The 110,654-nt window shown below is 63.2% G+C and carries 118 protein-coding genes, 1 tRNA gene and 1 pseudogene (2 of these 120 cut by a window edge); 78 read left to right on the top strand and 42 right to left on the bottom strand.

Features of this window, described 5'->3' with window-relative positions; genetic code table 11:
• Positions 1–823 carry the 3' portion of a DNA gyrase subunit A gene (gene gyrA, locus CK220_RS07605; RefSeq protein WP_095810940.1) on the top strand. It extends 1,973 nt beyond the left edge of the window, so 823 of the gene's 2,796 nt are visible here — the last part of the coding sequence; its start codon lies beyond the left edge, outside the window; the stop codon is at positions 821–823.
• Positions 824–873: 50 nt separating this feature from the next.
• Here the strand turns inward: gyrA and CK220_RS07600 are convergent, their stop codons facing one another.
• Complete coding sequence (locus CK220_RS07600) at positions 874–1,026, bottom strand: hypothetical protein (protein WP_095810939.1); 153 nt, start codon at positions 1,024–1,026, stop codon at positions 874–876.
• A gap of 191 nt (positions 1,027–1,217) precedes the next feature.
• On the opposite strand from CK220_RS07600, the gene coaD reads away from it, so the two are divergent.
• From coaD to tgt, 7 genes are all read left to right on the top strand, one after another.
• Positions 1,218–1,718, top strand: coding sequence for a pantetheine-phosphate adenylyltransferase (gene coaD, locus CK220_RS07595; RefSeq protein WP_095810938.1), 501 nt, complete (start codon positions 1,218–1,220; stop codon positions 1,716–1,718).
• Positions 1,719–1,885: 167 nt separating this feature from the next.
• Positions 1,886–2,383 (top strand): peptidylprolyl isomerase, encoded by a 498-nt coding sequence (locus CK220_RS07590; protein WP_245429051.1) that lies wholly within the window; start codon positions 1,886–1,888, stop codon positions 2,381–2,383.
• Positions 2,384–2,413: 30 nt separating this feature from the next.
• Complete coding sequence (locus CK220_RS07585) at positions 2,414–2,926, top strand: peptidylprolyl isomerase (protein WP_095810936.1); 513 nt, start codon at positions 2,414–2,416, stop codon at positions 2,924–2,926.
• Positions 2,927–2,937: 11 nt separating this feature from the next.
• Positions 2,938–3,387 (top strand): DMT family transporter, encoded by a 450-nt coding sequence (locus CK220_RS07580; protein ID WP_095780558.1) that lies wholly within the window; start codon positions 2,938–2,940, stop codon positions 3,385–3,387.
• Positions 3,387–4,472 carry a tRNA preQ1(34) S-adenosylmethionine ribosyltransferase-isomerase QueA gene (queA, locus tag CK220_RS07575; protein WP_095810935.1) on the top strand — a complete coding sequence of 362 codons (1,086 nt, stop codon included), beginning with the start codon at positions 3,387–3,389 and terminating at the stop codon, positions 4,470–4,472. Before CK220_RS07580 ends, queA begins: the two co-directional genes overlap by 1 nt.
• On the top strand, positions 4,465–4,734 hold the full coding sequence (locus tag CK220_RS07570; protein ID WP_095810934.1) for a hypothetical protein: 270 nt from the start codon (positions 4,465–4,467) through the stop codon (positions 4,732–4,734). The genes queA and CK220_RS07570 overlap by 8 nt, the downstream gene beginning before the upstream one ends.
• Entirely contained in the window at positions 4,727–5,857 is a 1,131-nt protein-coding gene (tgt, locus tag CK220_RS07565; RefSeq protein WP_095810933.1) for a tRNA guanosine(34) transglycosylase Tgt, read from the top strand. The genes CK220_RS07570 and tgt overlap by 8 nt, the downstream gene beginning before the upstream one ends.
• Before the next feature lie 7 nt (positions 5,858–5,864).
• Here the strand turns inward: tgt and CK220_RS07560 are convergent, their stop codons facing one another.
• Positions 5,865–6,284, bottom strand: coding sequence for a DUF4864 domain-containing protein (locus CK220_RS07560; protein ID WP_095810932.1), 420 nt, complete (start codon positions 6,282–6,284; stop codon positions 5,865–5,867).
• Positions 6,285–6,568: 284 nt separating this feature from the next.
• Here CK220_RS07560 and CK220_RS07555 point away from each other — a divergent pair, with 284 nt between their 5' ends.
• The 16 genes from CK220_RS07555 to CK220_RS07480 all read left to right on the top strand — a co-directional run bounded on the left by CK220_RS07555 (position 6,569) and on the right by CK220_RS07480 (position 23,265).
• Complete coding sequence (locus tag CK220_RS07555; protein ID WP_066992504.1) at positions 6,569–6,805, top strand: Lrp/AsnC ligand binding domain-containing protein; 237 nt, start codon at positions 6,569–6,571, stop codon at positions 6,803–6,805.
• Between the two features lie 167 nt (positions 6,806–6,972).
• On the top strand, positions 6,973–8,385 hold the full coding sequence (locus CK220_RS07550; RefSeq protein ID WP_176479020.1) for a circularly permuted type 2 ATP-grasp protein: 1,413 nt from the start codon (positions 6,973–6,975) through the stop codon (positions 8,383–8,385).
• A 132-nt stretch (positions 8,386–8,517) separates the two neighbouring features.
• A complete protein-coding gene (locus tag CK220_RS07545; RefSeq protein WP_095810930.1) occupies positions 8,518–9,459 on the top strand; it encodes an alpha-E domain-containing protein in 942 nt (313 codons plus the stop codon).
• Between the two features lie 20 nt (positions 9,460–9,479).
• Entirely contained in the window at positions 9,480–10,274 is a 795-nt protein-coding gene (locus tag CK220_RS07540; RefSeq protein ID WP_095810929.1) for a transglutaminase family protein, read from the top strand.
• Positions 10,275–10,304: 30 nt separating this feature from the next.
• Complete coding sequence (locus CK220_RS07535; RefSeq protein WP_066992517.1) at positions 10,305–11,036, top strand: peptidase; 732 nt, start codon at positions 10,305–10,307, stop codon at positions 11,034–11,036.
• A 100-nt stretch (positions 11,037–11,136) separates the two neighbouring features.
• The gene (locus tag CK220_RS07530) at positions 11,137–12,564 is read left to right on the top strand and encodes a pyridoxal-dependent decarboxylase (RefSeq protein ID WP_095810928.1); all 1,428 of its coding nucleotides are present in this window, start codon (positions 11,137–11,139) and stop codon (positions 12,562–12,564) included.
• Between the two features lie 112 nt (positions 12,565–12,676).
• Positions 12,677–13,444 (top strand): DeoR/GlpR family DNA-binding transcription regulator, encoded by a 768-nt coding sequence (locus CK220_RS07525; RefSeq protein ID WP_095811164.1) that lies wholly within the window; start codon positions 12,677–12,679, stop codon positions 13,442–13,444.
• 126 nt (positions 13,445–13,570) lie between these two features.
• Positions 13,571–15,097 (top strand): glycerol-3-phosphate dehydrogenase, encoded by a 1,527-nt coding sequence (gene glpD, locus CK220_RS07520; protein WP_095810927.1) that lies wholly within the window; start codon positions 13,571–13,573, stop codon positions 15,095–15,097.
• Positions 15,098–15,136: 39 nt separating this feature from the next.
• A complete protein-coding gene (locus CK220_RS07515) occupies positions 15,137–16,216 on the top strand; it encodes an ABC transporter ATP-binding protein (protein ID WP_095810926.1) in 1,080 nt (359 codons plus the stop codon).
• 10 nt (positions 16,217–16,226) lie between these two features.
• Entirely contained in the window at positions 16,227–17,294 is a 1,068-nt protein-coding gene (locus tag CK220_RS07510) for an ABC transporter ATP-binding protein (protein WP_095810925.1), read from the top strand.
• On the top strand, positions 17,295–18,161 hold the full coding sequence (locus tag CK220_RS07505; RefSeq protein ID WP_095810924.1) for a sugar ABC transporter permease: 867 nt from the start codon (positions 17,295–17,297) through the stop codon (positions 18,159–18,161).
• 1 nt (position 18,162) lies between these two features.
• Entirely contained in the window at positions 18,163–19,071 is a 909-nt protein-coding gene (locus CK220_RS07500; protein WP_095810923.1) for a carbohydrate ABC transporter permease, read from the top strand.
• Positions 19,072–19,074: 3 nt separating this feature from the next.
• Positions 19,075–19,362, top strand: coding sequence for a DUF2160 domain-containing protein (locus CK220_RS07495; protein ID WP_095810922.1), 288 nt, complete (start codon positions 19,075–19,077; stop codon positions 19,360–19,362).
• 77 nt (positions 19,363–19,439) lie between these two features.
• A complete protein-coding gene (locus CK220_RS07490; RefSeq protein ID WP_095810921.1) occupies positions 19,440–21,170 on the top strand; it encodes an ABC transporter substrate-binding protein in 1,731 nt (576 codons plus the stop codon).
• A 90-nt stretch (positions 21,171–21,260) separates the two neighbouring features.
• Positions 21,261–22,754, top strand: a complete 1,494-nt coding sequence (gene glpK / locus CK220_RS07485) for a glycerol kinase GlpK (protein WP_095810920.1) — start codon at positions 21,261–21,263, stop codon at positions 22,752–22,754.
• Positions 22,755–22,785: 31 nt separating this feature from the next.
• The gene (locus tag CK220_RS07480; RefSeq protein ID WP_095810919.1) at positions 22,786–23,265 is read left to right on the top strand and encodes a DUF6882 domain-containing protein; all 480 of its coding nucleotides are present in this window, start codon (positions 22,786–22,788) and stop codon (positions 23,263–23,265) included.
• A gap of 69 nt (positions 23,266–23,334) precedes the next feature.
• On the opposite strand, the gene CK220_RS07475 is transcribed toward CK220_RS07480, so the two are convergent.
• Entirely contained in the window at positions 23,335–23,790 is a 456-nt protein-coding gene (locus tag CK220_RS07475; RefSeq protein WP_095810918.1) for a BA14K family protein, read from the bottom strand.
• 285 nt (positions 23,791–24,075) lie between these two features.
• Here CK220_RS07475 and CK220_RS07470 point away from each other — a divergent pair.
• The 3 genes from CK220_RS07470 to CK220_RS07460 all read left to right on the top strand — a co-directional run bounded on the left by CK220_RS07470 (position 24,076) and on the right by CK220_RS07460 (position 25,333).
• Positions 24,076–24,151, top strand: a tRNA-Lys gene (locus tag CK220_RS07470).
• 166 nt (positions 24,152–24,317) lie between these two features.
• A complete protein-coding gene (locus CK220_RS07465) occupies positions 24,318–24,890 on the top strand; it encodes a hypothetical protein (RefSeq protein ID WP_176479019.1) in 573 nt (190 codons plus the stop codon).
• A gap of 77 nt (positions 24,891–24,967) precedes the next feature.
• A complete protein-coding gene (locus CK220_RS07460) occupies positions 24,968–25,333 on the top strand; it encodes a hypothetical protein (RefSeq protein ID WP_095810916.1) in 366 nt (121 codons plus the stop codon).
• Positions 25,334–25,396: 63 nt separating this feature from the next.
• On the opposite strand, the gene CK220_RS31830 is transcribed toward CK220_RS07460, so the two are convergent.
• The gene (locus CK220_RS31830; RefSeq protein WP_176479018.1) at positions 25,397–25,549 is read right to left on the bottom strand and encodes a hypothetical protein; all 153 of its coding nucleotides are present in this window, start codon (positions 25,547–25,549) and stop codon (positions 25,397–25,399) included.
• A gap of 525 nt (positions 25,550–26,074) precedes the next feature.
• Here CK220_RS31830 and CK220_RS07455 point away from each other — a divergent pair.
• The 3 genes from CK220_RS07455 (at position 26,075) to CK220_RS07450 (ending at position 28,229) form a co-directional block, all read left to right on the top strand.
• Positions 26,075–26,614 (top strand): J domain-containing protein, encoded by a 540-nt coding sequence (locus CK220_RS07455; RefSeq protein ID WP_095810915.1) that lies wholly within the window; start codon positions 26,075–26,077, stop codon positions 26,612–26,614.
• Between the two features lie 183 nt (positions 26,615–26,797).
• On the top strand, positions 26,798–26,971 hold the full coding sequence (locus CK220_RS31825; protein ID WP_176479017.1) for a hypothetical protein: 174 nt from the start codon (positions 26,798–26,800) through the stop codon (positions 26,969–26,971).
• 112 nt (positions 26,972–27,083) lie between these two features.
• Positions 27,084–28,229, top strand: a complete 1,146-nt coding sequence (locus CK220_RS07450; protein ID WP_095810914.1) for a hypothetical protein — start codon at positions 27,084–27,086, stop codon at positions 28,227–28,229.
• A gap of 29 nt (positions 28,230–28,258) precedes the next feature.
• Here the strand turns inward: CK220_RS07450 and dprA are convergent, their stop codons facing one another.
• From dprA to CK220_RS07430, 4 genes are read right to left on the bottom strand one after another with little or no spacing between them, the layout of a single operon-like run.
• On the bottom strand, positions 28,259–29,386 hold the full coding sequence (gene dprA, locus CK220_RS07445) for a DNA-processing protein DprA (RefSeq protein WP_095810913.1): 1,128 nt from the start codon (positions 29,384–29,386) through the stop codon (positions 28,259–28,261).
• Positions 29,383–29,964, bottom strand: a complete 582-nt coding sequence (gene plsY, locus CK220_RS07440) for a glycerol-3-phosphate 1-O-acyltransferase PlsY (RefSeq protein ID WP_095810912.1) — start codon at positions 29,962–29,964, stop codon at positions 29,383–29,385. Before plsY ends, dprA begins: the two co-directional genes overlap by 4 nt.
• 57 nt (positions 29,965–30,021) lie before the next feature.
• Positions 30,022–31,308, bottom strand: coding sequence for a dihydroorotase (locus CK220_RS07435; protein ID WP_095810911.1), 1,287 nt, complete (start codon positions 31,306–31,308; stop codon positions 30,022–30,024).
• Positions 31,305–32,270, bottom strand: coding sequence for an aspartate carbamoyltransferase catalytic subunit (locus CK220_RS07430; RefSeq protein ID WP_095810910.1), 966 nt, complete (start codon positions 32,268–32,270; stop codon positions 31,305–31,307). Before CK220_RS07430 ends, CK220_RS07435 begins: the two co-directional genes overlap by 4 nt.
• Positions 32,271–32,452: 182 nt before the next feature.
• Between CK220_RS07430 and CK220_RS07425 the strand changes: the two genes are divergently transcribed.
• From CK220_RS07425 to CK220_RS07415, 3 genes are all read left to right on the top strand, one after another.
• Complete coding sequence (locus CK220_RS07425; RefSeq protein WP_095811163.1) at positions 32,453–34,081, top strand: DNA alkylation response protein; 1,629 nt, start codon at positions 32,453–32,455, stop codon at positions 34,079–34,081.
• Positions 34,082–34,236: 155 nt separating this feature from the next.
• Complete coding sequence (locus CK220_RS07420; protein ID WP_095810909.1) at positions 34,237–34,797, top strand: hypothetical protein; 561 nt, start codon at positions 34,237–34,239, stop codon at positions 34,795–34,797.
• Positions 34,797–35,138 carry a DUF6105 family protein gene (locus CK220_RS07415; protein ID WP_095810908.1) on the top strand — a complete coding sequence of 114 codons (342 nt, stop codon included), beginning with the start codon at positions 34,797–34,799 and terminating at the stop codon, positions 35,136–35,138. Before CK220_RS07420 ends, CK220_RS07415 begins: the two co-directional genes overlap by 1 nt.
• Here the strand turns inward: CK220_RS07415 and ruvX are convergent.
• Positions 35,080–35,562, bottom strand: coding sequence for a Holliday junction resolvase RuvX (gene ruvX, locus CK220_RS07410; protein ID WP_095810907.1), 483 nt, complete (start codon positions 35,560–35,562; stop codon positions 35,080–35,082). The two genes, CK220_RS07415 and ruvX, sit on opposite strands and share 59 nt — an antisense overlap.
• Positions 35,563–35,670: 108 nt before the next feature.
• Here ruvX and CK220_RS07405 point away from each other — a divergent pair, with 108 nt between their 5' ends.
• The 5 genes from CK220_RS07405 to CK220_RS07385 all read left to right on the top strand — a co-directional run bounded on the left by CK220_RS07405 (position 35,671) and on the right by CK220_RS07385 (position 39,665).
• Entirely contained in the window at positions 35,671–36,378 is a 708-nt protein-coding gene (locus CK220_RS07405) for a metal-dependent hydrolase (RefSeq protein WP_095810906.1), read from the top strand.
• 141 nt (positions 36,379–36,519) lie between these two features.
• Positions 36,520–36,807, top strand: coding sequence for an Asp-tRNA(Asn)/Glu-tRNA(Gln) amidotransferase subunit GatC (gatC, locus tag CK220_RS07400; RefSeq protein ID WP_095810905.1), 288 nt, complete (start codon positions 36,520–36,522; stop codon positions 36,805–36,807).
• Between the two features lie 6 nt (positions 36,808–36,813).
• The gene (locus CK220_RS07395; protein WP_095810904.1) at positions 36,814–37,272 is read left to right on the top strand and encodes a GNAT family N-acetyltransferase; all 459 of its coding nucleotides are present in this window, start codon (positions 36,814–36,816) and stop codon (positions 37,270–37,272) included.
• Complete coding sequence (locus tag CK220_RS07390) at positions 37,272–38,837, top strand: amidase family protein (RefSeq protein WP_095810903.1); 1,566 nt, start codon at positions 37,272–37,274, stop codon at positions 38,835–38,837. The genes CK220_RS07395 and CK220_RS07390 overlap by 1 nt, the downstream gene beginning before the upstream one ends.
• Before the next feature lie 30 nt (positions 38,838–38,867).
• Positions 38,868–39,665 carry a YdcF family protein gene (locus CK220_RS07385; protein WP_095810902.1) on the top strand — a complete coding sequence of 266 codons (798 nt, stop codon included), beginning with the start codon at positions 38,868–38,870 and terminating at the stop codon, positions 39,663–39,665.
• Here CK220_RS07385 and CK220_RS07380 read toward each other — a convergent pair.
• Positions 39,638–40,357 carry a DUF599 domain-containing protein gene (locus CK220_RS07380; RefSeq protein WP_095811162.1) on the bottom strand — a complete coding sequence of 240 codons (720 nt, stop codon included), beginning with the start codon at positions 40,355–40,357 and terminating at the stop codon, positions 39,638–39,640. The genes CK220_RS07385 and CK220_RS07380 overlap by 28 nt on opposite strands.
• Positions 40,358–40,530: 173 nt before the next feature.
• Between CK220_RS07380 and CK220_RS07375 the strand changes: the two genes are divergently transcribed.
• From CK220_RS07375 to CK220_RS07365, 3 genes are all read left to right on the top strand, one after another.
• A complete protein-coding gene (locus tag CK220_RS07375) occupies positions 40,531–41,934 on the top strand; it encodes an L-serine ammonia-lyase (RefSeq protein ID WP_095810901.1) in 1,404 nt (467 codons plus the stop codon).
• 140 nt (positions 41,935–42,074) lie between these two features.
• Entirely contained in the window at positions 42,075–42,512 is a 438-nt protein-coding gene (locus CK220_RS07370; RefSeq protein ID WP_095810900.1) for a DUF1489 family protein, read from the top strand.
• Positions 42,513–42,635: 123 nt separating this feature from the next.
• Entirely contained in the window at positions 42,636–43,334 is a 699-nt protein-coding gene (locus tag CK220_RS07365; protein WP_095810899.1) for a molecular chaperone DnaJ, read from the top strand.
• A gap of 41 nt (positions 43,335–43,375) precedes the next feature.
• Here CK220_RS07365 and CK220_RS07360 read toward each other — a convergent pair whose 3' ends face one another.
• Positions 43,376–44,830: a D-alanyl-D-alanine carboxypeptidase gene (locus CK220_RS07360; protein WP_095810898.1), complete on the bottom strand. Its 1,455-nt coding sequence runs from the start codon at positions 44,828–44,830 to the stop codon at positions 43,376–43,378.
• Between the two features lie 287 nt (positions 44,831–45,117).
• Between CK220_RS07360 and CK220_RS07355 the strand changes: the two genes are divergently transcribed.
• From CK220_RS07355 to clpA, 3 genes are all read left to right on the top strand, one after another.
• Positions 45,118–45,447, top strand: a complete 330-nt coding sequence (locus CK220_RS07355) for a phasin family protein (protein WP_095810897.1) — start codon at positions 45,118–45,120, stop codon at positions 45,445–45,447.
• A gap of 277 nt (positions 45,448–45,724) precedes the next feature.
• Complete coding sequence (clpS, locus tag CK220_RS07350; protein ID WP_041000825.1) at positions 45,725–46,051, top strand: ATP-dependent Clp protease adapter ClpS; 327 nt, start codon at positions 45,725–45,727, stop codon at positions 46,049–46,051.
• A gap of 6 nt (positions 46,052–46,057) precedes the next feature.
• Positions 46,058–48,523 carry an ATP-dependent Clp protease ATP-binding subunit ClpA gene (gene clpA, locus CK220_RS07345; RefSeq protein ID WP_095810896.1) on the top strand — a complete coding sequence of 822 codons (2,466 nt, stop codon included), beginning with the start codon at positions 46,058–46,060 and terminating at the stop codon, positions 48,521–48,523.
• A 237-nt stretch (positions 48,524–48,760) separates the two neighbouring features.
• Here clpA and CK220_RS07340 read toward each other — a convergent pair whose 3' ends face one another.
• From CK220_RS07340 to CK220_RS07320, 5 genes are all read right to left on the bottom strand, one after another.
• Complete coding sequence (locus CK220_RS07340; protein ID WP_245429026.1) at positions 48,761–49,855, bottom strand: phosphatase PAP2 family protein; 1,095 nt, start codon at positions 49,853–49,855, stop codon at positions 48,761–48,763.
• Between the two features lie 211 nt (positions 49,856–50,066).
• Complete coding sequence (locus tag CK220_RS07335; protein ID WP_095810895.1) at positions 50,067–50,495, bottom strand: HIT family protein; 429 nt, start codon at positions 50,493–50,495, stop codon at positions 50,067–50,069.
• Positions 50,496–50,671: 176 nt separating this feature from the next.
• Complete coding sequence (locus CK220_RS07330) at positions 50,672–51,886, bottom strand: GNAT family N-acetyltransferase (protein WP_095810894.1); 1,215 nt, start codon at positions 51,884–51,886, stop codon at positions 50,672–50,674.
• Positions 51,887–52,044: 158 nt separating this feature from the next.
• Positions 52,045–52,773: a glycerophosphodiester phosphodiesterase gene (locus CK220_RS07325; RefSeq protein WP_095810893.1), complete on the bottom strand. Its 729-nt coding sequence runs from the start codon at positions 52,771–52,773 to the stop codon at positions 52,045–52,047.
• 12 nt (positions 52,774–52,785) lie between these two features.
• Positions 52,786–53,250, bottom strand: a complete 465-nt coding sequence (locus tag CK220_RS07320) for a RidA family protein (RefSeq protein ID WP_095810892.1) — start codon at positions 53,248–53,250, stop codon at positions 52,786–52,788.
• 138 nt (positions 53,251–53,388) lie between these two features.
• Between CK220_RS07320 and CK220_RS07315 the strand changes: the two genes are divergently transcribed.
• The 5 genes from CK220_RS07315 (at position 53,389) to tsf (ending at position 58,031) form a co-directional block, all read left to right on the top strand.
• Positions 53,389–54,219, top strand: coding sequence for a cell envelope integrity EipB family protein (locus CK220_RS07315; protein WP_095810891.1), 831 nt, complete (start codon positions 53,389–53,391; stop codon positions 54,217–54,219).
• Between the two features lie 94 nt (positions 54,220–54,313).
• Positions 54,314–55,609, top strand: a complete 1,296-nt coding sequence (locus CK220_RS07310) for a hypothetical protein (protein ID WP_095810890.1) — start codon at positions 54,314–54,316, stop codon at positions 55,607–55,609.
• A gap of 64 nt (positions 55,610–55,673) precedes the next feature.
• Positions 55,674–55,952, top strand: coding sequence for a DUF4031 domain-containing protein (locus CK220_RS07305; RefSeq protein WP_095810889.1), 279 nt, complete (start codon positions 55,674–55,676; stop codon positions 55,950–55,952).
• Between the two features lie 259 nt (positions 55,953–56,211).
• Positions 56,212–56,991, top strand: a complete 780-nt coding sequence (rpsB, locus tag CK220_RS07300) for a 30S ribosomal protein S2 (protein ID WP_059188654.1) — start codon at positions 56,212–56,214, stop codon at positions 56,989–56,991.
• A gap of 119 nt (positions 56,992–57,110) precedes the next feature.
• Entirely contained in the window at positions 57,111–58,031 is a 921-nt protein-coding gene (gene tsf / locus CK220_RS07295; RefSeq protein WP_095810888.1) for a translation elongation factor Ts, read from the top strand.
• A gap of 27 nt (positions 58,032–58,058) precedes the next feature.
• Here the strand turns inward: tsf and CK220_RS07290 are convergent, their stop codons facing one another.
• The gene (locus CK220_RS07290; protein ID WP_095810887.1) at positions 58,059–58,985 is read right to left on the bottom strand and encodes a LysR family transcriptional regulator; all 927 of its coding nucleotides are present in this window, start codon (positions 58,983–58,985) and stop codon (positions 58,059–58,061) included.
• A gap of 115 nt (positions 58,986–59,100) precedes the next feature.
• On the opposite strand from CK220_RS07290, the gene CK220_RS07285 reads away from it, so the two are divergent.
• The 13 genes and pseudogenes from CK220_RS07285 (at position 59,101) to lpxB (ending at position 72,188) form a co-directional block, all read left to right on the top strand.
• On the top strand, positions 59,101–59,628 hold the full coding sequence (locus tag CK220_RS07285; RefSeq protein ID WP_095810886.1) for a nuclear transport factor 2 family protein: 528 nt from the start codon (positions 59,101–59,103) through the stop codon (positions 59,626–59,628).
• 27 nt (positions 59,629–59,655) lie between these two features.
• Complete coding sequence (locus CK220_RS07280) at positions 59,656–60,765, top strand: aldo/keto reductase (protein WP_095810885.1); 1,110 nt, start codon at positions 59,656–59,658, stop codon at positions 60,763–60,765.
• Positions 60,766–60,909: 144 nt separating this feature from the next.
• Complete coding sequence (pyrH, locus tag CK220_RS07275) at positions 60,910–61,632, top strand: UMP kinase (protein WP_095810884.1); 723 nt, start codon at positions 60,910–60,912, stop codon at positions 61,630–61,632.
• Between the two features lie 89 nt (positions 61,633–61,721).
• A complete protein-coding gene (gene frr, locus CK220_RS07270) occupies positions 61,722–62,276 on the top strand; it encodes a ribosome recycling factor (protein ID WP_082980388.1) in 555 nt (184 codons plus the stop codon).
• 20 nt (positions 62,277–62,296) lie between these two features.
• Positions 62,297–63,028, top strand: a pseudogene (locus tag CK220_RS07265) (isoprenyl transferase); the annotation flags it as partial.
• 11 nt (positions 63,029–63,039) lie between these two features.
• Positions 63,040–63,855 carry a phosphatidate cytidylyltransferase gene (locus CK220_RS07260; protein WP_095810882.1) on the top strand — a complete coding sequence of 272 codons (816 nt, stop codon included), beginning with the start codon at positions 63,040–63,042 and terminating at the stop codon, positions 63,853–63,855.
• A 103-nt stretch (positions 63,856–63,958) separates the two neighbouring features.
• The gene (gene rseP / locus CK220_RS07255; RefSeq protein ID WP_095810881.1) at positions 63,959–65,101 is read left to right on the top strand and encodes an RIP metalloprotease RseP; all 1,143 of its coding nucleotides are present in this window, start codon (positions 63,959–63,961) and stop codon (positions 65,099–65,101) included.
• A gap of 218 nt (positions 65,102–65,319) precedes the next feature.
• Positions 65,320–67,692, top strand: a complete 2,373-nt coding sequence (gene bamA / locus CK220_RS07250; RefSeq protein ID WP_095810880.1) for an outer membrane protein assembly factor BamA — start codon at positions 65,320–65,322, stop codon at positions 67,690–67,692.
• 74 nt (positions 67,693–67,766) lie between these two features.
• Positions 67,767–68,822, top strand: coding sequence for a UDP-3-O-(3-hydroxymyristoyl)glucosamine N-acyltransferase (gene lpxD, locus CK220_RS07245; protein ID WP_095810879.1), 1,056 nt, complete (start codon positions 67,767–67,769; stop codon positions 68,820–68,822).
• A complete protein-coding gene (gene fabZ / locus CK220_RS07240; RefSeq protein ID WP_095810878.1) occupies positions 68,815–69,276 on the top strand; it encodes a 3-hydroxyacyl-ACP dehydratase FabZ in 462 nt (153 codons plus the stop codon). Before lpxD ends, fabZ begins: the two co-directional genes overlap by 8 nt.
• 15 nt (positions 69,277–69,291) lie before the next feature.
• Positions 69,292–70,128 carry an acyl-ACP--UDP-N-acetylglucosamine O-acyltransferase gene (gene lpxA / locus CK220_RS07235; RefSeq protein WP_095811159.1) on the top strand — a complete coding sequence of 279 codons (837 nt, stop codon included), beginning with the start codon at positions 69,292–69,294 and terminating at the stop codon, positions 70,126–70,128.
• A complete protein-coding gene (locus CK220_RS07230; protein ID WP_095811160.1) occupies positions 70,115–71,017 on the top strand; it encodes an LpxI family protein in 903 nt (300 codons plus the stop codon). The genes lpxA and CK220_RS07230 overlap by 14 nt, the downstream gene beginning before the upstream one ends.
• A complete protein-coding gene (gene lpxB, locus CK220_RS07225; protein WP_095810877.1) occupies positions 71,007–72,188 on the top strand; it encodes a lipid-A-disaccharide synthase in 1,182 nt (393 codons plus the stop codon). Before CK220_RS07230 ends, lpxB begins: the two co-directional genes overlap by 11 nt.
• 84 nt (positions 72,189–72,272) lie before the next feature.
• Here lpxB and gltA read toward each other — a convergent pair whose 3' ends face one another.
• Positions 72,273–73,601 carry a citrate synthase gene (gene gltA / locus CK220_RS07220; RefSeq protein WP_095810876.1) on the bottom strand — a complete coding sequence of 443 codons (1,329 nt, stop codon included), beginning with the start codon at positions 73,599–73,601 and terminating at the stop codon, positions 72,273–72,275.
• A 181-nt stretch (positions 73,602–73,782) separates the two neighbouring features.
• Positions 73,783–75,207, bottom strand: coding sequence for a glutamate--tRNA ligase (gene gltX / locus CK220_RS07215; protein ID WP_095810875.1), 1,425 nt, complete (start codon positions 75,205–75,207; stop codon positions 73,783–73,785).
• Between the two features lie 102 nt (positions 75,208–75,309).
• Between gltX and CK220_RS07210 the strand changes: the two genes are divergently transcribed.
• Positions 75,310–77,769, top strand: coding sequence for a ComEC/Rec2 family competence protein (locus tag CK220_RS07210; RefSeq protein WP_095810874.1), 2,460 nt, complete (start codon positions 75,310–75,312; stop codon positions 77,767–77,769).
• Here CK220_RS07210 and lexA read toward each other — a convergent pair.
• The 6 genes from lexA to CK220_RS07180 all read right to left on the bottom strand — a co-directional run bounded on the left by lexA (position 77,753) and on the right by CK220_RS07180 (position 84,009).
• A complete protein-coding gene (gene lexA, locus CK220_RS07205; RefSeq protein ID WP_095811158.1) occupies positions 77,753–78,487 on the bottom strand; it encodes a transcriptional repressor LexA in 735 nt (244 codons plus the stop codon). The genes CK220_RS07210 and lexA overlap by 17 nt on opposite strands.
• A gap of 116 nt (positions 78,488–78,603) precedes the next feature.
• Entirely contained in the window at positions 78,604–79,809 is a 1,206-nt protein-coding gene (gene glp / locus CK220_RS07200) for a gephyrin-like molybdotransferase Glp (protein ID WP_095810873.1), read from the bottom strand.
• Between the two features lies 1 nt (position 79,810).
• Entirely contained in the window at positions 79,811–80,290 is a 480-nt protein-coding gene (gene moaC, locus CK220_RS07195) for a cyclic pyranopterin monophosphate synthase MoaC (protein ID WP_095810872.1), read from the bottom strand.
• A 2-nt stretch (positions 80,291–80,292) separates the two neighbouring features.
• Positions 80,293–81,105, bottom strand: coding sequence for an indole-3-glycerol phosphate synthase TrpC (gene trpC / locus CK220_RS07190; RefSeq protein WP_095810871.1), 813 nt, complete (start codon positions 81,103–81,105; stop codon positions 80,293–80,295).
• A gap of 4 nt (positions 81,106–81,109) precedes the next feature.
• On the bottom strand, positions 81,110–82,120 hold the full coding sequence (gene trpD / locus CK220_RS07185) for an anthranilate phosphoribosyltransferase (protein ID WP_095810870.1): 1,011 nt from the start codon (positions 82,118–82,120) through the stop codon (positions 81,110–81,112).
• The gene (locus CK220_RS07180; protein ID WP_095810869.1) at positions 82,117–84,009 is read right to left on the bottom strand and encodes a peptidyl-prolyl cis-trans isomerase; all 1,893 of its coding nucleotides are present in this window, start codon (positions 84,007–84,009) and stop codon (positions 82,117–82,119) included. The genes trpD and CK220_RS07180 overlap by 4 nt, the downstream gene beginning before the upstream one ends.
• 144 nt (positions 84,010–84,153) lie before the next feature.
• On the opposite strand from CK220_RS07180, the gene tpiA reads away from it, so the two are divergent.
• From tpiA to CK220_RS07155, 5 genes are all read left to right on the top strand, one after another.
• On the top strand, positions 84,154–84,921 hold the full coding sequence (gene tpiA / locus CK220_RS07175) for a triose-phosphate isomerase (RefSeq protein WP_095811157.1): 768 nt from the start codon (positions 84,154–84,156) through the stop codon (positions 84,919–84,921).
• 171 nt (positions 84,922–85,092) lie between these two features.
• A complete protein-coding gene (gene secG, locus CK220_RS07170; protein ID WP_095810868.1) occupies positions 85,093–85,620 on the top strand; it encodes a preprotein translocase subunit SecG in 528 nt (175 codons plus the stop codon).
• Positions 85,621–85,832: 212 nt separating this feature from the next.
• On the top strand, positions 85,833–86,957 hold the full coding sequence (locus CK220_RS07165; protein ID WP_095810867.1) for a L,D-transpeptidase: 1,125 nt from the start codon (positions 85,833–85,835) through the stop codon (positions 86,955–86,957).
• 252 nt (positions 86,958–87,209) lie between these two features.
• Positions 87,210–88,847, top strand: coding sequence for a CTP synthase (locus CK220_RS07160; protein ID WP_095810866.1), 1,638 nt, complete (start codon positions 87,210–87,212; stop codon positions 88,845–88,847).
• 16 nt (positions 88,848–88,863) lie between these two features.
• Positions 88,864–89,403: a DUF1697 domain-containing protein gene (locus CK220_RS07155; RefSeq protein WP_095810865.1), complete on the top strand. Its 540-nt coding sequence runs from the start codon at positions 88,864–88,866 to the stop codon at positions 89,401–89,403.
• A 39-nt stretch (positions 89,404–89,442) separates the two neighbouring features.
• On the opposite strand, the gene CK220_RS07150 is transcribed toward CK220_RS07155, so the two are convergent.
• Positions 89,443–90,900, bottom strand: a complete 1,458-nt coding sequence (locus CK220_RS07150) for an NCS1 family nucleobase:cation symporter-1 (protein WP_095810864.1) — start codon at positions 90,898–90,900, stop codon at positions 89,443–89,445.
• 296 nt (positions 90,901–91,196) lie between these two features.
• On the opposite strand from CK220_RS07150, the gene CK220_RS07145 reads away from it, so the two are divergent.
• From CK220_RS07145 to CK220_RS07130, 4 genes are all read left to right on the top strand, one after another.
• Positions 91,197–91,499, top strand: coding sequence for a DUF982 domain-containing protein (locus CK220_RS07145; RefSeq protein ID WP_095810863.1), 303 nt, complete (start codon positions 91,197–91,199; stop codon positions 91,497–91,499).
• A gap of 238 nt (positions 91,500–91,737) precedes the next feature.
• Positions 91,738–91,875, top strand: coding sequence for a hypothetical protein (locus tag CK220_RS31820; RefSeq protein WP_176479014.1), 138 nt, complete (start codon positions 91,738–91,740; stop codon positions 91,873–91,875).
• A gap of 143 nt (positions 91,876–92,018) precedes the next feature.
• A complete protein-coding gene (locus CK220_RS07135; protein ID WP_095811156.1) occupies positions 92,019–93,182 on the top strand; it encodes a hypothetical protein in 1,164 nt (387 codons plus the stop codon).
• The gene (locus tag CK220_RS07130; protein ID WP_095810862.1) at positions 93,169–93,792 is read left to right on the top strand and encodes a hypothetical protein; all 624 of its coding nucleotides are present in this window, start codon (positions 93,169–93,171) and stop codon (positions 93,790–93,792) included. The genes CK220_RS07135 and CK220_RS07130 overlap by 14 nt, the downstream gene beginning before the upstream one ends.
• Positions 93,793–93,795: 3 nt before the next feature.
• Here CK220_RS07130 and CK220_RS07125 read toward each other — a convergent pair whose 3' ends face one another.
• From CK220_RS07125 to CK220_RS07115, 3 genes are read right to left on the bottom strand one after another with little or no spacing between them, the layout of a single operon-like run.
• Complete coding sequence (locus CK220_RS07125) at positions 93,796–94,239, bottom strand: GtrA family protein (protein WP_095810861.1); 444 nt, start codon at positions 94,237–94,239, stop codon at positions 93,796–93,798.
• Positions 94,217–94,909 carry a class I SAM-dependent methyltransferase gene (locus tag CK220_RS07120; RefSeq protein WP_095810860.1) on the bottom strand — a complete coding sequence of 231 codons (693 nt, stop codon included), beginning with the start codon at positions 94,907–94,909 and terminating at the stop codon, positions 94,217–94,219. Before CK220_RS07120 ends, CK220_RS07125 begins: the two co-directional genes overlap by 23 nt.
• Positions 94,884–95,945 carry a glycosyltransferase family 2 protein gene (locus tag CK220_RS07115; RefSeq protein WP_095810859.1) on the bottom strand — a complete coding sequence of 354 codons (1,062 nt, stop codon included), beginning with the start codon at positions 95,943–95,945 and terminating at the stop codon, positions 94,884–94,886. Before CK220_RS07115 ends, CK220_RS07120 begins: the two co-directional genes overlap by 26 nt.
• A 469-nt stretch (positions 95,946–96,414) precedes the next feature.
• On the opposite strand from CK220_RS07115, the gene dusA reads away from it, so the two are divergent.
• Complete coding sequence (gene dusA, locus CK220_RS07110) at positions 96,415–97,410, top strand: tRNA dihydrouridine(20/20a) synthase DusA (RefSeq protein WP_095810858.1); 996 nt, start codon at positions 96,415–96,417, stop codon at positions 97,408–97,410.
• 98 nt (positions 97,411–97,508) lie between these two features.
• Here the strand turns inward: dusA and CK220_RS07105 are convergent, their stop codons facing one another.
• Both CK220_RS07105 and CK220_RS07100 read right to left on the bottom strand, forming a co-directional pair.
• A complete protein-coding gene (locus CK220_RS07105) occupies positions 97,509–98,213 on the bottom strand; it encodes a TIGR02281 family clan AA aspartic protease (RefSeq protein WP_095810857.1) in 705 nt (234 codons plus the stop codon).
• Positions 98,214–98,241: 28 nt separating this feature from the next.
• Positions 98,242–98,472: a DUF1289 domain-containing protein gene (locus tag CK220_RS07100; protein WP_095810856.1), complete on the bottom strand. Its 231-nt coding sequence runs from the start codon at positions 98,470–98,472 to the stop codon at positions 98,242–98,244.
• A gap of 162 nt (positions 98,473–98,634) precedes the next feature.
• Between CK220_RS07100 and CK220_RS07095 the strand changes: the two genes are divergently transcribed.
• Positions 98,635–99,630, top strand: coding sequence for a nicotinate-nucleotide--dimethylbenzimidazole phosphoribosyltransferase (locus CK220_RS07095; protein ID WP_095811155.1), 996 nt, complete (start codon positions 98,635–98,637; stop codon positions 99,628–99,630).
• 44 nt (positions 99,631–99,674) lie between these two features.
• Here CK220_RS07095 and CK220_RS07090 read toward each other — a convergent pair whose 3' ends face one another.
• Together CK220_RS07090 and CK220_RS07085 are read right to left on the bottom strand one after the other, a co-directional pair.
• Positions 99,675–100,199 carry a GNAT family N-acetyltransferase gene (locus CK220_RS07090; protein WP_095810855.1) on the bottom strand — a complete coding sequence of 175 codons (525 nt, stop codon included), beginning with the start codon at positions 100,197–100,199 and terminating at the stop codon, positions 99,675–99,677.
• 35 nt (positions 100,200–100,234) lie between these two features.
• On the bottom strand, positions 100,235–101,755 hold the full coding sequence (locus CK220_RS07085; RefSeq protein WP_095810854.1) for a HAMP domain-containing sensor histidine kinase: 1,521 nt from the start codon (positions 101,753–101,755) through the stop codon (positions 100,235–100,237).
• Positions 101,756–101,937: 182 nt separating this feature from the next.
• Between CK220_RS07085 and CK220_RS07080 the strand changes: the two genes are divergently transcribed.
• The 4 genes from CK220_RS07080 to CK220_RS07065 all read left to right on the top strand — a co-directional run bounded on the left by CK220_RS07080 (position 101,938) and on the right by CK220_RS07065 (position 104,419).
• A complete protein-coding gene (locus CK220_RS07080) occupies positions 101,938–102,453 on the top strand; it encodes a thermonuclease family protein (protein WP_245429023.1) in 516 nt (171 codons plus the stop codon).
• A gap of 111 nt (positions 102,454–102,564) precedes the next feature.
• Complete coding sequence (locus CK220_RS07075; protein WP_095810853.1) at positions 102,565–103,176, top strand: glutathione S-transferase; 612 nt, start codon at positions 102,565–102,567, stop codon at positions 103,174–103,176.
• Between the two features lie 26 nt (positions 103,177–103,202).
• Positions 103,203–103,820, top strand: a complete 618-nt coding sequence (locus CK220_RS07070; RefSeq protein ID WP_245429020.1) for a uracil-DNA glycosylase family protein — start codon at positions 103,203–103,205, stop codon at positions 103,818–103,820.
• Positions 103,821–103,927: 107 nt separating this feature from the next.
• Positions 103,928–104,419, top strand: a complete 492-nt coding sequence (locus CK220_RS07065; RefSeq protein ID WP_095810851.1) for an Lrp/AsnC family transcriptional regulator — start codon at positions 103,928–103,930, stop codon at positions 104,417–104,419.
• Positions 104,420–104,464: 45 nt separating this feature from the next.
• Here CK220_RS07065 and CK220_RS07060 read toward each other — a convergent pair whose 3' ends face one another.
• From CK220_RS07060 to CK220_RS07020, 9 genes are all read right to left on the bottom strand, one after another.
• Entirely contained in the window at positions 104,465–105,037 is a 573-nt protein-coding gene (locus CK220_RS07060) for a DUF3299 domain-containing protein (RefSeq protein WP_095811154.1), read from the bottom strand.
• A 67-nt stretch (positions 105,038–105,104) separates the two neighbouring features.
• Positions 105,105–105,809: a DNA alkylation repair protein gene (locus tag CK220_RS07055; protein WP_095810850.1), complete on the bottom strand. Its 705-nt coding sequence runs from the start codon at positions 105,807–105,809 to the stop codon at positions 105,105–105,107.
• 6 nt (positions 105,810–105,815) lie between these two features.
• Entirely contained in the window at positions 105,816–106,685 is an 870-nt protein-coding gene (locus tag CK220_RS07050; RefSeq protein ID WP_095810849.1) for an NAD(P)-dependent oxidoreductase, read from the bottom strand.
• Positions 106,686–106,798: 113 nt separating this feature from the next.
• Positions 106,799–107,623 (bottom strand): ABC transporter permease, encoded by an 825-nt coding sequence (locus CK220_RS07045; protein ID WP_095810848.1) that lies wholly within the window; start codon positions 107,621–107,623, stop codon positions 106,799–106,801.
• The gene (locus CK220_RS07040; RefSeq protein WP_095810847.1) at positions 107,620–108,336 is read right to left on the bottom strand and encodes an ABC transporter permease; all 717 of its coding nucleotides are present in this window, start codon (positions 108,334–108,336) and stop codon (positions 107,620–107,622) included. The genes CK220_RS07045 and CK220_RS07040 overlap by 4 nt, the downstream gene beginning before the upstream one ends.
• Before the next feature lie 78 nt (positions 108,337–108,414).
• A complete protein-coding gene (locus CK220_RS07035; RefSeq protein ID WP_066992755.1) occupies positions 108,415–109,200 on the bottom strand; it encodes an ABC transporter substrate-binding protein in 786 nt (261 codons plus the stop codon).
• 153 nt (positions 109,201–109,353) lie between these two features.
• Positions 109,354–109,869 carry a molybdopterin-guanine dinucleotide biosynthesis protein B gene (gene mobB, locus CK220_RS07030; RefSeq protein WP_095810846.1) on the bottom strand — a complete coding sequence of 172 codons (516 nt, stop codon included), beginning with the start codon at positions 109,867–109,869 and terminating at the stop codon, positions 109,354–109,356.
• The gene (gene mobA / locus CK220_RS07025; RefSeq protein ID WP_095810845.1) at positions 109,866–110,498 is read right to left on the bottom strand and encodes a molybdenum cofactor guanylyltransferase MobA; all 633 of its coding nucleotides are present in this window, start codon (positions 110,496–110,498) and stop codon (positions 109,866–109,868) included. The genes mobB and mobA overlap by 4 nt, the downstream gene beginning before the upstream one ends.
• A 5-nt stretch (positions 110,499–110,503) precedes the next feature.
• Positions 110,504–110,654, bottom strand: partial view of a DMT family transporter gene (locus tag CK220_RS07020; protein WP_095810844.1) — the 3' portion only. 770 nt of this gene lie beyond the right edge of the window; the window shows 151 of its 921 coding nt (coding positions 771–921); its start codon lies off the right edge, out of view; it ends in the stop codon at positions 110,504–110,506.

Raw genomic sequence — 110,654 nt, 5'->3', positions numbered from 1 at the left:
GCGGCGCAACAAGCTGTCCGACTTCGTCCAGGTCAACCGCAACGGCAAGATCGCCATGAAGCTGGAGGAAGAGGGCGACGAGATCCTCGGCGTCGAGACCTGCACCGACAATGACGACGTGCTGCTGACGGCGAATTCCGGCCAGTGCATCCGCTTCTCGGTCTCCGATGTGCGCGTCTTCCAGAGCCGCAACTCAGTCGGCGTGCGCGGCATCGCCATGGCCGAAACCGACCGCGTGATCTCGATGTCGGTGATCGAGCATGTCGATGCTTCACCGGCCGAGCGCGCGGCCTATCTCAAGCGTGCGGCATCCGAGCGTCGGCTTGCCGCCGGCGGTGCGGCCGAGGAAGAAGAGGTCGCGCTGACCAATGAGGAGATCGGCGAGGAAGCCGAGCTTTCCGAGGAGCGCTACGAATTCCTCAAGATGCACGAGCAGCTTGTGCTGACGGTGACCGAATACGGCTACGGCAAGCGTTCGTCGTCCTATGATTTCCGCCTGACGGGACGTGGCGGCAAAGGCATCCGCGCCACCGATGTCTCGAAAGTGGCGGAGATCGGCCGGCTGGTCGCGACCTTCCCGGTCGGCAATGACGATCAGATCATGCTGGTATCGGACGGCGGCACCGTCATCCGCGTGCCCGTCGATGGCATCCGCTTCGCCAGCCGCGCCACCAAGGGCGTGACGATCTTCAACACGGCCGAAGGTGAGAAGGTGGTCTCGGTCGAGCGGATTTCGGAGCCGCAGTCGGACGAGGAAACCGAGGAAGCGCCGTCGGATGAAGCTGGCACCGCAGAAGATCCGGGCGAGGACAATCCCGAATAAGCCTTACAACGCGCCACCGGCCCTCAGGCCGGTGCGATCATGGCTGGAAATCAGCGGCGATGGTAAAGGTTGCGACCTACGAAGCTATCGAGCCGCTTGGTGTTGGTCTTGACGCGCACCCGCGCCGCTTCCTGGTGCAATCCGAATGCGGTGGCGATCAGCATCACGATGGTCATTGCAGTGGCAAGCATGTAGATCAGCATTTGCGTGTTCTCCTGCGCTTACAACGGTAAGATGGTGCTTTGGTTTCATCTGCTGAAGCGGCAAGCTGGTGAACGCTGCGTGAAGTGTTCGTGATTGTCGCATTCGTCTGTCGTTCACGTCCGTGAAAAGGTTCACGATCGGCGCAGCAATGGGATTTGCCTTTGTCGGAGAGGCTCGCTAGAAGCCTGCCATGACCGAACGCACCGCCCTTTACGCCGGCTCCTTCGACCCGCTGACCAATGGTCACCTCGACGTGTTGAAGGCTTCGCTTGCCGTGGCCGACACCGTCTACGCTGCAATCGGCATTCATCCCGGCAAGACGCCGCTGTTTTCCTTTGAGGAACGCGTGAAGCTGATCGTGGCCGCGACCAAGGCGGAATTCGGCCGCGACAGCGACCGCATCAAGGTCGTCTCGTTCGATGGGCTGGTCATCGACGCCGCCAGGAAGCATGGCGCCTCGATCATCATCCGTGGCCTGCGCGACGGCACCGATCTCGATTATGAGATGCAGATGGCGGGCATGAACGAGACCATGGCGCCAGAGCTGCAGACGGTTTTCCTGCCGGCCAGCCCGTCTGTGCGCACCATTACCGCCACACTTGTCCGCCAGATTGCGTCAATGGGCGGCGATATCCGCCCGTTCGTGCCGGCGGCCGTTGCAGGCGCCCTTACTGCCAAATTCGCGAAATAGTGCATGTCGCCCAAAAGTGGATCGCGGTTTTGGGGCAACGACATGCACCCAAACAAAGACTTTCGGAGAACCTCATGAAGCTGAAAAAGCTCGCTTCGTTCCTTGTCGTGCTTGCCGGCGTTCTGGCGGCGTCCTTGCCGGCCCTGGCCGCGGACAAGGAAAACACCATGATCATCACGCTGAAGAACGGCGACGTGACCGTCGCGCTACGTCCCGATCTGGCGCCGAAGCATGTGGCGCAGATCAAGAAGCTGGTGCGCGAGGGCGCCTATGACAATGTCGCCTTCCACCGCGTCATCGACGGCTTCATGGCCCAGACCGGCGACGTCAAGTTCGGCAACATGAAGAAGGGCTTTAATCCCGAAGCCGTCGGCACCGGCGGATCCGACCTTCCCGATCTGCCTGCCGAGTTCTCGCAGACCGAGCAATTCACCCGCGGCGTGGTCGGCATGGCCCGCTCGCAGGACCCGAACTCGGCCAATTCCCAGTTCTTCATCATGTTCGCGCCGGCGCCGAACCTCGACGGGCAGTACACCATTGTCGGCAAGGTGGAGAGCGGCATGGATCTGGTGGACAAGATCAAGAAGGGCGACGAGGCGGACAACGGCACGGTCACCGACCCGGACCGCATGATCAAGGTCCGCATCGCTGCCGACAGCAAGTAACTCACTCGATTTTCAAAAGGATTTTCTGACATGGCTGAGATCAAGGACCGCGAGAACGCGCTCATCATGGAAACGACCAAGGGCGAGGTCGTCATCGAAATGTATCCGGACCTTGCGCCCGGCCATGTCGCGCGCATCAAGGAACTGGCGCGCGAGGCCGCCTATGACGGCGTCGTGTTCCACCGTGTCATCGACGGCTTCATGGCGCAGACCGGCGACGTCAAGTTCGGCAACTCCTCGAAGCCGACCTTCGCTCCGTCGCGCGCCGGCATGGGCGGCTCCGACAAGCCGGACCTCAAGGCCGAATTCTCCAACGCCAATCACGGCCGCGGCACCTGCTCGATGGCGCGGGCGCAGAATCCGAACTCGGCGAACTCGCAGTTCTTCATCTGCTTCGACGATGCCTCCTTCCTCAACCGCCAATACACGGTCTGGGGCCAGGTCATCGAAGGCATGGAGAATGTCGACAAAATCAAGCGCGGCGAGCCGGTGCAGGATCCCGACAAGATCGTGTCGCTGAAGGTCGCGGCCGACGTCAAGTAAGGCATAGAATGATGATGGGCGCAGTCTGGTCCCTGCTCGGCATCCTTTCGGGCGCCTTCATCGCCATCCAGGCGCCGATCAACTCGCAATTGGCGCGCGGCCTCGGCCTTCCGGTCGCGGCCGCCGCTTTTTCGTTCCTGTCCGGCGCCGTCGTTCTCGGCATCATCGCGGTCGCCGTGGTGAAGCTGCAGGGCCTCTCGCTCGACTGGAAGGCGCCGGCACCCTGGCTGTTCGTCGCCGGCGGCATGCTCGGCGGCTTCTATGTGACGCTCTCCACCATTCTCACGCCGCGCATCGGCGCGGCAGCGCTCATGGCCTTTCTGGTCGCCGGCCAGCTGATCGCCGGCATGCTGGTCGACCGTGCCGGCTTCCTTGGTGTTGCCGTGCGCGAGGTCTCGCTTGGTCGCGTGGCCGGCGCCGTGTTGCTGCTCGTTGGAGCGCTGCTCATCCGGCTATACTGATGCGCGTCGATCTGTTCGACTTCGACCTGCCGGAGGCGCGCATCGCGCTGCGCCCCGCGGAGCCGCGGGACAGCGCCAAGCTGCTGGTGGTCAAACCAGGCGAAACGCTGCACGACCGCACCGTCAGGGATCTGCCGTCGCTGCTCAGAGAAGGCGACGTGCTGGTGTTCAACGACACTAAGGTCATTCCGGCACAACTGAAAGGCGTTCGCAAACGCGGCGAGGCGGTGGCGCAGGTCGAGGCCACGCTGCATATGCGGGTCAGGCCTGACCGCTGGCAGGCCTTCATGCGGCCAGGCAAGCGCATCGCTGTTGGCGACCGCATCCATTTCGGCCACGACCAGAATTCCTGCTTCCTCGGCCGGCTCGATGCGACAGTGATCAAGAAGGGCGAGGCGGGCGAGGTGTTGCTCGGCTTCGACCTCTCGGGGGTCTTTCTTGACGAGGCAATGCACGCCGTAGGTCACATTCCATTGCCGCCCTACATCGCCTCGAAGCGAGACGATGACGAGCGCGACCGCAGCGACTACCAGACCATCTATGCCAGGGAAGAGGGCGCGGTCGCGGCCCCCACCGCCGGCCTGCATTTCACGTCGGAGCTGTTTGCAGCGCTCGAAGCCAAGGGAATCGAGCGCCGCTTCGTCACGCTGCATGTCGGTGCCGGCACTTTTCTGCCAGTTAAGGCCGACGATACCGCCGACCATAAGATGCATGCGGAAACGGGTTTCGTGAGCCAAGAGACGGCAGATGCGCTCAACGCTGCAAAGGCGCGGGGAGGGCGGATTGTCGCCGTCGGCACGACCTCGCTGCGCCTTCTGGAAAGTGCTGCGCGTGAAGACGGCAGGATCGAGGCCTGGTCCGGGCCGACCGATATCTTCATCACGCCCGGCTACCGCTTCCGGACGGCCGACATGTTGATGACCAATTTCCATCTGCCGCGCTCGACGCTGTTCATGCTGGTCTCGGCCTTCAGCGGGCTGGAGGCGATGCGTTCGGCCTATGCGCATGCCATCGCGAGCCGCTACAGATTCTACTCCTACGGAGATTCCAGCCTGCTTTTCCGAGCGGAGACGAGCAATGGATGATGACCTCGAGCAGATGGACCGCGAGGCGCTCATCGCGGAAGTGACGAAGCTGCGAACCGGTATCCGCGCGCATCGCGATGCGAGCGGCCATGACCTCTGCTGGCATCACCCGGACCTCTGGGACCTGCTGCCGGAGAAGATGGAGCCGGCGATCGCCGTGCCGCCGTGGCCGAAATTCATGCGCGGCTGCATCCGCTACCGGCAGTCGCTCGACGAGCAGGCGCCCGGCGCCCCGGTGCACGACAAGGAATTCGATGGCTGAGACTTTCTCCTTCAAGCTGCTTGCCATCGACGGCAAGGCGCGGCGCGGCCTCATCAGCATGCCGCGCGGCGAGATCCGCACGCCGGCCTTCATGCCGGTCGGCACCGGGGGCACGGTCAAAGCCATGTATATGGACCAGGTGCGGGGCGTCGGCGCCGACATCATCCTCGGCAACACCTATCATTTGATGCTCAGGCCAGGGGCCGAACGCGTGGCGAAGCTCGGCGGCCTGCATGAATTCGCGCGCTGGCCGCACCCGATCCTGACTGATAGCGGCGGCTTCCAGGTGATGTCGCTGTCGAAGCTGAGGAAGCTCAGCGAAAAGGGCGTCACCTTCCGCTCGCATATCGACGGTGCGCGCTACGAGATGTCGCCGGAGCGGTCGATCGAAATCCAGGGGCTGCTCGATTCCGACATCCAGATGCAGCTCGACGAGTGTACGGCGCTCCCCGCCAAGCCGAAGGAAATCGAGCGCGCCATGGAACTGTCGCTGCGCTGGGCCGAACGCTGCAAGACGGCGTTCGGCGATCAGCCGGGCAAGGCGATGTTCGGCATCGTGCAGGGCGGCGACAGTGCTGTGATGCGCGTGCGTTCGGCGCAGGCGTTGGCGGCGATGGACCTCAAAGGCTATGCCGTCGGTGGGCTGGCGGTCGGCGAGCCGCAGGCGGTGATGCTGGAGATGCTGGACATAACCTGCCCGGAACTGCCGGCCGACAGGCCGCGCTACCTGATGGGTGTCGGCACCCCGGACGACATCTTGAAATCCGTGGCGCGCGGCATCGACATGTTCGACTGCGTGATGCCGACGCGCGCCGGCCGCCATGGTCTCGCCTATACGCGCCGCGGCAAGATCAACCTGCGTAACGCCCGCCATGCCGACGATCCGCGTCCGCTGGACGAGGAAAGCGACTGCCCCGCGGCGCGCGACTACTCGCGCGCCTATCTGCATCATCTCGTACGCTCGCAGGAGTCGCTTGGCGCAATGCTGCTCACCTGGAACAACCTGGCCTACTACCAGAAGCTGATGCAGGACATCCGGGCCGCGATCGAGGCGAATGCTTTCGAGACGCGCGCTGCCGAGATTTCGGAAGGCTGGGCGAGGGGCGATTTGCCGGCGCTGTGAGCGGTTTTTAGGTGCTGACCGAAGTCGAGGCGCGCAGGCTGCAGCCGGTGATCTTAAAGCTGCCGTCGGGCTGCTGTTCAAGCGTGTAGACCGCCTCATAGTCCTTGCCGTCGGGCCCGACGATCAGCACCTGCTGGATGATCGAGGCCGGCCCGGTCTGCTCCACCTTGCCGAAGGAATAGCTCTGCGGCCTGCGTACAGGCGCATAGCCGTTGGTCACCATATTCATGAAGGTGTCGACGGTTGGGAAGATCCGCTTCACGTTCGGCGCGGCGAAGCTGTAGGCGGTGGCGCCGTCATCGGCGAGAAAGGCCTTGAGCTGGCTGTCGATGACTGTTTGCGCCGCTTTGATCTGGACGTCGCCGGCGAAGGCGATGGATGCGAGAACCATCGGTACGAGAGCGAGTGCGAACAACACGCGGCGCATGGCCTGTCTCCAGAAATTCGCGTGGATAAACAATCTAACATACGATGGCCGGTGTGCCGTGGTTTCACCGTTTCGCAGATTCTTGCCCGCACGGATGTCTCCGCTAGGACCTCTGACCTAAGGCGTTCCCGAGCTGTCATTGGTGGCGTCCCCGGGCCGGTGTGGCATGCCGTTCGCGGAGTTGCGGCAAGCGGTCGCCAAGGCGCGTTCAGCCTGATGCTTGAAAGCCCGTCGCCAGTCTGCCACAAGGGCCGCTCATTCGCGAAGACTGGCAGGACCGGGCAATGAAGGCATTTTTCGTGCAGATAAAGTGCGATCTGGGCAAAGCCTACGAGGTCGCCAGCGCGCTCGCCGATGCCGAGATCGCCTCCGAAATCTACTCGACCGCCGGCAATTACGACCTGCTCGCAAAATTCTATGTCGACGACGAGGAAGACATCGGCCACTTCATCAATGAACGGGTGCAGATCCTGCCCGGAATCAAGGACACCTTCACCATCGTCACTTTCCGGGCGTTCTGATTTGCCGTTGATGCCCGGTCGCCGAGCAGGATCTGACCCAGCATCGCTCCCGCTGCCCTAATCTTAGGCAATTTGCATAGAGCGGCCGGCAGCGCCGTCCAAATCACCGATTGCGCTTGATTTTCTCCAGCCGGGCCAGTGAAATGGCTTCAGAGGGGAGTACGCGATTGGCAGCGTTTGACGAAATGCTTCCGGAAGTGTCCGGATTGAGAAGACCATACCAGGCTTACGATCGCTGGCTGAAGGAACAGGACCCGGCCAGGCTCACCCAGAAAATGGAGGACGCCGAACGCGTCTTCCGCAAGACCGGCATTACATTCGCCGTCTATGGCGAGCAGGAAGCTTCCGAACGGCTGATCCCCTTCGACATCGTCCCGCGCATCATTTCCGGCCAGGAATGGCGCCGGCTGACGCAGGGCATCGAGCAGCGCGTGCAGGCGCTCAACGCGTTTCTCGACGATATCTATCATCGCCAGGAAATCCTGCGCGCCGGGCGCGTTCCCAAGGAACTGGTGGCGAAGAACGAAGCGTTCCTGCCAGAGATGATCGGTGTGAGACCGCCGGCCGGCGTCTACACCCATATCATCGGCGTCGACATCGTGCGTATCGGCGAGAACGAATTCTACGTGCTGGAAGACAATGCCCGCACGCCGTCGGGCGTCTCCTATATGCTGGAGAACCGCGAGACGATGATGCAGCTCTTCCCGGAGCTGTTCCAGCAGATCAAGGTGCGGCCGGTCGAGAATTACCCGCAGCTGCTGCGCCAGTCTCTGGCGGCGGTGCGGCCGCAGGGCGCAAAGGGCGCGCCGACCATCGCGGTGCTGACGCCGGGCAGCTACAACTCCGCTTATTTCGAGCATGCTTTCCTCGCCGACCAGATGGGGGTGCAACTGGTCGAAGGACAGGATCTGCGCGTGGTCGACGGCCATGTCACGATGCGCACCACCGAAGGCTACAAGCAGATCGACGTGCTTTACCGACGCGTTGACGACGCCTTCCTCGATCCGCTGACCTTCCGGCCGGATTCCGCGCTCGGCGTGCCGGGCATCATGGATGTCTATCGGGCCGGCAACATCACCATCGCGAATGCGCCGGGCACCGGCATTGCCGACGACAAGGCGATCTATTCCTACATGCCGGAGATCGTCGAGTTCTACACCGGCCGCAAGGCGATCCTCGGTAACATCCCGACATGGCGCTGCTCAGAGCCCAACAGCCTGAAATATGTGCTTGAGCACATCGGCGAGCTTGTCATCAAGGAAGTGCACGGCTCCGGCGGCTACGGCATGCTGGTCGGACCTGCGGCGACCAAGAAGGAATGCGAGGCGTTCGCCAAGAAGCTGCAGGCGAAACCCGGCAACTACATCGCCCAGCCGACGCTCGCGCTGTCGACATGCCCAATCCTGACCGAGAACGGGCTGGCACCGCGCCATGTCGATCTCAGGCCTTACGTGCTGGTTTCGGATCGTATCCAGATCGTCCCGGGCGGCCTGACGCGCGTCGCGCTCAAGGAGGGGTCGCTGGTCGTCAACTCGTCGCAGGGCGGTGGGACGAAGGATACGTGGGTGTTGGATGATTAGTGCGGTGAATGGTGAATGGTAAAATGGTGAATGGTCAGATGTTCGGCTGGAAGGGGGCAGCGATGATGAGGCGGTACAGAGTTCGATTCACTATTCACCATTCACCATTCACCACTCACTAGGCCGCGCCCCATGCTTCTCGGCCGCACCGCCAACGGTCTCTACTGGATGAACCGCTATATAGAGCGGGCCGAAAACATGGCGCGCCTGGTCGATGCCGGCCTGCGTATGGCGCTGACGCGCACGCAGAACGCATCGGAGGAATGGAACTCGGTGCTGCTCAGCGCCGGCTCCGACCTGGCCTTCTCGCAGAAATACCAGGACTACACTGTCGCAAACGTCTCGGATTTCCTGCTGCGCGACACTTCGAACCCGTCGAGCACGATGTCCTCGATCGAGACCGCGCGCAACAATGCGCGCATGGTGCGCACGGCGCTGACGCGCGAGACCTGGGAGAGCATCAACGAGGCCTGGATGTCGCTGAAGCGGATGCTGGCAAGGCCGATCGACGAGCGCGACCTGCCGACGATGCTCGATGCGATCAAGCGCGAGACGGCGCTGATCCGCGGCTCATTCTACGGCACCATGCTGCGCAACGAGATCTTCGACTTCTCGCAACTCGGCACCTATGTGGAGCGCGCCGATAACACGGCCCGCATCCTCGACGTGAAATATTACGTGCTTTTGCCGTCGATCTCCTGGGTGGGCTCGACCCTCGACAACTATCAATGGGAATCGATCCTGCGCTCGGTGTCGGCGCACCGCTCCTATCGCTGGGTGTATGACGCGGACTACAAGCCGACCAACATCGCCGACTATCTGATCCTGAACGTCCGCATGCCGCGCTCGCTCACCTTCTGCTATCGCTTCCTCGGCGAGCATCTCAGATTCCTCGCCGACGACTATGGCGAGCGCCATGCCTGCCACGCCACCGCCGAGAAGATTCAGACGATGCTGAAGAAGGGGTCGATCAAGGATATTTTCGACCACGGCCTGCATGAGTTCCTGGCGGAATTCATTCGTGACAACACCAGGCTGGGGGATGAGATCGCCCTGGACTACCGGTTCTACTGAGCGCTGGAGAGACAGGCGCCATGCGGCTCAAGATCACACACCGGACCGAGTACCGCTACGACGCACCGGTGCAATACCTGCTGCAGCGGCTGCGCCTGCTGCCCGTTAGCGGATCGACACAGACGGTGGCGTCCTGGGCGATCAAGATCGACGGCGCGCGAGAGGAAGTTCGCTTTACGGACCATTTCGGCAATGACACGCGGCTGGTGAGCGCCGAGGGCGGCCAGCACACCATCATAGTCGAGGCGGCGGGCGAGGTGACGACGCGCGACACTGCCGGTGTGTCCGGTGCGCATCACGGTTTCGCGCCGCTCTGGCTGTTCAGCCAGCAAACGCCGCTTACGACCGTCGGCGACGGCATCCGCGACCTGGCCGCGTCGGTCGGCGAGGGGACGGATATCGACAGGCTGCACAAGCTGATGGTCGCGATCCGGGAGCGCGTCGCCTATAAGCCCGGCACGACCAGCGCCGTGACGCCGGCGGAAGAAGCGCTGACGCTCAAGGCCGGTGTCTGCCAGGACCACAGCCACATCTTCACCGCCGTGGCGCGCGTGATGGGCTTTCCCTCGCGCTATGTCAGCGGCTACCTGATGATGGATGCCTCGGTCGAGCAGGCGGCAAGCCATGCCTGGGCCGAAGCGCATGTGCCGGGCCTAGGGTGGGTTGCCTTTGATCCCGCCAACGGTATCTCTCCCGACGAACGCTATGTAAGAGTGGCGACGGGTCGCGACTATCGCGATGCCTCGCCTGTGTCGGGAATACTGCTGGGGCAGGTGGAAGAGAAGCTTGCCGTCACCGTCACCGTAGAGCAGTAGTCTCTGCCAAGATTCACCAGAAGAGCGACCATGACCTATTGCGTCGGCCTCAAGATCGATCGTGGACTCGTGTTCATGTCGGACACGCGCACCAATGCCGGCATGGATTCGATTTCGACCTTCAGGAAAATGCATGTCTGGGAAGAGCCTGGCGAGCGCGTCATCGTGCTGATGTCTGCCGGCAACCTTGCCACGACGCAAGCCGTGGTGAGCCTGCTGGACGAGCGCAACAAGGCGGCCGGCGACCGTCACGAGAAGCTGCTCGAGACCCCGTCAATGTACCAGACGGTCCGGCTGGTCGGCGAAACGGTGAAGGAGGTGATCGCGCATTCTTCGCCCGCCGGCGATCAGGCGGATTCCTATTTCAACGCTTCCTTTATTCTCGGCGGCCAGATCAAGGGCAGCCAACCCCGGCTGTTCATGATCTATCCCGAGGGCAATTTCATCGAGTCGACCGACGACACGCCATTTTTCCAGATCGGGGAGACCAAATACGGCAAGCCGATCATCATCCGTGCCTATGACCGTACGATGAGCCTGGCCGAGACGGTGAAGCTGCTTTTGGTGTCCTTCGATTCGACGCTGAAGTCGAATCTGTCGGTCGGCCTGCCGCTCGACCTGCTCTTCCTGGAACTGGACGCTTTCAAGGTCGGCCTGAAAAAGCGGATCGGCCATGACGACCAGTATTACCGCACCATCTCGGATGGCTGGTCCAACGCGCTAAAGGCGGCCTTCGCCAGCCTGCCGGATTTTCCCGGCTAGGGGTGTCCGCCCATGAAGCGGTTGCCTTATTATATTTAACATGTTAATCAAAAATCGAAGTAGCGGGCCGATCAGGCTCCGGCGGCCGCTGAGAGGATACATGGACAAGAAAGAATTCCGCGATTGGTCGAGGCGAGCCGCCGATTGGGGCGTGGACTACCGGGCCAGCCTGCGCGATCGTCCGGTGCGGCCGGCGGTTGCGCCCGGCGACATATTCAGGAGCATCGAAGAGTCGCCGCCCGAGACAGCCGAGCCGATGGAAAAGATCTTCGCCGATTTCGAAACGAAGATCGTGCCCGGGATGACGCATTGGCAGCATCCGCGCTTCTTCGCCTATTTCCCGGCAAACGCGGCGCCGGTCTCGGTGGTGGCCGAGTATCTCGTCTCGGCGATGGCCGCGCAGTGCATGCTGTGGCAGACCTCGCCGGCGGCGACAGAACTCGAGACGCGTATCGTCGACTGGATGCGCCAGGCGCTGGGCCTGCCCGAAGGATTCTCCGGTGTCATTCAGGATTCGGCTTCGTCGGCGACGCTTGCCGCTGTGCTCACCATGCGAGAGCGGGCGCTTGACTGGCAGGGAAACAGACAAGGTCTCGCGGGGCAGGCGAAGCTGCGGGTCTATTCCTCCGATCAGGTCCACACGTCGATCGACCGAGCGATCTGGGTTTCGGGCGTCGGCGAGGAAAATCTCGTGCGCATCCCGGTAACGGGTCGTTTTCGCGCGATGGATACGTCGGCCCTCGAGGCGGCAATTATCGCCGATCGCGAGGCCGGTCTGCTGCCGGCAGGCATCATCGCCTGTGTCGGCGGCACCAGCACCGGCGGCACCGACGACATCGCAGCGGTAGCGGCCGTGGCGAAGCGGCAGGGCCTATACCTGCACGTCGATGCGGCCTGGGCCGGGTCGGCGATGATCTGCCCGGAGTACCGGCATTTCTGGGCGGGTGTCGAGAGCGCCGATTCCATCGTCTTCAATCCGCACAAATGGTTGGGCGCGCAATTCGACTGCTCGATCCAGTTCGTCCGCCGACCGGAAGACCTTGTGCGCACGCTGGCCATCAAGCCGGACTATCTCAAGACCAGAGGTCATGACGGCATCATCAACTATTCGGAGTGGTCGGTGCCGCTCGGCCGCCGCTTCCGTGCGCTGAAGCTCTGGTTCCTGCTGCGCGCTCACGGGATGGAAGGGTTGCGCGCGATGATCCGAAACCATGTCGGCTGGAGCGAAGGCCTTGCCTCCCGCCTGGCCGGGGAAGCGGATTTCGAGCTCGTCACCCAGCCGATGCTGTCGCTGTTCTCGTTCCGCCATCGCGCTCCTCCGGGTGCCGATCCGGACGAGCACAATCTGCGTCTCGTCGATGCCATCAACACGGACGGACGCATCTATCTGACGCAGACGCGCGTCGACGGGCGGGTGGCGATCCGCTTTCAGGCGGGGCAGTTCGAGACCACGGCCGCCGATATTGACGCGGCCTTCGATGTCGTCACAGAGGTCGCGCGCCGGCTTACCCCTGCGGCGGCAACTTGATTGCGGACCGGTTTGCCTTTGCGATCAGGTGAATTTCGTTAGCCGGCTTGTCCCTTTCCATCACTTTCGTTTTCCTATATAGACGGAAAAAACGAAAATGGAGGATAGCGGATTGTTTCTTTCGCCACGCCACGCCGAGATCATCCAGATGGCGAAGGACAACGGCCGGGTGCTGGTCGACGACCTGGCGACATATTTCAGCGTGACGCCGCAGACCATCCGCAAGGACCTCAACGACCTCTGTGATCAGCGGCTGCTGACGCGCATCCATGGTGGCGCTCTGTTTCCGTCCGGCATCGAGAACATGGAATATGAGGCGCGGCGCAAAATCGCTGCCGATGAGAAGGAAGCGATCGGCCGCGCCGCGGCCAAGCTCATTCCCGACAACGCCTCGCTGTTCATCAATATAGGCACCACGACGGAAGCTGTCTCGAAGGCGCTTCTCGACCACAACGGGTTGATGGTCATTACCAATAACATCAACGTTGCCAATAGGATGCGTATCTATCCTTCGATCGAGGTGGTGATCGCCGGTGGCGTTGTGCGCGGCTCCGATGGCGGCGTCGTCGGTGAGGCTGCGGTCGATTTCATTCGCCAGTTCAAAGTCGACTACGCCGTCATCGGCGCCTCGGCCATCGACCATGACGGCGCGCTGCTCGACTTCGATTTTCGCGAAGTGAAAGTGGCGCAGGCCATCATCGCCAATGCGCGTCATGTCATTCTCGTCTCCGACCGGACGAAATTCGAGCGCACGGCGCCGGTTCGCATCGGTCATCTGTCGCAGGTTAACACCTTCATCACCGACCGTTGCGACATCCCTTCGGTGCGCCGGATTTGCGAGGAAACGGAAGTCCGTTTGATAGAGACAGCGCTCGCATAGAGGCTCCTCACGGACATCTCACGCTTCTGTGATATTTCGTTTGACATTCGGATCGAGTTCGAAATAATCCCGCCACGGTTTCGCGAAACACAAAAATGGTGCAATGCGAAATCGTGGAGGAACCCTGTGGACGCATCTCCGATCCATGACATTTTTGTCATAGGCGGCGGCATCAATGGCTGCGGCATCGCCCGCGACGCCGTTGGCCGCGGATTTTCGGTATACCTCGCCGAGATGAACGATCTCGCCAGCGGGACTTCCTCCGGCTCGACCAAGCTGATCCACGGCGGGTTGCGCTATCTCGAATTCTACGAATTCCGCCTGGTGCGCGAAGCGCTGATGGAGCGCGAGGTTCTGTGGAAGAACGCGCCGCATATCATCTGGCCGATGCGCTTCGTGCTGCCCTACGCCAAGGGCCTGCGTCCGGCCTGGCTGATCCGGCTCGGCCTTTTCCTTTACGACCATATCGGTGGGCGCAAGCTGCTGCCGGCGACCAAGACGCTGGACATGGCCACCGATCCGGCCGGCAAGCCGCTGAAGCCGCTGTTCCGCAAGGCGTTCGAATATTCGGACGGCTGGGTCAACGATGCCCGCCTGGTGGCGCTCAACGCCCGCGATGCGGCCGACCGCGGCGCCGTCATCCGCACTCGCACCAAGGTGGTCAGCGCGCGCCGCGAGAGCGCGCTGTGGACGATCAAGATCCAGAATGTGTTGACCGGCGAGACTGAGGAAGTCCGCGCCCGTCTTCTCGTTAACGCTGCCGGGCCCTGGGTGGATCAGGTGCTGGCAAAAACGGTCGGCCAGAACGATGTTCACAATGTCCGGCTGGTGCAGGGCAGCCACATCGTCATCGGCAAGAAGTTCGACGATCCGCGCGCCTACTTCTTTCAGAACAAGGACGGCCGCATCATCTTCGCCATTCCTTACGAGGAAGAGTTCACGCTGATCGGCACCACCGACCGCGATTTTCCGGGCGATCCGCATGAGGTAAAGATCAGCGATGCCGAGATCGACTATCTTTGCGCCGCCGCGAGCGAATATTTCGCCCATCCCGTCAAACGTTCGGACATCGTCTGGACCTATTCGGCGGTGCGCCCGCTTTATGACGACGGCGCCTCGAAGGCGCAGGAGGCGACGCGCGACTATGTGCTGAAAGCCGATGGCGGGGAGGGTGCTGCCCCCTTGCTCAACGCCTTCGGCGGCAAGATCACCACGTTCCGCCGGCTGGCGGAATCGATGCTGGAGAAGATCGAAGGCTTTCTCGGCAGGCGCGGCAAGCCATGGACCGCCAACGCGCCGCTGCCCGGCGGCGATTTTCCGGCGACCGGCTTCGACGCGCAGGTATCGAGGCTCAAAAAAACCTATCCGTTCCTCGACCAACGGCTGGCACGCAGATTCACCCGGCTTTACGGCACCCGTGCGGAGAAGCTGCTTGGTCTCGCCAAGTCGAATGCCGATCTCGGCCGCAATTTCGGTGCCGACCTATACGAAGCCGAGGTGCGCTACCTGGTCGAGAACGAGTGGGCGATCACCGCCGAGGACGTGCTGTGGCGCAGGACCAAACGCGGCCTGCATTTCAGCCGCGAGCAGACGACGGCATTGGAAGAATTCATGCGTGGCTTGAGCAGTCGCCATGTCGCCGCGGCGGAATGAGGATCGACTGCTGATGCGCAAGGCCTGGGAGGAGGCGTGATGCTGGAACTGAGAAACGTGACGAAGACGGTCGGCGCACAGGAGCATATCCGCGACGTGTCGCTGACGCTTCAGCACGGCTCGCTGAATGTCCTGCTCGGGCCGACGCTTTCCGGCAAGACCAGCCTGATGCGGCTGATGGCCGGGCTCGACGCGCCAACTTCCGGCTCGATCTGGTTCGACGGCAAGGACGTCACTGGACAGCCGGTGCAGAAGCGCAACGTCGCCATGGTCTATCAGCAGTTCATCAATTACCCGGCGATGACGGTGTACGAGAACATCGCCTCGCCGCTTCGGGTTGCCGGCGTGGAACAGGGCAGGATCGACAAGGAGGTGCGCAACGCTGCCGCACTTCTCAAGCTCACGCCCTATCTCGACCGCACGCCGCTGAGCCTGTCGGGCGGCCAGCAGCAGCGCACGGCGCTTGCCCGCGCCATCGTCAAGAACGCCAGCCTGGTGCTGCTCGACGAGCCGCTCGCCAATCTCGACTACAAGCTGCGCGAGGAATTGCGCGCCGAATTGCCGAAGATTTTCGCCGCCGCGGGCACGATCTTCGTCTATGCCACGACCGAGCCGCACGAGGCGCTTTTGCTCGGCGGCAACACGGCAACACTTTCGGAAGGCCGCCTCACGCAATTCGGCCCGACCGTCGAGGTGTTCCGCAAGCCGGTCGACCTGGTGACGGCGCGGACCTTCGCCGACCCGCCGCTCAACACCATTGTGCTCGCCAAGAAGGGATCGGATTTCCTTCTCGAAGGCGGGGTCAAGCTCCCGGTGCCACCAGAACTGCTCGGCATTCCGGACGCCAGCTACACGATCGGCTTCCAGCCGCACCATTTGTCGCTGGAGCGTCCCAACGCCGGCGCCGTGCCGGTGCGGGCCAAGGTCACCATCACCGAGATCACCGGCTCGGAAAGCTTCGTCCATCTCGACTTCGCCGACGCGCGCTGGGTGATGCTCGCGCACGGCATCCTCGATTTCGAGACCGACGACGAGGTCGAGGTGTTCATCGACCCGCGCCACATCATGGTCTTCGACCAGAACGGCCGCGCGGTGACGGCGTCAAAGCTGGCGGCCTGAGGAGGAAGCGATGGCACGCATCGACGTCAACCACATCCGCCACTCCTACCTGCCCAATCCAAAGAAGGATTCGGATTTCGCGCTGAAGGAAGTGCATCACACATTCGAGGACGGCGGCGCCTATGCGCTGCTCGGGCCGTCCGGCTGCGGCAAGACCACCTTGCTCAACATCATTTCGGGGCTGCTCCATCCCTCGCACGGCCAGCTTCTGTTCAACGGCCGGAACGTGACCAATCTATCGACGCAAGAGCGCAATATCGCCCAGGTGTTCCAATTCCCGGTCATCTACGACACCATGACCGTGTACGACAATCTGGCCTTTCCGCTGCGCAACCGCCGCGTGCCTGAGGCCGATGTCGACCGCAAGGTGCGCGAGACGCTCGACATGATCGATCTCGCCTCGATGGCGAACCGGAAGGCGCGCCGGCTGACTGCCGACCAGAAACAGAAGATCTCGCTCGGTCGAGGCCTGGTGCGCTCGGACGTCAACGCCATCCTGTTCGACGAGCCGCTCACCGTCATCGATCCGCATATGAAATGGGTGCTGCGTTCGCAGCTCAAGCAGCTGCATCGCCGCTTCGGCTACACCATGGTCTATGTCACGCACGACCAGACCGAAGCACTGACTTTCGCCGACCGCGTCGTGGTCATGTATGACGGCGAGATCGTGCAGATCGGCACGCCGGCCGAGCTGTTCGAACGGCCGCGCCACACCTTCGTCGGCTATTTCATCGGTTCGCCGGGCATGAATGTGCTTCCGGTTGCGCTCGAAGGCAGGACGGCGATGCTCGGCTCGCAGCGCATCGAACTGCCGGGCGCACCCAAGGCCGAAGCCGGTCCCGTCGAGCTCGGCATCCGTCCCGAATATGTCCGGCTCGGCCGCGAAGGGATGGCGGTTTCGGTCAGCAAGGTCGAGGATGTTGGCCGGCATAAGGTGGTTCGCGCCAATCTCGAGGGCAAAGAGATCGCCGCCGTCATCGGCGAGGACGATGAGGTGCCGACCGAACCGAGGGTCCGCTTCGATCCGGCCGGCATCAACATCTATGCCGATTCATGGCGCGTCGAGATGGGGGCGTAGATGGAAAAGACCTGGAACAACAAAGCCTGGTTCCTTGTCCTGCCGGTGCTGGTGCTGGTGGCGTTCTCGGCCGTCATCCCGCTGATGACGGTCGTCAACTATTCGGTGCAGGACACGTTCGGCAACAACGTCTTCTTCTGGGCCGGCACCGAGTGGTTCGAGGAGTTGCTCGCCTCCGACCGCTTCTGGGAAGCGATGGTGCGCAACCTGATCTTCTCCTTCATCATCCTGGCGATCGAGGTGCCTCTCGGCATCTTCATCGCCCTCAACATGCCGAAGAAGGGCTGGGGCGTGCCGGTCTGCCTGGTGCTGATGGCACTGCCGCTGCTCATCCCATGGAACGTCGTGGGCACGATCTGGCAGGTCTTCGGCCGCAACGACATCGGCCTGCTCGGCTACTACGTCAACGCGTTCGGCGTCGACTACAACTATGTTCAGGATCCGATCGACGCGTGGGTCACCGTCATCATCATGGACGTCTGGCATTGGACGAGCCTGGTCGTGCTGCTCTGTTATGCCGGTCTGGTTTCGATCCCTGACGCCTTCTACCAGGCGGCCAAGATCGACGGCGCCTCGCGCTGGGCGGTGTTCCGCTACATCCAGCTGCCGAAGATGCAGCGCGTGCTGCTGATCGCGGTGCTGCTGCGCTTCATGGACTCCTTTATGATCTATACCGAGCCCTTCGTCGTCACCGGCGGCGGTCCCGGCAATTCGACCACCTTCCTGTCGATCGACCTCGTCAAGATGGCGCTCGGTCAGTTCGACCTCGGTCCGGCGGCGGCCATGTCGCTGGTCTATTTCCTGATCATCCTGTTGTTGTCGTGGGTGTTCTACACCGTGATGACCAACTACGACGCGGAGCGCTGAGATGGCGAGCGCAAACGAGACGACACGCGTAAGCGAAGCGGCGGTCACCGAGGTAGGCAGCACCCTTTCGCAGGACGAAGTGGCGAAGCTGATGCGGCGCCGGGGCGAGGAATCGCGCTGGTGGTGGATTGTGCCGACGCTCTACATCATCGTGCTATTGCTGCCGATCTACTGGCTCATCAACATGAGCTTCAAGACCAATGCGGAGATCGTGTCGTCGCTGACGCTGTTCCCGCACAATCCGACGCTGGCAAATTACCGCACCATCTTCACCGATGCGTCCTGGTATTCAGGCTACATCAATTCGATCACCTATGTGGTGATGAACATGGTGATCTCGGTGGCCGTGGCGCTGCCCGCGGCCTACGCCTTCTCGCGCTACCGTTTCCTCGGCGACAAGCACCTGTTCTTCTGGCTGCTGACGAATCGCATGGCGCCGCCGGCGGTGTTCGCCCTGCCGTTCTTCCAGCTCTATTCGGCCTTCGGTCTGATTGACACGCATATCGCCGTTGCGCTGGCGCACTGCCTGTTCAACGTGCCGCTGGCGGTGTGGATCCTGGAAGGCTTCATGTCCGGGGTGCCGAAGGAGATCGACGAGACCGCCTATATCGATGGCTACTCCTTCCCGCGCTTCTTCGTAAAGATCTTCATGCCGCTGATCGCGAGCGGCATCGGCGTCGCCTGCTTCTTCTGCTTCATGTTCTCTTGGGTGGAGCTTTTGATCGCCCGCACGCTGACGACGACCGACGCTAAGCCGATCGCGGCCACCATGACCCGCACCGTCTCGGCCGCCGGCATGGACTGGGGGCTGCTGGCCGCGGCCGGCGTGCTGACGCTGATCCCCGGCGCGCTGGTGATCTGGTTTGTGCGCAACTATATCGCCAAGGGCTTCGCCCTGGGGAGGGTGTGATCGATGAACCTCGACTTCTCCTGGATGGCGTGGACCTGGCCGACGGCGGCTTTCTTCGGAACCGTACTGCTGCTGCTGTGCGGCATGGCGGCCTGGGAATATGCCTCGCCGGGCGGCAATCCGCGCGTCGGTATCCTGCGCTTCGAAACGACGCGCGGCGACCGCCTCTTCCTGTCGCTGCTCGGCAGCGCCTTTATCCATCTCGCTTGGCTGGGTCTCGTTGGGCCCAACCTGTGGTGGGCTCTCGCTCTCTCCGTGGTCTACGCGATCGGCGTATTCCGATACGTATAGAGGGGGAAATAGTTGGAGCGGCCGCGTGCTGGCGACCGCTCCAGATCGCACTTGCAACCTAAGACTGGAGGAAACACATGCGACGGCAAATTTTTACATCAACGGCCGCCATTGCACTATTGCTGGGCGTAGGTAACGCCTATGCCGGTATGGACGAGGCAAAAGCCTTTCTCGACAAGGAGATAGGTGATCTGTCGACGCTTTCGCGCGCCGATCAAGAAAAGGAAATGCAGTGGTTCATCGACGCAGCCAAGCCGTTTGCCGGCATGGACATCAAGGTCGTGTCGGAAACCATCGCCACCCATTCCTATGAATCACAGGTGCTGGCGCCGGCCTTCTCGGCCATCACCGGCATCAAGGTCACGCACGACACGATCCAGGAAGGTGACGTCGTCGAGAAGATCCAGACCCAGATGCAGACCGGTCAGAACCTCTACGACGGCTGGGTCAACGACTCCGACCTAATCGGCACGCACTGGCGCTACCAGCAGGTGCGCAACCTGACCGACTGGATGGAAGGCGACGGCAAGGACGTCACCAATCCGAATCTCGACCTGAAGGACTTCATCGGCACCTCGTTCACCACGGCGCCCGACAAGAAGCTCTATCAGCTGCCCGACCAGCAGTTCGCGAACCTCTACTGGTTCCGCTACGACTGGTTCAACGACGAGAAGAACAAGGCCGACTTCAAGGCCAAATACGGCTACGACCTCGGCGTTCCAGTCAATTGGTCGGCCTATGAGGACATCGCCGAGTTCTTCACCGGCCGCGAGATCGACGGCAAGAAGGTCTACGGCCACATGGACTACGGCAAGAAGGACCCGTCGCTCGGCTGGCGGTTCACGGACGCCTGGCTGTCCATGGCCGGCAACGGCGACAAGGGCATCCCGAACGGCCTGCCGGTCGACGAGTGGGGCATCAAGGTCGACGAGAATTCGCGGCCCGTGGGCTCCTGCACCGCGCGTGGCGGCGACACGAATGGCCCGGCTGCCGTCTACTCGATCCAGAAATACCTCGACTGGCTGAAGGCCTACGCTCCGGCCGAAGCGCAGGGCATGACCTTCTCCGAATCCGGCCCGGTTCCGGCGCAGGGTGGGGTTGCCCAGCAGATATTCTGGTACACCGCCTTCACCGCCTCGATGGTCGACGCCAGTGCCAAGGCGGTGCTGAACGACGACGGCACGCCGAAATGGCGCATGGCGCCGTCGCCGCACGGCGTCTACTGGAAGGACGGCATGAAGCTCGGCTACCAGGACGTGGGTTCCTGGACGCTGATGAAGTCGACGCCGACCGACCGCGCCAAGGCGGCCTGGCTTTACGCGCAGTTCGTCACCTCGAAAACGGTCGACGTGAAGAAGAGCCATGTCGGCTTGACCTTCATCCGCGAGAGCACGATCCACGACAAGAGCTTCACCGAGCGCGCTCCGAAGCTCGGCGGCCTGATCGAGTTCTACCGCTCGCCGGCACGCGTCCAGTGGTCGCCGACCGGCACCAACGTGCCCGACTATCCGAAGCTGGCTCAGCTCTGGTGGCAGGCGATCGGCGATGCGTCGTCGGGCGCCAAGACGGCGCAGGAAGCGATGGACTCGCTCTGCGCCGAGCAGGAAAAGGTCATGAGCCGCATCGAGAAGTCGGGCGTCCAGGGCGATATCGGCCCGAAGATGGCCGAAGAGCATGACCTCGCCTACTGGAACGCCGATGCGGTCAAGAAGGGCAATCTCGCTCCTCAGCTGAAGATCGAGAACGAAAAGGAAAAGCCGATCACCATCAACTACGACGAGCTGGTGAAGAGCTGGCAGCAGCAGTAACTGCATGACGCAGGCCTGCGAGCCTGTGTAGGTAATGCAGGGGAGGCGGCTTGGCCGTCTCCCCTGTCGCATGAGAGGTGGAGGGACGGAATGAGCGGTTTTGTGCTGGCCATCGACCAGGGAACGACCTCGACCCGGGCGATCCTGTTCGACGACAAGATGAAAGTCGCCGGCACGGGCCAGCAGGAATTCACGCAGCATTATCCGGCTTCCGGCTGGGTCGAGCATGACCCGGAAGACATTTGGGCAAGCGTGCTCGCGACAGTGAAGGCGGCGCTGAAGGCTGCCGGTTGCGCTGCATCGGATGTGGCCGCGATCGGCATCACCAACCAGCGGGAAACGGTGGTCATCTGGGACAGGGCGACGGGAAAACCGATCCACAACGCGATCGTGTGGCAGGACCGGCGGACCGCGCCGCTTTGCCAGAAGCTCAAGAAGCAAGGGCTGGAGAAGACATTCACGAAGAAGACCGGGCTGCTGCTCGATCCGTATTTCTCCGGCACCAAGATCGCCTGGATGCTGGACAAGGTGAAGGGCGCGAGGAGACGCGCCGAGAAGGGCGAATTGCTCGCCGGCACGATCGACAGTTTCCTCATCTGGCGCCTGACAGGCGGCAAGGTACACGCCACCGATGCCACCAACGCCTCGCGTACACTGGTTTACAACATCGAGAGGAACGTCTGGGACGACGAGCTGCTGTCCATCCTGAACATACCGGCCGCGATCCTGCCGCAGGTGAAGGATTGCGCCGATGATTTCGGTGTCACCGAGAAGAGCCTTTTCGGTGCCGAGATGCGGATTCTCGGGGTCGCCGGCGACCAGCACGCAGCGACCATCGGCCAGGCGTGTTTCGAGCCGGGCATGATGAAGTCCACTTACGGCACCGGCTGTTTCGCGCTGCTCAACACCGGCGCCGATCTGGTGCGCTCGAAGAACCGGCTCTTGACCACCATTGCCTATCGGCTGAACGGCAAGACCACCTATGCGCTGGAGGGTTCGATCTTCATTGCGGGTGCCGCCGTGCAATGGCTGCGCGACGGCATCAAGGTGATCGGCAAGGCCGAGCAGAGCGGCATGCTCGCGGCAGCTGCCGACCCGGCTCAAGAAGTCTATCTGGTGCCGGCCTTTGTCGGCCTCGGCGCGCCGCACTGGGACGCGGATGCCCGCGGCGCGATCTTCGGCCTGACGCGCAATTCAGGCCCGGCCGAGTTCGCGCGAGCGGCGCTCGAATCCGTCGCCTTCCAGACGCGTGACCTGCTCGACGCCATGCGCAAGGACTGGAAGGGCGCGTCCGCCAAAACCGTGCTGCGGGTCGACGGCGGCATGGTCGCATCCGATTGGACCATGCAGAGGCTGGCCGACCTCCTCGACGCGCCAGTCGACCGGCCGACCATCCTCGAAACGACCGCGCTGGGTGCCGCCTGGCTTGCCGGATCCAAAGCCGGCGTGTGGCCGAAGGCGAAGGAATTCGCCAAGACCTGGGCTCTCGATAAGCGCTTCAAGCCGGATATGGACGCCGCCGCCCGTTCCGCCAAGCTGAGTGGCTGGCGCGACGCAGTGCGCAGGACGCTGAGTGTGCAATAGGGGGCGCGGGGGCACCGCAAGGCGAGGGGGCATGAAGCATCCAGACTGGTATCCCGCATGGCGTGACGAGGCTTTCGACCAGCTGAACGCCAAGAACCATCGTTTGCAGGATGAATTCCGCCTCGGCAGCTGGCAGCGCTACGACTATGACTTAACGACCGGAAAACTGCTTTTTTCGGCAGACAGTGTCGTCAAGGTGGTCGCTCACATACAGATTGCCGGCTCTACAAGCGCCAAGGCGGACAACTGGCTCTGGGCTTGGGCAAATTCAAATTTGCCGGGCGACCTTCTCAGCGACGCCAAACTGGTTCGGTCATTCGGCGAGGAGAAGGGCATAGACGAACTGGCGCAGGCTTATGTGGTCGACGAGGCGGATGACCTTGAAGCGCTTGGTTGGGGACTGACCGGCGCCTTGGTTCGGATTTGCAACGCGCTCGGAGCCTATCGCTCACCGCGAGGGGAAGGCGGTGGCCTGTACCTGATATTCAAAAGCGTCAACTGGGCCAGCTGAATTCCAACAGAGAGCCCGTGCCTGGCGGCACGGGCTCGGTCAACGACCCTGGGTACTGACTGGAGGCTGTCAGTAGGGCGAAACGCACTGCTGACGCGGGCCGTTGTAGGGCTGGAAGGTGTTGTCTGAGGCGCGATAAGACCGATAGCGGTCGTAGCACCACTGCACATGCGCATCGCCACCGCGATAGATGCGGTTCTGGCTGTTGATGATGGCGCCGGTAATCAGCGCGCCGGTGGCGAAGGCAGCGAGCGGGAACCAATAATCGCCATGGCGGCGATAGCCGCGGCGATATTCACGGTAGCCGCGATGGCCGTTCCAGTAGATGGCGCCGTCCCGACGCGAGAAATCGCGGTTGAAGCTGCGGTGTCGTCTCCAATCCCGATACTGCACGGTCTGGACATCCGACGAGAGGCCTTGGGGTTGTGGCACATAAGCTGGCTGAGCGTTGACCGGCACCATCTCCGCCGCGATGAACGACGCCGAGAGGGCGGCTGCCACCAGGCCCGATGCGATCCTATTCATTGATGTTACTCCTCGAGGGTTCGTAATCGTCCCTGTGTTCCGAAACGGGTCCGGGTTGCAATGGTTCCCGCTCCAACATCAAGGTCTTGTTATTGTAGGGATTTCTGAAGTGACCCGGGTCCGGGTCATTGGCGGAGGCACCGAAAGCTTCTCCCGGACACCCTAAGCGCCCCTTCGGGATCCGTTCGAAATCCGCCTTGGAAGGCTCGTGTTTTTCCGGTTGACCGGTCGCGGCACTCTCCCTATGTTCCGCGCAATTTCGAGGGCGGCGTTTTGAGCCCGCGGGAGCGCGTAGCTCAGCCGGTAGAGCAACTGACTTTTAATCAGTAGGTCATGGGTTCGAATCCCATCGCGCTCACCAATAAAATCAATAAGTTAGGTGATATTGGTAGCGATTTTTCGTGCGCCAGCGCAAGAATTGCGCACGCGCCGATCGCATTTAGCGTTCCCATCTTCCGCAACTCCCAGACAATGCTAAAGGAGAGCGGCAGCACAAATGTGAGGGCGCTCTGGTGACAGTACCATCCTTGCCGACCGACAACCTTTACAAATTCATGACCACGCTTGGGATCCTGCTGTGCGCGTTTTCGATGTGGAGTTGGATGACAGTCAACTCGAAAGCCAACGACACGCTGTCAAATATTGAAGCAGCAAGGGATGCGGTGGATCGGCGAGTTCATACATTCCAAAAGAGCTTCGAACGGTTACAGAATCGGGTTGGCACCGCGAAATTTGATGTTGCCGAATTAGAGCGCCGAGCTGATGAGGCGAAGCCTGATCTACCTGATTTAAAGCTGCGTGTCGTTGCAATGACCTCCGTCGCCGACGATTTGAATAAGGAGTTGGAGGCCGCTCGAGCTGAGTACGAAGCTATATTGGCCGAGTGGGCGAAAACCCAGAGGGAGTCGCAGATTGGAATCGCGAGTGTTAGATCTGGATTAGCCTCTGCAACAATATTTGAGGCTGGGTATTGGGCCGGGGGCATCATTGCGCTATTTGGCGGAATACTTTGGTATTGGAATTTTCAGCGGTATCAGGACGCCATCGTAAGGCGTCAAGCCACCAAGGTAGATTCGACACAGACGACGGAATCTGTGTAAAGGATCGGAGTCTCTTTCCGCTCGATCCCACGCCACAGACCGCTTAAGTATTGGTCGGCAAGGGTAGGGGGATTCAAATGAAGGTGATAGATAGACTCATCGGCATCGGTTTTGCCGCGCTGGTGGCAATAGGCCTCTACAAGGGGCCAGCGAGCACACCGGCCGCTGCATCTCACGACGACTGCACCGACACAACCATGGCGTTCGTGATGTCTCTGAAATTCGTCAAAGACCGACTGAAGGCCCCTGCAACGGCGTCGTTTCCATGGTCATCGTTGGACGGCGTATCGACCACGGTCAGCGGCTACTGCCAATTCAGAGTAAATGCCTATGTGGACTCCGAAAACAGCTTCGGCGCCAATCTTCGGTCACACTACTCGATGGATCTTCGGTACAATCAGGCCGACGAGATGTGGTATGCGGCGAACGTGGTGATTCAGTAGCTGCAGCCGCTAGTTGGCTAGCCCAAGCAGGAATATTTCGTCACTACGCTTACCGCTGACAGCCTACATCATCCCTCGAACGTTGGTCTGCCGAATAGAGGCAACAGTGCGCTGCACGCCGCCTTTGTCGTACTCAGCGAGCGCCTTCTTGATTTCCTCACCAACGCCCTGTTGGGCGCCACGTGCGTCAATAGAGATGTTGTTTGTGACCGCCACGGTGCCGCCAGTCCCGCCCGCTTGCCATGGCGTTTGTCGTCATGGCACCGTTTGCCGCTACGCGCCTGCTCGTGTTGCGGATGCGCCACTCCGTCGAAAGCTTGCAGCCAGTCTAACCATACCCGACCAGGTGGCATTTGGTCTTCCTGTCTCGTTTTAGGACGGGAATGCTTGGCACCGGCTTTGCACCGCAGGCATGGCCGGCTTGATCCCCGGCAGCTCGTCGGGCTTGAAGGCCGTTGTTGGGGGCCTCGCCCGGCGAGTTCTTCCCGACGCGATCCTGCCGGCGCTGCTGTTGCCTCTCCCGTCGATGCCAGCTCGCGTTAACATGAGTTAAGGGCATCCTTGACGCAGCGTCCCGCCTAGGCCGCTCAACAGGCTTCCGTGAGTTCTGACTGCCAGGTTCCGCAAAATCGCTTGCGGGGAGTCACTCATGCTCGGTACGCGGCTTGCGCGGGCAGGGCGGTTGCGCGATGCTGCCGTTGGGGAGTGGTGTCGCAATATCGATTCTGTGGAATCACCACTATGTTCGTTGACTACTATGAGCTGCTCGAGATCAGCCCGAACGCGAATTCGGAAACGATCGAGCGGATATTTCGTTACTTTGCCATGCGCTACCATCCCGACAATCGGGATACCGGCAATGAGTCACGCTTCAGCGAAATCGTAGAAGCGCATAATACGCTCAAAGATCCAGTCAAACGCGCCCAATACGATGTCCAGTATAGAGACCATTTGAGCATTCGCCGCGAGCTGACCGAAGAAGCCAGCGACGCCAAAGGGCTTGAACGGGACGTTGTCATCCAGGCCAAGCTGCTGTCGCTTCTCTATGTAAAACGTCGACAGGACGTCAACAATCCTGGCATCGGCGATGAAGAGCTCGAACGCTTGTCAGGCTGCCCGCGAGAACATCTGGAATTTCATCTTTGGTATCTAAAGGCAAAGAGCTGGATAGCAAGGATCGAAAACGGGATGTTCGCGATCACCGTAGACGGCATCGATCGCGCCAATTCCGAGCATCGCCGTGAAACCGTCGCAACCAGGCTGCTGGATCATGCGAATTGACGGTGCCCACTGATACCGCCGGTTGATCAGTAGCTTTCACATCCGCGATTGCTTGTGTTCGAATTCCGCCGGGGCCATGGTTGCCGGCGAGGAGGATCGATCCGGTGTGGGCCGGCCGCTGCATGCCTGGTTCCATGCAACCGGGCAGGTTGCTTCAGGATCGCGGCCCAAGGGGAGGATAAATTGCCCGAGAAGAAGGTGATCGCCGTCAAAGACTGGACTTGCGCCATGAGTGACGAACTCGGCCGCGTGGCCCTGACGGTCAATCCGACAGACGGTGAGCCGATCCTGGTTTTGCTGACGGTCTTTCAGGCGGCAAAGATGGGGCGCGAGCTGCAGTCGCCGAAACGCGTTTAGTTTTCCATCTGACTGGGGATCGAGGCATCGGCAAAGGCTGGAGCGGCCCCCCAACCTTGTCGCCAGGCGGGGTGGCGGCTAAGGTCGATCCTTCCCGAAGGAGAGCTCGACCATGGCACTTGACCTTTCGGTGGATGCTTCAGCCGCTAAAGCGGCGACGCTGCCTGGCAAATATCTCTTTGGCCCGGTCGCCGATTTCCTCATGCTCGGCGGCAGCGCGTTTCTGATCCTGCCGATCCTGTTCCTGGTGCCGCTCGAATATGAAGGCCTCGTCGCTGCAACCATGGTCGTCGTGGCATACTTGGTCAACTACCCCCACTTCGCCCACTCGTACCAGATTTTCTATCGCAATTTCGGACGCAAGGTGAGCGGCAATGGATACGACAGGAGCCTGCAGCTTCGCTACATTTTCGCGGGCATCGTCGTGCCCCTGATCATGGCCGCGTTCTTTGCATATGGCGCGGCAAGGGCGGACACTCGGCTGCTGGGATACGCAGCCAACGCAATGTTCTTCTTCGTCGGTTGGCACTACGTCAAGCAAGGCTACGGCATGCTGATGGTCGACGCCGTCCTGAAGCGTAAATTCTTCGACAACCGGGACAAGAAGGTGCTGCTGGTCAACAGCTATGTCGTGTGGATCCTGGCATGGCTCCAGACGAACACGGCGGTGACTCAAGGGAAATATTACGGCCTGGAATATTACACATTCGCGGTCCCTTCCTGGATAGCCAACATCGCCCTGCTGGCGGCCGTTGCCTCGACGGCGGCCACGGTTCTGATGCTGATCAACCGCTGGCACAGAAATGGTCGCGTCCTGCCGTATAACGGCATCGTAGCCTATGTCGCGTCGCTCTATCTGTGGATCCTGATCGCGAGAATAAACCCGCTCTGGTTGCTTGTGGTGCCGGCGCTCCACTCGCTGCAATATCTGGCCGTGGTCTGGCGCTACCAGACGAACGTCGAGCGCGACGTCGCGGATGCCGCAAGCAACCCGCAACCGCAGATACTGTCTCTTCTCGGGCCCCTCTACAGGCTTAGGGTTCTTGGATTCATCGTTGGGGGTGGTGCGCTCGGATATCTCGGCTTCTGGCTAATCCCGATGGCGATGACTGCCTTGATCCCCTACGACAAGCAAGTCCTCGGGTCCTCGCTGTTCTTCTTCATCGTGCTGATCTTCATCAACGTGCATCACTATTTTCTGGACAATGTGATGTGGCGCCGCGGCAATCCTGAAGTGTCTAAATATTTGTTCCGCTAAGCTGAAGCCGCAGGTCGGGGCAGCCGGGTTCACGCAACCAGCGACACGCTCCCGCCGGCATGGCGATCGAGGCGTCCGGCAAGGTCGAGCTCAAGCAGCACCATCGCGATCTGCGCCGCGCTCAAGCCTGTGTGGCGGATGATCTCGTCCACCGCAATCGGCGTCGGGCCGAGCGCTTCCAGCACGTCGGCGCGTTCGTTGTCGCCGGGCGGCGGCATTGCCGACAGGTCGGGAGCCTCGGCGAGCGGCATGGTCCTTGGCGGGCGAGTGCCAGCCAGCGGTGCCAGCGCGCCCAGAATGTCGGCCGCTTCGGTGACGAGCGTGGCGCCGTCCTTGAGCAGCGCATTGCTGCCCGCGGCGCGCGGGTCAAGTGGTGAGCCCGGAACCGAGAAGACCAGTCGGCCCATCTCGCCGGCCAGCCTGGCGCTGATCAGCGAACCGGAGCGCTGTGCGGCTTCGACCACGACGAGCCCGAGCGCCATGCCAGCGACGAGGCGGTTGCGGCGCGGGAAATCCTGTGCTCGCGGCTGCCAGCCGAACGGCATTTCTGAAACGATGGCGCCGCCGCGCTCGGCGATGTCGTCGCACAGACCGGCATTTTCCGGCGGGTAGGGGACATCGAGGCCGCCGGCCAGCACGCCGACGGTCCCGGTCGAAAGGCTCCCCTGATGCGCCGCGGTGTCGATGCCGCGTGCGAGGCCGGAGACGATGGCGTAGCCGTCGCGGCCGAGGTCGACCGCCAGCATGCGCGCCATCTTGATGCCGGCGAGCGAGGCGTTGCGGGCGCCGACGATCGCCACCGCAGGGAGACGGAATACCGCGCCTTCGCCCTTCACCGCCAACAGCGGCGGCGGGTTGTCTAAGGTCTTCAGCAAAGCGGGATAATCTGCTTCGCCGATGCCGACGAACCGGGCGCCGGCGCGCCGGGCCGCTTCCAACTCCGCCTCGGCTTCGCCGGCAGAGGGAATGCGAGCGATGCGGTTGGCGCCACCCGAGATCATCAGCTCGGGTAGCATTTCGAGCGCGGCTTCGGCCGAGCCGAAGCGGTTGATCAGTTCGCGAAAAGAGGCAGGGCCGACATTCGGCGTGCGGATCAGGCGAAGCCAGGCAAGCCGCTGCCGCTCGCTGAGGCGCGGGCCGGCGATCGGAGCACTCACCCCTTCGCCCCGATCTTGCCCTCGGTGCCGGCGAGCAGCCGCGAGATGTTGGCGCGGTGCTTGATGAAGACGATCAGGCTCATCAGCGCGAACAGGCCGGCGATCTGAGGCGTGCTGATGACGTAAAGCGCGATCGGCACGACCACCGCCGCCGCAAGCGCCGCGAGCGAGGAGTAGCGAAACAGGAAGGCCATGGCGAGCCAGACGACGGCAAAGACAACCATGCCCTGCCAGGCAAGCCCGAGCAGCACGCCGAGATAGGTGGCCACGCCCTTGCCGCCCTTGAAGCCTAGCCAGACCGGAAACAGGTGGCCGAGGAAAGCGCCGAAGCCGGCGAGCAGTCCGAAGTCGGGCGAGAAATGTCCGGCGATCAGCACTGCCGCGGTGCCCTTCAGCGCATCGAGCAGCAGCGTCGCAGCGGCCAGCCCCTTGTTGCCGGTGCGCAGCACATTGGTCGCGCCGATGTTGCCGGAGCCGATCTGGCGCACGTCGCCGAGACCGGCCGCGCGGGTAATCAACAGCCCGAACGGAATCGAGCCGAGCAGGTATCCAAAGATCAGCGCGACACCGTAACCCATTGTTCCCCCACCTATTTCTCCGATCGGAGCTGCTTCCCGGCTTTGGTCGGTTGACGTTCAGGCCGAAAACACTGTGCGGCCCGCCACCATGGTTTGCAAGACTTTGCCCTGAAGGCGCGCGCCTTCGAAACAGGTGTTCTTGGATCGCGAGCGCAGGCCGCTCTCGCTAACGATCCAGGGCTCGTCAAGATCGACCAGCGCAAGATCGGCCGCGGCACCCGGCTTCAGCGTGCCGCCGGGCAGGCCGAACAGTCTTGCCGGCGCGGTCGACAGGGTCTCAACCAGCCTGAGCAGCGGCACATCGCCATTGTGGTAGAGCCGAAGTGCTGCGCCAAGCAGCGTCTCCAACCCGATCGCGCCGGCGGCGGCATCGGCGAAAGGCAGTCGCTTGGTGTCGACATCCTGCGGGTCGTGCGATGAGACGACGATATCGATCGTGCCGTCCTTGATCGCCTCGACCATCGTCAGCCGGTCCTCCTCGGCGCGCAAGGGCGGGGTGAGCCGGAAGAAGGTGCGGTATTCGCCGACATCGTTCTCGTTGAGCGACAGATTGTGGATGGCGACGCCCGCCGTGACATTGGCGCCGTCGGCCTTTGCCCGGCTCACCGCGCCAACCGCCATCGCCGTCGAGATCTTGGCGGCGTGATAGGCGCCGCCGGTCAGCCGCGCCAGCGCCAAGTCCCGCACCAGCGGGATGAGCTCGGCCTCGCGCGGGATGCCGGAAAGGCCGAGCCAGCTCGCATAAAGGCCCTCGTTCATCACGCCGGCCGAGGCAAGGTCGGCATCCTGGGTTTCATGCGCGATCACCGCACCGAAATCGCGGGCGTAAGTCAGCGCGCGGCGCATGACCAATGCGTTGGCAATCGTGTGTCGACCATCGGTGAAGGCCACGGCGCCGGCTTCGCGCAGCAGGCCGAACTCGGTCATCTCGCGGCCGTCGAGACCCTTGGTGATTGCCGCCGCCGGGAAGATGTTGACGCTTGCGGTGTCCCTTGCCGTGCGCAGCACGAACTCGACCAGCGCCACATTGTCGATCACCGGATTGGTGTCGGGCATCATGACGATGGAGGTGACGCCGCCGGCTGCCGCCGCGACGCTTGCCGAGGCGATGGTCTCGCGGTGCTCACCGCCGGGTTCGCCGATGAAGACGCGAGCATCGATGAGACCCGGAATAATCGTCTTGCCGGCGCAGTCGATGACGACAGCGCCTTCGGGCGCGCCCTGGTTCAGCGCCGCCTTGCCGGCGGCGGCGATCCTGCGGCCATCGACGATGACGGCGCCGATCTCGTCGACACCGCGCGAGGGGTCGACGATGTGCGCCCTGTTGAAGAGCGTCACGCTCATGCGCCGCGTCCCTCTTGGTTGCGGCGCCGGTCTAACAGCGCTTCCATAACCGCCATGCGCACGGCTACGCCCATCTCGACCTGTTCCTGGATGACGCTCTGAGGCCCGTCGGCGATCTCCGAGGCGATCTCGACGCCGCGGTTCATCGGCCCGGGATGCATGACCAGCGCATCCTCCTTGGCCGCTTTCAGCTTCTCGGCGTCGAGGCCGAAATAGCGGAAATATTCGCGGATCGACGGCACGAAGGCGCCTTCCATGCGCTCGCGCTGCAGGCGGAGCATCATCACGACATCGGCGTTCTTCAACCCTTCGGTCATGGAGCGCGACACGACCACGCCCATCCTGTCGATGCCCGCGGGCAACAGCGTCGAGGGTGCGACGACCCGCACCTGCGCGCCGAGCGCGTTCAAGAGCATGATGTTGGAGCGGGCGACGCGCGAATGCAGAATGTCGCCGCAGATCGCCACGATCAGCTTCGACAGCGGTCCCTTGGCGCGGCGGATGGTCAGCGCGTCGAGCAGCGCCTGCGTCGGATGCTCATGCGCGCCGTCGCCGGCGTTGACCACCGAGCAGCCGACCTTTTGCGCCAGAAGCGCTGCCGCGCCCGCCGACTGATGGCGGATGATCAGGATATCCGGACGCATGGCGTTGAGGGTCATGGCGGTGTCGATCAGCGTCTCGCCCTTCTTCACCGAAGAACTCGCCACCGACATGTTCATCACGTCGGCGCCGAGCCGTTTTCCCGCGAGCTCGAAGGACGACTGCGTACGGGTCGAGGCCTCGTAGAAGAGGTTGATTTGTGTCCGGCCGCGCAGCGTCGAGGTCTTCTTTTCAGATTGCCGCGAGATCGATACGGCCCGGTCGGCGCGATCGAGCAGCAGCTCGATATCGGCGGGGGAAAGATCGCGGATGCCTAGAAGATGGCGGTGAGGGAACAGCGGCAGGGACGAAGCGTCGGTCATCTCAAGGCGCTGCTATAGGGTGCGGTCCGGTCAGCCGCAAGCGCTGGCTTTGGATTGCGGCCGTTCTCCCCGGTATTTTCGTCGCGCGCCTTGCATTGCTTGGCTATAAGGCCCGATGGCTTCGGATTCGCGACCGCGGCCTTGAGATGGTAAGGACCTCTCTGCCAACTGAAGGATTGGGCGTGACCGACGAGGTGATCAACCAGCCGCCGCCAATGACGGGCGGCAACGCATGGCGGGGCGATCCGTTGCTCATCCAGCTTGCCGAGCGTTTTTCCGATTCCGTCCGCAAGGATCTGGACGGGCTCGGCAGGTTCGTCATGACGCAGGAGGCACAGGAACTTGCCCGCCTCGCCAACACCGACACACCGAAGCTCAGGACGCATGACCGCCAGGGCCGCCGCGTCGATCTGGTCGAGTTCCATCCCGCTTATCATGCGCTCATGCGACGCTCGGTTGCCGGCGGCCTGCATTCCTCGGTTTGGGAAAACGGCGACGCCGAGATCGGCCGCCGGCATCAGGTGAGGGCGGCGCGCTTCTATCTGACTGCGGAGCTCGAAACCGGACATCTTTGCCCCATCACCATGACCAGCGCCTCGCTGGCGGCGCTGATGGCGAGCCCAAAGCTGTTCCGCGAATGGGCGCCGCGCGTGACGACGCGCAAATACGACCAGAGTCAGAAGCCGCCAGTGCAAAAGACCGGGCTTACCCTCGGCATGGGGATGACCGAGAAACAGGGCGGCACCGACGTGCGCGCGAATATCACAAGAGCCGAGCGCGCCGGAAACGGTTTCTATCGGCTGACCGGCCATAAATGGTTCATGTCGGCGCCGATGTCGGACGCCTTTCTCGTGCTCGGGCAGGTGCCGGAAGGGCTTTCATGCTTCCTGGTTCCGCGGATCCTGGGCGACGGCTCGGGCAATGGCTTCCGCTTCCAGCGGCTGAAGGACAAGCTCGGCAACCGCTCCAACGCCTCGTCGGAAGTCGAGTTCGTCAATGCCATCGGCGAGATGGTCGGCGAGCCGGGCGCCGGGATCAAGACGATCATGGACATGGTCACGCTGACCAGGCTCGACTGCGCCGTCGCTTCGTCAGCGATCATGCGCGCTGGCCTGACCGAAGCCGTCCATCACGCGCGTCATCGCCAGGTGTTCGGCACCGGTCTGGTCGACCAGCCGCTGATGCAGCGGGTCCTTGCCGACATGGCGCTCGACGTTGCCGCCGCGACGGCGCTGTCGTTCCGGCTGGCGCGTTCCTTCGACGAGGCGGCGAGCGATCGCGGCGAGGCGGCCTTTGCCCGCGCCATGACGCCGGTGGTGAAATACTGGGTATGCAAGATCGCGCCGGCGTTGCTTTACGAGGCGATGGAGTGCCTCGGCGGCAACGGCTATGTCGAGGAAGCGCCGCTTGCCCGCTACTACCGTGAGGCTCCGGTCAACGCGATCTGGGAAGGCTCCGGCAACGTCATGGCGCTCGACGTGCTGCGTGTGCTTGGCCGCGCGCCAGGCCTGTTCGAGGAGGTGCTGGCCGGCATCGACCGCGACCTCGGCGCCGGCGGGCGGGGCACCATCGGCGTGCTCAACGCGGCCATGCAGGTGGCTTCGACCGACCAAGGCTCGGCGCGCCTGCTGACCGAACAGCTGGCGCTTTCGGCGGCGGCGGCAGAGCTGCGCCGGATGGGGGCAGGGCGGATTGCCGACGCCTTCGTCGAAACAAGGCTCGGCGGCCAATGGCGCACCACCTACGGCATGCTCGATTCGCGCCATGACGCGCGCATGATCATCGACACGCTCTACCCGCCGCTGAGCTGAGCAGCCTGAGAGGCGTTCCATCGCCGGCCTGTGGATTGCCGTTAACCTTAACGAATGGTTTCCGTTGCGATGAGGCTTCGCGGAGCCCACTCTGTCCACCGGAGTAGGGAAATGTTAACCATGACGATCCCGTGCTCCCCCAAGGCAGGAAGCGCATGCGGCACGTGTTGACATCATTTCTGGCCTTGCACTGGGCGGTCGTCTTCGCCCTGCTGGCCTACATCTGCATGGATGGCAATCGCGGCATCGCGTCGGCGCTCGGCGTGCTTGGCGTCTCGCTGCAAAGCAGCCGTTTCCCGGGTCTCGATCATGCTCTCGTCGTAGCGCCGCTCGCGGTCGCTCTGCTGATCGTCGCGCTGCTGTTCTGTTGGGCCTTCGTCGAGACGCTGCTCAACATCGCGACAAGGCCGGAAGCGGGCGATACGATGGTGCGGATAGCCTTCATCTGCGCCTCCTTCCTGCTTTCGGTGATTCTCGTCGGCGGCGCCGCGCAAGGCATCAACGGGCTGTTCATGGTCGTCGCCATCCAGATGACGGCGCTGCTCGCCTCTTATGTCGCGGTGCTCGCCGAGCGACGCTCGGCTCTCGCCGCGATGACCTTGCATGAAAGTGAAGCCCGCCTGGTTTCCCATCGCATGGCGGCGGGCGTCGCGCACAGCTCGCTCCTGTCCCGCGTCTCCAGCCTGCCGGAAACCAGACCCGGAGGTCGCCGCTGATGCGCGCCTTGTTCGCATTCTGGGCGGCTCCGCTGGTCCTGTTCTGGGGATGGTTCTTCCTGTCTCTCAACGACATCAATTTCGGCTACGTGATGCTCAGCCGCCAATTGCACGACCTGGTCTTCCAGCTTTACGGCCAGATGCTCGGCGTTGATCCGGGAATCATCCCCGGCATGGTCGCGCGGGCCTGCGTGTTCGACAGTTTCCTGCTGCTCGGGCTGGTGGCATTCCGCCGCCGGCACCAAATCGCCGAATGGATCAGGCGGCGCCGGAAAGGCCCTGTCAGCCCCGATCGGTTCGGCCGAGCAACTGGAGTCGGTCCAACGCTCCCTGCAGAATAAAGGCCGCCGCCGCCGAATCGATCTTGCCGGCGCGCTTCTTGCGCGAGAAATCCATCTCGATCAGCGTCCGTTCCGCGGCGACCGTCGACAGCCGCTCGTCCCACAGCACGAAGGGCAGGTCGGACAAGGCGGCCATGTTGCGCGCGAAGGCGCGGGATTTCTGGGCGCGCGGACCTTCCGATCCGTCCATGTTGACGGGAAGGCCGAGCACGATCGCGCCGACATTGTCCTTCTCGAGCTGAGCCAGCAACTGGACGGCATCGAGCGAAAACTTCTTGCGCAGGATGACCGGGCGCGGATGGGCAAAGGACAGACCGCGGTCCGACACCGCCACGCCGATCGTCTTGTCGCCCAGATCAAGCCCGGCGAGCGTGCGGCCGCCCGCGAGAAGGGGCGGCAATTCCTCGATGCCTATGATGCTCAACAGCTCGTCCTGGTTAGTCGCCGCGCGGCTTTTTGATTGGCCGCGGGACTTTCAATTTGCCGTCGGCGTTCTATCCTTTGGCAACGAGAAAATCGAGGAATCCCTTTCATGAAACTAACCTGGTACGGACATTCGGCATTCCGCATCGAGACTAAGGACGCCAACATCCTCATCGACCCGTATCTGGTCGGCAATCCGTCATGGACGGGCGGCTGGGAGAACCCAGCCGAAGGGGTGACGCACGTTCTTCTGACCCACGGCCACAGCGATCATATCAGCGGCGCCTCCGAGGTGCTGAACAAGAGCGGCGCCATGCTGGTCGCAAATTTCGAGATATGCATGTATCTCGTCGGCCAGGGTGTCAGCGATAAGAAGATAAACCCCGGCAATATCGGTGGTACGGTCGATTGCGGTCCCTTCACCACCACCTTCGTCCAGGCTTTGCACTCCTCTTCGTTTGGCGGACAAGACGGCACCAACACCTATCTCGGCAATCCGGGCGGGCTCGTGCTGCATTTCCCGCAGGACAAGACGCTTTACCACATGGGCGACACCGACATTTTTTCCGATATGGGGCTGATCAACGAATTGCATGAACCGAAGATCGGCATCGTGCCGATCGGCGATCGCTTCACCATGGGCGGCGCGGTGGCTGCCCTTGCCTGCCGCCGCTTTTTCAGCTTCGATTCGGTCGTTCCCTGCCATTTCGGCACCTTCCCGATCATCGACCAGACCGCCGACAAATTCGTGGCCGGCATGGAGGGATCCGGTGTCAAGGTGGCGCTGCCCGAGATCGGCAAAGCGATCACGATCTAGGCGCTCGCCCTATGCAATACGGGTAGCTCTACCTAGGGCGGCGCCCGAAGCACCGCATCACGGTCCGCGCGGCATGATCGATGTTGCGCCGCAAGCGCGGCGCCGCTATAGCCCGCACTGGTTTTCCCGAGGCAAATAGACATGTCCGTTGATCTTCAGACCGTGAAGCGCGTCGCGCATCTTGCCCGGATTGCGGTGAGCGAGCAGGATGCCGAGCGCATGACCGGCGAGCTGAACGCCATCCTTGGCTTCGTCGAGCAGTTGAACGAGGTGGACGTCTCCGGCGTCGAACCGATGACTTCGGTCACGCCGTTGGAGATGAAGAAACGGCAGGATATTGTCACCGACGGCAAAAAGGCGGTCGACATCGTCGCCAACGCGCCGGCCACGGAAGAGAATTTCTTCCTCGTTCCCAAGGTCGTGGAGTAGGGCAGGATGGCCGTCGAGATCGGCGTCGAGACGCCCTTGCAGGACGACGTGCGCGCGCTGGTCGCGGAGCTCAACACTGCGCTGCTCGAACTGACGCCGCCGGAACATTGCTATCACCTCACCGTCGAGCAGATGGCTGGCCACGACACGACCGTGTTCGTCGCCCGCGACGGCGGCCTTGCGGTCGGCTGCGGCGCGCTGAAGCGCCATGAGGACGCGGTCGGCGAGGTCAAGCGCATGTACACGCGGCCCTCGCATCGCGGCCAGAAGATCGGTGCCCAAATCGTTGCACGGATCGAGGGTCTGGCGCGACAGGAAGGCCTGAAGCGCCTGGTTCTGGAGACCGGCGATCGCCACCCTGCCGCCTGGACCGTCTATGAACGCGCCGGGTTTTCGCGTTGCGGCCCGGTGCTGGATTATCCCGACTCCCAATGGTCGGTGTTTTACGAAAAGAGCCTTGCCTGATGAGCGACCTCACACATCTCACCATTTCCGAGGCGCGCGCCAAGCTGCGCGGCAAGGAGATTTCGGCTGCCGAGATCACCGAAGCCTATCTCTCGGCGATCGAGCGCGCCAATCCGGTGCTTAATGCCTATATCGCGGTGACCGCCGACAAGGCGCGCGAGATGGCCAAGGCTTCCGACGCGAAGCTCGGCAAGGGCGAGGGCGGGGCGCTCGAAGGCATTCCGCTCGGCATCAAGGATCTATTCGCCACCGAAGGCATCCACACCCAGGCCTGCAGCCATGTGCTCGACGGCTTCAAACCGCGCTACGAATCGACCGTCACATCCAATCTATGGGCCGACGGCGCCGTTATGCTCGGCAAGCTCAACATGGACGAGTTCGCCATGGGCTCGTCCAACGAGACCTCCTATTACGGTCCGGTCATCAATCCGTGGCGGCGCTCGCGCCTCGACACGGTGGTGATGCCGACGACGCATCAGGGCGATGGCGGTTTTGTCTCGGCCGGCGGCGCGAAGACCGCACGGACGTTGGATAACGCCCAGCTGGTGCCGGGCGGCTCCTCCGGCGGATCGGCTTCGGCCGTCGCCGCCTTCCTCTGCGCCGGCGCCACCGCGACCGACACCGGCGGCTCGATACGCCAGCCGGCAGCCTTCACCGGCACCGTCGGCATCAAGCCGACCTATGGCCGCTGCTCGCGCTGGGGCGTGGTCGCCTTCGCGTCCTCGCTCGACCAGGCCGGTCCCATCGCGCGCGATGTGCGCGACGCCGCGATCCTGTTGAAGTCGATGGCCTCCTCCGACCCGAAGGACACGACGTCAGTCGACCGGCCGGTGCCGGACTACGAAGCGGTGATCGGCAAGCCGATCAAGGGCATGAAGGTCGGCATTCCGAAGGAGTACCGCGTCGACGGAATGCCCGAGGATATCGAGGCGCTCTGGCAGAAAGGCATTGCCTGGCTGAAAGACGCCGGCGCGGAGATCGTCGACATCTCGCTGCCGCACACCAAATACGCGCTGCCGGCCTATTATATCGTGGCGCCGGCCGAGGCCTCCTCCAACCTCGCCCGCTATGACGGCGTGCGCTACGGGTTGCGCGTGCCCGGCAAGGACATCGTCGACATGTATGAGAAGACGCGCGCCGCGGGCTTCGGCCGCGAGGTCAAGCGCCGCATCATGATCGGCACCTATGTGCTTTCCGCGGGTTACTACGATGCCTACTACCTGCAGGCGCAGAAGGTGCGCACGCTGATCAAGCGCGATTTCGAGACCGTCTTTGCCGCAGGTGTCGACGTCATCCTGACCCCGGCCACGCCGTCGGCCGCTTTCGGCGTCGCCGACGAGGACATGAATGCCGATCCGGTGAAGATGTATCTCAACGACATCTTCACCGTGACGGTGAACATGGCCGGGCTGCCGGGCATATCGGTGCCCGCCGGCCTCGACGGCAAGGGCCTGCCGCTCGGCCTGCAGCTCATCGGCCGGCCGTTCGACGAGGAAACGCTGTTCCAGACCGCCCACGTCATCGAACAGGCCGCGGGCAGGTTCCAGCCGGACAAGTGGTGGTAGCGTTGTCCCTCATCTGAAACGGGGTGAGGGATGTTCTACTATCTTTCCAAGATCCTCTGGTTTTTCGTCCAGCCGCTCAACTTGGCGATCTTCCTTCTGCTCGCCGGCTTCCTGGCAGCGCTCTTCGGCCGTCGTCGGCTGGCTGGCACCGGCAGCGTGCTCGCCTTCCTGATCCTCGCGCTTTCGGCCTGGACCTCGCTTGGCGCGATGATGCTGAATCCGCTGGAGGAACGCTTTCCCAAGCCGCCACTGCCGGGCAAGGTCGATGGCATCGTTGTGCTCGGCGGCGGCTTCGAGGGCGCGATCAATCTGGCGCGCGGCGGCTATGAGCTGAACAGCGGCGGCGACCGCATGGTCGAGACCGCGATCCTCGCCAGGCGTTTTCCGCAAGCGAAAGTGGTTGTCTCCGGCGGCAATGGCGAGCTTTTCCTGGACGGCGAGGGCGATGCCGACACCGCGCCACGCCTGCTCGGGGCGCTGGGGGTCGCGCCCGATCGCCTGATTCTGGAGAACAAGTCCCGCAACACCTACGAGAATGCCGTCTTCACCCGCAGGCTGGTCGAGCCGAGACCGGGCGAGACATGGCTGCTGGTGACGTCTGCCTTTCATATGCCGCGCGCCAAGGCGCTGTTCGACAAGGCCGGTTTTCCAATCGTCCCCTGGCCGGTCGACTACCGCACCTCAGGCAAGGAAGGCATCGGTCTGTTCCGCGACAATCCGGCCGATTCGCTGCAGGCGACCATCATGGCGATCCGCGAATGGATCGGGCTCTCCGCCTATTGGCTGTCGGGCCGCATCGATCAACCTTTCCCGGCGCCGGGCGGCTGACCGAGCACTGCCTGGCGCGCGGCCGAGAAGAACTGGCGCCGCACAAGCACGGCAAGCAGCACCAGCGTCGACAGCACGAACACCGTCGGGCCGACGAACGAGCCGAGATAGCCGATTGAGAAGAAGACGGCGCGCAGGCCGGAATTGAAATGCTTGCCGGCAAGCACGTTCATGCGCGTGGCCCGCCACACCGCCGTCTCGCTGACCGCATTGCGCGAGGCCTCGCCATGCGGGACCGGCACGGCGCCGATCAGGATCGAGCAGTAGTTGAACAGCCGGTAGGCCCAGCCGAACTTGAAGAAGGCGAAGGCGAGGATCAACACCAGGCCGAACATCTTGGTCTGGAAGGCCTCGCGAGAGGATGCGGACGCCAACGGCAGGTCAGCCATTATGGTTAGAACCCGGTCGGAAGCCCCGAGAAGGGCAAAGCAGCCGCCGAGCGCGATCAGCGAGCTCGAGGCAAAGAAGGCGGTGCCTTGCTGCAGCCCGGACATGATGGCGGTATCGACTATGCGCACCTCGCGCTCGGCCATGTTGCGCATCCAGGCTTCGCGCTGAGCGTTCATCGCCGTCGTCAGCGACACACGGCTAACGAGCTTGCCGTCGGAGGCCAGCGTATGAAGCACCCAGACGACCAGGAAAAAGGCAAGAGCGGCCAGGTCTGTCGCCGAAAGATGAAGGGAATCGCCCATACGTTGTCTTACCACAGGCCCGGCGGGCGCTTCGACGGCGGAAGCAAGCGCATACATGTCGCTGCCGGAGCAAACAAGGTCGGCTGACGCCGCGCCGCGACACGCAAAACAGCGGAAACATCGCAAGAATTGCTATATGTAAGTTTTGAGCGGCCTGCAGGAGACAACGGCGCGTGTTCCTTTCGGTTTTCGACCTGTTCAAGATCGGCATCGGTCCATCGAGCTCGCATACGATGGGGCCGATGACGGCCGCGCGCCGTTTCCTCGACGAAATCCTCGCCGACGACTGGCCGCGCCCGGCCGGCGTGAAGGTCGATCGCATCGGCGCCAGCCTGCACGGCTCGCTCGCTTATACCGGCATCGGCCATGGTTCGGACCGCGCCGTCATCCTCGGCCTGGCCGGCGAGATGCCGCAGACGGTCGATCCGGATGAGGCGGATAGCATCGTTGCCCGCATCGGAACGGAGAAACGGATTTCGCCGCCTGGGCATCCGACCTATCGCTTCGACCCGGCCAAGGATCTGGTGCTCGACCGCAAGACGCCGCTGACCGGCCACGCCAACGGCATGGCCTTCTATGCCTACGATGCCTCCGACCGGCTGCTGCTCAAGCGCATCTATTATTCGATCGGCGGCGGCTTCGTCGTCTCCGAGGAAGAATTGCAGCGCATGAAAGACAAAGGCTCGGTGACGACGGAAGGCAAGAAGGTGCCTTATCCGTTCAAGAACGCCGTCGAGATGCTGTCGATGGCGGCCAAGTCTGGGCTTTCAATCGCCGAGATGAAGCGGTCCAACGAGGAAAAGCACATGTCGCGCGAGGAGCTCGACGCCGGCCTCGACGCGATCTGGAGCGCCATGAAGGGCTGCATCGACCGCGGTCTGTCGCAGGACGGCGTCATGCCGGGCGGGCTGAAGGTGCGGCGCCGCGCACGGCAATTGCATGACAAGCTGCAGGAACAGTGGCAGCAGAACCGGCCCAACCCCTTGCTCGCCAATGACTGGCTGTCGATTTATGCCATGGCGGTCAATGAGGAGAACGCCGCCGGCGGGCGCGTGGTGACGGCGCCGACCAACGGCGCTGCCGGCACGCTCCCGGCAGTGCTGCGCTACTGGCTGCATTTCCATCCCGAAGCCGACCAGCCTAGCATCCGCGACTTCCTGCTGACGGCCGCCGCCGTCGGCGGCATCATCAAGTCAAACGCTTCGATCTCGGGCGCCGAGGTCGGCTGCCAGGGTGAAGTGGGATCCGCCTCGGCAATGGCGGCGGCCGGGCTTTGCGCCGTCATGGGCGGCACTCCGGAGCAGGTCGAGAACGCCGCCGAAATCGCGCTCGAGCATCACCTTGGCATGACCTGCGATCCGGTCGGCGGCCTGGTGCAGGTGCCCTGCATCGAGCGCAATGCTCTGGGCGCGGTCAAGGCTGTGACAGCCGCCTCGCTCGCCATCAAAGGCGACGGCACGCATTTCGTGCCGCTGGATGCTGCGATCGAGACCATGCGCCAGACCGGCCTCGACATGAACGAGAAGTATAAGGAAACCAGCCTCGGCGGACTGGCTGTCAACGTGGTCGAGTGCTGACCCTGCCCTTTCCACCCGGTGGGCTTAGGCTGTCGAAGCGATCGAAACGGCCGCGCTGGCCTCATGATCTGGCAGCAATCGGCCTGTGCATAATCTCGCTCGGCGTTGAACGCCTCCGGGGCAGTCGCTAGATTGCGGGCATGTCTCTCAATCTCATCAAGCTCTGCGTCGGCTGCGACAGCGTCGAGGACCTGGAAGAGTGGATCGCTTTCCGTCTCGACGAGCGGCGCCGCGCCGGCGAGCCGGCCGAGCAATGGCACACCACGCGCATGGTGCCGACGCGCGGTGGGGAGATCACCGATGGCGGCTCCCTCTATTGGGTGATCAAGGGCAACGTCCAATGCCGGCAGCTCATCACGGAGATCCGGCCTTTCGTCGATGGCGAAGGCATCGGCCGCTGCCATCTGGTGCTTGATCCCGAAGTGGTGCGCACCGACTGGCAGCCGCGCCGCGCCTTCCAGGGCTGGCGCTATCTCAAGCTGTCGGACGCTCCGGCCGATCTCGGCAAGGGCAGGGCCGCATTGGCCGAGATGCCGCCGAAACTGCGCCTGGAGCTTGCTGAACTCGGCCTGCTATAGGGTTGCAGAGCCTCATCTTCCGCTTGCTGGCCCTTCGAGCGGCCCGGTTTGGGGCTTGCAAGCGCCGCCCCTGCGCCACATCTTGATTGCGATGCACAATCATTTGGATGGCGGTGCAAACAGATGGGCGTGATGATCGCATTGGCGGCCGTGCTCCTGGTGCTTTTCGGCGCCGCGACAATCTTCGTGCGCGCCGACGCCGCCAGGATGGCGGACAGTCTCAGAGCGCTCGGGCCCGCGCTGTTGGGCCTGATCGGGGCGACGATGCTCGTGGTCGGCCGCAGCAGCTTTGGCGGCCTGCTGATGATTGCGGCGGCAGGCTGGTATGCCTGGATGCGGGCGAGGCGACCGCCACCGAAGGCTGTCGCGGCCAAGCGCTCAACCGTGCGCACCGCGGCTCTCGAAATGGAGCTCGACCACGACAGCGGCAAGCTCGAGGGCCTTGTTCTCGCCGGTCATTATGAGGGGAGAATGCTGAGCGCCATGGGGATCGCGGAACTGCAGCAACTCCATGTCGAGCTACGACCGGACCCGGAGAGCCGCCAGCTGCTAGAGACGTATCTTGACGGCCGTTTTCCCGTCTGGCGCAAGGACGCGCAGCCGGACAGTGGCGAAGGGCTGGGTGTTGCGCCAGGTGCGGGCGCCATGACTAAGGAGGAGGCCTACAAGATCCTTGGTCTTGAAGCGGGGGCTGCCGCGGCGGATATCCGCAAGGCGCACCGCCGCCTGATGCAGCGCCTGAACGCCGACGTCGGCGGCACGTCTGTCCTGGCGGCGCGGATCAATGAAGCCAAGGACGTCTTGCTCTCCAATCACGACTAGTCTCCTTCGACGCGGAACTTCCCGGGAGGTTTAAAAGCCGCCTATTGCTGGACGGCGTAGCACTCGATCTTCCTTCGCTTCAGGGCGTCGCAGGCCTTCCAGGCTGCGTCCTTCGAGCCGAAACCGCCAAAGCGGGCGCGGTAGTAGGTGACGCCGCCCTTGTCGAACGCGACCGTGAAGCCCGATGCATCGGCCAGCACCTTCGGCGCCTGCTTGCTCGTCTTGTCGAGAAGGGCCTGAGCCCCCGATTGCGTCGGCGAGGACGCGACCTGCACCACCCATCCAGACGGCAGCGAGGACGTCTTGACCGGATCGACGGCCGGGGCGGCGGCTGCGGCCGGCTCGGCGTAAGCGGCAACTGTCTGGGACGTGGCTTCGGTCGGTGATGCGGTTTCGGTCTCTGATGTGGTTTCTTGGGGCGCGGGTGCCGGAGCCATGGCGGCCACCGCAACCGTCTTCACCTTCCTGACCTGGATCACCGGCTTGGTTTCCTCAGCGACCGGCGCGCTGTCATCGGCGGACGCGACTTCGGTGTCGTCGACAGCCGGCTTTTCATCCGGAGTCGGCGCGCCATGCTTGGGCAGGAGGACCTTCGCCAGGGCCTTGATCGGATTGTCGCCGCCCGCCTTGGCGATCAGGTTGCCGCCGCCGCGGGTCGAGGCGCGCGACAGGTAGGTGTTGATCAGTGATGCCATCTGGTTGTCGCGGCTGCGGCCGGAAGCGCCGCCCATCACCACCGCGACAAGGCGGCGATCGCCATCGGCGACGGAGGAAACCAGGTTGTAGCCGGAAGCGCGCGTGTAGCCGGTCTTGATGCCGTCAACACCCTTGATGCGGCCGAGCAGGCGGTTATGGCCGTTGATGCGCTGGCGACCATAGAGGAACGAGCGCTGCGAGAAATAGCCGTAATATTGCGGGAAGTGCTCGCGGAGCGCGATGCCGAGCATCGCCATATCGTGCGCCGTGGTGAACTGGCCCGGATCGGGCAGGCCATTGGCGTTGCGGAAGACAGTGCCGTTCATGCCGAGCTGACGTGCCTTGGCCGTCATCATGCGGGCAAAATTGTCTTCGCTGCCGCCGAGCAACTCGCCCAGCGCGGTCGCCGAGTCGTTCGCGGACTTCGTCACCATCGACAGGATCGCGGTCTCGACCGGCACCGAGCCGCCGGCGCGCACGCCGAGCTTGGTCGGCGGTTCGGACGCGGCATGGGCCGAGAACGGCACCGGCGTGTTCTTGCCGATCCTGCCCTTCGCCAATGCCTCGAAGGTGAGGTAGAGCGTCATCATCTTGGTGAGCGAAGCCGGATAGCGCCGGCCGTTGGCGTCGGCCGAATAAAGCACCTTGCCGGTCTTGGCGTCGACGACAATCGCGGCAGACCTGGCGGCCATCGCGGAGGCGACATCGGCGGCGACAATCGTCACCGCGAGCGCGGCAACCATGATTGCCTTGAAGGAGAATGAAGATTTGGAGACGAAGCCCGACAACGCCTGACGCACCGTTACTTACCCTGAATTTTCGTTGCCCCGGAGGCGGCGGAGGGGTGCCTGCCTCACTTCCGGCCAAGCTATCGCGGTCAGCGTTACCAATCCGTTTATGGTAACCGTCGCGTTCACCATTTTCTGGCGATTTGAGCCTCTGTTTATTCGAACTTTAGCGGTTGCTGTCGCGCGGAGCCCTTGCGGCTCAAGGCAATCTTGACTTTTGTGCAGCGCACAATATATTCCGGTGCATTGCACAAGGGCGCCCGGGGCTAAATGGGCGTTTCAACCAAGGGAAGCATGAAATGACCCAGACCTATGAGGACTTCGCGAAATACGGCAAGGAGTTTGCCGACACCGGGCTGAAGAGCTTTGCCTCGCTCACCAAGGGTGCGCAGGCGATCGCGACCGAAGCCGGCGAGTACACCAAGAAGAGCTTCGAGGCCGGCAGCGCCGCCTTCGAGAAGCTGTTCTCGGCCAAGTCGATCGAGAAGGCCATCGAGATCCAGACCGATTACGCCAAGCAGAGCTACGAGAGCTTCGTGGCCGAGGCGAGCAAGATCGGCAATCTCTATGCCGAGCTCGCCAAGGAAGCCTACAAGCCGTTCGAATCGGTCGTCGCCAAGACGAAGTAATTTCGTCCGATCACATCGGACACGGCCAGCCGGCCTGCAAAAACAACCCGGTCGCGAAAGCGCGGCCGGGTTTTTTCATGCGCCGCCGCAACCACCCGAGCCTTGCCGCATTCACGATTGAGAAATTCGCTGAAGTTTGCGCACCTAGCCATATTGTCAGCTAAACAGAAGGGCTTAAAATCGGCCATCGAAGACCTACATGTTGAACTCGCATGAGGATTCGAAAAGGCAGGACTACGTGACGATCGGTTTGACTGCCACGGCAGGCGTGGTGCGAATGCAAGGTGACGGCGACCGCAACGATCCCGGTCGCGGCACAGCGGTCATCACGCGCACCAAAACCAAGACAAAAAAGCCCAGCCTCTACAGGGTCCTCATCCTTAACGACGACTACACTCCCATGGAGTTCGTGGTCCACGTCCTGGAGCGTTTTTTCCAGAAGGACCGCGAGGCCGCCACACGCATCATGCTGCATGTTCATAATCATGGAGTGGGCGAGTGCGGGGTCTACACATTCGAGGTGGCCGAGACCAAAGTGTCTCAGGTCATGGATTTCGCCCGACAGAATCAGCATCCGCTGCAATGCGTGATGGAGAAGAAGTGAGGTAACATGCCGGCTTTCTCCCAAGGCCTGGAAAAGGCGCTACATCAGGCGCTGACATTCGCCAACGAGCGGCATCATGAATATGCAACGCTCGAACACCTGCTGCTGGCGCTCATCGACGACACCGAGGCGGCCGCCGTGATGCGCGCCTGCAATGTCGATCTCGATGAGCTCAAGCACACCGTTCTGACCTATATCGACACCGAGCTCGACAACCTCGTCACCGGTTACGACGAGGATTCGAAACCGACCGCCGGGTTCCAGCGCGTCATCCAGCGCGCCGTCATCCATGTGCAGTCGTCCGGGCGCGAGGAGGTGTCCGGGGCCAATGTGCTCGTCGCAATTTTTGCCGAGCGCGAAAGCCACGCGGCCTATTTCCTGCAGGAACAGCAGATGACCCGCTACGACGCGGTCAACTACATCTCCCACGGCATCGCCAAGCGCCCCGGCGCTTCGGAGTCGCGCACGCCGCGCGGCGCCGACGATGAGCAGGGCGGCCAGAACGGCGCCGAGCCGCAGGAGGACGGCGGCAAGAAGAAGCCGCAGGACGCGCTGACGGCCTACTGCATCAACCTCAACAACAAGGCCAAGGCCGGCAAGATCGATCCGCTGATCGGCCGCGAGAGCGAGATCAATCGCACTATCCAGGTGCTGTGCCGCCGCTCCAAGAACAACCCGCTCTATGTTGGCGACCCCGGCGTCGGCAAGACGGCGATCGCCGAAGGCCTTGCCAAGCGCATCGTCGAAGGCGACGTGCCCGAGGTGCTGCAGGACGCCACCATTTTCGCGCTCGATATGGGCACGCTGTTGGCCGGTACGCGCTATCGCGGCGACTTCGAGGAGCGGCTGAAGCAGGTCGTCAAGGAGCTTGAGGACTATCCCGGCGCGGTGCTGTTCATCGACGAGATTCACACCGTGATCGGGGCAGGGGCCACGTCCGGCGGCGCCATGGATGCGTCGAACCTGTTGAAGCCGGCGCTGTCGTCCGGCGCGATCCGCTGCATCGGCTCGACGACGTACAAGGAGTTCCGCCAGTTCTTCGAGAAGGACCGCGCGCTGGTGCGGCGCTTCCAAAAGATCGACGTCAACGAGCCGACCATCGAGGACGCCATCGAGATCATGAAGGGCCTGAAGCCCTATTTCGAGGAGTTCCACAAGGTCCGCTACACGAGCGAGGCGATCAAGGCTTCGGTGGAGTTGTCGGCCCGCTACATCAATGACCGCAAGCTGCCGGACAAGGCGATCGACGTGATCGACGAGACCGGCGCCTCGCAGATGCTGGTGCCGGAGGCCAAGCGCAAGAAGACGATCGGCATCAAGGAAATCGAGGCGACGATCGCCACCATGGCGCGTATCCCGCCGAAGACGGTTTCGGCCGACGACGAGAAGGTGCTGCAGGGTCTCGATATCGAGCTGAAGCGCGTCGTCTACGGTCAGGATACCGCGATCACCGCTCTGACGTCGGCGATCAAGCTGGCGCGTGCAGGCCTGCGCGAGCCGGAAAAGCCGATCGGTTCCTACCTGTTCTCGGGGCCGACCGGAGTCGGCAAGACGGAAGTGGCCAAGCAGCTTGCCGCCTCGCTCGGCGTCGAGCTGATCCGCTTCGACATGTCGGAATACATGGAACGCCACACCGTCTCGCGGCTGATCGGCGCACCTCCCGGCTATGTCGGCTTCGACCAGGGTGGCCTCCTGACCGACGGTGTCGACCAGCATCCCCATTGCGTGCTGCTGCTCGACGAGGTGGAGAAGGCGCATCCGGACCTGTTCAACATCCTGTTGCAGGTGATGGATCACGGCAAGCTGACCGACCACAACGGCAAGCAGATCGACTTCCGCAACGTCATCCTGATCATGACGACCAATGCGGGCGCATCGGACGCTCAGCGCGCGGCGATCGGCTTCGGCTCGACCAAGCGCGAGGGCGACGACGTCGAGGCGATCAACCGGTTGTTCACGCCGGAATTCCGCAACCGCCTCGACGCGATCATCCCGTTCGGCTCGCTGCCGGTGCCGGTGATCCATCAGGTGGTGCAGAAGTTCGTCATGCAGCTCGAGGCCCAGCTTTCCGAGCGCGGCGTCACCTTCGACCTGTCGCCGGACGCGATCGCCTGGCTGGCCGACAAGGGCTATGACGAGCGCATGGGCGCGCGTCCGCTCGGCCGCGTCATTCAGGAGCACATCAAGAAGCCGCTGGCCGACGAGGTGCTGTTCGGCAAGCTGAAGAAGGGCGGCACGGTGCGCGTCACCGTCGAGAAGAAGGAAACCGGCGAGACCGGCCTGAAGCTCGAATCGTTGGCCGATGAAGCCCCGGTGAAGCCGAAGAAGGAAGAGCCGGAGGACGCGCCGAAGCCGAGGAAGGCGGCGGCGAAGAAGCCTGCCGCCAAGAAGGCGGTGGCGCAGAAGCCGGAGCCGAAGGGCAAGGACGGCGGCAAGCGAAGCCTGGTGCCGCAACTGCCCCGCAAGGGCTGATCGACCTAATGCGCGTCGCGCTGAAACGGATTCAGGCGGCGCGCTCCAGGTGTTTGTTACCAAAACCGCTGCCCACCTTTGGCGACATGCGTTGAAGTCAAAAAGCCCCGGCAACGGGGCTTTTTCGTTGGGGAGGAACCGGCACATGGCGGCTGGCCAAATCATCATACTGAATGGCGCGCCGCCCTCCGGAAGTCGAGCATTGCCGCCGCCGGGAAATGTTTGCTGGCTGCAGAGTCAAGCAACGCCGTCCGGCGCGAAGCGTGTCAGGAAATATCCGCACGCCTTCCAGATCATGATCGACAAGAGCGCACCCGCGTAGCCGTCGATGGCATAATGCCAGCCAAGTGCGACCGAGCCGACCATTATCAGAGCAGCGAATGCCCACATCAGGATACCGGCCGGCCGGGAGCGCCCCGTTGCGTAGAGAGAGAAAAGCACCGCCATCGCCACGTGCATGGACGGGAAAGCGGATATTCCGATGCTGCCGACGGTCGCGCCGGTATAGCCGCTCCATAGCATGTCCTGCGTGCTGAGCGCCCAAATCGGATAAACGCGATCGGCGGCGGCGAGGGCCTGCATGAGGGGGCGAAAGTCACCGCCGAGTCCCAGTCGCTCGTAAAAGCACGGCCCGGCCGAGGACAGCCCCATCGCCAGGAAGAAGCCGCCAAGCGTCCATATCAGCATGAAACTCATCAGGAACTGATGACGCAGCTTCGTATCTTTGCGCGTGATGCAGGCGGTGAAAACCGTGGCGATGAGCACGATGAACCAGAAATTGTATGCGATATTGAGCATCCTCAATGCAAATGGCGACTGAACGACAAACCACAGCCATTCGTCCGGGGCTCTACCGAAATGCAGGATCCGATCGGCGTGGGCCAGCGCCTTGTCCCATGCAAAAGGGGAGAGGATTGCGATGGCTCCTTTCAGCACACCGACGGCCGATACGAAGGCGATGCTCGCGGTCAGGCCGTTGAGGCTATTGGCAGTGCGTTCGGCGTCGCCGAAAAAGCTGCCCAGCGATTTCAGAAAGGTGCCGAGCGGTTCGGCATCCCGTTTGACCAGCGCAAGGTGAAGAAAGATCCCAAGTGCAAAGAGGCAGCCGCAGATCCAGAAAGCGATGAGAAGGTACTCAATGTATTCCTTCAGTACGCCGAAATCCGGCATGTTTCCGGTGCGCATGCCGATCGCTGTTGCCAGAAGCAGGGCGCCGACGGCCAAGGCGTGGAGCAATCGGTGCCGTCGAAAGGCGTCCGCCAGCGCAATCAGAAAGGCACGTCCGACAGCCGTCCTCGCAAGGGGGGTCGACGCCGCAACCGAATTTTCCATGGTTTGAAACCCACTAGCTCGCTATGCCTCCGCGTTTTACAGCGAGATGGTTCGATATTTCCTAACCAAACGATTCGAGTGCAAACGGTCGCATCCGGCGCCGCACGCGGCCGGCCGCGGGAAAACGCGCGGAGGTTGTCGCGGCAAATCGAAATCGTGATCGTCAGTCCGATCTTATCGGTCGGCCTTCAAAGCCGGCGGGCGGCGCGCTTTAGTTTCCCAGTGCCGCGCGGATCTTGCCGGCGTTCTCGGCCAGCACTTCCGGCTTTTCCATCTGCCCGGAATGGGGCTTCAGCGGCACGCCGTCGAAGCGCGGAATGACGTGGACATGGAGATGGTAGACGGTCTGCCCGGAGGCCCGCTCGTTGAATTGCATCAAGGTGACGCCGTCGGCGTTGAAGGCCTCTTTCACGGCAACCGCCACCTTCTGCACCACGGCAAACAGCGGACCGAATGTTGCCGGATCGGCGTCGAGGATATTGCGCGACGGCGCCTTCGGCACCACCAGCGTGTGGCCAACCCCTTGCGGCATCACATCCATGAAGGCAACGACCGCGTCGTCCTCATAGATGCGGTGCGAGGGGATTTCGCCGCGCAGGATCTTCGCAAAGATGTTGCCGGGATCGTAGGCTTCGGCCATGGCGGGCACTCCGGATTATCGTCGTCGTCCGGTGTAGCGAAGCCGCTTCCGAGCGGCAAGACGATTGGGCCGATCTGTCGGCAGTGCGCGGTCGTCGGCCATCGCTGTTTAATGAACGCGGGTGTTTGTCGTCTGATACCTCAATGTCAGGATGACTGTGGATGGCAAGGCCCCAGCTATTCCTTGAGATCCTTGCGGAACGGGGTGTGCTCTTCGAGATACTCCCCCATCCGCTCCACCTCGCGCCTCTCGCGGCGAAGGTAGTCGGCGACCGCGTTGCGCAGGCCGGGATGGGCGATGTAGTGCGCCGAATGCATGGTCACCGGCTGGTAGCCGCGCGCCAGCTTGTGCTCGCCTTGCGCGCCGGCCTCCACCACCTTCAACTTGCGCTCGATCGCGAAGTCGATCGCCTGATGGTAGCAGACCTCGAAATGCAGGAAGGGGTGATCCTCGATGCAGCCCCAGTTGCGGCCGTAAAGCGCGTCGGAGCCGATGAAGTTGATGGCGCCCGCAATGTAGCGGCCGTTGCGCTTGGCCATGACCAGCAGAATGTCCTCGGCCATGCGCTCGCCGATCAGTGAGAAGAACTGGCGATTGAGATAGGGGCGGCCCCATTTCCTGCCGCCGGTATCCATGTAGAAACCGAAGAAATCGTCCCAGGCCCGTTCGGTGAGGTCCCTGCCGGTCAGCCAATCGATAGAGATGCCGTCCGCCAGCGCCTCGCGGCGCTCCTTCTTCAGCGCCTTGCGCTTGCGTGAGGCCAGCGTGGCGAGGAAGTCGTCATAGCTCGAAAAGCCTTCGTTGAAGAAATGGAACTGCTGATCGGTCCGGTGCAGGAAACCCGCTGCCTCGAGCGTCGCGATGTCGGGCTCGGCCGCGAAGGTGACATGCGCGGAAGACACGCCAAGCTTGTCGCTCACCAATTTCAGTCCGGCGGCAAGGCCGGCCTTCACCGCGCCTTCGTCCTCGCCCCTGCTTACGAGCAGGCGAGGGCCGGTGACCGGCGTGAACGGCACCGAGCATTGCAGCTTGGGGTAATAGCGTCCACCGGCGCGCTCGAACGCGTCCGACCAGCCATGGTCGAAGACATATTCGCCCTGACTGTGCGATTTGAGATAGCAAGGAACGGCGCCCAGCAGCTTGCCCTGCGCCGTCTCGAGCCGGAGGTGATGACCCTGCCAGCCGGTGCGCCGCACGGCACAGCCAGACTCCTCAAGCGCGCTCAGAAAAGCGAATGAAACGAGCGGGTTGTAGCCTTTGGCTTTGTCGCCGCGCGTGGTTGCGGCGAAGCCGTTCCATTCATCGCAGGTGAATGCGCCGATGCCCGCCGCGACGCGGACCGTAAAGTCCGCATTCGCTGTCCGTCCATCGTCGTCGTCACCCTGATCCATCCGGCTTATTTAAGCGTCCTCAGGGCAGCTACAAGTCACGTTTCAGGCACTGCCTCAGCAGCATCGATGCCGAAAAGTGTGAAGCGGTTTTCGGACGACATCATGCTCTCTCTTTAGGCGGATCTGATCCAGGTCGTTCGACCTGAATTCATCCAGCTCTAGGCGACCTTGACCAGGTCCGGCTCAAAGCCTTCGAAGGTCATCTGGTCGGCATATTTGAAGGTGAGGTCGACCGCCGGCTGGTCGTGCACGGTCCAGGTGATGACTGGCATCCTGAGCTTTTCGCGCACGAAGCTGACGAACGGGTTCGGCAGATCGCCGGCGGCGTAAGAGGTGAAGGCGAGGTTGTGCGCCAGCATCGCAAAATGCGCCTCGATCAGCTGGTCGTCCTTGCCGTAGGCGGTCAGCCCGCCGGGAATGCCCGGCGCCTCCTTGGCGAAGTCGCGGATCAGCCAATGGTCAAACGACATGATCGCCACCTTGCCATTGTAGCGCTTGAGCAGCCCGCCGACGCTCGCAACCAATCCTTTGTCGTGGCCGGCAACACCTTTCAGCTCGACCACCAGCGGCACGCGCCCGTCGATCAGGTCGAGCGCCTCCTGCAGCGTCGGCACATGATCTTTCGTGCCGCCCACCTTGAGCGCGGTGAGCTCGGCCGCGGTGCGTTGCCAGACGAAGCCATCCTCGCCTGTCAGGCGTTTCAGGTCGCCGTCGTGGATGATGACGGGAACGCCATCGGACGAGATATGCACGTCGCATTCAATCGCGTAACCGCGCTCGGCTGCCGCGGCGAAGGCCGACAGCGTGTTCTCCCAGCGTGTCTTGTTCATGTCATGGAAGCCGCGATGCGCGACCGGGCGGGCAATCAACCAGGAAAGGTCGGTCATGTCAGGCTCGTTTCACTCGACTTCGAAGATCGCTTCGATCTCGACCGCCGCATTGAGCGGGAGCGAAGCGGTGCCGACGGCGGAGCGGGCGTGCTTGCCACGTTCGCCGAGGACCGCGACGAAGAAGTCGGAGGCGCCGTTGGCGACCAGATGCTGCTCGACGAAGTCCGGCGCCGATGCGACGAAGACCGTGATCTTGACCAGCCGGCGGATTTTTTCGAGATCGCCAAGTGCTGCCTTGGCCTGCGCCAGGATGTTGATGGCGCAGAATTTTGCGCCCTCCTTGCCGGCGGCGGTATCGATGTCGCGGCCAAGCAGCCCGCTTGCCTGCAGCTTGCCGTCCTTCAGCGGCAGCTGCCCGGCGGTGAAGAGCGTGTTGCCGGTCCGGCAGTAGGGCACGTAGTTGGCGGCCGGCGCTGCGGCGGCCGGAATGGTAACGCCGAGATCGCTTAGCCGCTTTTCGATTGTTTCGCTCATTGGTTTTCCCTATTGCTGGAAGGCGCCGCGTTGGCGGGGCCGAAATTGCTATTTTTGCCTCGCTTCCGCCACGACTTTTTTTAAGCTGGACCATCTTTCCCTGCGGCCTGCCATCGGCCGCGACGATCGGAGCACTGCATGCGCTTGACGCGCCTTTTTCTTTCCGCCGCTCTCGTGTCGGCGGCCATCCCGATGGCTCCGGCCCTTGCCGTGCCCGCGCTGCAGGCGCACCGCGCCGTCTACGACCTTACCCTCAACAAGGCGTCCGACCGCTCGGGCATCACAGGTATTTCCGGCCGCATGGTTTATGAGTTCAACGGCTCTCCCTGCGAGGGCTATACGGTGAAGTTCCGTTTCGTCACCCAGATCGTCACCAGCGAGAACACCAGGCTGACCGACCAGCAGACGACGACGTTCGAGGACGCCGAAGGCAAGACCTTCTCCTTCGTGACCAAGTCCTTCGTCGACCAGAACCTCGACAAGGAGGTCAAGGGTATGGCGACCAGAGAGCCGAAAGGCCTTAAAGTCAATATCGACAAACCCGACAAGAACACGCTCGAACTCGCCGCCACGCAGTTCCCCACCCAGCACCTCGTGGAACTGATCGGCAAGGCCGAGAAGGGAGAGAACTTCTATCAGACCAATCTGTTCGACGGCTCCGAGGATGCCAACAAGGTGATGACTACCACCGTCGTCGTCGGCAAGAGAGCCGACGCCGACAAGGCGGACCCGGAAGCGCCGGCGCTCGCAAAGCTTGCCACCGACAAATACTGGCCAGTCGACATCGCCTATTTCGACGACACCGATAAAAGCGGCGAAGAGGTGCCGGAGTACCGGATCAGCTTCAAGCTGCATGAGAACGGCATCACGCGCGACCTCGTCATGGACTATGGCGACTTCTCGATGACCGGGAAATTGGTGGATTTGTCGCTGTTCGATCAGGCGAAGCCCTGTCCGGCCTCGAAATAGCGGCGGGTTAACCACTACGCGATGCGTCGCGGCGCCTGACTTGAAGGCGCCGCAATCCCGTTCCAGCATTCCCGTAGGCATTTCGGGGGAAAGCTTGGGCAGGATCGACGTCTTCGTGGCGCCGCGACCCAATCCGGCGCTGATCAAGGTGATGACGATCGTCAACCGCATCGTCATGCTGCGTGGGGTTCCCGGCTTCCGCGACCTGTTGCCGTTCAATCGGCTCGCCGGCCTGCGCGGCGTCGCCAATGTCCGCCACATCGATTTTCCCGTCGCCGACCAGCAGAAGCTGCAGGCCTGCTGCGGCGAAGGCCAAGCGACGTTCATCACGCCCAACCATCCGGAATTCTTCACCGACTGGATGATCGACAAGGAGCTCGTCTCGCGCGTCAGCCCGCTTGCCGCCTCATGGGCAACACATGGCGTGGTGAATGGGCTCGGCCGGCTGATGCAGAAATTCTGGCTGGCCAACAATCTGATCGCGCAGATTCCCGGCAACAGCGAAGCCGCCAAAGCGCATTCGGTCGACTGGGCGCTGAAGGGCCATGGCGTGCTGCTTCATCCGGAAGGCAGCGTCGGCTGGCACGGCAACTATGTCGCGCCGCTGCTTCCCGGCGCGGTGGAGATGGGGCTGGCGGCGCTGAAGCGCGGGCGCGAAACCAACAAGGATTTCAAAGTCTGGGTCGCTCCTGTTGTCTGGAAGCTCGCCTTTATCGGCACTGTCGAGCGGCCGCTCGCCAGGGAATGCGCCTATGTCGAGAAGAGCCTGAAAATCGAAGAGGCCGGAGACGGCTCGCTGCCGGAACGCGTCTACCGCATCTATTCAAGCGTGCTGTCCCGCGACGAAAAGGCCTGCGGCCTGACCGCAGAGGCGGGCGCTTCCTTTGCCAGCCGCCAGCAAAGGGTGCTGGCCGAGCTTGGCCTGCGGCTCGCCGATGCCCTTGCGGCCGAACCCGACCTCGACTTGGCCGAGTTGCTGCGGCATTCGCGCCGCTGGCTGCGCGAGGGCAAGGCTGATGCGGATGAGCAAAAACGCGTGCGAAAACTGGCGGAAACGATCCAGCGCATCCAGCGCGTCGGCCACTGGGCCTTCGCTAATCAGACGATAATGCAGGAGGAGATCGCCGAGCATCTGAAGCGCATCCGCAACGACTATTGCAAAGGCACCTTGCGCGACTCGATCAACCGCTTCATTCCGCAGCCCGCCGGGCCGCGCTGCGCTCACATCCGCGTGCCGGAGCCGTTGGCACTTCATGCTTATGATGGTTCGGTCGAAGAGGCGCTCGCCATGCTGCGCTCACAGATGCAGGAAGCGGTCTCGAGGATGGTGACCGAACTCGAAGCCGCCGGCGGCTTCATTTCCTATCCGAATCCCTTCTATCATCGCTGACTTCGCGTCGGCCCGGGGTGATTGTGAGCGGGCCGCCGATGTCGGTTGGAGTGCGGCAAGCTCGATGGCTGTCTATGTCGATGCGGCGATCTGGAAATGGGCCGGCCATCGCTGGTGCCATTTGCTCGCCGACGACACCGACGAGCTCCACCGCTTTGCCGCCGAGCTCGGCCTCAAGCGCTCGTCCTATCAGGGGCCGCCGAAGACTTCGGCGCCGCATTACGATATCACCGGCTTCGAGCGCGACCGCGCCGTGCGGCTTGGCGCGGTCGAATGCAGTCGCGAGGAGATCGTCGCCGTCTTCCGCCGCGTGCGGGTGCCGAACGGCAAGGCGAAACGCTGATCTGCTTTGATGCGTGTCGTTGTCCCAGAACCGCAGCACACTTCTGGGCGACATGCATTGGCTGCGCGGATCGCCGCAGGTGGAAGCGTTTTCCGGCGCCCGGCTTGCGTTTGTGGCGCTTCCCCTCTATATGCGCGCTCATTCCACACACGGACTTTGGTGTCTGCCCGGGAGAAATCCGGCTGAAACCTCCGGTGGCATCAGGACACAAGTCCGAAATGCCTGTGTCCGTGGAGGCCAACCGGAAAGGAACTAAAGAATGGCTCTGCCTGATTTCAGCATGCGCCAGCTTCTGGAAGCTGGTGTTCACTTCGGCCACCAGACCCACCGCTGGAACCCGAAGATGGCGCCCTACATCTACGGCGCCCGCAACAACATCCACATCATCGACCTGTCGCAGACGGTGCCGCTGCTGCACCAGGCCCTGAAGCAGGTTTCCGACACCGTCGCCAAGGGCGGCCGCGTGCTGTTCGTCGGCACCAAGCGCCAGGCTTCGGACATCGTCGCCGACGCCGCGCAGCGATCGGCCCAGTACTATGTCAACTCGCGTTGGCTGGGCGGCATGCTGACCAACTGGAAGACGATCTCGAATTCGATCCAGCGCCTGCGCAAGCTCGACGAGACGCTGGCCGGCGAGGCCCAGGGCCTCACCAAGAAGGAGCGCCTCAACCTCGACCGCGAGCGCGAGAAGCTCAACAAGGCGCTGGGCGGCATCAAGGACATGGGCTCGACGCCGGACCTGATGTTCGTCATCGACACCAACAAGGAAGCGATTGCCATCCTCGAGGCCAAGCGCCTCGGCATCCCGGTCGTCGCCATCATCGATTCCAATTGCGACCCGGACAAGATCGACTTCCCGATTCCCGGCAATGACGACGCGGCCCGCGCTATCCAGCTCTACTGCGATCTGATCGCCAAGGCTGCCATCGACGGCATCGCCAGGCAGCAGGGCGCGCTCGGCATGGACATCGGCGCGTCGGCCGAAGCCCCGGTTGAACCGGCGCTCGACACTCCGGCCACTGAAGCTCCGGAAGCTTGAAAAGCGAAGGCCGGCTCCGGCCTTCATCTTTCCAATAAGTTGGCGCGCTAAAGCGCTTTTGCCGGGCGCATCATCGGGATTCGATGGTGCGTCGGCGCATTTGAAACAAAGAGGCGACAATGAGCATTTCGGCTGCACAGGTCAAAGAACTCCGCGACTTGACCGGCGCGGGCATGATGGACTGCAAGGCGGCGTTGAACGAAACCAACGGCGACATGGAAGCGGCCGTCGACTGGCTGCGCAAGAAGGGCATCTCCAAGGCCGACAAGAAGGCCGGCCGCACCGCGGCTGAGGGCCTGATCGGCGTCGATTCCGGTGTTCGCGAAGCCGCGGTCGTCGAGGTGAATTCCGAGACCGACTTCGTCGCCCGCAATGCCGCCTTCCAGGAGATCGTCGCCAACGTCGCCAAGGTGGCGCTCGCCTACGGCACGACCGAAGCGGTTGCCGCGGCCAAGTATCCGGGCTCCGACAAGTCGGTCACCGACACTATCAAGGACGCGGTCGGCACCATCGGCGAGAACATGGGCTTCCGCCGCTCGGCCAAGCTCACTGTCCCGCATGGCGCGGTCGCGACCTATGTCCACAATGCCGTCGCCGACGGCCTCGGCAAGCTCGGCGTGCTGGTCGCGATCGAGACCACCGGCAATGAGCATGCGGCGAACGCCTTCGGCCGCCAAGTCGCCATGCATGTCGCCGCGACCAACCCGGTTGCGCTGACTGCCGAGGAAGTCGACCCGGCGCTGGTCGAGCGCGAGAAGGCGATCTTCTCCGACCAGGCGCGCCAGTCCGGCAAGCCGGAAGCGATCATCGAGAAGATGGTAGAGGGTCGGCTGCGCAAGTTCTATGAAGAGGTGGTGCTCCTGAAGCAGGCCTTCGTGCTCAATCCCGACATCACCGTCGAGAAGGCGCTGAAGGATGCCGAGAAGGAGATCGGCGCGCCGGCCAAGATCACCGCTTACCTGCGCTTCGCGCTGGGCGAAGGCATCGAGAAGGAAACGACCGATTTCGCGGCAGAAGTCGCGGCCGCGGTCAAGAAATAGCCCGAAGAAAAAGTAAGGCTAGAGAGCTCAGGCAACTCGGCCGGGTGTCCGCATGGATGCCCGGCCGATCTCTTGTGCGGCATCGATAAAGGCTCTGAGCTTCGGCGCCATCGACGCCCGGCGCGGGAAATAGAGGAACAGGCCCGGCTCCTCGATCGCCGTCTTCGGCAGGATCTGGACCAGGCGACCCGCGGCGAGATCGGCGCGCACAAGGGGCTCGAACACATAGGCGAGCCCGACGCCCGCTAGCGCAAGGTCGATGGCGCCAAGCGAATCCGTGACGACGGCCGTGCCGCGCGTCTCGACCACGACATCCTTGCCGTTCTCGTTCAGATCCCAACGATAGAGCCCGCCGGAGCCGACAAGCCGGTAGCCGATGCAATTGTGCTTGGCGAGGTCGGCCACCTCGCGCGGACGGCCGTGCTTTCCGACATAGGCCGGCGAGGCGACAACCATGGCCTTGAACGGGGGCGTAAGCCGCACGGTGATCATGTCCTGTGCGATCATCTCGCCCAGCCTGATGCCGGCATCGAAACCCTCGCCGACGATATCGACCAGGGCTTGGTCGGCAAAGACCTCGACCGTCACGTCCGGATAGCGTTCGGCCATGGCCGCGATCACCGGCGTCACCGCCAGGGGGATCGCGATATTCGACGCATTGATCCTGAGCAGGCCGGAGGGCCTGCCCTTGACGCCGCGGATGCGGTCGATCCGCTCATAGATGTCCTGCAGGGCAGGGGCCGCGGTGTCCACCAGCGCCTTGCCGGCTTCGGTCAGCGAAACGCTGCGCGTCGTGCGCGCAAACAGCGGCTGGCCGATGCGCTCTTCCATCAGCCGTACTGCATGGCTGACCGCCGACGGACTCATGCCGAGCTCGGCCGCGGCAAGCGCGAAGCCGCCGCGACGAGCCACGGCGACGATCACCGGCAGATGCGTCAGCAGATCTCGATCCATTCATGAATAACATCGCATAGTCCTTGCGAAGAATGCAATCTTATCGACGCTGCCAAGGTGGTCCACATTGTCGCCAACACATCGGCGGTGGGGCTGGTGCTCGAGGAGAAGAAAAATGAATGCGTTGAGGCATGCGACCTTCGCGGCAGGACTGGCGCTGGCGCCGGTCGATGCCGGCGGAACCGAATCGATAAGCTGGCAAGCGCTCGCCGATGAGCGCGCCGTCATCCGCATCGCGGATGCGATTGACCGCGCCGTCGATGCGCAGGACTGGAAGCTCGCCCGGAGCTACTTCGCCGACCGGGTCACCGCCGACTTCAGCAGCCTTTCCGGACAGCCCGCGGCTACGATTGCCTCCGACGATCTGATCGGCGCCTGGGCTGCCAATCTCAAGGGCAGCAAAACGAGCCTGCACCTGCGGACCAACCATCAGACCACCATCGAAGGCAACAAGGCGACTGTCCTCTCCAACGGCTATGCCTGGAACAAGATGGAAGGCAATGGCGATCCGCTCTGGGAGGTCTGGGGCACCTATGAGCATCGCCTGAGCCGCTCGGCTCAAGGCTGGAAGGTCGACGGCTTCAGGTTCCGCATGACGCATGAGCGCGGCAATCCCTGGGTGAAGACGACGCCCGGCCAATAATCGAGATCAAACACGATCGGAACACACATGAGCATGACCTACTACACGCTCGGCAACAGCGGCCTTCGCGTCAGCCGGCTGGCGCTGGGCACCATGACCTTCGGCACCGAATGGGGCTGGGGTGCCGACAGGGAAACCGCCCGCGCCATGTTCGACGCCTATGTCGAGGCCGGCGGCAATTTCTTCGACACCGCCGATCTCTACACCGGCGGGACCGCAGAGACCTGGCTCGGCGAATTCGTCGCCGAGCGCGGCTTGCGCGACAAGGCGGTGATCGCCACCAAATTCACGATGAACAAGGAGCCCGGCAATCCGAATGCCGGCGGCAATGGCCGAAAGAACATCATGCGCGCGGTCGACGCTTCGCTGAAGCGGCTCGGAACCGACTATATCGACCTTTACCTCATGCATGTCTGGGACAGGCTCACGCCGGTCGAGGAGGTGTTGCGCACGCTGGACGATTTGGTGCGTGCCGGCAAGGTGCGCCATGTCGGCCTCTCCGACGTGCCGGCCTGGTATGCCGGCCGGGCGCAGGCGATCGCCGAACTGCGCGGCTATGAGCCGATCTCGGCCCTGCAACTCGAATATTCGCTGGCCGAGCGCTCGATCGAACATGAATTCGCGCCTTTCGCCACGCGTCACGGCGCCGGCATCATGGTGTGGAGTCCGCTGGCCAGCGGCCTGCTCAGCGGCAAATACCGCCCGACGCAGGCCGGCAATGCCGGCCGGCTCGACGGGTTCCGCAACACCGCGCATCCGGGTTTCCAGAAATTCAGCGAACGCAATTGGGCGATCGTTACGGAACTCGAAAAGGTTGCTTCCGAACTCGGCCGCAGCATGGCGCAGGTGGCGGTGAACTGGGTGGCGACGCAGCCGGGTGTGGCCGCCGTCATCCTTGGCGCGACGAAACTTGCCCAGTTGCAGGACAATCTCGAGGCGCTCGACTTTTCAATCCCTATCGAGCTCCGCAAGCGGCTTGATTCGGTGAGCCTTGCGCCCGCTCCGTTCCCGCATTCCTTTTTTGGACCCGAGATCCAGGTCAGGGTGGCCGGCGGCGTCGTGACCGGCGACAAGCCGTCCGGCTATTCTCGGCCGGTCCTGATCGAAGGCGAAGTGGTCGGGATCAGCAGCAACTGATCGGAAAAGCCTTTTGCGCGAGGGCGCGGCGTGACATCGCCGCGCCCTTCGTGTATCGGGTCGAACCATCGTGCCAGCGCCGCCAGGCGAAGCGAGGCGCCTTTCGCCTCCAGATTGCCCGCGCCGAGATTTTCGAGGAACCAGATGACGGTGAAGCCCCTCTATCGACGTGTCTTGCTGAAAGCTTCGGGCGAAGCCTTGATGGGGGAACAGCATTTCGGCATCGACGTCTCGGTCGTTGACCGTATCGCAGCCGACATTGCCGAGGCGCGGGCGCTTGGCGTCGAAGTCGGGGTCGTGATCGGCGGCGGCAACATCTTCCGCGGCGTGGCCGTCGCCTCCAAGGGCGGCGACCGCGTCACCGGCGATCACATGGGCATGCTCGCCACCGTCATCAACTCGCTGGCGCTGCGCACCTCGCTGAACAAAATCGGCGTCGACGCCGTGGTGCTTTCGGCCATTGCCATGCCCGAGCTCTGCGAAAGTTTTTCACAGCGCCAGGCGACCGCCTATATGAACCAGGGCAAGGTGGTGATCTTTGCCGGCGGCACCGGCAATCCGTTCTTCACCACCGATTCGGCCGCAGCGCTGCGCGCCGCCGAGATCGGCGCCGACGCGCTGTTCAAGGCCACGCAGGTCGACGGCGTCTATTCGGCCGACCCGAAGAAGGATCCGAACGCGGTGCGCTTCGATCGCATTAGTCATGCCGAAGTCATCAAACGCGGGCTTACGATCATGGATACGGCCGCGATTGCACTTGCGCGTGAAAACAACATTCCGATAATCGTCTATTCGATCCACGAAAAAGGTGGTTTCGGCGAAATTCTAAGAGGCGGCGGCCGTTGCACGATCGTCGCCGACAATTGACTGGGGCCGACGACGGCTGAATGATCGCCGGTCCTGGACGAGACTAGAACACAAGCAGTGAACCCGGCGAACGGGTCGAGGAGATGATCATGAGTGGCGAGTACGACGACCTCAAGCGGCGCATGGACGGGGCGATCGCGGCCTTCAAGCACGATCTCGCTTCGCTGCGCACCGGCCGCGCTTCCAGCAACCTGCTCGACGCCGTCCAGGTCCATGCCTACGGTACGACGATGCCGATCAACCAGGTGGCCAATGTATCGGTGCCCGAGCCGCGGATGATTTCGGTCTCGGTCTGGGACAAATCGATGGTGAGCGCCGTCGACCGCGCTATCCGCGAGGCGAATCTTGGCTTCAATCCGATCGTCGACGGCACCAATCTGAGGATTCCCTTGCCCGAACTCAACGAGCAGCGCCGCAAGGAACTGGTCAAGATCTCGCACGGCTATGCCGAGAACGCCCGCGTCGCGGTTCGCCATGTCCGTCGCGACGGCATGGATTTCCTCAAAAAGGCGGAAAAGGACGGCACGATCAGCGAGGACGATCATCGCAAGCGCTCCGACCAGGTTCAGAAGCTGACCGACGAGATGATCAGCACCATCGATCACCTGCTTTCCGATAAGGAAGCTGAAATCATGCAGGTTTAGGGTCGGTTTCTCACCGGCTCGAAAGCGAGACCATGACAACCCCCGCGCATGTCGCGATCATCATGGACGGAAACGGACGCTGGGCCAAGGCGCGCGGCATGCCGCGGCTTGCCGGCCACCGCGCCGGCGTCGAAGCCTTGCGCAAGACGGTGCGCGCCGCGCCAGAGCTCGGCATCTCCTATCTGACGGTCTACGCCTTCTCCTCTGAAAACTGGTCGCGGCCGAAGTCCGAAGTCAGCGACTTGATGGGCCTCCTGAAGCTCTTCATCCGCCGCGATCTCGCCGAGCTGCACCAAAACGGCGTGCGGGTGAGGGTGATCGGCGACAGGGAAGGGCTGCAGCCGGACATCAGAGGCCTGCTGCAGGAGGCCGAATCGCTGACCGCCGGCAATGAGGCGCTGACGCTGGTCATCGCCTTCAACTATGGCGGGCGCGACGAGATCGTGCGCACCGCGCGCAAGCTCGCCGATGCCGTGGCTCGCGGCGAAATGACAAGCGACGCCATCACGATGGAGAGCTTTGCCGGCTCGCTCGACACCGACGGCATTCCCGATCCAGACCTCGTGATCCGCACCAGCGGCGAGCTCAGGCTGTCGAACTTCCTTTTGTGGCAGGCCGCCTATAGCGAGCTCGTCTTCCTGCCTTGCTACTGGCCGGACTTCAGCCGGGAGCACCTGGCCGACGCCCTGCGCGACTTTTCCGGCCGCGAACGCCGTTTCGGCGGGCTCGCCGCCCGCGACGTTGCCTTGTAGCGCCGGCATCGATGAGCAATCTCCAGCAGCGTGTCATCTCGGCCATCGTGATGGCAGCCGTCACACTTGCGCTCACCTGGCTCGGCGGGCTGCCGTTCCGCCTCTTCTGCGCGGCGATCGCGGCGCTGATCTTCTACGAATGGACGCGCATGTCGCGCCCTGGGAACGGTGCGGCCCTCGGCTTTCTGCCGGAAGTGCTGATTCTGGTCTTCATCGGCGCGCTGATCGCCGGCCTGCCGGCACTGTGGCTGCTGCTTCTGGTCGCAGCCATCACTGCTATCGTCGCTGTTGCCGCGCGACTGCGGGGAGCAGCGCCGTGGGAGGCCTCGGGGCTGGCATACGCGTCGTTGTCCGGCTTGTCGCTCGCCTATCTGCGCGGGGACAGCCACTCAGGATTGATGGCCATCCTCTTCCTGTTCGCGGTGGTCTGGGCGACCGACATAGCGGCCTATTTCGTCGGCCGCGCGGTCGGCGGCCCGAAGCTTGCGCCTTCGATCTCGCCCGGGAAGACGCAGAGCGGCGCGCTTGGGGGCGCGGTCGGCGGCATCGCTGCCGGATTGGTGCTGGCAATCGCCGCCGGGGCCGGCAATCTCACTATGCTTGGCCTCGTCGCCCTGGCGCTCTCGATCGTCTCGCAGATCGGCGATCTGTTCGAATCCTGGGTCAAGCGCCAGCACGGCTGCAAGGATTCGAGCAATCTCATTCCCGGCCATGGCGGCGTCATGGACAGAGTGGACGGGCTTGTCGCGGCCGCGTTCGCCCTGTACGTCATCGGTTGGATTGCGGCGGGCGCCGACCATCCGGCAATGGGGCTGTTTCCGAACTAACTGGCGTCGCCACTGGGCGAAAACGACGCGTGCCACGGATTCGCCCGGATTGATGCCACAGTCGCGGCGGACTGTCGCGCTGGGCGAATTTTGAGGGCATGACTTGAACGAGATTCTTCACGCGCTCTTCAGCACGCAAGGCTTTGTCCTCGGGACTCTCGTGCCGTTCCTGTTCGTGCTCACCGTCGTGGTGTTCGTGCATGAGATGGGCCACTACCTCATCGGCCGCTGGTGCGGCATCGGGGTGAAGGCCTTTGCCATCGGCTTCGGCCCGGAGCTCTTCGGTTTCAACGACCGCCACGGCACCCGCTGGAAGCTTTGCGCCATTCCGCTTGGCGGCTACGTCAAATTCGTCGGCGACATGAACGCGACATCGAGCCAGCCGAGCACCGAAGACCTCGAATCGCTGACCGAGGCCGAGCGCGAGGTCGCCTTCCACACCCAGCCGATCTGGAAACGCGCGGCGACCGTCGTCGCCGGGCCGCTGTTCAATTTCCTGCTGACGATCGCCGTGTTCGCGGTGCTGTTTTCGCTCTACGGCCGGCCGGTGATGGAGCCGATGGTGGCCGAAGTCAGCGCCGGCAGCCCGGCGGCCCGGGCGGGCATTCAGCCCGGCGACCGATTCGTCAAAGTCGACGGCAACAAGGTGGAGACCTTCGCCGACGTTCAACGCCTGGTTTCGGGTCGCGCCGGCGACGCCATCACCTTCACCATGTTGCGCGACGGCAAGGAAATCACCGTTACCGCGACACCGGAACCGATGGAGCAGCAGGATGCGCTGGGCAACAAGGTCAAGGTCGCGATCATTGGCGTCGCCAACAACGCCGAGCTCGGGCAGCCGCGACTGGTCTCCTACACGCCCGCGGGCGCGCTGGCGGCGGCTGTCGAGGAAACCGGGCATGTGATCGAGCGCACCGGGCAATTTCTGCAGCGCTTCGTCGTCGGGCGCGAGGACAAATGCCAGCTCGGCGGGCCGATCAAGATCGCAAAAATGTCGGGTCAGGCGGCCAAGCTCGGCTTCGAGTGGCTGGTGCAGCTTGTTGCATTCCTGTCAGTCGGGATAGGGATTCTCAATCTTCTGCCGATTCCCCCTCTCGACGGCGGCCACCTCTTGTTCTACGGCGTGGAGGCCGTCATAAGGCGGCCCGTGTCGGAGCGGATGATGGAGATGGCCTACCGGACCGGTCTCCTTCTGGTGCTCGGATTTATGGGCTTCGTTTTTTGGAATGATCTGTTTGGGTGCTGAAATCATGAAGGAATTTGGCTTCGGCCCCATCCATATTGAGACGCCGTTTACCATGCGTGGGGATATGCGTGACACGAAAGCCACGCAACAGGGTTAAGTAAATACAAATTAACCGGGAGCCTTGCGTGTAGGGGAAATCCGGTTAATACGGTAAGGGAAAATACCGCACGTCCGGTTTTCTCGCCGTGGGGACTACGAGAAAAAGGTACAAAAGCCCGATGAAGGCAGCATCCAAGTTTCTGAGCGCCGCGTCCGCGGCGGCTTTGTCCGCCGCCCTGGTTTTGCCAGGCGCGCTCGCAGTGCAGTTCGTTGCCACATCGGTAGCCGAAGCAGCGGTGGTGAGCAGGGTCGAGGTTAGCGGCAACCAGCGTGTCGATGCCGAAACCATCCGCAATTACATCGCCATCAAGCCCGGCAAGGCGTTTTCAAGTGCCGATATCGATAGCGCCGTGAAGGCCCTGTTCGGCACCGGGCTGTTCTCGGACGTCCAGATCAATCAGGTCGGCTCGACCCTGGTCGTCAAGGTTTCCGAATACAAGGTCGTCAACCAGGTCCTGTTCCAGGGCAACAAGAAGCTCAAGGACAACGCGCTCCAGGCCGCTGTCCAGCTTAAGCCGCGCGCGACCTTCTCGCAGCAGGCTCTCGACGCCGACGTCGAGGCGGTCAAAGCCGCCTATCGGCGTATCGGCCGCGACGATGCCGCCGTGACCAGTCAGATCATGGACCTCGGCGACAATCGCGTGAACGTGGTCTTCAACATTAACGAAGGCGCCCGCACGCAGATCGCGGCGATTAATTTCGTCGGCAACAGCGCTTTTTCCAGCCGTCGTCTGTCGGACGTCATCAACACCAAGCGTTCGTCCTGGCTTTCGTTCGTGCTGCGCGACGACGTCTATGACGAGGACAAGCTGCGCGCCGACCAGGAGTTGCTGCGCCGGTTCTACTACAATCACGGCTACGCAGACTTCCAGGTCGTTTCGGCCGTCGGTGAGTTGGATGAAGCCACCAACAAATACACGGTCACGATCACCGTGCAGGAGGGCGAGCGCTACAACTTCGGCGACATCAGTGTCGAGAGCACGATTCCCGAGGTCGACTCAAAGTCGCTGGAATCGGTGGTCCAGACGCACAAGGGCGATGTCTACAACGCCAAGGACGTCGAGGACACGATCGTTGCGCTCACCGAAAAGGTCGCCGGCTCAGGCTATGCGTTTGCCCAGGTGACGCCGCGCGGCGACCGCAATTTTGAGAATCACACGATCTCGGTCGTCTACACCATCGACCAGGGCACCAAGGCTTATATCGAGCGTATCGAAATCCGCGGCAACGACCGCACGCGCGACTATGTCATCCGGCGCGAATTCGACGTCAGCGAAGGCGACGCCTTCAACCAGGTTCTTGTCCAGCGCGCGAAGAAGCGGCTGGAAGCCCTGGATTATTTTGAAAAAGTCGACATCTCGACGGTCCCTGGGTCGGCTCCGGATCAGGTTGTCCTGGTGGTCGATGTGGTCGAGAAGTCGACCGGTGAGTTCTCGGTCGGCGCCGGCTATTCGACCGGCGGCGACACGCCGGGCCCGTCCGTCGAAGGCTCGATCACCGAGCGCAACTTCCTCGGTCGCGGCCAATACATCAAGCTGTCGGCCGGCGGCGGCAAGAACTCGCGCGATTATGCGATTTCCTTCACCGAGCCGTATTTCCTCGGCCGGCGCATCGCGGCGGGCTTCGATATCTACAAGTCGACCAGGGAATATAACAATCACTACGACAGCGATACGACGGGCGCGACCATCCGCTTCGGCCTGCCGATCACCGACAGTATTTCGACGCAGCTGGCGTACAATATCTCGCAAGAGAAATATAAGGTCGACGACAGTTGCGGTCCCACCAGCCCTGCGGATCCGGACGGCACGTGCACCATTTCGCCGGCTATCTTGGAAGGCGTAGCTCAAAGTCCGTGGATTAAGTCGTCGGTCAGCCTCGGGCTAGTCTACAACACCATCGACGATATGAAGAACCCGCATGAAGGGCTCTACATCACTGGTACGACCGAGGTTGCCGGTCTCGGTGGTGACGCCAAGTGGGTGAAGTTGACCGGGCGCGCAAGCGTCTACCAAACGCTGTCCGAGCAGCTCGATCTGGTCGGTCTGATCTCCGGTGGCGCTGGCCATATCGCCGGGTATGGCAACGATGGTCTGCGTATCTTCGACCAGTTCCAAAGCAATGATCGTATGATCCGTGGTTTCGAATATGGCGGCATCGGCCCTGTAGATACCAATACGGGTGACCATCTCGGTGGCACGACCTATTTCAATGCCTCGGCGGAAGCCCAGTTCCCGTTGCCGGCTATTCCGGAAAGCTTTGGCTTGCGGGGCGCGGTGTTTGCCGATGCTGCAACGCTCTATGGCAGCGCAATTCATACTGCAGGCGTCACCCAGTCCTCGACCGATATGAAGCTGCGCGCTTCGGTCGGTGTCGGCCTGATGTGGGCGTCGCCGTTCGGTCCGATCCGAATCGACTATGCGATCCCGGTGAAGAAGGAAGCGACCGACGACGTGCAGGAATTCAACTTCGGCATAGCGACCCGTTTCTAATCCGTTACGATGTTCCCGGGCCGTGTGATGGCCCGGAATGGACTGATCCGACCTAGCTGGATAATGTTTGTGGAATGACCGATCCGGTGTTCTTCGCGCCTTCACGCCGGTATACGGCTGGCGAGGTCGCGAATCTGACCGGCGCCAATCTCGTTGATTCCTCGCAGGCCGACATCGCCATCGAAGCGCTGGCGCCCGCCAATGAGGGTGGCGACGGTGCGCTCGTCTTTGTCGACGGCAAGCGCAATTTCGCCTTGATGCATTCGCTCAAGGCGGCTGCCGTTCTCTGTCCCGCCGACTTCGCCAACAGGGCGCCGCAGGGAATTGCTGTGCTGGCGCATCCGCGTCCGCAGCAGGCCTTCGCCATGGTAGGGCGGCTGCTTTTTCCGCAGGCCTCCACGCCGGGGCCGATGACTGGCGAAACCGGCATTTCGCCGCAAGCGCACATCGATCCGTCCGCCCATGTCGAGGCGGGTGCGATCGTGGAGGCTGGCGCCGTGATCGGTCCCGGCGTCTCCATCGGGAGCGGCACGGTCATTGCCCCGCATGCCGTCATTGGCCGCTCCTGCAAGATAGGTCGTGATGGCTATGTCGGTCCGGGCGCCAGCATCCAATACGCGCTGATCGGCAACCGCGTCATCGTTCATGGCGGCGCAAGGATCGGTCAGGACGGGTTCGGCTTCGTGGCCGGCGCCAAGGGACCTGAGCGCGTGCCGCAGATCGGCCGCGTCATCGTTCAGGACGACGTCGAGATCGGCTCCAACTCGACCGTCGATCGCGGCGCGATGTCCGACACCATCATCGGACAAGGCACCAAGATCGACAATCTAGTGCAGATCGCCCACAATGTTCGCATCGGCCGCAATTGCATTATAGCCGGGCTTTCGGGTATTTCCGGTTCCGTCGTCGTCGGCGACAACGTCACCATGGGTGGCGGCGTCGGCCTCGCCGATCATTTGACCATCGGTCCTGGGGCCAAGCTTGCTGCGAGAAGTGGATTCATGAGCAACGTGCCGGCGGGCGAGGTCTGGGGAGGCTACCCGGCGCAGCCGATGGCGGAAGCCATGCGTGAGATCGCAATGCTGCGCAGGCTGGCCAGGACGCGCAAGCAGGGCGACGGAAATGGCTGACATGGTTGCGACGACACTCGAGGCGGTCGACATAATGGGGCTGATGAAGCTCCTGCCGCACCGCTACCCGTTTCTACTGATCGACCGCATCGTCGAAATCGACGGCGACGACTCCGCGGTCGGCATCAAGAACGTGACCATCAACGAACCGCATTTCCAAGGCCATTTCCCGCAGCAGCCGGTGATGCCGGGCGTGCTCATCATCGAGGCCATGGCCCAGACCGCCGGCGCGATCTGCATTCGCAGCCTCAACGCGGAAAAGCCGTCGCTGGTCTATTTCATGACCATCGACAACGCGAAATTCCGCAAGCCGGTCGTTCCGGGCGATCAACTCAGGATCCACGTCAAGAAGATCAAGAAGCGCGGCAACTTGCTGAAATTCGCCTGCGAGGCGATGGTGGATGGCGCAAAGGCCGCCGAAGCCGAAGTTTCGGCTATGATGGTCACCGGCTGACGGTTTCAAATGCTCATGAAAGTTCAGACATCAATCCATCCTTCCTCGGTCGTCGAAGAAGGTGCCCAGCTCGGCGAAGGCGTGCGTATCGGACCCTTCTGCCATGTCGGCGCCGACGCCGTCATCGGCGATCGCGTCGAGCTGGTCAGCCATGTCTCGGTGATGGGGGCCACCACTGTCGGCGGCTCGACCAAGGTCTATCCAATGTCGACGCTCGGGGCGCCGCCGCAGAACACCAAGCACAAGGGCGGGCGCACGACGCTGGTCATCGGCGAAAATTGCACCATCCGCGAAGGCGTCACCATGCATGTGGGCACCGATTCCAGCCGCGGCGAGACGACGGTCGGCGATAATGGCAATTTCCTGGCCTATGCCCACATTGCCCATGACTGCGTCGTCGGCAAGAACGCTACTTTCGCCAACGGGGCAACGCTTGGCGGACATTGCGAGATCGGCGACAACGTCTATATCGGCGGCCTAAGCGCCGTTCATCAATTCGTGCGTGTCGGCGACAACGCCTTTCTCGGTGGTTGCTCGGCCTTTGTCGGCGACGTCATCCCCTATGCCATTGCCGTCGGCAATCGCGCCAGCCTGCGCGGGCTCAACATCATCGGCCTGAAGCGCTCCGGCCTGCCGCGCGCTGAAATCTACCTGCTGCGCAAGGCCTACAAGACAATTTTCGACCGCTCCCGCACCGTCGGCGAGAATGTGGAAATCGCCAAGGCAGAATTCGCCTCGTCGCCAACCGCCATGAAGATCATCGATTTCATCACCAGCCGCGGCAAGCGGCACTATGCCGTCCCGTCGCTCAAGGGTGGCGGCGACGATGACAATGGCGATGACGAGGCCTGAGCCCGCCGGCTCAGCGCTTGCACTCGCGCCGGGCTCCAGGGTCGGCATCATCGCCGGTGGCGGCAGCCTGCCCGTCGAAGTGGCCGAAGGCCTGGTCAGGCAGGGACACCCGCCTTTCATCATACTGGCCGAAGGCGAGGTGGACCGCGAAGCGGATTTTGCCGCCTACGAGCAGGCGACGCTCGCGCTGGAAGACATAGGCTTCCTGCTTCCCCTGCTGAAACGCCAAGGCATCAGCCATCTCGTCCTTGCCGGTGAGATCAGGCGCAGGCCACAGCTCACCAAGATACGCCCGACACTCGGTCTGCTGGCGATAGTTCCCTCCGTGATCATGGCGTTGGCGCGCGGCGACGACGGCCTTTTGAAGGTTCTTACGCGCGGGCTGGAAAAGCGCGGCATCGCGGTCGTCGGCGCGCATGAGATTGTTCCAGATCTCACTGCCGGCGAGGGCACGTTGACCAAGGTAGGACCAAAGCAATCGGATTGGCGCGATATCGAGGCCGGCCGGACGGCGGCCAAGGCGATCGGCGAGCTCGACATCGGCCAGGCGGCGATTGCGGTCGGAGGGCGGGTTATCGCGTTGGAGGGCATCGAAGGCACTAAGGGCCTGCTCGAGAGGACGCGCGAATTGCGCGGGCACGGCAGGCTCGCCGGCAAGACGCGCGGCGTTCTCGTCAAATGCGCCAAGCCAGGGCAGGAGCTGCGCGCCGACTTGCCCTCGATAGGCCCGCAGACAGTCGAGGCGGCGCATGCCGCAGGCTTGGCCGGCATAGCCGTCGAAGCCGGCCGCTCGCTCATTCTCGAAGGCCCGGCGACTCTCGCGCGGGCCAATGCGCTCGGCTTGTTCATCATCGGCCTTGCTGCAATGGAGCCGGGCGATGGCCGGTGAGAAGCCGCTCAAGATCGCCATCGTCGCGGGCGAGGAATCAGGCGACCTGCTCGGCGCCGACATCGTGCGTGCGCTCGAGAAGACCACCGGCCGTAAGATCCGGCTCGTCGGCATCGGCGGCCGGCATCTGCAGGAACTGGGGCTGACACCGCTCTTCCAGGGCAGTGAGATCGCGCTGATGGGGTTCAGCGCCGTCTTGCGCGACCTGCCGCGGCTGATGCGCCGGATCAGCCAGACAGCCGCCACCATCGCGGCGGAGCGGCCGGATTGCCTGATCACCATCGACAGCCCTGATTTTTCGCTGCGGGTTGCCAAAAAGGTCCGCGCCGCCGCGCCCGCTATCCCGATCGTCCACTATGTCTGCCCGAGCGTATGGGCATGGCGGCCGGGCAGAGCGGCGGCAATGAAGCCCTATGTCGATCACATCCTCTGCATTCTGCCCTTCGAAGTGAAGGCGCTTGCCCGGCTTGGTGGGCCTCCCGGCACCTATGTCGGCCACCGGCTGACCCAGGATCCCGGCGTGCTCAGCGCCGCCAAGGCGCAGAGCTTGCCGCGGGACCTGTCGGAGGATCGCGTGAAGACGCTGCTCGTGCTGCCCGGCTCGCGCCGCGGCGAGGTGCGCCGGCTGATCGAGCCGTTCGGCAAGGCGATATCGGTCTTGCATCAGCGCGGTCACCGCTTGCGGCTGAGGCTGCCGACGGTGCCGCATGTCGCCGACCTGGTGAAAACATCCGTCGCGAGCTGGGACGAGAAGCCAGAGATCATCACCGATCCGGAGCGCAAATGGTTGGCTTTCGGCAAGGCCGATGCGGCCCTGATCGCGTCCGGAACGGTTTCGCTCGAGCTTGCGCTTTGCGGTGTTCCAATGGTCTCCAGCTACAAGCTCGATCCCATCGCGAGGCAGCTGCTGCAGCATCTGGTGACGACCTGGTCGGCGCTGCTGCCCAACCTGATCGCCGATCGCGCGCTGGTGCCGGAGTTCTACGATCAGTATGTCAGGCCGGAGAACCTGGCGCGTCAGCTGGAAGCCCTATTTGCCGACACCGGCATGCGCGCCTGGCAGCGGGCAGGCTTCGCCGATATCGCCAGGCGCATGGCGACCGACAGGCCAGCGGGCGAGATTGCTGCCGAGGTGGTGCTGGGGTGCATCAAGAAAGCGAATAGGGAGTAGCGGATAGCGAGTAGCGTGGCTGGGCGCCGCTCAGCACCGCCCGCTTCTTCCCTATTCGCTACTCGCTACTCGCTATTAGCGAAATCACCGCTTCGCAATCGGCACGTAATCGCGTTCCGTGGCGCCGGTGTAGAGCTGACGCGGGCGGCCGATCTTCTGGTGCGGGTCTTCGATCATTTCCTTCCACTGCGCGATCCAGCCGACGGTGCGGGCGACCGCGAACAGCACGGTGAACATGGTGGTGGGGAAGCCCAGCGCCTTCAGCGTGATGCCCGAATAGAAGTCGACGTTCGGATAGAGCTTCTTCTCGATGAAATACTCGTCGGTCAGCGCGATCTTCTCCAGCTCCATCGCGATGTCGAGCAGCGGATCATCCTTGATGCCGAGCTCGCCCAGCACCTCATGCGCTGTCTTCTGCATGATTTTGGCGCGCGGGTCGTAGTTCTTGTAGACGCGATGGCCGAAGCCCATCAGGCGGAACGGGTCGTTCTTGTCCTTGGCGCGGGCGATGAATTCCGGGATGTGGTCGACATGGCCGATCTCGCCCAGCATGTTGAGAGCCGCCTCGTTGGCGCCGCCATGCGCGGGGCCCCAAAGGCAGGCAATGCCGGCCGCGATGCAGGCGAACGGATTGGCGCCCGAAGAGCCGGCGAGACGAACCGTCGAGGTCGACGCGTTCTGTTCGTGATCGGCGTGCAGGATGAAGATACGCTCCATGGCGCGCGCCAGCACCGGATTGATCTTGTATTCCTCGCACGGCACGGCAAAGCACATATGCAGGAAGTTCGCCGCGAAGCCGAGATCGTTCTTCGGGTAAATGAAGGGCTGGCCGATGTGGTATTTATAGGCCATCGCCGCGATTGTCGGCATCTTGGCGATCAGCCGCATCGAGGCGACCATGCGCTGATATGGGTCCGAGATGTCGGTCGAGTCGTGATAGAAGGCCGACAGCGCGCCGACCACGCCGCACATGACGGCCATCGGATGGGCGTCGCGGCGGAAGCCGGTGAAGAAGCGCGACATCTGCTCATGCACCATGGTGTGGCGGGTCACGCGATAGTCGAAGTCGTCCTTCTGCGCCTTGGTCGGCAATTCGCCGTAGAGCAGCAGATAGCAGACCTCGAGGAAGTCGCCGTGCTCGGCGAGCTGGTCGATCGGGTAGCCGCGATGCAGCAGGATGCCGGCGTCGCCGTCGATGAAGGTGATCGCCGACTCGCAGCTTGCCGTCGAGGTGAAGCCGGGATCGTAGGTGAAGGCCCCGGTGGTGCTGTACAGCGCACCGATGTCGATGACGTCGGGCCCGGTCGAGCCGCTTCGCACCTTGAATTCATGCGTCTTGCCGGCGAGCTCGAGCCTTGCGGTCGACTCACGCGCCTTGCCGCCCGATTCCAGTTTTGTCGCAGCTTCGCTCATTGCAAACTCCTTTATGTTTTCTCATGCCGGCAAGGCAATTCCTGCAAACGACACGTCGAAATCACCGGAATGCGCGAACTTACCACCGCATTTTAGGAGGTGCGTGCCAGATTGGGCCAAGGCCTAATGTTGCACTGCGAAACACACCTTTCAATGCCAATCTTCTTGGGCCAGTTCGCTCCTAATCGATTTGATCCGCAACCCGCGCCAGGCTCTCCTCACGGCCGAGCACCGCCAGCACATCGAACACGCCGGGCGAGGTGCTGCGGCCGGTGAGCGCGGCTCTCAGCGGTTGGGCCACGGCGCCGAGCTTATGGCCGCCGGCCTGCGCAAAATCGCGAATAGCGGCTTCCGCGGTTGCGGCGCTCCATCCGCCGGAGATCGCGGCGAGCGCGGCGTGGGCACCGCGCAAAATGGCGCGAGCGTCGCTGCCAAGCAACCCCGCAGCCTTTTCGTCGAGCCGTAAGGGCCGCTCGGCGAACAGGAAGCCGGCTCCGTCGACGAGCTCGACCAACGTCTTTGCCCGCTCCTTGAGGCCCGGCATGGCGGCAAGCAGCTGTGCCTGGCGCCTGTCGTCGAGCTTGGCCGCGAGCGCCGGGCCACCCTCCAGATAGGGCAAGGTGGCCACGAGAATATCGAAGAGCGCCTTGTCGTCCATCTTGCGCATATGGACGCCGTTCAGCGCCTCGAGCTTGGCGAAGTCGAAACGGGCGGCGCCCTTGTTGACGTCGCCGATATCGAACCAGGAGATCATGTCCTTGATCGACATCACCTCGTCGTCGCCGTGGCTCCAGCCGAGCCTAGCCAGATAGTTGAGCAGGGCCTCGGGCAGATAGCCCATGGCGCGATAGGCCTCGACGCCGAGCGCGCCGTGGCGCTTCGACAGCTTGGCGCCGTCGGCGCCATGGATCAGCGGGATGTGCGACATCGACGGCACGGTCCAGCCCATGGCGTTGTAGATTACGGTCTGGCGCGCGGCGTTGGTCAGGTGATCGTCGCCGCGGATGATGTGGGTGACGCCCATATCGTGATCGTCGACGACGACGGCGTGCATGTAGGTCGGGTTGCCGTCCGAGCGCAGGATGATGAAGTCGTCGAGGTCCTTGTTCGGGAAGCGCACCTCGCCCTGCACGCGGTCGTGCACGACGGTCTCTCCTTCGGTCGGCGCCTTGATGCGGATGGCGCCCTTGACGCCGGGAGGCGCCTCGGAGGGGTCGCGGTCGCGCCACTGGCCATTGTAGCGCGGCGGCAGTCCCTTGGCCCGCGCCGCCTCGCGCATCGCCTCCAGCTCGGCAGGCGTCTCATAGCTGTAATAAGCCTTGCCCAGCCGTACGAGCTGCTCTGCCACCTCACGGTGGCGCGGCGCGCGCTCGAACTGTGACACGGCCTCGCCGTCCCATGAGAGGCCGAGCCAGGTCAGTCCGTCCAGGATGGCGGCCGTCGCCGCTTCGGTGGAGCGCTCGCGGTCGGTGTCCTCTATGCGCAGCAGCATCGTGCCGCCCGTGTGCCGGGCGTAGAGCCAGTTGAACAGCGCCGTGCGGGCCCCGCCGATGTGCAAATAGCCTGTGGGCGAGGGGGCAAAGCGGGTGACGACCTTGTCGGACATGGAACTCTCGGAAGAAGCTCTGAAGCGGGCATGATTGCGCGGACTTTCGCGCGGTGGGCGTTCATGTAGCATAGGAGGTCTGGGGCGCAAGGGGCAGACCCGATGGCTGGACGTGGCCGGGGTGCGGAGGAGGGCGAGGAGACGATGGCTGGCGTGAGCGAGCGCCTGCTGTTTGCCGACACCGTGCCTGCTGAAGTAGTACCGGTTTTGGTTCCCGTGCCGCGTCCGGCCACCGAGATTTTGCCGGACGGCGACGCCGTCCTGAAGCCGCTTCCGCCGGCAGCCATCGACCTGATCCGCAGGCGGTTCCGCCGTGCCTCGTTTTCCGCGTTTCGCCGGGGTGTGGCCGAGGCAGCCTCCACCGAGCTCGACCGCGGCATCGGCTTCCTGCTGGTGCCGGTGTTCCTGGCCGCCGGCGTGATACTCTATTATTCCTTGAGCGCCGAGCCGGATCTTTACAGACCGCTGGCGGTAGTAGCGCTGATGGCTGTGTGTGCGACGGTTTCGCGTCCCTGGCTGAAGACACACCTGGTCTTCATGGCGGCGCTGTTTTGCGCGCTGGGCTTCGTCGCCGCAAAGGTCGAGACCTGGCGGGCCGCAACGCCAATGCTCGGCTCCGAAATCCAGACGCGGCTGACAGGCCGCGTCGTCATCGCCGAGGAAATGGCCAATGGCCGTGTCAGGCTGACCATCGATCTCGTCTCGACCGCGCATCCAAAGCTGCGCTACGCGCCGGATCGCGTCAGGCTCTCGGCACGCAGGATCCCGGGCGGCGTGGAGGCCGGATCGCTGGTGACGGGTTACGCACGGCTCCTGCCGCCGACCGGGCCGGTCCGTCCCGAAAGCTATGACTTTTCCTTCGACAGCTATTTTTCTGGCATCGGCGGCAGCGGATTTTTCCTCGGCAACCCGAAAGTCATTCCGCCAACCGACCCGATCGCTCAGACGAGCATCGCCTCAGGCATCGAGAACGCGCGCGAAAACATTGCCGATCACATCAGAAGCACCGTCGGCGGACCCGAAGGCGAGATTGCCGCTGCACTCATCGTCGGCGTTCGCGCCGGCATTCCCGAGGATATCAACGAGGCGATGCGGCGGACCGGCATCTATCACATCATCTCGATTTCGGGCCTGCACATGGCGCTGGTCGCCGGCACTGTCATGCTTCTGCTGCGCGGCGCCTTTGCGCTGTTCCCGGATTTTTCGTCACGCCGGCCGGTGAAGAAATATGCCGCGGCAATCGCGCTTATCTCGATCGCCGCCTATCTCGTCATCTCCGGCGTGGTGGTCGCCGCCGAGCGAAGCTTCATCATGCTGGCCGTCATGCTGATCGCTGTGCTTTTCGACCGCGCCGCGCTGACGATGCGCAATTTGGCGATCTCGGCCATCGCCGTCATCCTGGTGTCGCCGCATGAAGTGGTTGGCCCGAGCTTTCAGATGTCGTTCGCGGCAACCGCCGCCCTTGTCGGCGCCTATGCCGGCTGGTCCGACTACCGCGCCGGCAAGGTGAGAGCGCCGCCGGCAAAGCGTTCGTTCCTGCGGTTCATGTCGCGCAAACTGGCAGTCGGAGCGGGTGGCGCCGCAATGACGTCGATCATTGCCGGAAGTGCCACGGCGCTGTTTGCCATCTGGCATTTCCAGCGCGTCTCGCCGCTCAGCCTGCTGGCCAATCTCGCAATCATGCCGATCGTCACGGTCGTGATGTTTCTCGCCGTCGCCAGCGCGGTCATGATGCCGTTCGGTTTCGACGGGCCCTTCCTCTATTTGATGGGCAAGGGCCTGACGGCGATGATCGCGATCTCGGCGTGGATTTCGGAGTGGTCGCCGGTCGATGCCGTGGGCCTGATCTCGATCCATTCGGTGCTGCTGGCGACGATCGCGCTCGTCATCGCCACGATGGCGACTACCTGGCTGAGGCTGGCCGCAATTCCTTTCGCAGTCGCGGCCGTCATGATCATCCCGCAGGCGCGCACGCCGGACCTGCTGATCTCGGAGGACGCGCATCTGGTGGCGATGCCGATCGGCGGCGGCGAACTCGCCATCAATCGTGCCCGCTCCAACGAGTTCACCACCGATAACTGGAAACGCGCGCTCAAGGCCGAAACGCTCGTGCCGCCGGAGACATTCGCCAACGGCACGCTGGACATAGCCGATCCCGTCGACTTGCCGCCTGGATCGCCCTTTTACTGCACGGGCGATCTCTGCATTGGCCGGCATCCGTCCGGCGCGATCGTCGCGCTCGCCGAGACCCGCGAAGCTGCCCGACCTGCCTGCGACTTCGCGGACCTCATCGTCATCAACGATGCCACGGCCTATAATCCCTGCCGCGATCCACGCATCCTCGTCGTCACCAAGCGGCAGCTCGCGCGCGACGGCAGTGCCGCCGTCTTCTTCGATCCGCAATCGGCGACGGCGCGAGCAACCATTCAATACGCCGTCGAAAAACCATACCGCCCTTGGCATGAACAGCGGCGCTACTCGCGTGAGGCGAGGGGGTTAGCGCCTTACAAGAAGCCCGAGAAGCCGCAAGCCAAGCCGCGGCCCCTCAGTAGCGGCGGATGAGTCCGACGAGCTTGCCCTGGACCTTGACGCGATCGGGACCGAAGATGCGGGTCTCGTAGGCCGGATTGGCGGCCTCGAGCGCGATGGAAGCCCCCTTGCGCCGGAAGCGCTTCAGCGTCGCCTCCTCGTCGTCGACCAGCGCCACAACGATCTCGCCCGGGCTCGCGGTGTTGGCATTGCGGATGATGACCGTATCGCCGTCAAAGATGCCGGCCTCGATCATCGAATCGCCTTTGACTTCGAGCGCGTAGTGCTCGCCGCCGGCGATCATGTCCGGCGGCACCGTGATCGAATGCGTCTGGTGCTGGATGGCGTCGATCGGCACGCCGGCGGCAATGCGGCCCATCACCGGGATGGAGACGGCCGAAACGGCGTCGTCGTCATTGCTGGGCGTCGGCGTGCGGGCGGGCGCCGCGGGTTTGATCTGGCGGCCGAGATTGCCTTGGCCACCCTGGATGACGCTCGGCGAGAATCTCTTCGCCGCATTGAGGCCGGGCGCGATCGAGTCAGGCAGGCGCAGCACTTCGAGGGCACGCGCGCGGTTCGGCAGCCGGCGAATGAAACCGCGCTCCTCCAGCGCCGTGATCAGGCGGTGGATGCCCGATTTCGAGGCAAGGTCGAGCGCTTCCTTCATCTCGTCGAAAGACGGGGGAATGCCGCTTTCCTTGAGCCGTTCATGGATGAACATCAGCAGTTCATGTTGTTTGCGCGTCAGCATGGCGGCCCCCATGGGTTCTGAAACCAGAATCAGAAAAACAAACCCAGAACAAACACTATCTGTTCCAGTTGTGTTCCGCAACCGTTTAAAGTTTAGTGAATGTGTTGACGTTTTGTTCAGCGTAACATCAGAACGCTGCATTCCTCGCCGGCTGCAGCCGCCGGTGCGAAGGGCGGGCGCACGATCAGGCCATTGGCATCGGCAAGCATCCTCAACATCGAGGAATCCTGGATACCGAACGGTGTTGCGACCAATGCCCCCGCATCCTCGCGGACAACGGCGCGCACATAGTCCTGCCTGAGATCGTTGGCGTGCATTGCGGCAGCCAACCGCGCGCTGCGGATGTCCTGCCGGTAATTGCGGCCGCCCAGCCTCGCCAGAAGCGGCTTCAGGAACAGCTGCGAGCAGACCAGGCTTGCGACCGGATTGCCGGGCAGGCCGATGCAGCGGATGTTGCCGAGCCGGCCAAACATCAACGGCTTGCCCGGACGCATCGCGATCTTCCAGAAGTCGAGCTGCATGCCTTCGCCGGTCAGCACGTCATGGATCAGGTCGTGGTCGCCGACGGAGGCGCCGCCAAGCGTGACGATGACGTCGGCGCCGGCCTCGACCGCCTGCTTGACCAGAGCCGCGATCGCGTCATGTCGGTCGGCGGCGATGCCGAGGTCGAGCGCGCGCGCGCCAACCGACTGGGCCGTGGCGGTGACGCCATAGGCATTCGACGAGATGATCTGGTCGGGGCCGAGCGCGCTGCCGGGCGGCAGCAATTCGTCGCCGGTGGCGATGACGGCGACCAGCGGCTGCCGGACCACGTTGAGACTCGGATGGTTGGCCGATGCCGCCATCGAAAGCGCCGCCGGATCGAGCTGGCGGCCTTTTTCGAGGAGCAGGTCGCCCTCGCAGAAGTCGAGCCCGCGGCGACGGACGTTGCGTCCCTCCGCGGTCGGCTCGGTCAGTTCGATGCTGCCGCCGCCGAGATCGCGGACATTCTCCTGGATAACGACGGTATCGGCGCCTTCGGGGAGCGGCGCGCCGGTGAAGATGCGCACGGCTTCGCCCTTGCCGACAGAGCCGGTGAAGCCACGCCCGGCGGGCGCCATGCCGATCACGGAGAGCCGCGCCGGCGCCGAGGCTACGTCGGCGGCCTGTACGGCATAGCCGTCCATTGCCGAAGCATTGAAGGGAGGCTGGGTGCGCAGAGCCACCACCGGTTCGGCCAGAACCCGGCCGGCGGCATCGGCCAGCGGCACGCTTTCGCCTGGCAGCGCGGTCGCGCCGTCCAACAGGCGTTCGAGCGCCTCGGCGACCGGAAGCAAAGCCATCCTAAGAGCCTGCCTTGTAGTCGCCCGACTTCCCGCCGGTCTTCTCCACCAACCTGATGCCGGAAATCGCCATGGCGCGGTCCGCTGCCTTGGCCATGTCGTAGATGGTGAGGCAGGCGACCGACGCCGCGGTCAGCGCCTCCATTTCCACCCCGGTCTTGCCGGTAACCCTGGCAAGCGCGGTGACCCTCAGGCCGGGAAGCGCGTGGTCGGGCTCGATCTCGACAGCAACCTTGGTGAGAAGCAGGGGATGGCAAAGCGGGATGATCTCATGCGTCTTCTTGGCCGCCATGATGCCGGCGATACGCGCCGTGCCAAGCACGTCGCCTTTCTTGGCGTCGCCGGCCAGGATCATCTCCAGCGTTTCCGGCTGCATGGTGACAAACCCTTCGGCGATGGCCGTGCGCGTCGTCTCGGCCTTGCCGCCGACATCGACCATGTTGGCTTCGCCCTTGGCGCCGAGATGGGTAAGCGCGGGCATCCTCAAACGGCCTCGGCCGGCGCCTTGCCCGTCAGCAGAAGGGCGGTCGCGGCGGCCACATCGGCCTGCCGCATCAGGCTTTCGCCAACGAGGAAGGTGCCGATCTTGCTCGTTTCCAGCCGGCGGCAGTCCTGATGGGTGAAGATGCCGCTCTCGCTGACCAGCAGCCGGTCGGCCGGGACCAGGGCGGCAAGCCGCTCGGAAACGTCCAGGCTGGTTTCGAAGGTTCTCAAATCGCGGTTGTTGATGCCGATCAGCCGCGACGAGAGGTGAAGCGCGCGTTCCATCTCCTGTTCGTCATGCACCTCGACCAGGACGTCCATGCCGAGATCGAAGGCCGTCGCTTCCAATCCGGTGGCTAAAGCGTCGTCGACGCTCGCCATGATGATGAGGATCGCGTCCGCGCCCCAGGCGCGGGCTTCATAAACCTGGTACGGATCGAAGAGGAAATCCTTGCGCAGGGCGGGCAGGCTAACGGCGGCGCGCGCTGCGGTCAGAAAGCCGGGCGCGCCCTGGAAGGACGGTACGTCGGTCAGCACCGAAAGGCAGGCTGCACCGCCTCGCTGGTAGGCTCTGGCGAGCGCCGGCGGGTCGAAGTCGGCGCGGATCAAGCCCTTGGAAGGGCTGGCCTTCTTAATCTCGGCAATCAGGGCGAAGCCGCCAGCCTTCCGCTTGGCCTCAAGCGCCGCAAGGAAGCCGCGCGGGGGTTCCGCATCTTTCGCCTTCGCCTTGACCTCGGCAAGCGGCGCGCTGAGCTTCGCGGCGGCGATCTCATCGCGCTTATAGGCTTCGATCTTGCGCAGGATATCGGACAAAATTCTAACCGTTCGAAATCTCGATGAGCTTGTCGAGCACCGTGAGCGCCCGGCCGCTGTCGATGGCCTGCGCTGCTGCCTCAATGCCATCGCCGAGCGTCGTCGCCTTGCCGGCCACCACCAACCCGGCGCCGGCATTCATCAGCACGGTGTCGCGATAGGCGCCGGCAGCGCCGCCCAGCATATCGCGCAATGCCCTGGCATTGTAGGCCGCTTCGCCGCCGCGCAGATCTTCCTTGTCATGCCGCTTCAGGCCGACCGCTTCCGGGGTGAGGGTAAAGGTGCGGATCTCGCCACCGGTGAGTTCTGCGACCTGCGTCTCGCCCGTGGTGGTAATCTCGTCATAACCGTCGCCGTGCACGACCCAGGCATGATCGGTGCCCAGCGCCTTCAGCGTCTCAGCCACCGGCATGATCCATTCGGGCAGGAAGACGCCGACCATCTGCCGGCCGACGCCGGCTGGATTCGACAGCGGCCCGAGCAGGTTGAAGATGGTGCGCGTGCCGAGCTCGCCCCGGACAGGGCCGACATGCTTCATCGCCGGATGATGCGCTGGCGCGAACATGAAGCCGACGCCGGCCTCCTGGATGCAGCGGCCGATGGTCTCCGGTGCGATGTCGACCTTGACGCCGAGTGCCATCAGCACATCCGCCGCGCCGGTCAGCGAGGACAGGCCGCGATTGCCGTGCTTGGCCACCGGGACACCCGCGGCGGCGATGACGAATGCCGATCCGGTCGAAATGTTGACCGAGTGCGAATTGTCGCCGCCGGTGCCGACGATGTCGATGGCGCCGAGCGGGGCTTCGACGCGGAGCATCTTGGCGCGCATCGTGGCGACCGCGCCGGAGATCTCGCTCACGGCCTCCCCGCGCACGCGCAGCGCCATCAGGAAGCCACCGATCTGCCCCGGCGTCGCGTCGCCCGACATGATGATGTCGAAGGCCTCGCGCGCTTCCTCGAAGGAGAGCGCGGTGCCGGTGGCGACCTTGGCAATATATGTCTTAAGCGCGCTCATCGTGTCTGTGCTTGGGAAACGGCGGCCGGATCGATGCGAACGTCATACTGCGACTGCAGCTGCGCCACCAGTTGATCGAGCAGGTCGTCAGATAGGCCGGCGCTGAAAGATTTCTGCGCGTCTTCCGGGACAGAGCTGCCATCGGCCCCGGCTGGTTCGAAGACTTCGGCGACCTTGAACAGGATCTGGCCGTCGCCGGTGGGCGAGGGGATCAGGCCTGTGCCGCCTTCGCCGACGCCGAACATGGCCGCCGCACCCTCCTTGCCGAAATCGGCATCGTCGGCTTCGCGCTTCAGGCCGCGCTTGGTTTGCTTCTCGAGCTTCAACTCGCCCGCGATCACGTCGAGCGTCGCACCGGCCTTGAGGCGCTTTTCCATCTCTCCAGCCTTGGCGGTGAGCCGCTTGTCGGTCTCGGCCGAGGTCCAGTCGGCCACGACCTTCTGGCGAACCTCGTCCAGCGTGCGGTCGCGCGCCGGCGTGATCGACTGGACTTCATAGAAAACGAAGCCGTTGTCGGCAGTGGTCAGGCCTTCATTCTCAGTGTTCGGCTCGGCCTCGAAGACGGCCTTGATGAGGTCCGCCGATTGCGGCAGGTCGTTGACGATCGTGCCGTCCGGCCGCTGGCCGGTGCGGTCGATGGCGTCGATGGTGACGACCTTGAGCTTCAGCTTGTCGGCCGCCTGGGCTAGCGAGGCGCCGGAAGCGCGGGTGTCCTCGTAGCTGTCGTGGACGTCGAGCAGCACGCGGCTTGCCTCGCCGAGCGCCAGGTCCTTGCGGATCTGGTCGGACACTTCCGAAAGCGGCTTCACCACCTGCGGCTTGATCTCGGTGACGCGCAAGAGCACCGGGCCGAAGGCGCCCTGAACCACCGGGCTGACCTCGTTGACGTTGAGCGAGAAGGCCGCGTCGGCCACCGCCTTGTCGGCGATCTTGTCCCTGGCCAGCGTGCCGAGCACGGTATCGGCCTGGGTCTTGCCCTCGGCGGTGACGATCTTGTCGAAGGTGGCGCCGGTCTTCAGAGAGTCATATGCCGCCTTGGCCGCGTCCGGCGTCTTGAACACCAGCTGTTCGATGGTGCGCATTTCGGGCGTCGTATAGCGCGCCTTGTTCTTGTTGTAGTCATCAGCGACTTGGCTATCGGTCACCGCCGTCGGGTCCATGATGTCCTGCGGCTCAAGCCGGACATAGGAGAATTTGCGGTATTCGGGTGCGGCGTAGTTCTTCTTGTTGGCTTCGAAATAGGTTTTGAGAGCGCTGTCGGACGGCGCCTCGATCGGCTGGACCAGTGTCTTCGGCAGGACGAGATAGTCGATCGTGCGGTCCTCGCCGCGATAGAGCGCGACGGCCTTCAGGAAGGTCTGCGGCGCCTTGAGGCCGTCCGAAATCGCCTCGACTATCTGCTGGCGCACCGCCACTTGCGAGCGGTTCTTCAGATAGTCCTCGGGCCGCATGCCGATCTCGCGCAGCAGATATTCGAAGGTCCTGCGGTCGAACTGGCCGCCTGGGCCCTTGAAGGCCGGATCCTCGCGCGTCAGCTCGGCCAGCCGGTCCTTGGAAAGGCCAAGCCCGAGCTTGCGGGCCTGCTCGTCGAGAACGGCGCCGGAGACGAGCTGCGCCAGAACCTGGTTGTCGAGGCCGAGCAGCTTCGCCTGCTCATGCGTGATGCGTTGGCCATATTGCTGCGACAGCAGATTGATCTGGCGGTCGTAGGCGAGGCGGTATTCGTTGATCGAAACCGTGGTGCCGCCGGCGGTGATCACCGAATGATGGCCAGCCAAGCTTCCCGACAGGCGCCCGGAAATACCCCAGACGGCGAAGCTCACCACCAGCAAGGACAGCAAAGCTTTCGCGACCCAGGTGCCCGCCGCGCTTCTCAAAATACCAAGCATGCCTACTTCCGATTTTTGCGCATTTTCGCATGCGCCGACTCTGAAACAAGCGCAATAGCGTCCTTCCGGCCCACTGTCGATTGCTTTGTGGCCCGATTTTGGTAGTGAGGGCGCTGCCTTATGTTGCCTGGAGAACTCGACGCCATGACCCCTGGAATTCGTCCGCTCGTTGCCGGCAACTGGAAAATGAACGGCACCAGCGCCTCGCTCAACGAGTTGAGGATGATCGGCAACGGCTTCATGAGCGGCCTCGATGCGGAGACCGAAGCCCTGGTCTGCGTGCCGGCCACCTTGCTTCACCAAGCCGCCGAGATCCTTTCGCGCACACCGGTTCGCGCCGGCGGCGAGGATTGCCATCCCAAGGAGAGCGGCGCCTATACGGGTGAGATTTCGGCCGAGATGCTGAAGGATGCCGGCGCAAGCCATGTCATCGTCGGCCATTCGGAGCGGCGCGAGCAATGCGGCGACGACGATGCGATCGTCAACGCCAAGGCATCGGCCGCCTGGCGGGCTGGGCTGGTGGCCATCATCTGCATCGGCGAAACGCGCGCCGAGCGCGAAGCCGGGGCGACGCTCGATGTCCTGTCGCGCCAGCTCGACGGTTCCGTGCCGCCGAGCGCGACCGCCGCCAACACCATCATCGCCTACGAGCCGGTCTGGGCCATCGGCACCGGCCTGACGCCGACCGCCGCCAACGTCGCCGAGGCGCATGCCCATATCCGTGGCAAGCTGACGGCGCTGCTCGGCGATGCCGCGGCCCGGATGCGCATTCTCTATGGCGGTTCGGTCAAGCCGTCCAACGCGGTGGAACTGCTTGGCGTCGAGAATGTCGACGGCGCGCTGGTCGGCGGCGCAAGCCTGAAGGCGGCCGACTTCCTCGCCATTGCCGAAGCCTATATGCACATGTCATAGCCGCAGACGGCGGCCCGCGGCGGCACGGGCACGGCCCAAATCGTTGCAACGGCCGGATTGCTCCCCATATTCCCGGCCACGGGCTTGGAAATGCCGCCAAAGCATTGTAAGGAGCCGCCTCCAAATCACCGGTCGTATGCGCGGCCGCGCAAGGCCTCGCCAGGATAAGTTATGGAAACCGTACTGATCGTCGTTCATCTTATGGTCGTGCTCGCCCTTGTCGGCGTGGTGCTGCTGCAGCGCTCCGAAGGCGGCGGTCTCGGCATTGGCGGCGGTTCCGGTTTCATGACGGCGCGGGGCGCGGCCAACGCGCTGACCCGCGCGACTGCGATCCTGGCCGCGGCTTTCTTCGTGACCTCGCTCGCGCTCTCGATCCTTGCCCGCTACGGCGAGAAACCGATCGACATCCTCGACAGGGCACCGGCTTCGACCTCGGACAGTGCCGGCAAGGGCGTGCTCAACCAATTGCCGGGCTCCAACGGTCCGCTGGGCAGCTCGAAGCCGGCGGCGCCGGCTGGCGGCACCGCGCCGGCCGTCCCGTCGGGCGGCACGACGACAACCACGACGCCGCTGTCGAATGGCGGCACCACGACGGCTCCCGCCACTGCTCCCGCAACACCGGCGCCCGCGAATCCGACCACGCCGCCGGCCACGAACGGCGTGACCTTGCCGGTCACCCCGCAGGTTCCGAACCAGTAGCCGGACAAGCATTGCTGCCGCGATCTGTTGTTCTTTGAACACAGTCGCGGCAAATGCCGCTCGATCACGAAGATTCAACCAAATGTAGCGCGTCGCTCAGCTTGAGGGCGCGCTGGCTAATCGATTATAGATTGCGTGCGGCACTTTTCGGCGTCCTTGGGGGGCGCCGGGCGACGCCGTGGGCAACTAGCATAGAAAATCGGATCTTCGCCATGCAGCTTCGCAGCTTCATCCTTTTGGGATTCTGTGCCGTATTCGGCATGGGGTCCGCGGCCTTTGCCTCACCGGCAAACCTGGCCGCTTCGCCGTCGGTAGAGAAGACCGACGCAATTCCCGTCGCCGCCAAGAGCGACGCATCGCAGCTGAGGCTTCTCAAGAAGAAGAAAAACCCGACTTCGGACGACCTCGCGCAGATCGAGAAGCTTGAGGCCAAGATCGCCGCCGACAAGGAAGCGGCCAAGCAAAAGGCGCTCGAAGCCCGCAAGCTGGCAATGCGCGAGGCGGCCAAGGCCAAGGCGGATGCGGCGCGTCAGGAATGGCTCTCCAAGAAGGGTTCGGCCGCGCCGGCCGAAGTGGCTGATGCGAAGCCGGGGAAGAAGACTATCAAGATCATCGAACCGCTCACGCCCGTTTCGCCGATCGCGTCGCTCCAGACCGAGGAGCCCATCCCGGCCGAGGCGATGAACATCACGGCCACCGGCAACAACGGTGAGTTGCGCAGCGAACAGCCCGGCCAGAAGCGGGCGAGCAGCGGCGGGCTGTTCGCCGGCCTGTTCGGCGGTTCCTCGGTGACCTCGATCAATTATCTGCCGGAGACCCGCGCGCTCGATTCGGCGCTCGCCAAGAAGGATGCCAAGAGGCCGTTCAAGGTGAAGCCGGAGTTCGTGCCGCAGGACGTCGCCTTCACCGGCTATGAGCCCGGGACCATCGTCATCGACACGACTGCTCGCCGTCTCTACCTCGTCCAGTCGTTTTCCACCGCGCGCCGCTATGCCATCGCAGTCGGCCGCGAAGGCCTGCAGTTCAAGGGGACGGTGGCCGTCGGCGACAAGCAGGAATGGCCGCGCTGGATCCCGACGCTCGACATGCAGAAGCGCGAGCCGAAGCACTACGGCCAGTATAAGGATGGTATGCCCGGGGGCGGCGAGAATCCGCTCGGCGCGCGCGCCATCTACCTCTATGACGGCAAGAAGGACACGCATCTGCGCATCCACGGCACCATTGCACCGCAGTCGATCGGAACCAGCGCCTCGAACGGCTGCTTCCGCATGATCAACGAGCACGTCATGGATCTCTACAGTCGCGTCAAGGTCGGCACCAAAGTCGTTATTATCTAACGCGTTGAAGCAGACTGCCGAAAGGGCCGGCACCACCGGCCCTTTTTCTTTGATCGAAGCGCGTCGCGTTGAAAGACGCTGGCGCCGTGCTTTCGAGTCTTTGTCCTGATGCCTGCCGTTCTCCCAGAAACCACTGCACGGCTTTGGGCGGCATGCTTCAAAGAAAAGCCCATCCGGGCACCAGCGCCATTTTGGGAAAAAGCCTTCGCGGCGGTTTTTTCTCTGGCGGAATCAATCAGGCCGCGTTAAGCGATGACTCCCATGGCGCGATATGTATTCATCACAGGCGGCGTGGTTTCCTCACTCGGAAAAGGCATCGCCGCAGCAGCTCTTGGGGCTCTTCTGCAGGCGCGAGGCTATCGCGCGCGGATCAAAAAGCTCGATCCCTATCTCAACGTCGATCCCGGAACGATGTCGCCCTATCAACATGGCGAAGTGTTCGTCACCGATGACGGCGCCGAGACCGATCTCGATCTCGGCCACTACGAGCGCTTCACCGGCCGCTCGGCCAACCAGCAGGACAACATCACAACCGGGCGCATCTACAAGAACATCATCGAGCGCGAGCGGCGCGGCGACTATCTCGGCGCCACCGTGCAGGTGATCCCGCACGTCACCGACGAGATCAAGCACTTCGTCCTCGAGGGCAATGACGATTACGACTTCGTGCTGTGCGAGATCGGCGGCACGGTCGGCGACATCGAGGCGATGCCGTTCCTGGAGGCGATTCGCCAGCTCGGCAACGACCTGCCGCGCAACAACGCGGTCTATGTGCATCTTACCCTGATGCCGTACATCCCGACCGCCGGCGAATTGAAGACCAAGCCGACGCAGCATTCGGTCAAGGAATTGCGCGGCATCGGCATCGCGCCCGACATCCTTCTGGTGCGCGCCGACCGGCCGATCCCCAAGGAAGAGCGCCGCAAGCTTTCGCTGTTCTGCAATGTGCGCGAGAGCGCCGTCATCCAGGCGCTCGACGTGCCGCACATCTACGACGTGCCGATGGCGTATCACAAGGAAGGCCTGGATTCCGAAGTGCTGGCCGCCTTCGGCATCGATCCGGCGCCGAAGCCGCGGATGGAGCCCTGGCAGGCGCTCTCCAACCGCATCCACAATCCCGAAGGCGAAGTGACGATCGCCGTCGTCGGCAAGTACACCGGCCTCAAGGACGCCTACAAATCGCTGATCGAGGCGCTGTCGCATGGCGGCCTCGCCAACCGGGTCAAGGTGAAGCTCGACTGGATCGAGAGCGAAATCTTCGAGAAGGAAGACCCGACGCCGTGGCTGGAGAAGGTGCACGGCATCCTCGTTCCCGGCGGTTTCGGCGAGCGCGGCTCGGAGGGCAAGATCTTGGCCGCGAAATTCGCGCGCGAGCGCAAGGTGCCTTATTTCGGCATCTGCTTCGGCATGCAGATGGCCTGCATCGAGGCTGCGCGGTCGCTCGCCGGCGTCGAGCATGCCTCGTCCACCGAATTCGGCCCGACCGAGGAGCCGGTCGTCGGCCTGATGACCGAATGGCTGAAGGGCAACATGCTGGAAAAGCGCAGGGCTACCGGCGATCTCGGCGGCACCATGCGCCTCGGCGCTTATCAAGCCGACCTCGCCAAGGGGTCGAAGATCGCCGAGATCTACCGCGACACGCAGATCTCCGAGCGCCACCGGCACCGCTACGAGGTGAACATCGACTACAAGCAGCGGCTTGAGGATTGCGGCCTGGTCTTTGCCGGCATGTCGCCAGACGGGGTGCTGCCGGAGACGGTCGAATATCCCGACCATCCCTGGTTCATCGGCGTGCAGTACCACCCGGAACTGAAGAGCCGCCCGCTCGAGCCGCACCCGCTGTTCGCAAGCTTCATCGAAGCGGCCGTGGAGCAGTCGCGGCTGGTCTGAACGGTTGCTGGCGACAATGCAAACCTACGTCGCGCTGCTTTACAGCATCATCCTGGGCGAGGGGCGGCGCGTGGTGATGTCCGATCTCAAGGCGATGGCCGAAGGCATCGGGCTGAAAAACGTCCGCACGCTGGTCGCCACAGGCAATCTGGTCTTCGAGGCGCGGGCGGCCGGCGTTTCGGGTCTCGAACGGCGGCTGGAAAAGGCCTTCGAAGAGACTTTCGGCCGCCATGTCGACATCATAGTGCGCGGCGCCGAGGATTGGCTGAAGCTCGCGGCCGCCAATCCGTTCCCGGACGAATCGGCACAAGCCGGCGATCAGGTCGCGGTGCGGGTGATGCGCCAGCCGGCGCCCAAAGAAGCCGTAGCGGCTCTTACGGCCTATGCCGCCGAGGGCGAGATGGTGCTTTCGGTCGACGGCGATATATGGGTCGTCTTTTCGCGCGCGCGGCCGAGCTCGCGGCTGCTTGCCGCAGCAAACCACAAGCTCATGGGCATCGGCACATCGCGCAACTGGAACACGGTGCGCAGGTTGGCCGAGATGGTCAGCAAATAGTCGAAAGGAGAGGGGCGGCTTTCGCCGCCCCGGTCTGCTTCAAGCCTTGGCCATCCGTGCGCCGGCGCCCAGCGCCATGGTGCGCAGCACATAATAGACGGCACCCGCGATCGCCACGCCGAAGAACCAGCCATAGACGCCCCACCAGGACGGCAGCCAGTTGGTGAAGTTGGGCAGGATCGAGGAAAAGATCGCGCCGATGCCGGCGGCGATGAAGGCGTTGACGTGCCAGCCGCCTTGGAAGCGGAACTCGCCGTCTTCCCGGTAGAGCGCGTTGACGTCGACCTCGCCCTTACGGATCAGATAATAGTCGACCATCATCACGCCGAAGATCGGCCCCATCGTCGCGCCGATGATGTTGACGAAGGAGGCAGCGCTGCCCTCCCACGGCGCGAAGGGATAGAGCACCAGCGCGATCAGCGCCGCGATATAGCCGCCCTTCTTGAAGTCGATCTGACGCGGGAAGACGTTGGAGAAGTCGAAGGCCGGCGAGACGAAGTTCGCCACGACGTTGATGCCGAGCGTTGCCACCGCGAAGGTTAGCGCGGCAAGCGCCGCCAGGAACCAGCTGTCGAACTTGGCCGAGATCTGGTCGGGATGGAGCAGCACCTCGTGATAAACGTCGTAGGCGGCGATCGTGGTGACGCCGGCGACCAGCGAGAACAGGATCAGATTGACCGGCAGGCCCCAGATGTTGCCCTTGCGCAGCGCCGCGTTGTTGGGCGCGTAGCGGGCGAAGTCGCAGAAGTTGAGGTAGAGCGCCGAAAAGTAGGTTACCCAGATTGCCGCCACTGCGAACAGCGCCGTCCACGATCCCGGCTCACCGGGCACGCCCGCATCCTTGGTCTTGTCGAGCAGCACGTCCATCGGAATATCGCTGGTGAAGGCGAAGGTCCCCGCCTTGACGCATAGATAGATCGCCAGGATCAGCATCATCACCCAAACGGCGGGACCGGCCCAGTCCTGGAAGCGGCGCACCGTTTCCATGCCCTTCTGGATGATCAAAAGCTGCAGCGCCCAGATGACGACGAAGCAGATCACCTCCAGCGTGGAATGGCCGAGGAGATGCGAGGTCCTATTGAATTCGTCGAACCACTGCAACCGCGTCAGCAGCGCGACGATCGCGCCCGACGCGGCGGCCGTCTGCGCGCCATACCAGAAGCAGGCGACGACGGCGCGCACCAGCGCCGGAATGTTGGCACCCCAGATGCCGAAGGAGGCGCGCGCAAGCACGGGGTAGGGTACCCCGGTCTTCACGCCGGCATAGCCGACCAGGTTCATCAGGAAATAGATGATCAGCGAGCCGATGCCGATGGCGATGATGAAGTTGACGAAGCCGCCGCAGAACAGAAAAAGGCTCGCCGCGAGATAATAGCCCCAGAGGCTGTGGACGTCGGAGGTCCAGACGTTGAAGATTGAAAACGGCCCCCAGTTCCTGACTGTTGCCGGAGCCAGATCCTCGTTGTAGAGGTCCGGCGAAGCGCCTTGTATGGTCATTGCAACCTGTCCCCTTTTGCAAAACGCGGCGTCCCCGCGTTAACTGGTGAGGGTAAGCCTGACGCAAGGGAACCGACAAGCAATCCATTTGCCGGCTTTGGCCTTAAAGTCATTCAATGAGAATCGCGCTTCTCGTCGCGCCAAAACAGGAATCGCCTCTACTGAGTCGGCTTGCTAAGCCGCGCTTCGTCCGGTTCCGAACTTTTTCGGGCAGCAACCAAAATTGTATGGAACCAAACCCCTGGACATGCGTTTATGCGGGTTCGGCCGCCTTGCGGTCGACCGGGAGGATAGTGATGGATCGCTTGCATTTCTTTACCCCAGTGCGGATCGCGCGTGGGCAGGGATACCCCTTGGAGGAAGTCGACAGCGTCTCCGAAGCGATGGTGTTCTTGCGGAAGTGGCCAACGGGAAGACGCGGCCCCGTTTATCAATGCGCCGTGAATTGCTGCTCGGCAGCTATGGCTGGCAAGATGTCGGCTGAGGAGGCGAGAAAAGCTTTTGTCGGCTTTGCCCGCATCACTCGGATTCTCGACGACGAGATGGCGCTGCCTCTGGGCGGCGTGTCCGTGGACAATGTCTACGCACTAAGGCGCTAGCAGCGTCGCGCCCCCGCGGCTGCTGACAATTGCGATGATCAGGCGTTGGCCTATGGCCGACGCCCCTAGGCGTTTGTTTCAATTCTCCCTGAAAGAGCGCGCTAGCGAAGCTTCGACCGGGGCCAGCATGTAGTCGAGCAACGTGTGTTCGCCGGTCAGGATCATGACTTCCCCCGGCATGCCGGGCGATAGACGGACGTCATGCAGCTCTTTAAGATCGTTCGCTTGGACCTTGACCTTGGCGACCGACTGGCTGACGGACGAGAAGACCGGAGAGCCCTATTTCCTCGCCAAGGTGGTGAACGCATTCATCCATGCTACCGGGCCGTTCCATGGCCTGCTGGCCGCGCGGCGCTACCGGCAGATTGTCCACTGATGCCAGCGGCATGCCCGGACGGCAATATGGTGCAGCGGAACTAAAAATCTCACTGCCCCTTTAGGTATGCAATGTCGGGACGGCTAGGCCGGTTGGCGGCGCCAGCCCCGACGCGGATGCCATCCGGACGGTTGGAGGCGGATTTGGCCGTTGAAGATGTGGCGCGTGCGAAGAGTGGCATTCCCCTCACGGTGATCGGGGTGGCGGCAGTGCCGCTGCTGTTCCTGTTGAGCGGTATTGCCATCCGCTATGCCGCCTTTGCCTCGATATCACCGGATCCGAACCTGGCGGCCTATGTCCGCGCGTTCTGCAAGTGGGATTGCAGCTGGTATGTGGGCATTTCCGAACAGGGCTATGAGTCCTTTCCCATTCCTGGCCACAGCAATGTCGGACGCTGGGGATTCTTTCCGCTCTATCCGATGCTGGTGGCGGCGGTCCGCACCATTCTGCCCTTCTCCACGATCGCGATTGCGACGGCGGCATCGCTGGCATGCGGCTATCTCTCGTGCCTGGTGGCATGGCCGCTCATGGACAGGAACATGCGGGCGTATGTGCTTTATTGCGCCTTCCTGCTGAGCGGCCCGTTCTCCTTCTATTTCGCCACCTTCCTCACCGAGCCGCTCTTCGTGCTTTTGACGTCATGTCTCTTCCTGGCGCTCAAACGCTCGAACCATCTCGCCGCGGGGCTGTCCTGCGCGCTGCTCTCGGCAACGAGGGTGGTCGGCGTGCTGGCCGTGTTCGCGATCGTCATTCGCATGTTCGAGGAGCATCGCGCGAAGGGCGGATCGTTCATCGGCTTTCCGCGCTGGCTGCTCGGCCGGCCGGATCTCATCATCGCCATACTTATCTCGCCCGCCGGCCTGTTCGCTTACATGCTCTATCTGTACGTCACGGTCGGAGACGGTTTTGCGTTCATCCATGTCCAGCGCGCGTTCGGGCGCGTGGCGGGCAACCCGCTGCTGTTCCTCTGGGAGGGGCTGTCCTATCATCCCGGGGCTGGCTGGCAGCCCACTGCGCCGCAGTGGAGCGCGTTGACGGCAATCATAGGACTGGCGCTGGCGGCGGTGCTGGCGGCGCGCAGGCAATTTGGCGCGGCGCTTTTTTGCGCGATGGCCCTCATCCTGCCTTTGACCTCGAACCTGGCTTCGATCGTCCGCTATGTCGTCGGCCTCGCGCCGCTGACAATGCTGACGGCCGTGCTGCTGTCGATCTCGAAGGCGACATCGGTCGCTGCGCTGATCGTCTTCCTCATCACCTGCTACTTCATGACCGTGGCCTGGCTTGGAGGCTATCTTGCGCTGGTCTGAGCTGACGGAATCGACCAGGCCGGCAATCCTGGCTGGCGGCTACGCGCTGGCGGGCGCGCTTGCGGCGGCCGAGATCGCCATCTTGGCGCTTGCCCTCAGCCCGAATGTCAACGACGACTACCGCGCCTATTACATCGACAAGACCACGACATGCCTCAACCGGGACGCCGTGGGGCGCTATACGCCAGGCCGGACCGTATCGTTCCGCTCCGACGGCGCACGGGAAGCAACCACCATGATGGTCTGCGGCTGGTCGGGGCCAGTGGCGGACGGCACCCATTCGCTGGGCGAGAGCTCTCGTCTGCGCCTTGCCCTGCCGCCGCTCCGCGACCGGCTTCGGGCGACGCTGGAAATGGCCGCCGTTATTCGCCCGCCGCAGACCTGGCAGAGGATCGTCGTCTCGGCGAATGGCACCGAGGTGTATCGGGGGACGCTGTCGGGCGAGGTGGCGACAACTGTGTCCTTCGTCATTCCGCACGCCGTGCTGGCTGGCAAGGCGACACTGGACATGGCCATCGACTATCCCGACGGCATTCCGCAAAGCGCCGACGCGAGCAACATCTACAACCGCGCCATCAAGCTGAGATCTTTCCGGCTGGACACGCTCTGATCCTCAGGACGGCCCGTCATCCCTCAGGCCCCGCTCTGCAAAGACCCAGCGATCGAGCACAAGAAGATTAAGCGCTGGGATGGCAACGGAAGTGAGGAGAACGGGAACGGCGAGCGGCAGGCCGAATGTCACCGTCAGCAGGTACGGTGCCGCGTAAGCCAAGGCGAGGCCGGCAATCGTCAGCAACACGAAACGCGGCGCCTGCGACCGGTGCGAGCCGGCCGACATGAACGTGAAGGACTTGTGCGCCAGATAGGAAAACAGGGCGGCGGCCGCGTAAGCCGCGAGCGAGGCTTCGACGGGCGCGAGGCCGAGCCAGTTCGATCGGGCAAAGACTGCGGTCAGGACGGCATAGAGGATTGTGGCAACAAGGCCGACTGAAGCGAAGCGCCCCAGGAGCTTCGCGCCGGCGACGGGACGATTCTCAGGCACGGGCGACACAGGCATACTGCGCTCCGAGCGGCAGCCAAGTGAGCGCGCTTTCCAGTTTCCGGGCAAGCGGCTTGGCCGACGGCAAGAGCAGAAAATGCTCGCAGTGCACGTCGCGGAAGCCCGCCTGCTCAAGCAGCGATGCCGCCCTGCCAGCGCGGAGCAGGACGGCGTCCTTGTCGAACGGGCATCTCAACACCGCCATACGCGTCAGGGGGTTATAGGGATTGTGCTCGATGATGCAGCCAAGTCCGCCTCGCCGCACGACGCGCCGCATCTCGCGGAAGAAATCCAGCCACGACGCAGGCGGCACGTGGTGGACAACGCAACTGGCGAACGCCAGGTCGAACATGCCATCCGTGTAAGGCAAGCGTGAGGTGGCGCACACGCTGTATGCGACATGCGGGTTCTCAGCGCTGGCACGCGCGAGTGACTCCTTCGACACGTCGCAGCCGTCGAGTCGATCGAAGACATCGGCGAGATGGGGATGAAGCGAGCCCACGCCGCAACCGACATCGAGCGCGCGCACGCCTGCGCCGCCCCGCCGGAGGTCCTGCTCGAAGACCACTCGCCGCAGAAGCTCGGCCTTGGCACGCAGGAAGAAATCATGCCGCAGCCCGGAGAACCGGATCGAGCCCTCGACCGCCTCGCTGTAGCTGGACCTATAACTGTCGAAGAGTTCGGACATCCGCCGTGACCCCGTTCCTGGACTTGCGAAACGAAGCGCGCTTGTCGCGGGAGGCGACGCGCATCGGCCGGTCGAAGCCACTCAGCTTTTCGACGACATAGAGCGGGCGCCGTTTGACTTCGGCATGGATGCTGCCGACGTAAAGGCCCATCACGCCGGTCATGAAGAGATTGATGCCGATTAGCAGCGACACGATCACCACCGTGGATGTCCAGCCGGCAATCACGCCGGTTTCGAAGATCCAGGCCACGACGGCGTATGCACCGAACACCAGGGCGAGAGCGGAAATGGCCAATCCGGTCAAAAGCGCCAGTTGCAGAGGCCGCTCCGAAAACCCGACGATGCCGTGGATGGCAAGCCGCATCATCTTCCAGAACGGGTATTTGGTTTTACCAAGCGTCCGCGCAGGGCGCTCGAACGGCACAGCCGCCTGCTTGAAACCCATCCAGCCGAACATGCCCCTGACGAAGCGGTCGTGCTCCGGCATGCGCTTGAACGTGTCCAGCGCCTTGCGGCCGACGAGGCGGAAGTCGCCGACATCGCGCGGGATGTCGACCGGTGTCATCCTCTCCAGCAGCCGATAGAAGAGGCTGGCAGTGAAGCGCTTGAACCAGGTTTCGCCCTCGCGGCTAACGCGCCTTGCGTAGACGATCTCGAAACCGTCCTTCCACTTCGCCACCAGGTCGAGAACGACCTCGGGTGGATCCTGCAGGTCGGCGTCCATGACGATGACGGCCTCGCCGGAGGCCGCTTCCATGCCGGCGGTGATGGCGATCTGGTGGCCGAAGTTGCGGGAGAGCTCGATCAGGCGGAAGCTTGGTTCGGCGGCGACCATGCCGCGCAAATAGCTCACGCTTCGATCGCTGCTGCCGTCGTCGACGAAGATGACTTCCGTGTCTCCGTCCAGTTTTGCGGTCAGTGCGCTGATCCGCTCGACCAGCCGGGGCAACACCTCCTCCTCATTGTATATCGGCAGCACCAATGAGTAGCGTAGGGACGGTGCCCGCGTCCGGATGCGCTGGACAGATTCTTGCATGCGATTGCAATGGAACACCGGCCAGAAAGTTCCATAACAGGCGCCAATTGCGGAAGAAATGGCGCTGCTCCTCGCCAGAAAAGGCGGCGCAACGTTCGGTTGAAATCGTAACCCCGGTTTGCCGACAGAAATCCTTGGATCGAGGATTTTGATGCCTATCGTTTTCAGGCCCTGGCGATGGAACGTCACAAGATCGCTGAAGGGCTTCCCATCCAGCGGCTACTAGTGATGCGACTCTCGATCCGGCGCTGCATATCGAGCGCCAATTTCGGCGTTCTTGCGTCGCAAAAACCTTTCCTTGGGATGCCCCGTGGCGAACCCGGGCTCTCCAAAAGCCGGATTTTAGTTTAGGGAAGGTGTCAATTCGTGTGCGCTCGGTGTGCACCGACGCATCGGAAACCGGAAAAGGGGCGTCTCGTGCGGCAAAAGAGTGCACACGACGTGGCCCAACATTTTGAAACGACAAAAAATGGCGAAATACCAAGACTTTAGAATAGCCATAGCACCAATGATGGATTGGACGGACCCGCATTGCCGGTTCTTTCACCGTCAGCTGACGCGTCGCGCGTTGCTCTACACGGAGATGGTGGTGGCGGATGCAGTCATCCATGGCGCACGCGAGCGCCTGCTCGGCTTCGATGATGCCGAGCATCCGGTTGCGCTGCAGCTTGGCGGTTCGGATCCGCGCAAGCTTGCCGAAGCGGCGGTGATCGGCGAGGCGTTCGGTTACGGCGAAATCAACCTCAATGTCGGCTGCCCGTCCGACCGTGTCCAGTCGGGCACCTTCGGCGCCTGCCTGATGAAGACGCCGGTGCTGGTCGCGGAATGCATCGCGGCGATGAAGGCGGCGGTGAAAATCCCCGTCACGGTCAAATGCCGCATCGGCGTCGATGACCAGGACCCCGAGCCCGCTCTCGACACGCTCGCAGACGGCGTGCTGACGGCCGGCGCCGATGCGCTCTGGGTGCACGCCCGCAAGGCGTGGCTGGAGGGGCTTAGTCCCAAGGAAAATCGCGAGATCCCGCCGCTCGACTATCCGCGCGTCTATCGGCTCAAGGCCAGGAAGGTCAACGAATTCATCGGCATCAACGGCGGCATTCAATCTCTTGACGAGGCAGAGGCGCACCTAGCTTATGTCGACGGCGCCATGCTCGGCCGCGCGGCCTATCATACGCCCGGCATCCTCACCGGGATCGATGCCGCATTTTACGGCGAGGCGCCGGTCGCTTTCGACTGCGCGGCGCTGATGGACGCCATGGCCGCTTACGCCGCGCGTCACATCGAGAAGGGCGGGCGGCTCGGCCATGTCACGCGCCATATGGTCGGGCTGTTTCACGGTCTTCCGGGCGCGCGCCGCTACCGGCAGATTTTGTCCACCGACGCCAATAGACCCGGCGCCGGGCCAGAGGTGCTGAAGACGGCGTTCGCGGCAATAGAGTTCGCTGCGGAAACCGAGGCCGCTTGAGGCGGATCGGGCGGCCAGAGCGTTTCACCGTTCCCACAGAAACGGCGAGCCGCTCTATCTGTTTGTCTAGACGCAATCCCGGGCGGAAAATCAGGAATCTAGTCGCGCAGGATCATGCGGTCACCGCGCACCTCGAAGCCCGACAGCGAGCCGATGAAGTTCATGCCGAGCAGGCTTTGCTCGAGCATGCCGGGCGCCGCGACCATCACCGGCATATCCCTGCGGACGATGCCGCCGATCGCCATCTCGTCGGTCCTGACCGTCGCGGCACGCGCCATGCCGTTGGCGGTCGAGACGTTGACGGTGTAGCTGAGCGCCGCTGGGTTGAAGCCGGCGGCCTGGGCGTCCTCCGCCGTCAGCACCGTGCTGGTCGCGCCGGTGTCGACCACCGTGCGCACCGGCCTGCCATTGACCAAGATTCGCGCCTCGAAATGGCCATTGCCGGCCTTGTCGAGCGTCACGGTGGCGCGACCATTGTCGACGCCGAGCGCCAACGGACTCCCCGGAACAAGCCCGGCCGTGACGCGGCTGACAACGTCCTGCAGCTCGTAGCGGTACTGGTAGCCGGCGATCAGCGCCAGCACGATTGCCGTCCAGACGCCGAAGTTGCGCGCCATGTCGCCGAGCGGCCGGCCCGAGCGAAGGAGGCTGGCGCCGATTACCGCCACCAGGACTCCAACCCAGATCAGCCTGCTGAAATCGTTGTTCTCGATGCCGAAGGTGCGGCCGGCGGAATCATTCATCATCAGCAGGATCATTCCGGCGCCGATCACCAGCATGACGACCCAGAACAGGCGATTCATGGCCAGCCCTTTCTCTCAGCCAGCTCTTTCACAGCATGCCGCGCTCGCGCGCCATGCGGGCGCGCCGCGTCTCGCGGCGGGGTCGGCGTTCCACCGTCTCCAGCCGCGCCGTCAACTCGGCCATGACTGCACGCCGGACTTCCGGCGTCATAGCGATCCACCCGGCGATCTCGTCGCGCGTGCGGCCGCAACCGAAACAGAAGCCGGTTTTCATGTCGATGGAACAGACCAGTATGCAGGGAGACTCGATGACGGTCATGCTGTTCTCTTGGCTTCACTCCACATGGTGCAACCTCAAAGCCAATGCAAGCCCTTCGCAATGCGCCGCCGACCGGCGCTTTCGCGGCATTGCCGGGCGGTTGTGCCGAGCGGTGAAGGGAGCTATGCCGCTGCCTGTTCCTGCAAAGAGACCGCATTCGACATGACCGCAAAGCCTTTTGATGATTTCCGTACTCTGCTGGCAACGCTGCCGCCGGCGGACTCGGGCGCCGAAACCCGCGTCCGCACTCTGTTTGCCAAAGCCGACAAGTCGAAAGCCTCGCTTGGCCGGATTGAAGATGTCGCGGCATGGCTCGCCGCCTGGAGCGGGCGCGCGCCGCCGGCCGTCAATCGTCCGCTTGTGGCGATCTTTGCCGGCAATCATGGAGCCGTCCGGCATGGCATCTCGCCGCGGCCGGTTTCGGCGACCGCCAATGCCGTCGAACTCTGCGCTGCCGGAGGCGCGGCGATCAATCAGATCTGCATCGCCAACGATCTCGGCCTGAAAGTCTTCGATCTGGCGCTGGATATTCCGACCGGAGACATCACGGAAGAAGCGGCCCTCGACGAGCGCGGCTGCGCCGCCACCATGGCCTTCGGCATGGAAGCGGTCGCGGGCGGCGCCGATCTTCTTTGCCTTGGCGATCTCGGCGTCGGCAATTCAACCGTCGCGGCCGCGCTCAGCGCTGCCCTCTTTGGCGGCATGGGCGCCGACTGGGTTGGACCTGGATCGGGCGCGGACACGGCGATGATGGCGCGCAAGGCCGAAGCGGTCGACCGGGCGCTTGCTTTCCACGGCGCCGGTCTCGGCGATCCGCTCGAAGCCTTGCGCCGGGTCGGCGGCCGTGAGTTCGCGGCAATCTGCGGCGCCATTCTTGCAGCCCGCATGCAGAAGATTCCTGTGCTGCTCGACGGGTTCGTCGCGACGGCTGCCGCCGCGGTTCTGCACAAAGCCGATCCTTCCGCGATCGACCATTGCCTGCTCTCCAGCCTGTCACGCGAGCCCGGCCATGCCCATGTCGCCGAACGGCTTGGGCTCGAGCCACTGCTCGATCTTGGCGTCAGTCACGGCGAAGGGGTTGGGGCAGGACTTGCCGCCGGTCTCGTCAAGGCCGCGGCTCTCACCAGCTTCGGCATGGCGGCGGCGGTTCGTGGCTGAAGAACGCGTGCAGAAATCGGCTGCAGGTTATCGGGGGTTTCGAGTCAACGCCGGAGCTTGGGAATACGATACACGACAGCGATATATTTTGAATTGGATCGCCTTCCAACTGGCGATCCTCCGAGACGTTCTGCGATCTTTCTGCTAGCGATGTTTTCTTCCGCGACAGGATAGTCAAAACTGTCCGGCGCGAGTTTCTCCGACGCCCATGCAACCACGGCGGCGATTGCCTCCCGGCCGATGCCCTGTCCTTGAGCGTCTTCCCTGAGCCAGATTCCAAGTTCGGGAGATACCGTGTTCGCCGCATGCAGGCCAACGAGCCCTAGACAACGACCGTCTCGCGAACGCCGCACAACGAAGTGTAGGTCCGATCCGTCGACGATCGGTTCTAACCAAGACCGCCAGACCGCGCCAAATGCGGCCGACGATCGTGGCGGTTCCCACTGCATGAAGCGGGTGATTGCCGGCGTAATACAGGCGAAAAGTTCATCGGCATCACCGGGCGTAAATAGCTTGAGGGATAGGCGTTCCGACTTGATCTCGGTGCGGCTTGTGTCGGTGGTCGTCATCTCAGGCGGCAATCTGTCATATCGGACCGAAGGGCTCAACGCCGGCGCGCCGCAACCGTCTTGGTCGGCAGCGCGGGCAATTCCTCCATCACCCGGGTCAGCGGGAAGATGGCGATGGCCTCGGTGCCTTCGCGCAGCTTGGAGTGCAGCTCGAACTCGCCGCCATGCATATCGAGCAGACCCTGCACGATCGGCAGCCCGAGGCCCGTTCCCTGTTCGGCGCTCTTGATGGCGATCGAGCCCTGGCCGAAGGCGGAAAGCACCACCGGGATTTCCTCTTCCGGGATGCCGGGACCGTTGTCCTTGACCGAGATGTACTGACCGCCGCCCGCCGTCCAGCCGACGCGCACGCGCACTTCGCCGCCCGACGGCGTGAACTTGATGGCATTGGACAACAGATTGAGCGCGATCTGCCGGATGGCACGCTCGTCGCCGAACAGGCGCGGTAGTGCGGTCTCGAACTCCTGGATGACGCGGATGTCCTTGTTGCGGGCTCTCAGCTCCATCATGTGGCAGCAATCCTCCACGATCGTCACCAGCACCACCGGCTCCTCGTTGAGCTGGTAGCGGCCGGCCTCGATGCGCGACAGGTCGAGGATCTCATTGATCAGGTCGAGCAGATGCTGGCCGGATTCGTGCACATCATGCGCGTAATCGCGATAGGTCGGGTTGTTCATCGGCCCGAGCACTTCATTGGCCATCACTTCGGAGAAACCGAGGATGGCGTTGAGCGGCGTCCGGAGCTCATGGCTCATAGAGGCGAGGAAGCGCGATTTCGCCAGATTGGCGTCCTCGGCGCGGCGCCTGGCCTCGTCGGACATGGATTTGGCAGTCTCCACCTCGGCGATCAGCGCGTCCTTCTCGGAGCGGAAGGAGAGCAGCATCCAGGATGACTGGTTGAGATGGCGCGCGACGTAGCCGAAGAAGGGCAGGGCAGCGACCAGAAGCGCCGCCATGATCCCTTCGATCGGCATCCACAGGCCCAGGACGGCATAGACATAGACCGCCACGGGAACGGCGAAGGTCGCCAGCAGCGCGCCGCCCAGCGACGATGCCATCACCGCGGTCGTCGCCATGGCGACCAGGAGCACCATGGCCTTGACGACATGGAACTGGTCGACCTGGCATGTGGCGCAGCCCAGCCATGCGAACCAGGCCCAGCCGAGGCCGCAAAGCGAATGGCCGATCAGGAAATCGCGGCGCGTCTGCACCGGGTCGAGCTCGGCCGCTTCCGTGCGCTCGACGCGCCGCGCCATGAAGGTGACGATGGCGTAGCAAAGCAGCGTGAAGAGAGCCCAGACGGCGACCTGGTTGCCCAGGCCCGCGAAGCGGCCGACGGCCGCTATTACAAGCACAAGCAGAGGAATCGCCGCCGAACTGACCACCATGGCGCGTGCATGCAGCTTGAGCAGCTCGCGGTCGAAATCGAGGCTGCCGGCCTGCTGCGAAAGACGGTCGCGCGTCCTGCGCACCGCGCGCGCCACATCGCTGTTGCGATGCGGTTTCCTGCGGTCCACAATGAATTTGTCCGCTGTGTCCGAGCGTAGCAAAGGCATGCAAGTTCAATTTCTGCGCGCAGCGATTTTCAGTTCGTTAAGCTACGTTCGAATGATTAAGAGACTGTTTGCCATATGAGCCGTTCCTGGTCGCGAAGACCGCGCCGGCGCTATGTTCCGCAGCCTCCGCGAAGCCTTTTGCGCAGGCTTCTGGATTACGGGCTCGCAGTGGCCTGCTTGGCGTGTCCATCCTGGTGGCAGCGCGGCTCGACCGGTTCGAGATGCGACAGGAGCACGGCACGGCCCTCGTCAAGGACGGCGATTCGATCACGCTTGGCTCCGAGCGCATCCGCATGCGCGGTATCGACGCGCCGGAATACACACAGGCGTGCCGCAAGGACGGGGCCGACTATGCCTGCGGCAGGCTTGCGCGGCAGTCGCTGGTGCGGCTGATCGCCGACAGGCCGGTCTCCTGCAGCGGCTGGCAGCGTGACCGCTACGGCCGGCTACTCGGCGACTGCAGGGCGGGCGACACGGATCTCAACCGCGCGCAGGTACAGTCCGGATGGGCCGTCGCCTTCGGCGACTTCGAAACCGAGGAGGCCGTCGCCCGGGCTGCCAAGGTGGGCATCTGGGCCGGCTCCTTCGAGGAGCCGCAGGACTGGCGCGACCGCCATCACGACCAACCCGACGAAAGGAAGCACGGCGCACTGGCTTCGCTCGGCGATGCGCTGCGTGAGCTTGTTCGTTTCTGGTGATGCCGCTTCTGGTGATGTTTGTTGCATGTGGATTCCCCAAACCGCTGCGCACTTTTGGACGACATCCATTGCAGTGCGCCCTAAGATCGGGATGAGAGATCGGAGACTGGAATGAAGCTGTTCGATGGCGGCCGGGCGCCCAATCCCAGGCGGGTTCGGGTTTTCCTAGCCGAAAAGGGGCTCACCGTTCCTTTGGTGCCCGTCGACATGGGCGCGCTGGAGCATCGCGAGGAGCCGGTGGCGTCGCGCAATGCGCTGCGGCGGCTGCCCGTGCTCGAACTCGACGACGGCACCATCATCACCGAATCCATCGCCATCTGCCGATATTTCGAGGAATTGCACCCCGAGCCTGCCCTGTTCGGAACAGGCGCGCTCGGCAAGGCCATGGTGGAGATGTGGCAAAGGCGTCTGGAGCTAAACCTGATGACCCGCGTGGCCGCCGCGTTCCGGCACATCCATCCGGCAATGAAGGAATGGGAGGTGCCGCAGATCCCGGAATGGGGCGAGGCCAACAAGCCGAAGGCCATCGAGTTCCTCCATCTTCTCGACCGGGAGTTGGCGGATAGGGAATTTGCCGCCGGCGACGCCTATTCGGTCGCCGACGTCACCGGGCTGATCGCCATCGATTTCATGAAGCCGGCGCGCATCAAGGTGCCCGAGGAATGCGCCAACGTGCTGCGCTGGCACGCAGCGCTCTCCAGCCGGCCAAGCGCTGCTGCTTGAGGCCTGTTCTTGAACATCCGCCGGACATGAGTGAAGCGCTGGAGAGCCTTGCCGCCAAGGTGCGGGCCTGCCGCATCTGCGTCGAGCAGCCGCGCGGTCGGCCGCTGCCGCATAAGCCGCGCCCGGTGCTTGTGCCATCCTCGAAGGCCCGCATCATGCTTGCCGGCCAGGCGCCGGGCACTAGGGTCCACATCTCGGGCGTGCCGTTCACCGACGCTTCCGGGGACCGCCTCAGAAGCTGGCTCGGTGTCACCCCCGACGAGTTCTACGACACGGAAAAATTCGCCATCGTGCCGATGGGTTTCTGCTTTCCTGGCCAGGACGCCAAGGGTGCCGACCTGCCGCCGCGCCGCGAATGCGCCACCGCCTGGCGCGCTGATCTGATGGCGCTGATGCCGCAGATCGATCTGGTGCTGACGATCGGCGGTTATGCGCAATCGTGGCACATGGGCACGGCGCGTGGGCCATCGCTGACGGAAACGGTCAGAAACTGGCGGGCTTTCTGGGATGCCGCGGCCGGGCCGAAAGTTCTGCCGCTGCCGCATCCGTCATGGCGAAACACCGGCTGGCTGAAGAAGAATCCGTGGTTTGAAATGGATTTGCTGCCATTCCTGCGCTCGGAAATCCGCTATCGCCTCAATTAGCCTTCTCGCAAGAAATCACTCGCTTTTGCCGGCATCGGCAGAATTTCTTTCTTGTGAAAGGGCCTGATAAAAGGGATTATAGCCAAACTATTCCGCTGGAGCCTCCCATGGACCGCCTGGACAGAAAAATTCTTCGCCTCCTGCAGGAGGACGCGACGCTTGCGGTCGCCGATGTCGCCAAGAAAGTCGGCCTGTCGACCACCCCGTGCTGGCGGCGCATCCAGAAGCTCGAGGAAGAGGGCGTCATCAAGCGGCGCGTGGCCATCCTCGACCATGAGAGGGTCAATGTGCGCGTCACCGTCTTCGTGTCGATCCGCACCAATTCGCACAGCCATGAATGGCTGCGCCGCTTCTCCGAGGTCATCCAGGAATTTCCGGAAGTCGTCGAGTTCTATCGCATGAGCGGCGACGTCGACTATCTGCTGCGCGTCGTGGTGCCGGACATCGCCGCTTACGACGCCTTCTACAAGCGGCTGATCGCTAAGATCGAAATCCGGGACGTGTCCTCGTCCTTCGCCATGGAGCAGATCAAATACACGACAGAAATCCCGCTCGACTACATGATCCTGGACAAGGAGTCGGGAGCCAACGCGGCTTGAGCATCGGACGCTCGCAGCTTCCCGCTGTGCGCGAAGCTGCGAGCCTTAATTCTTCTTTTTGTTGAGGAAATTCCACGGCGAGTTGACTGGGAGCGTGACGGCGTCCGGCACGCTGTCGACCTCAGTCACCTCGGCCTTGCGCACGGTGTAGCCGGACTGCACGATCAAGACACCGTCGAGGATGAAGAGCTGGCTCGTCTCCATGCCGGGCTTCAGCACGCCGGTGACGGAGACCGGCTGGTATGCCTCCGCCATCCTGTAAGGATGCGCAGGCGTTACCAGCACGATCTGGTTGGGCGGCGGCGTCGGCATGTGGCTGCAGGCGCCGGTCCAAGGCACCAGCAGGAACTGGTAGACGAGGTCGCCCTCGCGATCGACCGGCAAGGCGTAGCCGGCCAACTGAACGGTCTTGTCCTGCAGATTGAGTGACAGGGTCTCGCCGTGATCGGGCAGTTTTGCCGCAATCATCGGCAGGTTGGCGTCCTCGGCGACGGCCTGCGTCGCCGGGCGCAGATCCTTCCAGAAGATATGCGCGACGTCGGCCGCGGCGTCGGCTCTCGCGGTGGCGAGCATCAGCACGGCCGCCAGCGTGGCGCTTGATCTGGAACGCCTGCTCATGGTCGTCATCCTCCGCCAGTCCCATTTCCGAAGCGAGTAAAAGCGTCGTGACCTTAGCTCGCTGAGATCAGGCTCGTGTAGTCGCGAGCCGTTCGAGCTGTTTGGCATCGGAGAGTTCCTTCACCGCATCTTTGCCGATCCAGCGTGCCGTCTTGTCGGACGATGCCGCCAGTTTCTCGGCCAGCGCAAGGGCAGGGGCGTGCAGCGCCATCGACCGCTTGCCGATCTGCCGCAGCGCCCAGTTCACCGCCTTGCGGACGAAGTTGCGCGGATCGCCCGCATGCTTCTCGATCAGCGGCAGAGCAGCGAGGAAGCTCGCGTCCGGCTCCTTCTTCAGATGCACCGCCGCCCAGGCCAGCATGGCGAATGCGCTGCGGCGGACAAACTCGCGCTCGTCCTCGGCGAATTCCTCGATCAGCTCCTGCCAGAACGGTGTTTCGGCGAACAGGTCGGCAACGGTATCGACGATCTCCCAACTGTCGAAATCGGCCGCCCAGCGCCGGCATTGACCGATGTCGAGCTTCTTCGGTTGGCCGGTGAAAGCCGCCATCAATCGCGCTTCGCGAATGCCGGTGTCCCACAAAAGCAGCGACCGTTCCTGGTTCTTCTTCAGCTTGCGCGCCAGGGGGCGCAGGTCGGAATTGCCGACGCCGAGCGCGGTTCTCGTGTTGATGCCGAATCGCGCCATGCCGGCGCGGTTTTCCTCGCTGCCGATCGAACGCAGATGGGCGACGATCTCGTCGGCGCTCCAGCTCGGATCGGGCAGGGCCATCGCCGTCTATTTTTCCAGGCGCGCGAGCAGCGAGGACGTGTCCCAGCGCCTGCCGCCCATGTCCTGCACGTCCTTGTAGAACTGGTCGACCAGCGCGGTCACCGGCAGTTTGGCACCGTTGCGGTTGGCCTCGGCGAGGCAGATGCCGAGATCCTTGCGCATCCAGTCGACCGCGAAGCCGAAATCATAGTTTCCGGCATTCATCGTCTTGTGGCGGTTCTCCATCTGCCAGGAGCCGGCAGCGCCCTTGGAGATCACCTCGATGACTTTCTCAATGTCGAGCCCGGCCTTCTTGCCGAAATGGATGCCCTCGGCCAGCCCTTGGACGAGGCCGGCAATGGCGATCTGGTTGATCATCTTGGTAAGCTGGCCGGCGCCCGCGGGTCCCATCAGCCCGACCATGCGGGCATAGGCGTCGATGACCGGCTTGGCCTTGTCGAAGGCAGCCTGCTCGCCGCCAACCATGACGGTCAGCACGCCATTCTCGGCGCCCGCCTGGCCGCCCGATACCGGAGCGTCGAGGAAGGAAAAGCCGGTTTTATCGGCGGCTTCGGCCAGTTCGCGCGCGACTTCGGCCGAGGCTGTGGTGTTGTCGATGAAGACCGAGCCCTTCTTCATCGCGGCGAAGGCGCCGCTGGCGCCGGTCGTCACTGAGCGCAGGTCATCGTCATTGCCGACGCAGGAGAAGACGAAATCCTTGCCTTCGGCCGCCTCGGCCGGCGTCGATGCCAGGCTGCCGCCATGCTGGGCGACCCATTGTTCGGCCTTGGCGGTCGTGCGGTTATAGACGGTGATCTCGTGGCCGCCCTTGTTCCTGAGGTGCCCGGCCATCGGATAGCCCATGACGCCAAGACCGAGAAATGCAACCGATGCCATAAGCCTGCCTTCCAACAAGAGATTTCAGTCGCGGAAGGTCTAGGCCATGCGAAAAATTCGTCAAGGCGCGCAAAGCCGCATCGACTGGTGCAGGCCGGTCCGCCGACGACGCTCTATCGCTTGAGGTGAATGGTAATCCGGCGTTCGATCCATTCGACGCCGTGGCGCAGGATCTCGACCAGCACTAGGTAGACGATCGCCACCCAGATATAGGCCTGGATGTCGAAGGATTTTGCGTAGGCGAGCTTCGCGTTGCCCATCAGGTCGTAGACGGTGATGATCGCCACGATCGCGGAAGCCTTGATCATCAGGATGAGCTCGTTGCCGTAAGGCCGCAGCGCCACGATGATCGCCTGCGGCATGATGACCTTGCGCAGCGTCTGCAGCTTGTGCAGGCCGAGCGATGCGGCGCCTTCCCATTGGCCCCGCGGAACGCTTTCGATGGCGCCGCGCAGGATCTCGGCCTGGTAGGCGGCAGTGTTGAGCGAGAAGGCAAAGACGCCGCAGTAGAACGCCTCGCGGAAGAACCACCATAGCCCGACGGTTTGCAGCTCGGGACGGAACGAGCCGATGCCGTAATAGACCAGATAGGTCTGCACGAGCAGCGGGGTGCCGCGGAAGAAATAGACATAGCAATAAGCCAATCCGGAGAGGATGCGGTTCTTGGACATCCGCCCGTAGGCAACCGGCAAAGAGAGAATAGCGCCCGCCACCATCGAAATGGCGACCAGCGACAGGGTGGTTCCCAGCCCCTGCAGATAGGCCGGCGCGTATCTGGCGAAGAAATCGGCGTTCCAGGCGTGGACCAGATAGGCCACGATGCCGACGCCGAAAAGGCCCCAGAGGCCGACCAGCGCGTAGCCTATGATGCGCACGCGCGGCCAGCCGCGAGCCTGGGGCGGTGGCCTGTCAACCGCAATAGCCTGGCTGACGCTCATCGAGCCTCCCTCCGTCCGAGCGAGCGCTGGATATAGGCGGTGGCGACCGAGGACAGGATGGCCAGCACAAGGAAGACCAGCGCGGCGACACTGTAGAAGAGGAAAGAGTGCTTGGTGACGCGCGCCGCGACACCGGCGTTGCGCAGGGTTTCCGCTAGATTGACGACCGACACCAGAGAGGTGTCCTTGAGCAGACTGAGCCAGCAATTCTCCAGACCGGGGAAGGCGATGCGCAGCAGTTGCGGCAGGATCACCAGGCGCATCGTCCGCCATTTCGAAAGGCCGATGGCGTAGCCGCCCTCATACTGGCCCTTGGGAATGGCGCGAAAGGCGGACAGAAAGACCTCGCTGGCGTAGGAGGAGAAGATCAGCGCCAGCACGATCATGCCGGCAATGAAGCTGTTCACGTCGATTGTCGCCTCGGGTTCGAACAGGCGGACGACATATTGCAGCAGCAGCGGCATGCCGAAGAAGAACAGGAATAGCGTCACCAACTCGGGCAGGCCGCGAAAAACAGTGGTGTAGATGTTGGCCGCGAGCCGGAGCGCGGGCTCTTCGTGCTGCTTAGCGAAGGCGACGAAGAAACCGATCACCAGGCCGATCGGCAGCGTCGCAAGCGCCAGCGCAACCGTGACCAGCACACCAGACGCAATGTCGTCACTCCAGCCATCCGGTCCCCAACTGAGAAGTGTCCAAATGCTTTGGGCTGGCATTGGCGGGGCGTGTCTCCGTGGCGATCCCGGAATGAAGGAAGGGCGGTGAGGTGATCTTCACCGCCCTGGGCGCAATGATCAGGACTCGGCGCCGTAGACGTCGAACTTGAAGTACTTGTCGTTGATTTCCTTGTATTTTCCGTTCTTGCGGATGGCGTCGATCGCGGAATTCAGCTTGTTGACCAAGTCGGTCTCGCCCTTGCGCACGGCAATGCCGGCGCCCGGTCCGAAGATCTCGACCGGCTGCGGCGAGGGCTGGCCGAGGATCTTGCAGCAGGCGCCGTCGGGCGAATCCAGCCACTGCTGCAGCACGACGATGTCGTCCTCGATGGCGTCGAGGCGGCCATTGGCAAGGTCGGCCTGCTCCTCGGGGCTGCTCGGATAGCCCTTGATGGTGCTGTCGGTGTAGGTCTTCGAGGCATAGTTGAAGTGGGTCGTCGTGGTGGCGACGCCGATCGTCTTGCCGGCGAGGTCTTCCTTGGTCACGCCCTTGAGCGGCGAATCCTTGGGCACGGCGATCGCCGAGGGCGTGTTGTAGTATTTGTGGGTGAAGTCGACCTTTTCCTGGCGCTCTGGCGTGATCGACATGGAAGCGACGATGGCGTCGAACTTGCCGGCCTGGAGCGCCGGGATGATGCCGTCCCAATCCTGCGCGACGAAGGTGCACTTCACCTTCATTTCGTCGCAGAGGGCCTTGGCGATGTCGATGTCGAAGCCGACCAGCTGGCCGTCGGAGGTCAGGTTGTTGAAGGGCGGGTACGCGCCTTCGGTGCCGATCCTCAGGGTCTTTTCCTGAGCCTGGGCAACGCCAAGTGTCAGCAGCGCGGCCGAAGCGGCAAGCGCGATACGCAGTGCAATACGCATGATAATCCTCTCACATTGTCATGGCCGCTGTCCCATGCGGCTCTTGTGGGCGGCGCCTTTTTGACCACCCGCTGCGCGGGATACTCCCACTCTTTACAAGAAAAAAGCAACTGCAAAAACAACGGCAAACGGCAATCGCCGTGTGCCGCTGCGTTACTTGCCTGGACTGACGAGACCGGTCGCGCGCTCGATAAAATCGGCTATCGATTTCGTATCGTCGAGGCTGAAGAGCGGCAGGTTTTCGCCTTCGATCGGAAAATCGGCGGCGACAGCCACGATATTCGGGTCATTGATCGAGAGCGGTGTCCGGTCCTTGGCTTCAAGCCGTCTCGCTTCGATTTTTTGGTGCGCTTCGCGCTTGTAGCCTTCGACCAGCACGATGTCCGAGGGCGCCAGCCGCGCGAGGATGTCATCCAGCGCCGGCTCGTCCTCATTGCGCAGTTCGTGCATCAATGCCCAGCGCCGGCCGGAGACCACCGCGACCTCCATCGCACCGGCCTGACGGTGGCGGAAACTGTCTGTGTCAGGCTTGTCGATGTCGAAGTCATGATGGGCGTGCTTGACCGTCGAGACCGTCCAGCCGCGACGCACCAGTTCGGCGACCAGCTTCTCGGTTAGGGTGGTCTTGCCGGAGTTCTTCCAGCCGGTGATGCCGAACACGCGTCTCATGGCTCAAGGCTTTGCAACAGACGCTCGGCCTCTGCAAGATCGTCGGGCGTGTTGATGTTGAAGAACGGGTCGATCCGTACGCCTCCGGCTTCGAGCATCGGAAACTCCACCTCGACAAAACCGTGCCGCTCCATGAAGGCCGAGACCCGGCGATTGTCCTCCTCAACCAGGAAATGGCGCAGGGCATCGCTTAGACCAAGCGGCCAGAGCGCGAAAGTCGGGTGCCATCTGCCGTCGGAACTGGCGACCGCAATCACGCCCGGCCGCTCCCGAGCGGCGTCGGCCAATCGCTCGACGAGATCGCCGGGGAAGAACGGCGTGTCGCCGGCCGCGCTCACGAGCAACCGGCAGCCCATATTCGTTGCCGCCCATTCAAGCCCGGTCAGGATGCCAGCGAGCGGGCCGGCATGGCCCTGTATCGTATCGGCAAGCACCGGAAGGTTGGTGCCGGCAAACCGTGCCGGGTCGCCGTTGGCGTTGAGCGCCAGCGTGGCGACCTGCGATCCGAGACGCGCAGCGACATGCTCGATCAGCCTGATCTTGCCCAGCGAAAGCAGAGGCTTGTCGCCGCCGCCCATCCTGCGCGACTGGCCTCCCGCCAGGATGATGCCTGCAACGCTTCGGTCCATCGGGCCTATATGCCGTCCGGCGCCATATCCGGTCCAGCGCTTTCGGCGGCAGGCTGCTGCCGGCCGACGATCCGCTCGCGATAGAGCGCATAGAGGCCGGAGCCGATGATGATCGCGGCGCCGACGATCATCGGCAGGTCGGGGATATCGCCGAAG

Origin of the sequence: Mesorhizobium sp. WSM3860 (assembly GCF_002294995.1) — a bacterium.
Taxonomy (GTDB): Bacteria; Pseudomonadota; Alphaproteobacteria; order Rhizobiales; family Rhizobiaceae; genus Mesorhizobium.
This window is presented reverse-complemented; position numbering and strand designations above follow the sequence as displayed.

Bases quoted from the DNA above. Each gene is read 5' to 3' on its own strand.
- CK220_RS07600 (WP_095810939.1), bottom strand. From the start codon at position 1,026: ATGCTGATCTACATGCTTGCCACTGCAATGACCATCGTGATGCTGATC.
- coaD (WP_095810938.1), top strand. From the start codon at position 1,218: ATGACCGAACGCACCGCCCTTTACGCCGGCTCCTTCGACCCGCTGACC.
- CK220_RS07590 (WP_245429051.1), top strand. From the start codon at position 1,886: ATGATCATCACGCTGAAGAACGGCGACGTGACCGTCGCGCTACGTCCC.
- CK220_RS07585 (WP_095810936.1), top strand. From the start codon at position 2,414: ATGGCTGAGATCAAGGACCGCGAGAACGCGCTCATCATGGAAACGACC.
- CK220_RS07580 (WP_095780558.1), top strand. From the start codon at position 2,938: ATGATGGGCGCAGTCTGGTCCCTGCTCGGCATCCTTTCGGGCGCCTTC.
- queA (WP_095810935.1), top strand. From the start codon at position 3,387: ATGCGCGTCGATCTGTTCGACTTCGACCTGCCGGAGGCGCGCATCGCG.
- CK220_RS07570 (WP_095810934.1), top strand. From the start codon at position 4,465: ATGGATGATGACCTCGAGCAGATGGACCGCGAGGCGCTCATCGCGGAA.
- tgt (WP_095810933.1), top strand. From the start codon at position 4,727: ATGGCTGAGACTTTCTCCTTCAAGCTGCTTGCCATCGACGGCAAGGCG.
- CK220_RS07560 (WP_095810932.1), bottom strand. From the start codon at position 6,284: ATGCGCCGCGTGTTGTTCGCACTCGCTCTCGTACCGATGGTTCTCGCA.
- CK220_RS07555 (WP_066992504.1), top strand. From the start codon at position 6,569: ATGAAGGCATTTTTCGTGCAGATAAAGTGCGATCTGGGCAAAGCCTAC.
- CK220_RS07545 (WP_095810930.1), top strand. From the start codon at position 8,518: ATGCTTCTCGGCCGCACCGCCAACGGTCTCTACTGGATGAACCGCTAT.
- CK220_RS07540 (WP_095810929.1), top strand. From the start codon at position 9,480: ATGCGGCTCAAGATCACACACCGGACCGAGTACCGCTACGACGCACCG.
- CK220_RS07535 (WP_066992517.1), top strand. From the start codon at position 10,305: ATGACCTATTGCGTCGGCCTCAAGATCGATCGTGGACTCGTGTTCATG.
- CK220_RS07530 (WP_095810928.1), top strand. From the start codon at position 11,137: ATGGACAAGAAAGAATTCCGCGATTGGTCGAGGCGAGCCGCCGATTGG.
- CK220_RS07515 (WP_095810926.1), top strand. From the start codon at position 15,137: ATGCTGGAACTGAGAAACGTGACGAAGACGGTCGGCGCACAGGAGCAT.
- CK220_RS07510 (WP_095810925.1), top strand. From the start codon at position 16,227: ATGGCACGCATCGACGTCAACCACATCCGCCACTCCTACCTGCCCAAT.
- CK220_RS07505 (WP_095810924.1), top strand. From the start codon at position 17,295: ATGGAAAAGACCTGGAACAACAAAGCCTGGTTCCTTGTCCTGCCGGTG.
- CK220_RS07500 (WP_095810923.1), top strand. From the start codon at position 18,163: ATGGCGAGCGCAAACGAGACGACACGCGTAAGCGAAGCGGCGGTCACC.
- CK220_RS07495 (WP_095810922.1), top strand. From the start codon at position 19,075: ATGAACCTCGACTTCTCCTGGATGGCGTGGACCTGGCCGACGGCGGCT.
- CK220_RS07490 (WP_095810921.1), top strand. From the start codon at position 19,440: ATGCGACGGCAAATTTTTACATCAACGGCCGCCATTGCACTATTGCTG.
- glpK (WP_095810920.1), top strand. From the start codon at position 21,261: ATGAGCGGTTTTGTGCTGGCCATCGACCAGGGAACGACCTCGACCCGG.
- CK220_RS07480 (WP_095810919.1), top strand. From the start codon at position 22,786: ATGAAGCATCCAGACTGGTATCCCGCATGGCGTGACGAGGCTTTCGAC.
- CK220_RS07475 (WP_095810918.1), bottom strand. From the start codon at position 23,790: ATGAATAGGATCGCATCGGGCCTGGTGGCAGCCGCCCTCTCGGCGTCG.
- CK220_RS07460 (WP_095810916.1), top strand. From the start codon at position 24,968: ATGAAGGTGATAGATAGACTCATCGGCATCGGTTTTGCCGCGCTGGTG.
- CK220_RS07455 (WP_095810915.1), top strand. From the start codon at position 26,075: ATGTTCGTTGACTACTATGAGCTGCTCGAGATCAGCCCGAACGCGAAT.
- CK220_RS07450 (WP_095810914.1), top strand. From the start codon at position 27,084: ATGGCACTTGACCTTTCGGTGGATGCTTCAGCCGCTAAAGCGGCGACG.
- plsY (WP_095810912.1), bottom strand. From the start codon at position 29,964: ATGGGTTACGGTGTCGCGCTGATCTTTGGATACCTGCTCGGCTCGATT.
- CK220_RS07435 (WP_095810911.1), bottom strand. From the start codon at position 31,308: ATGAGCGTGACGCTCTTCAACAGGGCGCACATCGTCGACCCCTCGCGC.
- CK220_RS07430 (WP_095810910.1), bottom strand. From the start codon at position 32,270: ATGACCGACGCTTCGTCCCTGCCGCTGTTCCCTCACCGCCATCTTCTA.
- CK220_RS07420 (WP_095810909.1), top strand. From the start codon at position 34,237: ATGCGGCACGTGTTGACATCATTTCTGGCCTTGCACTGGGCGGTCGTC.
- CK220_RS07415 (WP_095810908.1), top strand. From the start codon at position 34,797: ATGCGCGCCTTGTTCGCATTCTGGGCGGCTCCGCTGGTCCTGTTCTGG.
- CK220_RS07405 (WP_095810906.1), top strand. From the start codon at position 35,671: ATGAAACTAACCTGGTACGGACATTCGGCATTCCGCATCGAGACTAAG.
- gatC (WP_095810905.1), top strand. From the start codon at position 36,520: ATGTCCGTTGATCTTCAGACCGTGAAGCGCGTCGCGCATCTTGCCCGG.
- CK220_RS07395 (WP_095810904.1), top strand. From the start codon at position 36,814: ATGGCCGTCGAGATCGGCGTCGAGACGCCCTTGCAGGACGACGTGCGC.
- CK220_RS07390 (WP_095810903.1), top strand. From the start codon at position 37,272: ATGAGCGACCTCACACATCTCACCATTTCCGAGGCGCGCGCCAAGCTG.
- CK220_RS07385 (WP_095810902.1), top strand. From the start codon at position 38,868: ATGTTCTACTATCTTTCCAAGATCCTCTGGTTTTTCGTCCAGCCGCTC.
- CK220_RS07380 (WP_095811162.1), bottom strand. From the start codon at position 40,357: ATGGGCGATTCCCTTCATCTTTCGGCGACAGACCTGGCCGCTCTTGCC.
- CK220_RS07370 (WP_095810900.1), top strand. From the start codon at position 42,075: ATGTCTCTCAATCTCATCAAGCTCTGCGTCGGCTGCGACAGCGTCGAG.
- CK220_RS07365 (WP_095810899.1), top strand. From the start codon at position 42,636: ATGGGCGTGATGATCGCATTGGCGGCCGTGCTCCTGGTGCTTTTCGGC.
- CK220_RS07355 (WP_095810897.1), top strand. From the start codon at position 45,118: ATGACCCAGACCTATGAGGACTTCGCGAAATACGGCAAGGAGTTTGCC.
- clpS (WP_041000825.1), top strand. From the start codon at position 45,725: ATGCAAGGTGACGGCGACCGCAACGATCCCGGTCGCGGCACAGCGGTC.
- clpA (WP_095810896.1), top strand. From the start codon at position 46,058: ATGCCGGCTTTCTCCCAAGGCCTGGAAAAGGCGCTACATCAGGCGCTG.
- CK220_RS07340 (WP_245429026.1), bottom strand. From the start codon at position 49,855: ATGGAAAATTCGGTTGCGGCGTCGACCCCCCTTGCGAGGACGGCTGTC.
- CK220_RS07335 (WP_095810895.1), bottom strand. From the start codon at position 50,495: ATGGCCGAAGCCTACGATCCCGGCAACATCTTTGCGAAGATCCTGCGC.
- CK220_RS07330 (WP_095810894.1), bottom strand. From the start codon at position 51,886: ATGGATCAGGGTGACGACGACGATGGACGGACAGCGAATGCGGACTTT.
- CK220_RS07325 (WP_095810893.1), bottom strand. From the start codon at position 52,773: ATGACCGACCTTTCCTGGTTGATTGCCCGCCCGGTCGCGCATCGCGGC.
- CK220_RS07320 (WP_095810892.1), bottom strand. From the start codon at position 53,250: ATGAGCGAAACAATCGAAAAGCGGCTAAGCGATCTCGGCGTTACCATT.
- CK220_RS07315 (WP_095810891.1), top strand. From the start codon at position 53,389: ATGCGCTTGACGCGCCTTTTTCTTTCCGCCGCTCTCGTGTCGGCGGCC.
- CK220_RS07305 (WP_095810889.1), top strand. From the start codon at position 55,674: ATGGCTGTCTATGTCGATGCGGCGATCTGGAAATGGGCCGGCCATCGC.
- rpsB (WP_059188654.1), top strand. From the start codon at position 56,212: ATGGCTCTGCCTGATTTCAGCATGCGCCAGCTTCTGGAAGCTGGTGTT.
- tsf (WP_095810888.1), top strand. From the start codon at position 57,111: ATGAGCATTTCGGCTGCACAGGTCAAAGAACTCCGCGACTTGACCGGC.
- CK220_RS07290 (WP_095810887.1), bottom strand. From the start codon at position 58,985: ATGGATCGAGATCTGCTGACGCATCTGCCGGTGATCGTCGCCGTGGCT.
- CK220_RS07285 (WP_095810886.1), top strand. From the start codon at position 59,101: ATGAATGCGTTGAGGCATGCGACCTTCGCGGCAGGACTGGCGCTGGCG.
- CK220_RS07280 (WP_095810885.1), top strand. From the start codon at position 59,656: ATGAGCATGACCTACTACACGCTCGGCAACAGCGGCCTTCGCGTCAGC.
- pyrH (WP_095810884.1), top strand. From the start codon at position 60,910: ATGACGGTGAAGCCCCTCTATCGACGTGTCTTGCTGAAAGCTTCGGGC.
- frr (WP_082980388.1), top strand. From the start codon at position 61,722: ATGAGTGGCGAGTACGACGACCTCAAGCGGCGCATGGACGGGGCGATC.
- CK220_RS07260 (WP_095810882.1), top strand. From the start codon at position 63,040: ATGAGCAATCTCCAGCAGCGTGTCATCTCGGCCATCGTGATGGCAGCC.
- bamA (WP_095810880.1), top strand. From the start codon at position 65,320: ATGAAGGCAGCATCCAAGTTTCTGAGCGCCGCGTCCGCGGCGGCTTTG.
- lpxD (WP_095810879.1), top strand. From the start codon at position 67,767: ATGACCGATCCGGTGTTCTTCGCGCCTTCACGCCGGTATACGGCTGGC.
- fabZ (WP_095810878.1), top strand. From the start codon at position 68,815: ATGGCTGACATGGTTGCGACGACACTCGAGGCGGTCGACATAATGGGG.
- lpxA (WP_095811159.1), top strand. From the start codon at position 69,292: ATGAAAGTTCAGACATCAATCCATCCTTCCTCGGTCGTCGAAGAAGGT.
- CK220_RS07230 (WP_095811160.1), top strand. From the start codon at position 70,115: ATGACGAGGCCTGAGCCCGCCGGCTCAGCGCTTGCACTCGCGCCGGGC.
- lpxB (WP_095810877.1), top strand. From the start codon at position 71,007: ATGGCCGGTGAGAAGCCGCTCAAGATCGCCATCGTCGCGGGCGAGGAA.
- gltA (WP_095810876.1), bottom strand. From the start codon at position 73,601: ATGAGCGAAGCTGCGACAAAACTGGAATCGGGCGGCAAGGCGCGTGAG.
- gltX (WP_095810875.1), bottom strand. From the start codon at position 75,207: ATGTCCGACAAGGTCGTCACCCGCTTTGCCCCCTCGCCCACAGGCTAT.
- CK220_RS07210 (WP_095810874.1), top strand. From the start codon at position 75,310: ATGGCTGGACGTGGCCGGGGTGCGGAGGAGGGCGAGGAGACGATGGCT.
- lexA (WP_095811158.1), bottom strand. From the start codon at position 78,487: ATGCTGACGCGCAAACAACATGAACTGCTGATGTTCATCCATGAACGG.
- glp (WP_095810873.1), bottom strand. From the start codon at position 79,809: ATGGCTTTGCTTCCGGTCGCCGAGGCGCTCGAACGCCTGTTGGACGGC.
- moaC (WP_095810872.1), bottom strand. From the start codon at position 80,290: ATGCCCGCGCTTACCCATCTCGGCGCCAAGGGCGAAGCCAACATGGTC.
- trpD (WP_095810870.1), bottom strand. From the start codon at position 82,120: ATGAGCGCGCTTAAGACATATATTGCCAAGGTCGCCACCGGCACCGCG.
- CK220_RS07180 (WP_095810869.1), bottom strand. From the start codon at position 84,009: ATGCTTGGTATTTTGAGAAGCGCGGCGGGCACCTGGGTCGCGAAAGCT.
- tpiA (WP_095811157.1), top strand. From the start codon at position 84,154: ATGACCCCTGGAATTCGTCCGCTCGTTGCCGGCAACTGGAAAATGAAC.
- secG (WP_095810868.1), top strand. From the start codon at position 85,093: ATGGAAACCGTACTGATCGTCGTTCATCTTATGGTCGTGCTCGCCCTT.
- CK220_RS07165 (WP_095810867.1), top strand. From the start codon at position 85,833: ATGCAGCTTCGCAGCTTCATCCTTTTGGGATTCTGTGCCGTATTCGGC.
- CK220_RS07160 (WP_095810866.1), top strand. From the start codon at position 87,210: ATGACTCCCATGGCGCGATATGTATTCATCACAGGCGGCGTGGTTTCC.
- CK220_RS07155 (WP_095810865.1), top strand. From the start codon at position 88,864: ATGCAAACCTACGTCGCGCTGCTTTACAGCATCATCCTGGGCGAGGGG.
- CK220_RS07150 (WP_095810864.1), bottom strand. From the start codon at position 90,900: ATGACCATACAAGGCGCTTCGCCGGACCTCTACAACGAGGATCTGGCT.
- CK220_RS07145 (WP_095810863.1), top strand. From the start codon at position 91,197: ATGGATCGCTTGCATTTCTTTACCCCAGTGCGGATCGCGCGTGGGCAG.
- CK220_RS07125 (WP_095810861.1), bottom strand. From the start codon at position 94,239: ATGCCTGTGTCGCCCGTGCCTGAGAATCGTCCCGTCGCCGGCGCGAAG.
- CK220_RS07120 (WP_095810860.1), bottom strand. From the start codon at position 94,909: ATGTCCGAACTCTTCGACAGTTATAGGTCCAGCTACAGCGAGGCGGTC.
- CK220_RS07115 (WP_095810859.1), bottom strand. From the start codon at position 95,945: ATGCAAGAATCTGTCCAGCGCATCCGGACGCGGGCACCGTCCCTACGC.
- dusA (WP_095810858.1), top strand. From the start codon at position 96,415: ATGGCGAAATACCAAGACTTTAGAATAGCCATAGCACCAATGATGGAT.
- CK220_RS07105 (WP_095810857.1), bottom strand. From the start codon at position 98,213: ATGAATCGCCTGTTCTGGGTCGTCATGCTGGTGATCGGCGCCGGAATG.
- CK220_RS07100 (WP_095810856.1), bottom strand. From the start codon at position 98,472: ATGACCGTCATCGAGTCTCCCTGCATACTGGTCTGTTCCATCGACATG.
- CK220_RS07095 (WP_095811155.1), top strand. From the start codon at position 98,635: ATGACCGCAAAGCCTTTTGATGATTTCCGTACTCTGCTGGCAACGCTG.
- CK220_RS07090 (WP_095810855.1), bottom strand. From the start codon at position 100,199: ATGACGACCACCGACACAAGCCGCACCGAGATCAAGTCGGAACGCCTA.
- CK220_RS07085 (WP_095810854.1), bottom strand. From the start codon at position 101,755: ATGCCTTTGCTACGCTCGGACACAGCGGACAAATTCATTGTGGACCGC.
- CK220_RS07075 (WP_095810853.1), top strand. From the start codon at position 102,565: ATGAAGCTGTTCGATGGCGGCCGGGCGCCCAATCCCAGGCGGGTTCGG.
- CK220_RS07070 (WP_245429020.1), top strand. From the start codon at position 103,203: ATGAGTGAAGCGCTGGAGAGCCTTGCCGCCAAGGTGCGGGCCTGCCGC.
- CK220_RS07065 (WP_095810851.1), top strand. From the start codon at position 103,928: ATGGACCGCCTGGACAGAAAAATTCTTCGCCTCCTGCAGGAGGACGCG.
- CK220_RS07060 (WP_095811154.1), bottom strand. From the start codon at position 105,037: ATGAGCAGGCGTTCCAGATCAAGCGCCACGCTGGCGGCCGTGCTGATG.
- CK220_RS07055 (WP_095810850.1), bottom strand. From the start codon at position 105,809: ATGGCCCTGCCCGATCCGAGCTGGAGCGCCGACGAGATCGTCGCCCAT.
- CK220_RS07050 (WP_095810849.1), bottom strand. From the start codon at position 106,685: ATGGCATCGGTTGCATTTCTCGGTCTTGGCGTCATGGGCTATCCGATG.
- CK220_RS07045 (WP_095810848.1), bottom strand. From the start codon at position 107,623: ATGAGCGTCAGCCAGGCTATTGCGGTTGACAGGCCACCGCCCCAGGCT.
- CK220_RS07040 (WP_095810847.1), bottom strand. From the start codon at position 108,336: ATGCCAGCCCAAAGCATTTGGACACTTCTCAGTTGGGGACCGGATGGC.
- CK220_RS07035 (WP_066992755.1), bottom strand. From the start codon at position 109,200: ATGCGTATTGCACTGCGTATCGCGCTTGCCGCTTCGGCCGCGCTGCTG.
- mobB (WP_095810846.1), bottom strand. From the start codon at position 109,869: ATGAGACGCGTGTTCGGCATCACCGGCTGGAAGAACTCCGGCAAGACC.
- mobA (WP_095810845.1), bottom strand. From the start codon at position 110,498: ATGGACCGAAGCGTTGCAGGCATCATCCTGGCGGGAGGCCAGTCGCGC.